The sequence below is a fragment of the Thermosulfurimonas dismutans genome (assembly GCF_001652585.1).
Taxonomy (GTDB): Bacteria; Desulfobacterota; Thermodesulfobacteria; order Thermodesulfobacteriales; family Thermodesulfobacteriaceae; genus Thermosulfurimonas; species Thermosulfurimonas dismutans.
This window is the reverse complement of record NZ_LWLG01000005.1, coordinates 1-97,894: the sequence shown is the minus strand read 5'-3', so window position 1 is coordinate 97,894 and position 97,894 is coordinate 1. Positions and strand designations below refer to the sequence as shown.

At 49.5% G+C, this 97,894-nt stretch carries 74 protein-coding genes and 2 pseudogenes; 53 read left to right on the top strand and 23 right to left on the bottom strand.

Annotation, left to right across the window (positions count from 1 at the left end):
• Positions 1-315, bottom strand: a 315-nt coding sequence (locus tag TDIS_RS05205) for a transposase (RefSeq protein ID WP_161939480.1), incomplete at its 3' end; no start/stop codon positions are given.
• Positions 316-849: 534 nt separating this feature from the next.
• On the opposite strand from TDIS_RS05205, the gene TDIS_RS05195 reads away from it, so the two are divergent.
• The 6 genes and pseudogenes from TDIS_RS05195 to TDIS_RS05170 all read left to right on the top strand — a co-directional run bounded on the left by TDIS_RS05195 (position 850) and on the right by TDIS_RS05170 (position 9,559).
• Positions 850-2,436, top strand: coding sequence for a hypothetical protein (locus TDIS_RS05195; protein ID WP_068670034.1), 1,587 nt, complete (start codon positions 850-852; stop codon positions 2,434-2,436).
• Positions 2,437-2,768: 332 nt separating this feature from the next.
• Positions 2,769-3,035: pseudogene (locus TDIS_RS05190) on the top strand (helix-turn-helix domain-containing protein); the annotation flags it as partial.
• 26 nt (positions 3,036-3,061) lie between these two features.
• Positions 3,062-3,247 (top strand): helix-turn-helix domain-containing protein, encoded by a 186-nt coding sequence (locus TDIS_RS05185; RefSeq protein WP_068670030.1) that lies wholly within the window; start codon positions 3,062-3,064, stop codon positions 3,245-3,247.
• Between the two features lie 380 nt (positions 3,248-3,627).
• Entirely contained in the window at positions 3,628-5,673 is a 2,046-nt protein-coding gene (locus TDIS_RS05180; RefSeq protein ID WP_068670028.1) for a carboxypeptidase-like regulatory domain-containing protein, read from the top strand.
• A 2-nt stretch (positions 5,674-5,675) separates the two neighbouring features.
• Positions 5,676-8,279, top strand: coding sequence for a WSC domain-containing protein (locus TDIS_RS05175; protein ID WP_068670026.1), 2,604 nt, complete (start codon positions 5,676-5,678; stop codon positions 8,277-8,279).
• A gap of 56 nt (positions 8,280-8,335) precedes the next feature.
• Positions 8,336-9,559: a hypothetical protein gene (locus TDIS_RS05170; RefSeq protein ID WP_068670024.1), complete on the top strand. Its 1,224-nt coding sequence runs from the start codon at positions 8,336-8,338 to the stop codon at positions 9,557-9,559.
• 73 nt (positions 9,560-9,632) lie between these two features.
• On the opposite strand, the gene TDIS_RS05165 is transcribed toward TDIS_RS05170, so the two are convergent.
• Complete coding sequence (locus TDIS_RS05165) at positions 9,633-10,511, bottom strand: helix-turn-helix domain-containing protein (protein ID WP_068670022.1); 879 nt, start codon at positions 10,509-10,511, stop codon at positions 9,633-9,635.
• A gap of 366 nt (positions 10,512-10,877) precedes the next feature.
• Here TDIS_RS05165 and TDIS_RS05160 point away from each other — a divergent pair, with 366 nt between their 5' ends.
• From TDIS_RS05160 to TDIS_RS05095, 14 genes are all read left to right on the top strand, one after another.
• Entirely contained in the window at positions 10,878-13,223 is a 2,346-nt protein-coding gene (locus tag TDIS_RS05160; RefSeq protein WP_068670020.1) for a fibronectin type III domain-containing protein, read from the top strand.
• 102 nt (positions 13,224-13,325) lie between these two features.
• The gene (locus TDIS_RS05155) at positions 13,326-16,097 is read left to right on the top strand and encodes an Ig-like domain-containing protein (RefSeq protein ID WP_153303773.1); all 2,772 of its coding nucleotides are present in this window, start codon (positions 13,326-13,328) and stop codon (positions 16,095-16,097) included.
• 287 nt (positions 16,098-16,384) lie between these two features.
• Positions 16,385-21,088 carry an InlB B-repeat-containing protein gene (locus TDIS_RS11035; protein ID WP_153303772.1) on the top strand — a complete coding sequence of 1,568 codons (4,704 nt, stop codon included), beginning with the start codon at positions 16,385-16,387 and terminating at the stop codon, positions 21,086-21,088.
• A gap of 386 nt (positions 21,089-21,474) precedes the next feature.
• Complete coding sequence (locus TDIS_RS11030; RefSeq protein ID WP_153303771.1) at positions 21,475-21,903, top strand: hypothetical protein; 429 nt, start codon at positions 21,475-21,477, stop codon at positions 21,901-21,903.
• Positions 21,904-22,018: 115 nt separating this feature from the next.
• A complete protein-coding gene (locus tag TDIS_RS05140) occupies positions 22,019-24,580 on the top strand; it encodes a dockerin type I repeat-containing protein (protein ID WP_153303770.1) in 2,562 nt (853 codons plus the stop codon).
• A 76-nt stretch (positions 24,581-24,656) separates the two neighbouring features.
• Positions 24,657-26,558 carry a dockerin type I repeat-containing protein gene (locus TDIS_RS05135; protein ID WP_068670010.1) on the top strand — a complete coding sequence of 634 codons (1,902 nt, stop codon included), beginning with the start codon at positions 24,657-24,659 and terminating at the stop codon, positions 26,556-26,558.
• Between the two features lie 167 nt (positions 26,559-26,725).
• Positions 26,726-27,058 (top strand): hypothetical protein, encoded by a 333-nt coding sequence (locus TDIS_RS11155; protein WP_068670008.1) that lies wholly within the window; start codon positions 26,726-26,728, stop codon positions 27,056-27,058.
• The gene (locus TDIS_RS05125) at positions 27,027-28,511 is read left to right on the top strand and encodes a CAP domain-containing protein (RefSeq protein WP_068670005.1); all 1,485 of its coding nucleotides are present in this window, start codon (positions 27,027-27,029) and stop codon (positions 28,509-28,511) included. The genes TDIS_RS11155 and TDIS_RS05125 overlap by 32 nt, the downstream gene beginning before the upstream one ends.
• Positions 28,505-31,075, top strand: a complete 2,571-nt coding sequence (locus tag TDIS_RS05120) for a dockerin type I repeat-containing protein (RefSeq protein WP_068670003.1) — start codon at positions 28,505-28,507, stop codon at positions 31,073-31,075. The genes TDIS_RS05125 and TDIS_RS05120 overlap by 7 nt, the downstream gene beginning before the upstream one ends.
• A gap of 25 nt (positions 31,076-31,100) precedes the next feature.
• The gene (locus TDIS_RS05115) at positions 31,101-32,393 is read left to right on the top strand and encodes an endo alpha-1,4 polygalactosaminidase (RefSeq protein ID WP_084270971.1); all 1,293 of its coding nucleotides are present in this window, start codon (positions 31,101-31,103) and stop codon (positions 32,391-32,393) included.
• Between the two features lie 146 nt (positions 32,394-32,539).
• Positions 32,540-36,367 carry a PKD domain-containing protein gene (locus TDIS_RS05110; protein WP_068669999.1) on the top strand — a complete coding sequence of 1,276 codons (3,828 nt, stop codon included), beginning with the start codon at positions 32,540-32,542 and terminating at the stop codon, positions 36,365-36,367.
• Between the two features lie 49 nt (positions 36,368-36,416).
• Positions 36,417-38,996 carry a choice-of-anchor Q domain-containing protein gene (locus TDIS_RS05105; RefSeq protein WP_068669997.1) on the top strand — a complete coding sequence of 860 codons (2,580 nt, stop codon included), beginning with the start codon at positions 36,417-36,419 and terminating at the stop codon, positions 38,994-38,996.
• The gene (locus TDIS_RS05100) at positions 38,993-40,159 is read left to right on the top strand and encodes an IS256 family transposase (RefSeq protein ID WP_068669995.1); all 1,167 of its coding nucleotides are present in this window, start codon (positions 38,993-38,995) and stop codon (positions 40,157-40,159) included. The genes TDIS_RS05105 and TDIS_RS05100 overlap by 4 nt, the downstream gene beginning before the upstream one ends.
• 91 nt (positions 40,160-40,250) lie before the next feature.
• Positions 40,251-40,781: a cytochrome c3 family protein gene (locus tag TDIS_RS05095; protein WP_068669993.1), complete on the top strand. Its 531-nt coding sequence runs from the start codon at positions 40,251-40,253 to the stop codon at positions 40,779-40,781.
• A gap of 190 nt (positions 40,782-40,971) precedes the next feature.
• On the opposite strand, the gene TDIS_RS05090 is transcribed toward TDIS_RS05095, so the two are convergent.
• Positions 40,972-41,925, bottom strand: coding sequence for an IS5 family transposase (locus TDIS_RS05090; RefSeq protein ID WP_068669991.1), 954 nt, complete (start codon positions 41,923-41,925; stop codon positions 40,972-40,974).
• A gap of 110 nt (positions 41,926-42,035) precedes the next feature.
• Between TDIS_RS05090 and TDIS_RS11295 the strand changes: the two genes are divergently transcribed.
• From TDIS_RS11295 to TDIS_RS05075, 3 genes are all read left to right on the top strand, one after another.
• Entirely contained in the window at positions 42,036-44,360 is a 2,325-nt protein-coding gene (locus TDIS_RS11295; RefSeq protein WP_068669989.1) for a PKD domain-containing protein, read from the top strand.
• 68 nt (positions 44,361-44,428) lie between these two features.
• Positions 44,429-45,184, top strand: coding sequence for a triose-phosphate isomerase (tpiA, locus tag TDIS_RS05080; RefSeq protein ID WP_068669987.1), 756 nt, complete (start codon positions 44,429-44,431; stop codon positions 45,182-45,184).
• A gap of 2 nt (positions 45,185-45,186) precedes the next feature.
• Positions 45,187-45,630: a CoA-binding protein gene (locus TDIS_RS05075; RefSeq protein ID WP_068669986.1), complete on the top strand. Its 444-nt coding sequence runs from the start codon at positions 45,187-45,189 to the stop codon at positions 45,628-45,630.
• Between the two features lie 292 nt (positions 45,631-45,922).
• Here the strand turns inward: TDIS_RS05075 and TDIS_RS05070 are convergent, their stop codons facing one another.
• Positions 45,923-47,155, bottom strand: a complete 1,233-nt coding sequence (locus tag TDIS_RS05070; RefSeq protein ID WP_068669985.1) for a multiheme c-type cytochrome — start codon at positions 47,153-47,155, stop codon at positions 45,923-45,925.
• Positions 47,156-47,271: 116 nt separating this feature from the next.
• Here TDIS_RS05070 and TDIS_RS05065 point away from each other — a divergent pair, with 116 nt between their 5' ends.
• The 14 genes from TDIS_RS05065 to secG all read left to right on the top strand — a co-directional run bounded on the left by TDIS_RS05065 (position 47,272) and on the right by secG (position 58,928).
• Complete coding sequence (locus TDIS_RS05065; protein WP_068669984.1) at positions 47,272-47,943, top strand: hypothetical protein; 672 nt, start codon at positions 47,272-47,274, stop codon at positions 47,941-47,943.
• A 109-nt stretch (positions 47,944-48,052) separates the two neighbouring features.
• Positions 48,053-48,535, top strand: a complete 483-nt coding sequence (locus tag TDIS_RS05060) for a 4Fe-4S dicluster domain-containing protein (RefSeq protein ID WP_068669983.1) — start codon at positions 48,053-48,055, stop codon at positions 48,533-48,535.
• The gene (locus tag TDIS_RS05055; RefSeq protein ID WP_068669980.1) at positions 48,510-48,881 is read left to right on the top strand and encodes an NADH-quinone oxidoreductase subunit A; all 372 of its coding nucleotides are present in this window, start codon (positions 48,510-48,512) and stop codon (positions 48,879-48,881) included. The genes TDIS_RS05060 and TDIS_RS05055 overlap by 26 nt, the downstream gene beginning before the upstream one ends.
• Entirely contained in the window at positions 48,872-49,387 is a 516-nt protein-coding gene (locus tag TDIS_RS05050; protein ID WP_084270970.1) for an NADH-quinone oxidoreductase subunit B, read from the top strand. Before TDIS_RS05055 ends, TDIS_RS05050 begins: the two co-directional genes overlap by 10 nt.
• 9 nt (positions 49,388-49,396) lie before the next feature.
• Positions 49,397-49,945 (top strand): NADH-quinone oxidoreductase subunit C, encoded by a 549-nt coding sequence (locus TDIS_RS05045; RefSeq protein ID WP_068669978.1) that lies wholly within the window; start codon positions 49,397-49,399, stop codon positions 49,943-49,945.
• A 3-nt stretch (positions 49,946-49,948) separates the two neighbouring features.
• The gene (gene nuoD, locus TDIS_RS05040; protein WP_068669976.1) at positions 49,949-51,178 is read left to right on the top strand and encodes an NADH dehydrogenase (quinone) subunit D; all 1,230 of its coding nucleotides are present in this window, start codon (positions 49,949-49,951) and stop codon (positions 51,176-51,178) included.
• 9 nt (positions 51,179-51,187) lie between these two features.
• Positions 51,188-52,177 (top strand): NADH-quinone oxidoreductase subunit NuoH, encoded by a 990-nt coding sequence (nuoH, locus tag TDIS_RS05035; RefSeq protein ID WP_153303768.1) that lies wholly within the window; start codon positions 51,188-51,190, stop codon positions 52,175-52,177.
• Positions 52,178-52,188: 11 nt separating this feature from the next.
• On the top strand, positions 52,189-52,725 hold the full coding sequence (nuoI, locus tag TDIS_RS05030; protein ID WP_068669974.1) for an NADH-quinone oxidoreductase subunit NuoI: 537 nt from the start codon (positions 52,189-52,191) through the stop codon (positions 52,723-52,725).
• 3 nt (positions 52,726-52,728) lie between these two features.
• Positions 52,729-53,247 (top strand): NADH-quinone oxidoreductase subunit J family protein, encoded by a 519-nt coding sequence (locus tag TDIS_RS05025; protein ID WP_068669972.1) that lies wholly within the window; start codon positions 52,729-52,731, stop codon positions 53,245-53,247.
• Positions 53,244-53,546, top strand: coding sequence for an NADH-quinone oxidoreductase subunit NuoK (nuoK, locus tag TDIS_RS05020; protein ID WP_068669970.1), 303 nt, complete (start codon positions 53,244-53,246; stop codon positions 53,544-53,546). The genes TDIS_RS05025 and nuoK overlap by 4 nt, the downstream gene beginning before the upstream one ends.
• Positions 53,547-53,551: 5 nt before the next feature.
• Complete coding sequence (nuoL, locus tag TDIS_RS05015; protein WP_244147482.1) at positions 53,552-55,543, top strand: NADH-quinone oxidoreductase subunit L; 1,992 nt, start codon at positions 53,552-53,554, stop codon at positions 55,541-55,543.
• A 15-nt stretch (positions 55,544-55,558) separates the two neighbouring features.
• Positions 55,559-57,103 carry an NADH-quinone oxidoreductase subunit M gene (locus TDIS_RS05010; RefSeq protein WP_068669968.1) on the top strand — a complete coding sequence of 515 codons (1,545 nt, stop codon included), beginning with the start codon at positions 55,559-55,561 and terminating at the stop codon, positions 57,101-57,103.
• Entirely contained in the window at positions 57,084-58,490 is a 1,407-nt protein-coding gene (locus tag TDIS_RS05005; protein WP_068669966.1) for an NADH-quinone oxidoreductase subunit N, read from the top strand. Before TDIS_RS05010 ends, TDIS_RS05005 begins: the two co-directional genes overlap by 20 nt.
• A 108-nt stretch (positions 58,491-58,598) precedes the next feature.
• Entirely contained in the window at positions 58,599-58,928 is a 330-nt protein-coding gene (gene secG / locus TDIS_RS05000) for a preprotein translocase subunit SecG (RefSeq protein ID WP_068669964.1), read from the top strand.
• Between the two features lie 23 nt (positions 58,929-58,951).
• Here the strand turns inward: secG and TDIS_RS04995 are convergent, their stop codons facing one another.
• The 15 genes and pseudogenes from TDIS_RS04995 to TDIS_RS04915 form a co-directional block, all read right to left on the bottom strand.
• Positions 58,952-59,854, bottom strand: a complete 903-nt coding sequence (locus TDIS_RS04995) for a hypothetical protein (RefSeq protein WP_068669962.1) — start codon at positions 59,852-59,854, stop codon at positions 58,952-58,954.
• A 122-nt stretch (positions 59,855-59,976) separates the two neighbouring features.
• A complete protein-coding gene (fdhF, locus tag TDIS_RS04985; RefSeq protein WP_341833154.1) occupies positions 59,977-63,492 on the bottom strand; it encodes a formate dehydrogenase subunit alpha in 3,516 nt (1,171 codons plus the stop codon).
• Between the two features lie 60 nt (positions 63,493-63,552).
• Positions 63,553-64,065 (bottom strand): annotated as a pseudogene (locus TDIS_RS11495) (2Fe-2S iron-sulfur cluster-binding protein); the annotation flags it as partial.
• Between the two features lie 94 nt (positions 64,066-64,159).
• Positions 64,160-65,056, bottom strand: a complete 897-nt coding sequence (locus TDIS_RS04980; protein ID WP_068669956.1) for a dihydropteroate synthase — start codon at positions 65,054-65,056, stop codon at positions 64,160-64,162.
• A gap of 66 nt (positions 65,057-65,122) precedes the next feature.
• Positions 65,123-66,475 carry an acetyl-CoA decarbonylase/synthase complex subunit gamma gene (gene acsC / locus TDIS_RS04975; protein ID WP_068669955.1) on the bottom strand — a complete coding sequence of 451 codons (1,353 nt, stop codon included), beginning with the start codon at positions 66,473-66,475 and terminating at the stop codon, positions 65,123-65,125.
• Between the two features lie 12 nt (positions 66,476-66,487).
• Positions 66,488-68,710, bottom strand: a complete 2,223-nt coding sequence (acsB, locus tag TDIS_RS04970; protein WP_068669953.1) for an acetyl-CoA decarbonylase/synthase complex subunit alpha/beta — start codon at positions 68,708-68,710, stop codon at positions 66,488-66,490.
• Positions 68,711-68,725: 15 nt separating this feature from the next.
• Positions 68,726-71,167, bottom strand: coding sequence for an acetyl-CoA decarbonylase/synthase complex subunit delta (locus TDIS_RS04965; protein WP_068669951.1), 2,442 nt, complete (start codon positions 71,165-71,167; stop codon positions 68,726-68,728).
• Between the two features lie 25 nt (positions 71,168-71,192).
• Positions 71,193-71,864, bottom strand: a complete 672-nt coding sequence (locus tag TDIS_RS04960) for a methylenetetrahydrofolate reductase C-terminal domain-containing protein (protein WP_068669949.1) — start codon at positions 71,862-71,864, stop codon at positions 71,193-71,195.
• Complete coding sequence (locus tag TDIS_RS04955; RefSeq protein WP_084270968.1) at positions 71,861-72,262, bottom strand: hydrogenase iron-sulfur subunit; 402 nt, start codon at positions 72,260-72,262, stop codon at positions 71,861-71,863. Before TDIS_RS04955 ends, TDIS_RS04960 begins: the two co-directional genes overlap by 4 nt.
• A gap of 6 nt (positions 72,263-72,268) precedes the next feature.
• Positions 72,269-72,811: a 4Fe-4S binding protein gene (locus TDIS_RS04950; protein ID WP_068669947.1), complete on the bottom strand. Its 543-nt coding sequence runs from the start codon at positions 72,809-72,811 to the stop codon at positions 72,269-72,271.
• Positions 72,811-73,530 carry a hydrogenase iron-sulfur subunit gene (locus TDIS_RS11540; RefSeq protein ID WP_153303767.1) on the bottom strand — a complete coding sequence of 240 codons (720 nt, stop codon included), beginning with the start codon at positions 73,528-73,530 and terminating at the stop codon, positions 72,811-72,813. Before TDIS_RS11540 ends, TDIS_RS04950 begins: the two co-directional genes overlap by 1 nt.
• A 12-nt stretch (positions 73,531-73,542) precedes the next feature.
• Positions 73,543-76,608 carry a CoB--CoM heterodisulfide reductase iron-sulfur subunit A family protein gene (locus TDIS_RS04935; RefSeq protein WP_153303766.1) on the bottom strand — a complete coding sequence of 1,022 codons (3,066 nt, stop codon included), beginning with the start codon at positions 76,606-76,608 and terminating at the stop codon, positions 73,543-73,545.
• A 22-nt stretch (positions 76,609-76,630) separates the two neighbouring features.
• A complete protein-coding gene (gene cooS, locus TDIS_RS04925) occupies positions 76,631-78,673 on the bottom strand; it encodes an anaerobic carbon-monoxide dehydrogenase catalytic subunit (RefSeq protein WP_068669939.1) in 2,043 nt (680 codons plus the stop codon).
• A gap of 46 nt (positions 78,674-78,719) precedes the next feature.
• Positions 78,720-79,622 (bottom strand): bifunctional methylenetetrahydrofolate dehydrogenase/methenyltetrahydrofolate cyclohydrolase FolD, encoded by a 903-nt coding sequence (gene folD / locus TDIS_RS04920; protein WP_068669937.1) that lies wholly within the window; start codon positions 79,620-79,622, stop codon positions 78,720-78,722.
• A 166-nt stretch (positions 79,623-79,788) separates the two neighbouring features.
• Entirely contained in the window at positions 79,789-81,552 is a 1,764-nt protein-coding gene (locus TDIS_RS04915) for a formate--tetrahydrofolate ligase (RefSeq protein WP_068669935.1), read from the bottom strand.
• Between the two features lie 93 nt (positions 81,553-81,645).
• On the opposite strand from TDIS_RS04915, the gene TDIS_RS04910 reads away from it, so the two are divergent.
• From TDIS_RS04910 to TDIS_RS04900, 3 genes are read left to right on the top strand one after another with little or no spacing between them, the layout of a single operon-like run.
• Positions 81,646-82,485: a hypothetical protein gene (locus TDIS_RS04910; RefSeq protein WP_068669933.1), complete on the top strand. Its 840-nt coding sequence runs from the start codon at positions 81,646-81,648 to the stop codon at positions 82,483-82,485.
• Entirely contained in the window at positions 82,460-83,521 is a 1,062-nt protein-coding gene (locus tag TDIS_RS04905; protein WP_084270967.1) for a uroporphyrinogen decarboxylase/cobalamine-independent methonine synthase family protein, read from the top strand. Before TDIS_RS04910 ends, TDIS_RS04905 begins: the two co-directional genes overlap by 26 nt.
• Before the next feature lie 41 nt (positions 83,522-83,562).
• Positions 83,563-83,946 (top strand): hypothetical protein, encoded by a 384-nt coding sequence (locus TDIS_RS04900; RefSeq protein ID WP_153303765.1) that lies wholly within the window; start codon positions 83,563-83,565, stop codon positions 83,944-83,946.
• A gap of 25 nt (positions 83,947-83,971) precedes the next feature.
• Here the strand turns inward: TDIS_RS04900 and TDIS_RS11390 are convergent, their stop codons facing one another.
• Positions 83,972-84,250 (bottom strand): hypothetical protein, encoded by a 279-nt coding sequence (locus TDIS_RS11390; protein WP_244147481.1) that lies wholly within the window; start codon positions 84,248-84,250, stop codon positions 83,972-83,974.
• Positions 84,251-84,349: 99 nt separating this feature from the next.
• On the opposite strand from TDIS_RS11390, the gene TDIS_RS04895 reads away from it, so the two are divergent.
• The 11 genes from TDIS_RS04895 to TDIS_RS04850 all read left to right on the top strand — a co-directional run bounded on the left by TDIS_RS04895 (position 84,350) and on the right by TDIS_RS04850 (position 95,738).
• Positions 84,350-86,059, top strand: coding sequence for a heavy metal translocating P-type ATPase (locus tag TDIS_RS04895; RefSeq protein ID WP_244147480.1), 1,710 nt, complete (start codon positions 84,350-84,352; stop codon positions 86,057-86,059).
• Positions 86,060-86,069: 10 nt separating this feature from the next.
• Positions 86,070-88,310, top strand: coding sequence for a multicopper oxidase domain-containing protein (locus tag TDIS_RS04890; RefSeq protein WP_153303764.1), 2,241 nt, complete (start codon positions 86,070-86,072; stop codon positions 88,308-88,310).
• A gap of 28 nt (positions 88,311-88,338) precedes the next feature.
• Positions 88,339-88,707, top strand: coding sequence for a mercuric transporter MerT family protein (locus tag TDIS_RS04885; protein WP_068669925.1), 369 nt, complete (start codon positions 88,339-88,341; stop codon positions 88,705-88,707).
• 20 nt (positions 88,708-88,727) lie between these two features.
• Positions 88,728-89,018: a heavy-metal-associated domain-containing protein gene (locus TDIS_RS04880; RefSeq protein WP_068669923.1), complete on the top strand. Its 291-nt coding sequence runs from the start codon at positions 88,728-88,730 to the stop codon at positions 89,016-89,018.
• A 75-nt stretch (positions 89,019-89,093) separates the two neighbouring features.
• Positions 89,094-89,282: a ferredoxin gene (locus TDIS_RS11020; protein ID WP_068669921.1), complete on the top strand. Its 189-nt coding sequence runs from the start codon at positions 89,094-89,096 to the stop codon at positions 89,280-89,282.
• A 3-nt stretch (positions 89,283-89,285) separates the two neighbouring features.
• Complete coding sequence (locus TDIS_RS04870; RefSeq protein ID WP_068669919.1) at positions 89,286-90,284, top strand: Lcl C-terminal domain-containing protein; 999 nt, start codon at positions 89,286-89,288, stop codon at positions 90,282-90,284.
• Between the two features lie 25 nt (positions 90,285-90,309).
• A complete protein-coding gene (locus TDIS_RS04865; protein ID WP_068669916.1) occupies positions 90,310-90,519 on the top strand; it encodes a heavy-metal-associated domain-containing protein in 210 nt (69 codons plus the stop codon).
• Positions 90,519-92,966 (top strand): heavy metal translocating P-type ATPase, encoded by a 2,448-nt coding sequence (locus tag TDIS_RS04860; RefSeq protein WP_068669914.1) that lies wholly within the window; start codon positions 90,519-90,521, stop codon positions 92,964-92,966. The genes TDIS_RS04865 and TDIS_RS04860 overlap by 1 nt, the downstream gene beginning before the upstream one ends.
• 27 nt (positions 92,967-92,993) lie before the next feature.
• Positions 92,994-93,146 (top strand): hypothetical protein, encoded by a 153-nt coding sequence (locus TDIS_RS11015; protein WP_153303763.1) that lies wholly within the window; start codon positions 92,994-92,996, stop codon positions 93,144-93,146.
• A gap of 431 nt (positions 93,147-93,577) precedes the next feature.
• A complete protein-coding gene (locus tag TDIS_RS04855; RefSeq protein WP_068669912.1) occupies positions 93,578-93,991 on the top strand; it encodes a 4Fe-4S binding protein in 414 nt (137 codons plus the stop codon).
• Entirely contained in the window at positions 93,978-95,738 is a 1,761-nt protein-coding gene (locus TDIS_RS04850; protein WP_068669910.1) for an aldehyde ferredoxin oxidoreductase C-terminal domain-containing protein, read from the top strand. The genes TDIS_RS04855 and TDIS_RS04850 overlap by 14 nt, the downstream gene beginning before the upstream one ends.
• A gap of 68 nt (positions 95,739-95,806) precedes the next feature.
• On the opposite strand, the gene TDIS_RS04845 is transcribed toward TDIS_RS04850, so the two are convergent.
• The 3 genes from TDIS_RS04845 to TDIS_RS04835 all read right to left on the bottom strand — a co-directional run bounded on the left by TDIS_RS04845 (position 95,807) and on the right by TDIS_RS04835 (position 96,975).
• Complete coding sequence (locus tag TDIS_RS04845) at positions 95,807-96,232, bottom strand: type II toxin-antitoxin system VapC family toxin (RefSeq protein WP_068669908.1); 426 nt, start codon at positions 96,230-96,232, stop codon at positions 95,807-95,809.
• Positions 96,229-96,489, bottom strand: coding sequence for a type II toxin-antitoxin system Phd/YefM family antitoxin (locus TDIS_RS04840; RefSeq protein WP_068669907.1), 261 nt, complete (start codon positions 96,487-96,489; stop codon positions 96,229-96,231). Before TDIS_RS04840 ends, TDIS_RS04845 begins: the two co-directional genes overlap by 4 nt.
• A 258-nt stretch (positions 96,490-96,747) precedes the next feature.
• The gene (locus TDIS_RS04835; RefSeq protein WP_068669905.1) at positions 96,748-96,975 is read right to left on the bottom strand and encodes a hypothetical protein; all 228 of its coding nucleotides are present in this window, start codon (positions 96,973-96,975) and stop codon (positions 96,748-96,750) included.
• Between the two features lie 307 nt (positions 96,976-97,282).
• Here TDIS_RS04835 and TDIS_RS04830 point away from each other — a divergent pair, with 307 nt between their 5' ends.
• Entirely contained in the window at positions 97,283-97,510 is a 228-nt protein-coding gene (locus TDIS_RS04830; protein WP_068669903.1) for an AbrB/MazE/SpoVT family DNA-binding domain-containing protein, read from the top strand.
• Positions 97,492-97,894 (top strand): putative toxin-antitoxin system toxin component, PIN family (locus TDIS_RS04825; protein WP_068669901.1); only part of this gene is annotated, 403 nt, incomplete at its 3' end. The genes TDIS_RS04830 and TDIS_RS04825, both read left to right, overlap by 19 nt.

The following is a 97,894-nucleotide window of genomic DNA, read 5'->3' as shown; positions in this document are numbered from 1 at the left end:
GGGGATGGTGGAGTGGTCGGGAACGGGATCGGTAGCGGAAAGGCCGAGGAAGCGGCGGTAGAAGAGGTTGCCGTAGAGCATGATTTCCATTTCGGGGTCGGAGTGACCGTAGATTTGCTGGATGATGAGGATTTTGAGCATGAGGAGGGGATCGTAGGCTGGGCGTCCTACGGAGGAGGGATGGAGTTTGGAGAGAATGCGTTCGAAGGGTTTCCAGTTGATGAGGCGGTCGAGTTCTAGGAGGAGGTCATCCGGGAGGTTTTGGTAAAGAATATTTTCCCCGAAAGTGAGTTGAGTATGCTGTTTCTTATACATGCTCAACTCCTTTAGTTTTTAAGTGAGTTTATTATGAGAAATAAAATTGTCAATCTGATTTTGCAAAGGTCTCTAAAAAGTTGAGATTATTGGTTATTATGGAAGATAAATTTTGTAAGATAAGGTGGCTATATTTGATTCTGGGATATATGTGTGGTGTTGGTCTCTTTTTGTTCCGTCAGAAAGGGGGGATTAGAATAGCCAGGATTGTGGCTCCAGCAGATTTTGTAAATTTAGAACGAGCTGCGTGGAAGCCGAGATATTGTGTACCTAGTCCTAAAGTCTACATTCAACTTTATGATCTGCTTTGTGGCTGTGACGGGCATATTTACAGCAATGTCTGGATAGCTCTCGCTTTCGGAATAAAAAGGAGTATGTAAACAAAATGCCTTTATGATGGAAATGTCGCTCTTTTAAGGAACTGGGAAAAAGTAAATCTTGACGATGCTCTGGTAATCCTATGGTTCGTCTTGGGGCTTGAGATGTTGACGGACGAGGATAAGTGCCATGCAGATATGGCTCTCTTAGGGGAGGATGGGAGTCTTCAGCCTGGTGATATTAAGAAAGGATCTAGAGGTGATTGATTTTTTGAAAGGGGATGAACTGATGAGGGGGGCGTCCCTTTTGATCTTTTTTTGGGTTTTGGGAATTTTACCTCCTAGTGTTTGTGGTTTTGGAAAAGTGTTCAAGGACTCTCTTCACGGAGTGGAGGTGGATTTACCTCCCGGATACTATTTGCGAGTGCCTTCCGGACAAGGACGAATTCTCATAAAAAACGAAGGTGGTCTGGGTGGACTTTCTATTTTCATGCTTAAAAACCCTAAATCTTGGGATCCCGGTTATTTTATAAAAGTATTTTCGATTTCTTTGCCAACTTCAAAAATTTTTTATCGTAAAATTGATAAAAATTCGGTAATGGCTATATGCGAGGCTACTTATGCGTCCTTTTCTCCCTACTTTGACGCGGAATACACTTACGCCGGAATTCTGACCGAAAGGTGGTCCTCCCCCGTACGCGCCGCGATGTTTGTTCGCCGGGGATGTCACTATACCCTGGCCATGGTGGCGGTTCCTCCTTCGGGAGGCTCGCTGAAAGACCTCTTTCAAGTGGCTTCTTCCCTTAAAATCCAACCCCCATTTCGTCCTTTTCGGAGTCAGCCTGTACAAAGCGTGGTTTTTGGTATTCCGGCCTATTACGTGGATGTTCCGGAGGGGTGGCGTCTTGAAAATATGAATACCATGGGAACTTACGGAGAAATACCCTGTTTTTGCGTAAAGGGTAGAGAAGGGGGAGCTTGTTATTTCCGGGTATGGACACAGAGTTTCCAGAGCATGTTTTTTCAGATGCCTATAGGAATGGCTAAAGTTTTTGTCCCTGGCCAAGGGGAGAGACCTTGGTCATCTTTTATCTTATCTCCTGAGGAAGCGATTTCGCTTTATTTAGGATTTTGGGGGTTCGAAATACCTATAAATGTAGAAGTCGGAAAGGATGTGGTTTGGTTTGAAAGGTTGTTAAGGCAAAGTATACCTTCTCCTATTATTGGTTTGTGGGTAAGGCATTTTTATTTTTCTGGCCGTAATTTTTCTGGAGAAGGTGTCCTGGGAGAAACAAGGATGCAGGTTGTTAATATGTCTACGGCTACTTTATCGGTAGGTTACACAGGGATGTTAGGGATATGGTGGGGTGAGTCTGAAAAGACGAGATCGCTTGCGGAAGGAGTAATCAGAAGTATAGAAGTTAATCCCGAATGGGAAAGGCGTCAGATGAAAGTCATGACCGAAGAAATGCGTAAAGAAATGGCCCATCGCCGGTGGATATGGAACGAATTTCGCAAAACTCATGATTACATCAGCAGGCTTCACCGGGGAACCATTAAGGCAGAGGAAGTATTTCAGGAGGAGATGGCTCGGGCCTACACCAACATCCTTTCCGACTACACCTACGCCCGCGATCCAGAGACGGGGGAGGTATTCCATCTTGAGGATGATGCTCGGGAATACTGGCGGAATGCTGAAGGGGACATAGTAAAATTTGAAGGGGAAGTACTTGATCCTCGTGCCCTTGAGGTCGAGGGCTGGCGGCGCCTTGAGGTGCGACCCGAGGGTTTCGGGAAATGGTAATTCAACCTTCCGTAGATACAATTTTGCTTTGGTCACGGAAGGAAAGCTGTTTATGGTCTCTGCAGGATAGATTCTTGCTACTACATCTTTTGGAGCCAGCTTTAGGGAAGCGCGGGTAGCGCGGTGTAGAGATGAATACTTGGGGCACTCTCGGGGACTAGAGTCCGAATCCTAAAGGAAATAATGGGAATATTACTATCAGTGATACCCTGATGATCCTTGAGGTGCATTAGCTCAGACTTAATCTGACAGGTAGGCCTTCCCAAAGGGGGTGGTCTAGGCTACCCTCCAGAGAGAGCTCCACTCAAAACTCAAAATAAGGAGGAATAGCCATGACCACCCAAGAGAAGCTTATCAAGAACAAGCTAGGTTTGCTAGAGTTAGCGGCGTATTTAAAGAATGTTTCCGAGGCTTGCCGGGTGATGGGTTTCAGCCGAGACACCTTCTACCGGATCAAGAAGGCTTACGAGGAAGGCGGAATAGAGGCCCTTTACGAAAAGAGCCGCCGGAAACCGAATTTCAAGAACCGGGTTTCAGAAGAGGTAGAGCGGGCGGTGGTGGAACTGGCTTTGGAGGATCCTTCCTTGGGCCAGAAGAGATTACGGTCTGGGAAGTGGTTTCCACTTTGGAGAGAGAAGACGAGGTTACCCCCTGTGTAGCCTATCCCGAGGTATGCGAGTTTAATGAAATCTGTCCCACCCGCGAGGTATGGGACCGCCTAACAGAGCTTATCAAAGAGACCCTTTCCCAAGTTACCCTGGCAGACCTGGCCCAAAAATACCAAGAACGCCTTACGACTCGAAAAGCTTAATTTGCTTCGGGAGACTTATCACCTCTCTCTGAACTCTCTGAACCGTCCTGGGATTGTCGGAGAGTAAAAAGTGTGGGAAGATAAGACATGGACAGAGCGAAAAGATTTTCAAAAGAGGTTCGGGAAAGGGCGGTTCGGTTGGTTTTTTTGAGGTCCAGAAGGAATAGGCCAGGTGGAATATGAGACGTTGAACTGGGTATGGTGGTACAACCATGCCAGGTTAATGGGACCCTTGGGTTATGTGCCACCGGTGGAGTGTGAGGAAAGGTACTATGAGGGTCTCAGGAAGGCTGCCTGACTCACAAAAGAAGGTCTCCGAAAAATCCGGGGCGGTTCAATGAGTCTAGACAGAGGGAATAGAGTGATAGAGAGGAGGATGTATGAAATTTTCGGTCAATAGGGGCGTAGTGCTTCTATTTTTTTTCTTTTTGGCTACTATTATTTCTACAGTGGCCTCTGCCGGGGTTTCAGTAGAACTAAAAGGTCTTCAAATAGAGCAAACTCAAAAAGGATTCCTTGTCAAAGGAACTGTGGTAGGTTCGGGGCTTAACACACCAATTCCAGAAAAGGATATGGTTGATATTGTTGCAGAAATTAAGAAAGGGCCAAATGCTAAGTATCCCAAACTGCCGCAGTACTACAACATAGCAGCAGGTTGTCCTCAGATTGCGGGCAAGTGCCTCACTAAGGAGGAAAAGGAGGGAATTAATATTACCTCCGTAGGAATAGCTTCTATTGCCCTGCGTCCCGGTCCAGTATGGCGTATCTACGGTGGTCTGGGCGAATGGGAGAAAAGGGCACCTGCAAGGGTAGAAAAGCCTTTTCAAGGGTATATACCTCTTCAATACGCCGGCAAAGAGGCTAGGATACATGTAACTCTAACTCATGTGATAGGCGGACCTTATGCTGCTTGGCCCGGTATAAGTTATTATCACGCGGTAAAAGAAGTGGTGCTACCGGGAGGAGGAGTTTCGGGCAATGCAGGATCTCGAAACCATTTGCCGAAACCTAACAAAAAAACAAGCCGTACAGCGGTTTATAAGATAAGCGCAACCAAGAAGGGGTATTTAAAAGGCTACAACGAAAGAGAGATAAATATAGATACAACGAAAAGACTCATTGTTTGGGGAACGGTTTACGATACCAAAAATAAAGTGCTACCCTTTACCGTTGTAACGCTTACAATTTTAGGTGAAAAATTCACAACAAAAAGTGACGCAAATGGATATTTTAAATTTGATCTACTCATCAACCCCAACGGAAACAAAACGGTAAAATACAACGAAGATTTGCACCTCAAAAAACCAGTTTCACATATCACTGCACAAATCCTTTCTAAAAAACTTGCTGCAAATGGCAGAATTCAAATAGTGAAAGTAAGGCTGATTAGCGAAAAAGGTATAATAAAAAATAAAAAATTTTATATCTCAAAAGACAATCTGCCACTTTTGCATAACGGTAGGAAAATAAACTATGCAAAATCCTCATACGAATCAAAATACATAACCACAGACTCAAACGGTATCGCAACATTTACCGTTACATCGCCAAAGGTAGATGTAAACCTGGTTAACCGCTCAGACGACAAAAGGCTATTTCCCATAGTTTCAAGATACAACATATACTCACTTGAAAATGGTGAAAAAGAAAAGGTCGGAACTCTAAAAATCACTTTTTTATCACCAAGACCTCACATAACGAAGGTTTTGCTTCCAGGAGGCGTGGAGGAACAGCTATGGCAAAGCAAACCATCAAGGGTATTCATAGACGACATAGATAGTAACCATTTTAGAATTCTAATCCGCGGCTGGGGTCGATTCAGAAGTAAGAGTAGCGGTGTACGGTACAATACCCTCATTCGACAATTCGACGGTAAAGAGTTTGATTTCTTCTTCAGCCCCAAAAAACTTGGCTTTGATTTGAATAATCAACCACAGCTTTGGAAAGAACTCATGATCACAAACTTAAAGGTTTTAGGGAGTGTATTTGTACCTTTAGCTCAAAATGGCGCTCTACCCTATATAAAATACACTGCAAGCGATGAATTTAAAAAGCTAATCGACGCCCTTACAGTTAAATATGGCATAAAAGACTATGCGAATCTCATTAAACAGGCACACAACAGTCCATCCTATATAAACACTTTGGACGGAGCGGTTGGCGGTGCACTGTTAGGTGATGCATTAAACAACATCATTAGCAATAAGTACATTTCTTTAGGGCAAACACTTCAATTGGAGGCATTAAAGGCTGTGTACGCAAACCTGGCAACAATCTATAATGCGTATGTTAGGTACGGAAAAATAGCAAGAGCTTATCAAGATATAGATCTCTTACCAATCATCGTCATTGTTACGGATAATGATGGTTATAAGGATAGGTATTTACGTTACATTTCTGTAAAAGTTTGGAAAGAGGGAGAATAGAAATGAAAAAAATATTTATTGCATTTTTAGCTGTTTTATTAATCCCCATCAGCGCCCATTCTAGCATAATTAGCGATTATTTCCATCTTGTCCAGAATAAGAATCTCTCAGGTATAGAACAACTTCTATACAATCCAACCCCAGAACGTCTCAGGCTTTACAAATTAATATTTGCAGCAGTTGATCAAAGGGTTAACAGCGTCAAAATCAAAAAGACGCAAGCATTTGGGGATAAAGCAATAGTGGAAGTGCATGTAAATGTAACAATCTACGATAGATTTAGCAAAAGAAGCTTTAACGAGGATAATAACTTAGTATTTCTATTACAAAAACAGTCCAATAGATGGAAAATAGCAAAAGTGATGCCGCTTGCAGACTTCATACTAAAAAAGAAACTCTTGATTATCAAAAAAGCAATGGATCAAATCGATAACAACAATGAAGTCATCTACAATACAGCAGAAAATGGAGAAAATTTCCTCAATAATAACCAAAACAGCAACTCTTACGAACCAAAAAACAACTACACCTATTTAGGCTGCTTCAAAGACCAAGGCGATCCATATGGTCTCAATGGCCGAGATTTGGCTGCTTTTGGGTTTGGAAGCGATAAGATGACACCTGATTTATGTATGAGGGAATGTGCAAGAAGGGGGTATAGATATGCAGGTGTGCAATACAGCAGCCAATGCTTCTGTGGAAACAGCTACGGAAAATATGGACCGGCTACAAACTGTAATATGAACTGCACAGGAGATAAAAATCAAATCTGTGGAGGAAATTGGGCAAACAGCATCTACAATGTGGTAGGTCTCAATGTGCCGAAGATTCATTATGGCGATGGGGTCGAGGATAATATAGACAGGCCGGGTCTAGACTATAAAAACTTCAATCTGCCTTATCCAGACTATAAACTTTGTCAGGATGCTTGTGATAAGGACCCAGAATGTAAGGCCTGGACCTATGTAAAGCCGTATACGATTCAGGGGGCTTACGCCAAGTGCTGGCTTAAAAATGCTGTGCCCAACCCAGTTAGAAACAAATGCTGTATATCTGGAGTGAAACGAAGAACACACGTATCTCACGCTGTAACAGAGTCTCGGTCTAGAAGCATCAAGGACAACTATATAGGATGTTTCAAGGATCAGGGTGATCCATATGGGACCCAGGGACGAGACTTAGATAAAAAAATTGTTTCTGCCAGTGACATGAGTGTGGAGAAGTGTATCTCCATTTGCAGGAGCTCTGGATATAGATATGCCGGCGTTCAATACGGTTCTCAGTGTTTCTGTGACAATGACTATGGTCTATTCGGCCCGGCGAATAACTGTAATATGAAGTGCTCGGGCAACCCGAATGAGATATGTGGTGGTTTTTGGGCGAATAGCGTTTATGCCACAAATGTCTATAACACTGCAGACGGAGGGGAAAACTTCATAGGGCACGGAGACAAACCTACACGAAATTTCAGAGACGACTTTTACAGGTTCAATCCCATCAATTGGGAAACCTATGAGTGGAAAACCCTTCGGCGTCTGAATGGTGCAAGTTTGGTCTACAATGGAATACTCGATCTGCTCTGTAACCGAACAGATCAGAGTCCCTTCGTAGCATCGAAACCAATTCCCTTGAAAGAAGGCGAAGTTTTTGTTCTCCGTAGAAGAGTTAAAGCTCACTATGCCAACAACTATTTCGAGGGAGGTATCTGGTTCTACCAGACAGATGGTTCAGATGTTCGAATGCCCAAAAAGAGAGCAGCATGGCTTTCAGCGTTTGGGACAGGACTCTTTCAGGTGACCTATTACAATTATGTTTATGAAAAACCAGGAGTTCGCCAGTATGTCCCAGCTAAACATGGTTTTGTCCTGTCTGGAGCCAACTGGAGGCAACTTGGAAACTATGGTGTCCTACAGCCTATATGGGATCAATGGTTTGTCGAGGAGATTGTTTATGATCCGGAAACAGCAACGGTGCGCTATCGGATTAACGGCCAAGAAGTTACAGCCAAAGCGGCACCTCTGAGAACTCCATTCATCCGCTTCATTATGCATCCTTACGGATGGTATACTGGACATGAGATTCAGGTCGATTGGATCGAGTGGAGTGTGCGTCCGAAAAGCCTTGTAGGCGCAGGTTCAGGGACGGTTTTGATAGATACTGTCGATATGCTCAACGGCAATAGCCCACACCATATTTCCCAGGGACCAGGTGTTGGTTCTGATGGGCACTCTTCGGTAAGAGGGGAGGGAACGATCATCACTAATGTGCTTATCGCTACTCGTAAGCTCCCGACGGGCGAACCCGATCCCAATACGGTGACCGACCATCTTCCCGATGGCAATTCACCGTTTTACCTCTTTATCTATTACAATGGAGCTCAGCCAACGGATCGGATTGGGGTAAAATGGTATTGGCGGCCTTTCGGGAGTCAAAAAGAGGAACTGCTTTTTGATAGGGATGATGGAAAACTTCCAGATAGAGAAGGTATTTTTTCCGCAGAAATTTCCCCAGAAGATGGGGCTTTCCCTCACGGTGAATACCATCTAATCTTTACTGTTAACGGAAAAAAGGTGATTGAAAAATACTTCACGATCGGCAGAAGATAACGGGATGACTGATGAAGTGTAAAAACTAACCATCTCATGAAGAAAGGAGCTTTCAGATGAAAAAAGTATCCATATTGTTCTTTTTGATACTGTTCACTCTGGCGAACGCTTATGCTTATGAGGTCAGCTCTATAGAGTTTTCTGATGTTGCCATAGAGTATCCTGAAGAACAGAGGGTGGAGCTTGGTGCAATCACCGATCGCTTCCCTGTTGATACTCCAGTCATTCATGCTCTCATCCACCTCAAGGGCGTGGGAGAGAATGACTCTATTGTCGTTCGCTGGGTCAGTATCGATGCGCTTCCTAAGCCGAATACTAACCTAGGTGAAGTAGAGCTGTTTATAGATCCTTATACAAAACTACTGCACGTTTACTACAATAATCGTGATTTACAGTTGCCAGCAGGCCGCTATACTCTGGAGCTATATTCAAACGGAAGACTCCTGTCAAGAAAGGAATTTACGCTTTATTCCAATAAGTATGGAAAAACTGAGAAAGAGAGTATACACCATATATCCGGTATTTCAGAAATATACCTTGCAAAAGAAGTGAAAGAAAATAGTGATGGAACTATTACCCCGATCGGTGTGGGGGACCATTTTCCGAACTCACAGCACAATATTTTCGTGATTATCCCCTACAAAAATCTTGAAGAGGGTACTCCCTATTCACTTGAATGGATAGTTGTCAATGACGGTATCAATCGTGACAAGAGTATCTATAAAAAAGAGGGAATCATACGATATGCCGGAAGAGAGAAAAAAGGAACCATAGTTGGAAATATACACTTGCCGAGAGATTGGCCGGACGGAATTTTCGAAGTAGTCTTCCGTCTAGACGGCAAACCGGTGATGCGTAAACGATACACAATTGGAGATGTCTCAAAACTGGAAAGAAGCGTCCAACCTGCTGAAGCGCCTGATGAGGCTCTTCAAAAACAGCTGATTACTCGTTTGGCTGACTGGATGCTCGCGTCGATAGAGAAGAAAGATCTGAATCCTCTCTACGAACACAGTGTGCATAGCTGGAGAGACCGCACTGACTGGAAAGCCCTCAAACATGGCTTCCATGGGATCTTCCACGCGCATTTGAAGTGGAAAGAGATTTTTGCACAAACTCCGAAACTCCTTCCATCGAAACGGCTTGCAAACGGTGCGATCCGCCTACAGGCGATTTATCCTGGCATCAACAGTGTCGATGTTCTTTTGGAGGGGACTTTTTATAAAGAGGATGGAGAATGGCGGCTTTTGGGATTTGCATTGGAGCCAGTCAATCCATGAAAGGTATCAAGTGTAAAAGTTTAGACTTGATCTGACAGTTGGCCCCTCCAGAGTCTCCACCTGTCAGACTCGGTCAGAGCCCAAAATCAACCTCTACATTAGAATGCATCTTTTCCTTTGCCAAGGGCACATTTCCCAAAAACGTCTCCATCGGCGTCTTGCCTTCACAGTACTTCCCCTGGTGTGGCCTCTGACTATTGTATTTCTCTATCCACAAATCCAAATCCTCCTGCGGCTCCTCTAAGCTTCGGTAAAGCTTCCGCCTCAACGCTATGGAGTAAAACTCCTCTTTGATCGTCAGGTGGAACCGTTCGCATATTCCATTGGTCTGAGGGTTCTTGGCTTTGGTTTTGGTGTGCTCTATGTCGTTCAAAGCCAAAAAGAGCTCGTATTCGTGCCGGTCAATACGTCCGCAAAATTCCGTCCCCCGATCTGTTAATATCCTCAATACCGAGAGTCCATGCTCCTCAAAAAACGGTATCACCCGATCGTTCAGTAAATCCGCACTGTTGCTAGGATGTTTGCTGGTGTAAAGCTTCGCAAAAGCTACCTCTCTCGTCCGCGCTACCCTCTCATCCAACGCCCTGAGCCTCTTCTCAAAACGCTCCAGCCCGTGCCTAAGCCAGATGCTCCTTACCCCGGCCGGAGATACAAATATCCCTCGCTTCCTCAATTCGTCGCTTACCCTCTTCTGGCCCAAGGAAGGATCCTCCAAAGCCAGTTCCACCACCGCCCGCTCTACCTCTTCTGAAACCCGGTTCTTGAAATTCGGTTTCCGGCGGCTCTTTTCGTAAAGGGCCTCTATTCCGCCTTCCTCGTAAGCCTTCTTGATCCGGTAGAAGGTGTCTCGGCTGAAACCCATCACCCGGCAAGCCTCGGAAACATTCTTTAAATACGCCGCTAACTCTAGCAAACCTAGCTTGTTCTTGATAAGCTTCTCTTGGGTGGTCATGGCTATTCCTCCTTATTTTGAGTTTTGAGTGGAGCTCTCTCTGGAGGGTAGCCTAGACCACCCCCTTTGGGAAGGCCTACCTGTCAGATTAAGTCTGAGCTAATGCACCTCAATTTGTGGGTTGACCTGTCCAAAAGATGGGGACCACTTTACCACCCCTCCTTTGGACAATTTCCCATAGGTCCGATCTCCTTGATGAGGATTCGAGCCTATGGTTTTACCGGGAGGGGGTGACATTTTGGCTTTGCAGTTAAGGGTGACAAAATCGCTTTGCAATAACACATGGTAAAGAAAACTACTTGACAAGGGAAGGATAAGGATTGTAGAAGAATTGTAAATGTACGGGGGGAAGGAGGAAAGTTGAGGATGTTTTTGACTTTCCTTCTCTTGTTTATTTGGTCTACGCCTCTTATGGCAATGGTGGAAGGGGTGGAGCATCTGGGACCAAGTGAGGACCTGGTCGTTACCTCCTGTGGCCGGGTAGAAATCCTGCTTCCGGAATCCTCCAACGGTACGTTCCTTTACGTGATTTGTGGTGGTGTACTTTACCAGAGCCGCGACGGCGGTCGCCATTTTGTGCGGGTCTCCACAAGACTTCCGCTTGCCGTAGATCAGGAGGATCCTTATCGGTTATATAGTAGTAATTATGGCATTTTAATGATTTCTGGAGATGGAGGTCGAAATTGGTATGATCTTTTTACATTTAAAGGAAACATTTATGACATTCAGGCTCAAGGATCTCAAATTTTAGTTGGGTTGGAAGGAGATGCAATTTATTTTTCACAAGATGAAGGGAAAAATTTTTTAAAGGTGTTAAATATTTCAAATTACTATTCAAATATTTGGTTTTCTCCTTTCTATGATAACCGAGTTTATGTTTATATAGAAGCTGAGGGTTTATATCGTTCCGATGACGGAGGGCTCTCCTGGGAGAAGGTGGGAACCGGGCTTCCCAAGGATTGGTATGATGGAATAAAAATCTCCGCCGCGAGAAACGGAAATCCAGTTCTGGTAATAGGTGGGGGAAAGGGCTACATCTCTACGGACACCGGGGGAAGTTTTCGGGAGCTCGGTCTTTCGGATTATGTAAACGATGCGGTTATTGATTCCCAGGGGCATATCTGGCTGGCCACCAGTGGAGGTCTTTATCGTTCGGACGATCAGGGCCAAACCTGGAGCTTTATCGCCCCGGAGGCGGTTTATTCCGTGGCGGTACGGGGAGAGACTATCTGGCTCGGAAGGAACGGCTATCTCGAAATTTCCACCGATGGCGGAAATACATGGCAAAAGTATGGAGTGGCCACCGGATATAGTCTTAAATTTTTAGAAAAGGATTCCTCTGGCGACCTTTGGGCTACAATTGATATTGATAGAAAGGGAATTTATAAGTACTCGTTTAAGAAAAAAAGGTGGGAACTTTTTAAAGAACCCGCAAGGCCTTATGAGGATTTCAAAACTTTTACCGTGGTGGGAGATTACGCTTATTACGAGACGGAGTACACCCATTTCAGTCGGTGTTCTCTCGATTTCGATAACTGTTCGGTGATATGGAAAGGCTCCCTTTACGACTATTATTTTCCGGATCCTAAAAATCATCCTCTTGAGATATGGGTTGCGGGTTACCTTTCTTCCTGGGATGGGGGGCAGGGATATGGCATTTATATGAGCACTGACGGAGGGGAGACTTGGGGGTTCATATCCGGGCCAACGGACGGAAGTGTAAGTGAGGTGGCTTATGACATGGAACGGGGAACAATTTATGCCGTAAGCAGTGTGAATTATGAAAAACATCTTTTTGTTTCCTCCGACAACGGTAGCACCTGGCGAGACACCGGAATAAAGGATATAAACGATATTCAGCTCTTCTCCGGTAAGGCCTTCGTTTCCACCCGAAATGGTCTTTATATATATTACCAGGACACTGGTTCTTTTCAGAAAGTAAGTCTTGCTGGGGTGCAGGAGGTGTACAAGGTATATCCTGATCCTGAAGATCCTTCTCGATTTTTCGCTCGCACCGACAACGGCCTTTACCAGTCCAAAGACGGGGGAAAGACCTGGACGAGATTTCAATATTTTATAAATGATCTCTACACTCTTTACGACCTGGTGAAGATAGGCTCTCGGTGGTATGCCGCCACCGACGGTGGAGTGATCTCCTTTGAGGACAATACTCCCCCTTCCGCACCGGCATTAATATCACCTGAGTCCGGAAGTGAGACCCCGGCCCCGGTAACCCTTTCCTGGCAGGCTTCTTTGGATAGTGAAAACGACACCGTAAGATATACCGTTTTTCTTGCCAGACAGGGGGAGGAGAGTTTTCATCCAGTTGTGGGATGTATAGGTATAACGCAGACCACCTGCACCATCGCCGATCTTGAGAATGGAACTACTTATTACTGGTATGTGGAGGCTTCGGATGGGAAGGGTGGGGCGGTTCAGTCCGAGCGGTGGAACTTCACCGTGCCCGTTCCTCCTCTCTGCACGCCGGACGGGGACGTGGCCCCGCTGGGTGCCCGGGACGGAAAGGTGAATATCGGTGACGCTCTGGTGACCCTGCGGTTTGCCTTGGGGCTTGAGACACCTTCGGAGGAAGACAAATGCCACGCGGATGTGGCCCCGCTTGCGGCGGACGGAACACCCCAGCCGGATGGCAAGATCACCATCGGCGACGCCCTGGTGATCCTGCGCATGGCCCTGGGATTGGTTTCATGATGATACCAGTACTTAACAAACAAATTAAAGGTAATTGTAAAAGCGAGATTTGAAAAGCTACGAAAAAAAATTTCTAAAAAACAAATAGAAGGGGGTAAAGCTATGAGTTGGAGAAGGTTGGGTTTGTGGTTATGGGTATTTGTGCTTCCTTTGCTGCTTGTGGCCTGTGGAGGTGGTGGAGGTGGTGGCGGAGAGGAGACTTCCGGTACCACCTCTGGAGCCACGGTCGTTGGAAGTGTGAGTAAGGACCCGGTGGCTAACGCTACTGTGTGGCTCCTGTGTGACGGAAAGAAATTGAAGAAGCTCGGACAAACGGATGGGGAGGGAAATTTTCAGTTCAAGCTAAATCCTGTGGAGGTAGCTAATTGTACTCGGCTTACATTGAAGAGTGAGAACGGTACCATGCAGGTCGGAAATGATACTCTGGCGGCTCCTCCTCTCCAAGGGTTTATTATGGACGAAGATGGAAATGTAGTTCACAAAGGGGCAGATATTATTTCAGGTGCCCTATATTATGCCTTTCTTACTGTGGATACCAGTGCTCTAGTGGAAAAACATAGTGACAATTTTACGCAAATTGAAAACGATCCGGAATTTGAGCCCGTAAGGACACTGGTGTACCACGTCCGAGAACGGGCTCGAGAGGAATTCGGTAGCGAAAGAGAAGAATATATCAAAAAACTTTTTACGGAGCACCATTTTAGCATAAGGGATTACGAGCCGCCTTATAATAGAGTTCTGGCGGATGCCATAAGCCGTCTCCTTCAGATTCAGACGGATTTCCTTTCACTGTGGGAGAAGTTGTTGCAGGGGTTTGTAGCTCTTCTTCAGGACCTCCAAGATGGTGTTATGGATGGGCAAGTAAACGGAAACCCCATTTCAGGTAATTATACAAATATTTTGGATCAGATCGGCTCTACACTTCAGAATTATTGTTCTTATGCTGTAGGTCTTTCGGGAGATAGGATAATTATTTCTTCCGATGGACAGGTGTGTAGCAAACTTACGGCAAAAATCGCGGGTGTAATAGGATGTGGAGAGGGGCCTCAGATAAGTGAGATTGCTTTTGACGCTATGCCTGTAGGGAATGCCACCAATGGCACCCTTGCTATAAATCCCAATCCTGTTCAGGGTAATACGCTTACTGAAGCTTCCGCTCAAGTATGTGCCGGAAGTGCTCCGGCGGGAAGTGTGTTCAGGATTACGGCTGTAACTAGTGATAACCGGACCTCCAATCCCGTGCTGATTAAGGTTTGCAATGCTGATAGTGTGGATGAGATTTCAATGGCTGGGATATATTTTGATCAAACTACTAATCAATGGAAAGTGAAAGCCATGGTAGCTCCGCTTTCCGGAAATGGCACTCCTTCCGGAAAGGTGACATTTAAGATTGTGAAAGGCCAGGTTACTTTCACAGGTGGAAAGAAGGAGATAGAAGTAGATATTGATACTGATGGATATGCGGTAGCGCCACTGGAAGTTCAGGGAGCCGGTATGGCTAAATTAGTAGCTTTGGTGGAGGATCCCTGCACTGGAATACATCGTAGGGTTGCTATGTCTTACGTGGCCCCTGATCCGTGTGCGGTTAAGGCGGTAAGCCTTAACGCCACCCCTATTTCGGTCGTGGCGGGCGAGAGTGCCAATCTCACGGCCCAAGTAGAAGTAGTCAATCCGGATATCTGTGCTGATCTTTCCGGAAAGCAGGTGACCTTTGAGGTGGTGAGCGGAGATGGGACGGTGAACCCGGCCACGACGGTGACGGATGCTAGTGGTAATGCCAGCACCACCCTTACGGCCAATGCTCCGGGGGAGATCAAGGTGAAGGCCACCTCTGAGGGCAAGACTTCCAACGAGGTTACTATTCAGGTGGCGGAACATCCGTGTACGGTTACGGGGGTGACGCTTAGCGCCAATAAAACCTCTCTTACGGCCGGAGACAGCACACAACTTATGGCTCAGGTGCAGGTGGTTAATGCCGAGCAGTGCGGCGATCTTTCGGGCAAAGAGGTGACCTTTGAGGTAGTGAGCGGTGATGGGTACGTGAATCCGCCTACGGCTCAGACCGATGCCACCGGTAAGGCTAGCACCACGCTCACGGTTAACGCTCCGGGTGAGGTCAAGGTGAAGGCCACCTCTGAGGGCAAAACTTCCAACGAGGTTGCCATTCAGGTGGCTCAGGATCCGTGCACGGTTACGGGAATTGATGTGCGGGCCGAGCCTGCTACCGTGTGCGCCGGGGGCAACTCCACCATCAAGGCCACCATTCACCTTGCTGATTTCGATTCCTGCACTAACAAGGATGCCATAGGAGATGCGGCTTTTGAGGTGACTCAGGGTGATGGAGTGTTGAGCCAGGTGAGCATTCCCATCGGCTGGAACGATGTAGATAAGGTAGGGGTGGCTGCGGTGACGCTTACCGCCGGCAGTCAGAATTCCACGGTGCGGGTGACGGTGGATGGTGTGTCCGGCCAGACCTCGGTCGGGGTGACTCAGCCCAAGGCTTACACCTGCACACTGAAGCTCGGGGTTACGGCCAATGGTACGATTGGAGGAGTGGATGTGACCGTGGACTATCCAGAGACTGCGCTTGGATTTGATAATGTGGTAGCTATTGGAGCGGCTCAGGGAGGACTGGTGGTTCCCAATGATAATGGAACCCATGTGAAGATTGGGCTCATTTCAGCCGGTGGATTTCCTGCGGACGGCTCAGCGGTGCTTAAGCTTACCTTCTCAACTCCTCAGAATCAGGGATTGTGTAGTGAGCCTCAGGAGAGCGAGCTTGCAATTATTCCTGATGGTAATGCTACCTGTTCGGATCTTTCCGGGAATACTTTTGCTTGTCCGGCACAGATAGTGGAATTTACCTGTCAGTAATCTAATCGGCGGGGGGCGCAAAGCCCCCCGCTATTTTGGGGGGCCAAAAGTTCTACTGCGAGGTAGGACTTATGAACGCTCCGGGTCATCCCGCTAATGGCTCTCCGCTGGTGCACCTGGCCTTTGTGGTGAAAGACGAAGGCAGAACCACCCTTACCGCAAACGATTTCGGTGCTTCCGCCACCTACTTCGACCTCGACGGCCATGCAGTTAGGTGTAGGGCAAGACTGACGGTGCTAGGGTGTGAATAGGGGGGGCAAGATACGATTAAGGGGAGGGGGCAAGATATGATAAAAAGTTTAAAGATATGTAGTTTTTCTAAAATAGTTGTTTTAAGTTTTTTCGTTTTGAATGTAATAATTAGTACTGCTTTTTCTATAACTTTACAATCTCCAATAGAACCCTGGACATTGATATCATACTTATATGAGCCATCGTCTTTATCTATTAGTAGTTATGTTTATCCTGTAGAGTCTAATGGATTGGTTATATATAACGGTAATTCTTTAAAAAGATTTTATAAAATAATTCCCCCTGAAAGTGGCACAGTTTACTTTTATATAAAAGATAAAAACGGTAGAGATATAATTCCTAGATTGTCTTATTCAGCTTCAGAAGCTAATAAATTTTTTATAAATTTTTCACAAATTTTGTCATTTTCTGTTGTAGATCTGCCTAAGAAGTTGTATTTAATAATTACAATAGAATATAAGTATCGTAAATTGATAACGAAAGAAAAGATAATTTATTGGGAAGTATTCTATGTTATAAAAAATGAAAAAAGTCCTCAAAATAGAATAATTTATGCGTTGCTTTACATACATCATGATATAGGTAGTCAAATTGCAGCAATAAAGACTATTATAGATAGAAAATTAACTAATCTTTCTAAAAATGTAGCTGCAGTAGCAGGAGAAATAATTTGGAAACAGTATCTCAATATTTTACCGGATTCTATAGCAGTCTTTAGTCCCGTATTAGCAACTGCTTGGGATGTTGTTGATGCTTTAAATTCAGCTACGGCTATTATGAATCAAAATATGCCTATACTTATGAAATTTGCAATTTCTTATGCTCAGGCCTTTATGTGTCAAACAGACGCGGCATTTTATTTGGCAAAATTAGTACATTTATATAATTCTTTGTGGGAATTGGTAAATCAACTACACAATACTTCGTATAGATTGTGGAGAAAATCGTTGTCAAGTCTTTTCGATAATGTTGGCAAAAATATGCATGAATATTTAGTTCTTCTTGATAGATATGATTGCAATTTGGCATATAATTCATATTGTGATTGGAGTGGTGTAAAAGATATAATATATGGTAACGGTAGTTATATTGGAGGAATTTTTTTTTGGGATCGGGAAAAGCTTTTTCCAGAATATATTTATATAACTTCTAAGATTTTAAAAAGAAATCCTTCAGTGTTAGCTCAAATTTATTGGGAAAGTTCTAAAGTACTATGTAATGAAGATTTACATTTATCTGATGCTGAAGTAGTTCAGTTTTTAAATGAATACAAATTTGAAAATTTGATTTTTGGAAATCCTCCAAGGCCAATAATTACTAATATTACATACCCTACTTCTGTAATAAAAGGAAATTTAGTTAAAATTAATATAAATGCGAATAATAAGGGTAGTGACGCAATTTATGGCTCTATAACTATTTCATTTCCTTATCTAAAGGATCTTTCCGCAATTTCTATTCAAAACAGTGGAGGACTAAATGTATATAAAAAACTCCCTGGAGATACAATTTACAATAGTAGTTGTAATTCAATGACTGCTAGGTATCCTATGATTGAATTTGGAGGACAATGGAAATCGGGAACAACAAAAACGGTGACTTTACTTGTTGATACTTCCAAATTATCTCCAGGTAACTTTAAGTTTTATGTAAGATCTACAATGACTAGTGTTGACGATTTTTGGTGTCATTATAAAAATTATCCTCAAAATAGTACTACTATAGACCAACAAGGATGGGAGGTTAATAGCTACTCTTTTAAGATAGTAACAAAGCCACCTACAGGAAGTATTTTAATAGAAAATGGTGCACTGTATACAAAATCGACTTCAGTTGTGTTGAACCTTAATGTTTACGATGACTATACACCTATTGATCAGATACAAGTGTGTATTAAAAATTCACAAACAACCTGTTATCCATATGATTGGAAAAATTTTTCTAATACGAAAATGTGGAGTTTACCTAGTGGAGATGGAAACAAATGTGTGTATGTTAAATTTAGAGATTCTGAAGGTAATATTTCTAGCTGGTATCATGATTGTATAATCTTAGACACGACCCCACCTTCAAATCCATCTCTTACCGCTACTGGAGGGGATGCTCGTGTTACTCTGAGTTGGTCGTCTGTAAGTGATAGTAGAAGTGGTTTAAAAGAGTTTAAGTTGGTCTATAGCACATCCGGTTATCCTAGCTCAGGATGCACTTCGGGAACAAGATTGACTCTATCTTCACCAATAGCAACATCGTATACGCATACCGGTTTAACAAATGGTAGAACATATTACTACAGACTGTGTGCAATAGATAACGCAGGCAATGTATCCGGTGGAAGCACAGCTTTAGCAATCCCCCAAGTTACAAGATATACCCTGAGTGTAAGCAGGACTGGCTCCGGAACAATAACAAGTTCACCTTCTGGCATAAACTGCGGAAGTACTTGTAGTGCTAGTTTCGACAGAGGAATAACTGTAAGGCTTACTGCTTTTCCGAATATTGATTCAATCTTCACTGGTTGGGGAGGAGACTGTGCGGGATGTGGTAGCAACGCCACCTGTTCTGTGGTGATGGATGGTGCGAAAAGTTGCTCGGCGCAGTTTGAGCTTAAGAAGTATATGGTAACGGCGAGAGTAGGAAATGGGAAGGGAACGGTAGAGCCATTGAGTCAGAAGGTTACGCATGGGGGCGTGGCAAGATTTACGGTGACACCTGATGCGTGTTATCACGTGGAGGGAGTGGATAGCACGTGTGGTGGGACATTAAGTGGGAACATTTTTACGACGGGACAGGTGACAGGCAATTGTAGTGTGGTGGTGAATTTTGGGTTAAATGAGTACACGATAGAGGCCAAGGCAGGAGTTGGTGGGAGTATAAGTCCTTCTGGGAATGTAACTGTGGAGTGTGGTGGAAGCCAGATTTTTACGATAGAGCCTGACAAGGGGTATCATGTTAAGGATGTAGTGGTAGATGGGGTCTCGAAGGGTGCGATGACGAGTTACCCGTTTAGAGACGTTAAAGACAACCACATAATAGAGGTGATCTTTGAGAGAGATAGGTATCGGCTTAGTGTTAGTGTAGAGGGTGGAGGCGGGAAGATAGATTGTGGAGGGGAGTGTTATACAGATTATGATAGTGGGACAAAGGTAACGCTTAAAGCTATACCTGATGAGGGATATAGTTTTGCCGGCTGGGAAGGTGATTGTGCGGAATGCGGGAACGATAGAATATGTCCTCTGGTGATGGATGACTCGAAGAGTTGCACGGCGCGGTTTGAGCCTATCCAAACACAGAATCAGCCGCCGGTGATAGACTTATTTAGCGCTAATCCGACTTCTGTAGAGGCGCCATTGTCTGTAGAGTTTGTCTGCACAGCTCACGACCCCGACGGTCGCATAGTGGAATATACCTTTCAGTTCGGAGACGGGAATAATGTGACCGATTATGATGGAAGAGTTACCCATATCTATGACAAGGCTGGAACTTATAAAGCGCGTTGTGTGGCCAAAGATGATAAAGGTGCTACGGCAATTTCAAATCCTTTAGTGATTGAGGTTGCGACAACTAATCAAGAACCGAGTTGTGATGCTCAACACTTGAATCTGTGCACTACGGAAGCGGATTGCGTAAGGGCAGGTGGTTACTGGTATAACGGTAGCTGTCATGCTAGTCCCCAATCTCCTTCCTGTGAAAATGGTGTGGATACTCTGATACTTCAAAACGTTTATGGACACCCTGGATCTGAAGTAGTTGTTCCTGTGATCCTGAATGGAACTTCGACTACCATCGGAGGAATAAGTTTTACCGTTACATATAATCCTGCGGTGTTGAGTTTTGATCGAGTAGAAGGTGCAAGAATCCTTCAGGGTGGACTTATTACTCCCTACGACAATGGAAGTGTGGTAAGGATTGGAATTATCTCGGCTACCGGTATTTCGGGTTCGGGCGAAATCTTGCGTCTGATTTTCCGGGTGAATCCTATATCCGTAGCTCAAACGGTGGTTGATCTGGAGATTCCACAGGTAGAATTTGCCAATCTCGAAGGTAATACTTTTTCCGGTTGTGGACTAGGAGCCAAGGTTTATGTGGATACGAATCCTATAGAAGTAACTATGATTTGTTCAAAAGAAGTAAATGCGAGGAAGATGTTTGACATAGTGTTCGAGATAGACACCAAAAACCTTACCCTAGGCGGGTTGGATCTAAGCCTGGGTTTTGATGCGGGTTTAAGTGCAAAGGGGGTTACGGCCGTAGGTCTGGCACAAGGGGCTACGGTGCAGACCAACAATAGCAATCTTGGTAGTTATCGGGTGGGGCTGATTAAGGCTAGCGGTTTTTCCGGAAAGGGAGAGGTTTTAAAAGTTACTTTGGAGCCCGGTTTGGATGTGACAGGGGAGGTGACGATAAATATCTCTTCGATCCAGGGTTACGATTTGACCGGCACGGCGGTGCCAATAAAGGTGGAAAATGGGACCTGTCGGGTCAATGTGATAAGCTGTACCCCCGACGGCGATGTGGCCCCGCTGGGTAACCGTGACGGGTGGGTGAACATTGGCGATGCCCTGGTAACCCTACGGTTTGCCCTCGGGCTTGAGACGCCGACGGAGGAGGACCGGTGTCATGCGGACGTGGCTCCGCTTGGCGCGGACGGAAGGCCGAATCCCGACGGAAAGATCACCATCGGAGATGCCCTGGTGATTCTGCGTAAGGCTTTAGGATTGGTAAGTTGGGGGTATCAATGAAGAAGATATTACCTTTTTATCTCGCGTTGTTGTTAATCCTGGTAGCCTGTGGAGGCGGCCCTCCGGCTGGGGAGGAAGGGGCTTCAGGGAAACAGAGTACGTCCGGTGATTTTTCCTCCAGGAGAGCTGGGGGGCCGGCGATGGCAAGGCAAAGTTTCGGAAGGAAAGAGGCCGCGAAATCCCGTGGTGGGGTCTATTATGTGGATGCCTATGGAAATAAACGGTCCTGGGGGGAAAACTCCGCAGGGGAAAGTTCTTGGGGGAAAGGCGCGGTTTCAGAAGGGGGTGTTTCTGCATCTGCATCCGAAACCCGGTGGGCTGGAGAAGAAGGGCGGAACTCTTCGTCTTCTTTGCGATCATCTATCCCGGAAGAAAGGGGGAATTCGATGGAAGAAGGCAATGCGGAGGAATTTGAGGCGGAGGAGGCCCGAGAGGGAGTTTCTCCTAAGGTGCTCCGGTGTACCGTGGAAGTGGGGGTGGAAAGTGAGGCCTTCATTGGGGGCGTGGATTTGAGTGTGGAGTATCCCCAGGATAGAGTAGAGTTTGACGCTGGATTTGGAGTGCGCCTGGCGGGAGATTATCCGCAGACCATGTTGGGATTCAACGATCTGGGGCGGAAGGTGAAGGTGGGCGTAATGAACGCCTCGGGGCTTCCGTCCAACGGCGCTTCTCTGGTGAAAATGGTCTTTCGATTGAAGGGAGAAGGGGACAGCGTTCTTTCTGCTTCTGATTTTCAGGTACATTCTTCTTGTTTTGATCTCGACGGACGTTCGGTAGGCTGTCGGCCTCATTTGATCGTTTCGGAATGTAATTGAGTTTTGAAGGAGACATTGAGTGTATTTTCGACCTGTGTAATGTAGGATGAAAGTTGATATTGACCGTTGCCGTTCCTTGCTTAAAGTTTGTCATGAAAAGGCAACTTTTATTTTGTTGTTTATCTTGTATATGTTTATTTTGTGGCAAGCCGGTTTCGCTCAAGAAGTATTTTATCCACTTTATACTACCTCTTTGCCTCCTTTAAGGTCTTTTGCTCTTGCCGAATGGGGCGATACCACTGGTATCGTCGTGGAGGCTCCCGAAGATACGGTAGCTATTGATCTTCTTGTGAACGCTCCCGGGACGAAACTTTTGGTCTACGAGATTTCTGTCAATGGCGATGAAATTACGTCGAAAACGAAAATTGGCGAGGCGCTATCCCAAGGCCCTGGATGGCTCAGAGTTCCTATTCCTAAAACGAATCAAAAGAAACTTTTTTATTTAAAGATCAATTTCCAAGAAGCCGAAGGTTACAGCAGGGCTGTGATAGCGGACGCTCCCGTCTGGCCGAAAGACAGTTTCTGGATGGTTTCTCAGGACCGCTGGCTGTGGCGTCTGGATTGGGGAGAAGACCACCCTTATGGAGGGGTGGATAATACAGGCTTGGTTCCCAGGCCTTATTTGCGATTCGTAAGAGAGGGTAACTTCCGTTTAAAGAGGTTTGAGCCTCAGCCGGGCGTGGTGCTTCAGGGGGCTAAGGTGCGCTTCAAAGTGTGGTGTTTTGGAGCCTGCCCGGCCCTTAAGCTGGATCTGGAAGGCGACGGAATCTTCGACTTTATCTTGAACAGGACAAACTCCGACGTGACAGATTTCTACTACGGTTACGAGAATCCAGGAATATATTATCCGAAGCTCTGCTTAGGGGACGGTAGTGAGTGTTTCGAGTCGGTGGTAGTAGTGGGGCCGACTGGGACGGAGGTAGACGAGCTCTTTAGCGAGAACTTTGTGGTTTACTGGCCGAAAAGCAAGGCTTTCCTAAGGCCCTATGCGGAACGGCTCCTTAAATATCTTCAGCGGGCCAAAGACACGGGCTATTTCGCTTATTGGGGATTTGAAAAAGATTGGGGCCCGGCCCTAACGGTTTATTACTATTCAGCGGATATAGAATTTGCCCAAGATTTATGTCGTTTTCTTTCGGGAAACATTCCAGAAGAAGATGTTTTTGCGTGTTCCAATGAAGTTACCGTTGCTACTTATGTAGAAGGAACGGTGTTTTGGCACATTATTGGTGGCCTTTCTTCTCACATAGCTGCTGTGGATGTATTTACGCATGAATCTGCTCACACTTTTGATCATGTGTTAAACCTTTCGCGGGCTCTAGGGAGTGACTATGAGATTATTCCTATGTGGCGGCATGAAGGCCTGGTGATAACCTTCTCTCGGAATCCTTACTATGGTCACTCGCGCAATTCCAGGCATGCTACGGCCAGAGAAGCTATAACCTCGGGCAAAATTCCGGAAAATTTTATTCATCTAAGATCGAACGAACTTTTGTACAGTTGTGGAGGAGCAACCACTGAGTGTTATGTCATGTCCTCTTCAATGAATAGTGTAGTTTTTCCGATTTTTTGGGCAAATACACCACAAGAAAAGATAGTTGAATACTGGAAGGCCTTGGCATATCGGAAGCACGAGGAGGTCTTTCCTGAAATTTTTGGTGTCACGGACGACGACCTTTGGCAAAAGATTTTGGTGTGGGCCGAGGAGGACATTCCTATCTTTACTCCCCCGGAGCTTAAAGTAGTGGATTCCGAAAATCTAGAATTTAAGCTGAATGGGTCAGGCGAGTACTTCGTACTAGTCTACATAAATGGTTCGGCCTTTCCCACTGGGAAGTTAAGGGTGTTGAGCGGGCAACCGTTCAGTCTTAAAGAGTTTAAAAGCACAAGCCTTAAGTCTCTCAGACTCTTCGTACGCCAGGTGAAGGATTCCACAAGTGGACTTCCGCTGCTCTCAGAAGCCGGGAGGGATTTTTTATTAGTTTTTGAGCCGGAAACTTCGCATCTCCTACATCTCAGCCAGTACAACGGCGGCTCGGTCATCTATTCTTCGTGGCTTAGGTCTTGGGAGTTTTCTCCTGAATCTATGCTTTATCAAGTATTAAACAATTTTCCTGTGATTCCGGAGATGCTAGTCCGGCAAGAAAGGATATGTTTTGATTTTCGCCCCTTCTTGCCTTACATTTCCGTGGAGGCAATGAGTGATCCCGCGGAATGGTATTTGCCTCCGCCTCCAGAAGATTCCAATTTTCATATCGAGGTAGCTAATTTTACAGATGAGTTACAGAAAGGTGTGATTTGCTATTCTGGCTATGATAGAAACAAATATGCTCTTTTTCATATGAAAGCGAATTTTGTACAAGAATATTACGGTTTTTCTCCAGTAGACCAGTATTTGGCTATCAGATTACCCGTGATTAAGAGTCTATATGTGCCGGTGTGCACGCCCGATGGCGATGTGGCTCCGCTGGGGGCGCGTGATGGGAAGGTCAACATAGGCGACGCCTTGGTGACCTTGCGGTTCGCCCTGGGGCTTGAGACCCCGAGCGAGGAGGATAAGTGCCATGCGGACGCGGCCCCGCTCGGGCCGGACGGCACGCCGCAGCCGGACGGAAGGATCACCATCGGCGACGCCCTGGTGATCCTGCGTAAGGCCCTGGGACTTGTCAACTGGTAAGCGATTTGGCTGCCCGGTGGGAGTTATTCCTGCCTGGTAGCTGATTTTAGAAAGCTTTAGTAAGTGGGGGGAAATAATGAAAGGATGGCTTGTAAAGTTCCTTTTGATCCTTTTCGCCTGGTGGGGAATGTTTGGGGCCATTGGATTGGCGCTCTGCACGCCCGACGGCGACGTGGCTCCGCTGGGGAATCGCGATGGAAAGGTGAATATAGGTGACGCCCTGGTTACTCTGCGTTTTGCTTTAGGACTTGAGGCGCCCACCCAGGAGGATACATGTCATGCGGATGTAGCCCCTCTCGGGGCGGACGGTATGCCGAATCCCGATGGGAAGATTACCATCGGGGATGCGCTTGTGATCCTGCGCAAGGCCCTTCAGCTCGTAAGCTGGAATGCCGCAACGGTAGAAGATCTAAAGGAGGCCTTGATTGATTTCCTGGAAAATCCCTCGGAAGGAAATTACACACAATTGCTGGATATGTTTAATGCCGTTCCGAACACCTCTGAGGCTCGTATCCTGAAAGGAGCAGGCCTGCTTTTTACGGTGTATAACGATCATCGGGATTTCTTCAACCAGGTTCTCAAGGTAGACCTGGATACCGTCAATGCTTCTTCCGCTAACATTCTCTATAATCTTCTCACGGCTCCAGACTATGCCGGAGAAATCCTTACCGTGATGGTGGATGTGATTTCCAGGCTGGATCAGGCCGATGCCGAGTTTTCGCAGGTCCTTGCCGCTTCCGGAACCCGGGCGGCTGGTAATCTGGCCAGTCTTACCTTTCCCGACGGGACTACGGTGTATTTTGATGCGCTGGATGTTAAAATCATGCGATTTCTGGCTAAGTTCTGGAAGGCCGTCTGCCTTTATATCGAATCCCTGGATATAAGCGCTAACAACTGGTTGGTGAACGGCACGGATATAAGGGATCTCCTTCTGGTAGCAAACGGAACCCTGAATGGCACTTCCTTTAACGGAACTTCCAACGAAACCCTATATACATTTTTTATGAACAATACCCAACTCCTAACCTATAGAGACCCGTCCAAACTTGAAGAATTCAAGCAGGCCTTTTCGCAGGCTAGACAAACTTTTGAGGAAATAGTGAACGAATTTGCGACGCTTTCGGAAGAGGCGCTCAGGGCCAGACAGAACCATGCCTTTAACCTGGATGATCCAGCCTCGGTGGTCATAGCCCAGGCCGCGACAAGGGTGCTTGCGAGTCTTGAGACCGCCTTCAGTGATCCTTCAGCCGAATTGGCCTGGATCGTAGCCGCCAACGAGACCCTGCATTATGTGGACGGTGGCGACGGTTACTATTACCCCAAAAGAAAATTCGATATTTATTTAGAATACGCAACTTCTACCGGAAACGCCACGGTTTACGATCTTGTAAGCGGTCAAATCACGCCTAGGGCTCTTCTTTTTGGAGATGTTTTTATGGATTATGCCAATCGGACTAGAATAGAGCTTTTCCGATCCGGAGTGGAAATGATAGACTGGGATGAGCCCCTTGAGACCTACGTTATACCAGAAGCTGACATAGCGATAGACGGAAACGCTACGGATTGGGGTGCAGTGCCGATTTTTTACAACCAAAACGGCATCGTGGTCAAGATCGCACGAAACGCAAGCGGTGATTTCTTTGTTTACGTATCAAATCCGCGGTTGGCCAGCGAAAACGGCTCCTTCGGGGTGGATTTTATGGCCCATGCTCCGGGATTTTTTTATGAGGTAAATCTAAATTGTGGTAGATACTATGAATTTTCCTGTGATGCTTATGAAGGAGGAATGGGACTCTGGAGTTCCGTAAATACTTGGGTTGCTATAGAACCTTACGGAGTCGAGATTATGTATCCCGGGGTTTACAATTCTCTTGTTAGAAGCGACGCTCGAAATAGATTCTATCTCGATTTTAGCTTCACTTCTGTTTCTGGCTATGATAGCAAAACATTAAAATTCCTTCCGGAGATAGGACCATAACTTTTAAACAGAAATTTGTAATAATTTTATTTCTGGGTGGTGTTTTCTTTGGTGTAATAGGATGGTATCTGCTTCACCTTAAAACAACAGAAAAATCGTCGGTTTCCCCTGCTAACTCCCTTTCGCGCTTTGCTTCGGCGGGAAAATATCTCCGTGATGTCCATTTTGTGTTTTATATAGGGAACTTCACCGTACATCTCGAGGCTAAGGATTTTTATGTGCGTAAAGAAAAGGTTCTTATTTTCGATAGCCCGCTCTTTCGAGAACTGGTGGCTAGAGATCTCAAGGTTTTGATTTTGGAAAACAATCGAAAGGTGCTGGTAGCATATAAGGAAAAGGAAAAATTGAGGCCCAATTTGAGATCCCTGGTAATCTCCAGGCCCGTAATTTTGTATCCAAAAAAGGTACCTGCCCCTTTGAAACTTATTTTGGATCGTTCTAACTCAAATATATGGCTGGTGTATAAAAATGAAAAAGTCTCTCTGGCCCAAATTATGTAAGGTTTTTTGGTTTGCACTGATTTTATGGGGGGCGGCTTTCCTTCCGGAGCACGGTTTTTCCGGAGACCTTGCGGGGGTTGAGAGTTGGCGAGAAAGAATTTTTCAAAGGCCGCTCTTTCACGGACCCTCTCGTGTTACTCGCCAGGCTTATGGAAGTTATCTCCAATATCTCAACGCCTTGAGATCTTCGGTGGGTATGATTCCTTTTTCTGAAAATCAGGCCCTGACGCAGGCTGCCGAGTCTCATGCCCGCTACATAGCCACCAACCAGGACATAGGGCACACTGAAACTCCCGGGCTTCCTTATTTTACCGGTGTGACTCCGGCCGATCGAGCTGCGGCCGCAGGCTATAACTATAAAGCAATCGGGGAAAATTTATCCTGGGGGGAGGAAAATTTTCAGGAATCCATAGACGATCTCTTTTCGGCCATATACCATCGCTTTGGTTTTTTATCTTTTTACTTTGACGAAATAGGTTTCGGAAAAGCTATTGATGATAGAGGAACCGTTTATTATGTTTACGATTTGGGCACCAGAAAAGATCCTTCAATCGTGGCTACCGATAACCCTCTCGTGGTGAGATGGCCTCCTCCCGGAGACACCGTTCCTCCGGTCTTCTATGAAGAGTTTCCTGATCCTTTGCCGGATCGAAGCGTAAGCGGATATCCGATTTCCGTACAATTCAATCCTTACAAAGTAAATACCGTACAAATGTTCAGCTTTAACCTTTATGATTCTGCGGGAAATTTGGTTTCTACTTTGTTAATGGATGAAGCCTCTGATCCAAACAGGAGATTTTCCGCTTTTGAATTTGCCCTTTTTCCTCAAAGTAGACTCGAATGGGGAGAGAAATATACCGTAGAAGCTATTTTTAACATAGACGGAGAGACAAAAGATTTTTCCTGGGAATTTTACACTCGTAGTCTCGAATTTCCTTATTATAGGATTGATGCTTTCGATATAGAATTGCCGGTACGCTCAGGGCAGACATATGCTTTTTATTTTGTGCCGGCCAATGGCACCGATCTTATCAGAAGTTATCGGTATAGGTATCCTTCAGGAGTTTCTGTTTCGGCGGATTTTATAGATTTAAACACTTTGAAAATTTCTCTAAATGGAACACTGGGAGAGACGGTTTCTTTCGAGCTTTCTGATGGTCGTACGCTCCGCCTCCGTATAAGCGAAACAGATACCGCCATTTGGCCCGGTTGGGGGAACTGCACCCCCGACGGCGACGTGGCCCCGTTGGGGAACCGTGACGGTCAGGTGAACATTGGGGACGCCCTGGTGGCCCTGCGGTTTGCTTTAGGGCTTGAGACACCAAGCGATGAGGATAAGTGCCATGCGGACGTGGCTCCTATTGAAAACGGTGTACCGGCACCGGATGGACAGATAACTATCGGTGACGCTCTAGTAATTTTACGGAAGGCATTGGGGTTGATAACATGGTAGCTTTTCTTTTATTTCTCTCTTTGTTTGTTTTGTGTCAAACTGTTGCCGCTCAAGAAGTATTTTATCCGTTTTATGCCACCTCAATACCGCCCTTAAGATCTTTTGCTCTTTCCGAATGGGGCGATACCACCGGTATCGTTGTGGAAGCACCCGAAAACACCGTAGCCATTGAAGTTCTTGTGAACGCTCCGGGAACGAAACTTTTGGTCTACGAGATTTCCATCAATGGTAGTGAAATCATATCTAAAACAAAAGTTGGTGAAGCCTTATCCCAAGGGCCGGGATGGCTTAGGGTTCCTGTTCCCAAATTGGATCAAAAGAAGCTTTTTTATTTGAAAATCGATTTTCAGGAAGCCGAAGGCTATCGCCAGGCCGTAATAGCAGATTCTCCCGTCTGGCCAAAAGATGGATTCTGGATGGTTTCAAGAGATAGATGGTTGTGGCGTTTAGAGTGGGGAGAAGATCATCCTTATGGAGGTGTCGACAATTCTGGTCTTGTTCCGAGACCCTTTATTCGTTTTGTTAGAGAAGGTTCCTTTAAACTTGAAAGATTTGAACCACAACCGGGTATCGTTCTTCAAGGAGCAAAGATGCGTTTTAAAATCTGGTGTTTCGATTTCTGTCCCGAGTTGAAACTCGATTTTGAAGGTGATGGAGAATTCGATAGCCGTCTTACTGAAACTGATTCAAGAGTAAGCGAATTCTATCACTCATACCGTAGTTCAGGCATTTACTATCCCAAGGTCTGTAGTGAAGACGAGAAAGAATGTTTTGAATCAGTAGTTGTGGTTGGCCCACCAACTACGGAAATATCCAGTCTCTTTAGTGAAAACTTTGTGGTTTACTGGCCAAAAAGTAAGTCTTTTATAAAACCCTATGCGGAGAGGCTTTTAAAATACTCTCAAAGAGCCAAAGATACCGGGTACTTCAAATACTGGGGATTTGAAAAGGATTGGGCTCCCAATATTGCTGTCTATTATTATTCAACTGACATAAATTTTGCCAGAGAGTTGTGTAATTTGGAATCCGGAAATTCCGACGACAATTATTATAATTGTTCTAATAACGTGATGCTAGCAAGTTATATAACAGGAGTACCTTTTTGGCATCTTTTGGGAGCTATTTCTTCAGGCATCGCGTCAGCGGACACACTTTTACACGAATTAGCCCATGCTCTTGATCATATACTCAATTTATCGCGGGCCTTTGGAGGTGAAAATGAAATCATACCTATGTGGCGGAATGAAGGGTTGGTCGTAACTTTTGCTGGAAACCCTGGTTACGGCTATTCTCAAGATTCCCGCCACGCCACAGCTAAAGAGGTTTTTGAGGCAAGCCGTGTGCTGGAAAACTTTATACACCTGAGATCCGATGAGATATTTTACCGTTGTGGAGGAGCGGCTACTGAATGTTATACCATGTCCACTTCCCTAAATGGTATTATTTTCCCCATCTTTTGGGTGAAAGAGCCGCAAGATAAAATCGTTCAGTACTGGAACCTGCTTGCCTATCAAACCCATGAAGAAGTTTTTCCACAGATTTTCGGCTATAATAACGACGAACTATGGCAGAAACTTTTTATCTGGACTAATGAAAATATTCCTTCTTTCAACCCTCCCGAATTGAAACTATTGGAGAGGGAGAACTTAGAGTTCAGCCTACAGGGGTCTGGCGACTATTTCGTCCTAGTTTATGTAAATGGATCAGCCCATCCCACCCGCAAAATACGGGTTCACAGTCAGCAATCATTTAGTCTCAAGGAATTTAAAAATAACGATCTAAAATCAATCCGACTCTTTGTGCGACAGGTGAAAGACTCAACGGGTGGACTCCCTCTCTTGTCTGAAGCCGGACGAGATTTCCTTCTGGTCTTTGAGCCAGAAACTTCCTACCTTTTGAATCTTACCCAGTACAACGGCGCCTCGGTTATTTACTCTGCGGAAATAAATAATTGGGATTTTTCTCCTGAAGCCATGCTTTACCAAGAAATAAATAATTTTTCTCCTATTCCAGAGATTTTTGTTTACCAAGAAAAAATATGTTTTGATTTCAGGCCATTTACGTCTTTTATTACCGTTGAACCTATAACAGGGCCAGCAGAGTGGTATCTTCCGCCGCCTCCTGAAGACTCCAGTTTCCGTATTACGGTGGCGCAACCCATTGGTGAGTTAGAGGAAGGCTTTTTTTGTTATTCCATTCATAATGCTGATAAGTACGCCTTGCTTCACCTGAGAACTGATTTTGTTCAAAAATACTACGATTTTACCCCTGTAGATCAATATTTAGGGGTAAGATTGCCGGTGGTAAAAGCCTTATATAAAAGGACGTGCACCCCTGACGGTGACGTAGCCCCGCTGGGTAACCGTGATGGTCAGGTGAACATCGGGGATGCCCTGGTAGCCTTACGGTTCGCCCTGGGGCTTGAGAGGCCCTCGGATGAGGATTTGTGCCATGCGGATGTGGCTCCGCTTGGACAGGATGGTAAGCCACAGCCTGACGGTAAAATTACCATTGGCGATGCGGTGGTAATCTTGAGAAAGGCTCTGGGACTGGTTAACTGGTAAAAATACAAAATAATCTGATTGGTGAATGGGGATCAGGACTGGACCGTATAGTTATAGAATTTTTGCTCAGATCCTATCTAATCTTGTTCTGTGTGGTTTAGTCATTTTGGGTTTTCTTTTAACTCCCGGGCGATGTAAAGAAATATACCCAGGTTGTTTTTCTAATCAGGATTGTAAAAAAGGTGAATTCTGCTGGCGGAAGGAGGGTTGTGGTGGTTCAGGAACGTGTGTTCCTCTTCCAGAAGTCTGTATTCAAGTATATGATCCGGTTTGTGGGTGCGATGGACGAACTTATGCCAATGCCTGTGAGGCCCATCTGGCAGGAGTAAATGTGGCCTATGCTGGAGAGTGTAAAAACGGGCCAGAATGTATCCCCGACGGCGATGTGGCTCCACAGGGATCACGAGACGGACAGGTAAATATTGGTGACGCCGTGTTAGCCCTGCGCTTCGCCCTAGGGCTTGAGATAGTGACGGAGGAGGATCGGTGTCACGCCGATGTAGCCCCGCTGGGAAAAAACCAGCAGCCGAATCCGGATGGTCAAATCATCATCGGTGATGCTCTGGTGATTCTGCGAAAGGCTTTGGGCCTGATAGATTTCGGTTCCGGAAAAGAGATCTGGAAACCGGCTCCGGGAACCACATGGCAATGGCAACTAACCGGCGAGATAGATACTTCGGTAGAGGCAGAAATGTTTGATGTGGATCTTTTTGGAACCCCGGTGGAAGTGATACAGGAACTCCATCGCCGGGGACGGAAAGTGATATGTTATTTTAGTGCCGGAACTTATGAGCCATGGCGTCCAGACGCTTCCAAATTTTCGGAGGAGGTTTTAGGTAAACCTTTAAAAGATTGGCCGGATGAACGGTGGCTCGACATAAGGCGGCTTGACCTGCTGGGCCCTATTATGAAAGCCCGTTTAGATCTGGCGGTGGAGAAGGGATGCGACGGAGTGGAACCGGACAACGTGGACGCTTATCAGAACGATAGTGGTTTCCCTCTCACCTATGAGGATCAATTGCTCTATAATCGCTGGCTGGCTGAGGAAGCTCATCGTAGAGGTCTATCGGTAGGTCTCAAGAACGATCTCGATCAGATACCAGATCTGGAATCCTATTTCGACTGGGCTCTTAATGAAGAGTGTTTTTCCTATAATGAGTGCGAAAAGCTTTTACCGTTTGTGAATAATGGGAAGGCAGTCTTTGGAGTGGAGTACGAACTTGATCCTGCTGACTTCTGCGCACGCGCCAACCAGGTGGGATTCTCTTTCATGAAGAAGAGACTCGACCTCGACGCCTGGCGCCTTCCCTGCTGGTAACCCCTTTCTTTCTGGTCTCCAGTCGAGCCTTCGTTCGACCCTTGAAAGAAATGGACCTTATTAAGGGAAATAGTTACTAATTAGTAGAAAAATAGTTACCCTTAAATGAAGGAGATATAACCTAATTCATTATAGGAGGTGTAAAAATGGGTAAAAATTTCCAATTTATACTTATTTTTTTAATCTTCTGGTTTTTGTTCTATTTTCGTCCTATAGATATTTTCGCACAGACCGAAAGGGAATTTTACCTCTCTCCGCCGGGTAGTTTGTGGGGAATACTCCTTGATTCTCCACCTGTACCAGAAGGGGTATCTTCATTTAGGGGCTTTTATCCCGAGAAACTGGCTGAGAGCTTTGAAAATGGAAACTATTACTATTTGATAACTGGTTTTGATGTAGGCTTTGTTAGCACGGGTACCCGGGGGGTTTTAGCTAAAATTAACGAAAACGGAAATTTGGTCTTTATAAGAAGTTATGAACCTGAGGATTTTAATTATGTGAATATGAATGAAAGAGGGAATTGCTTTTATTTTGTAACTCCCGCTAGTGATGGATCGGGTTATCTCCTGGTAGGAGATAATCTGAGAGAGGCGGCCCTCTGGTTTCTTAAGACCGATCCGGCCGGAGAAAAGATCTGGGAAAAGTCTTTCAAACAAGGAGACCTGCACACCTGGGGCACAAAAGTTATCGAAATTTTTAACGGTTATTACCTAATAGGGGGCTTTTCAACCGGGGGTCTGAATCCTGCATCTGAAGGTTTACTCACTTTTATAGAAAAAGATAATCAAGGTGGACCTCGGGGAGATTTTCAGCTTTTGAGAAATTTTGGGGCTCCCGCCAAAGACTTTCTTCTCTCTCAAAATAGACTGATAATAGCTACAGAGGAACGAATACACATATTAAACGATGATTTCTCTACGGCTCAAACTGCAGGCAATGCCTCGTATTATCAAATCATTTCTGTTTCCACAGGCGGTTATGCCGCGGTGGGAGTCAAGGAGACCTTAAACGGGAAACTGGCTCTCGTGGTTGCTCGTTTAGACTCCTCGGGCCGGATCTTGTGGGAAAAGACCTTCGGAGAAAACGAGACCAGAAGTTTTGGAGCCGGCATCGTGGAAACGGAAGACGGAGGGTTTCTGGTAGTGGGAACATGGGCCAATAAAGATTTGTGGCTTCTTAAAATAAGCGGTAATGGGGAAAAAGTGTGGGAGCTGATTTACGACGGGGGAAAGATTGAGAAAGGAAAGGATATTATAAAAACCCACGACGGCCATTACCTTGTGCTGGGAGAAGTTAGTGGCTTTTCGGGCGATCAGGTAGGAACCAAAGCCTGGGTAATCAAACTGCGTGGAGATTACAATCCGATTTATCCTATGGCCAGGTTTTCTTATACTCCGGATCAGCCGATCGTGGATGAAGAGGTTACCTTTTCCGCGGGTGACTCTTATGATCCCGATGGTCAGATCGTATCTTATCTCTGGGATTTTGGAGACGGGAACACGGCGGAAGGAGTACGGGTAAAACATCGTTTTACGGTACCGGGGAATTACACGGTAACGCTCACCGTCACCGATAACGAAAGTCTGGAAGATACCTTTAGCCGGGAAGTCAAAATAAGCCCTATGGCGCTCCGTTGGGAGCGAACTTATGACGGAAGAAATTTCTACTGCGATGTCCTTCGCGCCATGATACCGGACGAGGATGGAGGCTGGGTGCTTACGGGAAGTAGAACCGAACCAAACAGCTCTAGATTGTGCGTAGCTAAGATTGATCGGTACGGCAATCCTGTCTATCGGGAGGATGGAAGTCTTTGGGGGCTTATCCGCTTGTATCCTGAAAGTCTGGATGTGCCGACTACAGGTTGGTATGCCAGCTTTGGGCGGGACATTATAAAGGCTCCGGACGGTGGATATGTAATTCTGGGAACCCCTATGAGGTTGGGGGACCACGATATATGGGTTCTTAAGATAGATGACCGGGCTCAAGTGGTATGGGAGAAGCTTCTGGGCGGAGATAATAGAGAAGCAGGATTGAAGATTGAAGAAATAGGTGATGAAGGATATCTCATCGGAGGAATCACGGAGTCTTTAGCTCAGGGTGGTAATGCCAGACCCTGGCTCATCCACCTGAATCTTCAGGGGGAAGAGGTTGGCAATTACACTTACGAAATGGATCGAAAATCCGCTTTTTACTATCTACTTCCCTTGGAAGATAACGGAGAAAAGAAACTCTTTTTGGTGGGCTGTAAAGGTGTGTCAGATCCTCCCTTCTGGCGCGCCTTTAACTCTCAATCCTGGGCTCTGGCCATGATGGTAGACGAGAACGGTGAGGTCCTGTGGCAACAGGATAATTTGGGAAGCGGATACTACGGGAATTTTCTTACCTGGGCTTACAAACTCGGAGATACAGTAGTAGCTGTTGGAGGTTTTCATGATGGTCGCTTGGGCTCTAGTGATATTCAGCCGGTATTTCTGGAATTCGACCTGGAGACCGGTAGGGTTTTGAGAACCCAGAGATACGAGATACATGCTCATGATAACGGAACCAGACAGGCACATGAAGGATGGATTAACGATGGTATTCAAACCGCAGACGGAGGCTTTCTCTTCGTGGGGACTCTTGATTTTGTGAATGATAGAGATGTATGGATTATTCGAACTGACGCCAATGGAACCCTTCTCTGGGAGGAGATTTTCGGCCGTCCCGACCGGGAAGAGGAAGGGTTAAGGATATTTCCTTCTGGTGCGGGAACTTATGTGATCCTGACTCACTATGGGCTTTTTGAAATCGGACCTCCGGTTTCTTCGTTGAATGCCACTCTGGATATTCTGGGAAATGTTTATCAAGGGGAAGCTCCTTTTGAGGTGTTCTTTGAGATAAGTGTTTCCGGCGGAGTTCCACCTTATACGTATATGTTGGATTTCGATGGAGATGGACAGTACGAGGAAAGCGTCCTTCCTGGCCAGATTCGAGAGTATCCATATACTTACACTCGTTCGGGAATATATCGTCCCCGGCTGCGGGTGCGCGATGCGGTGGGCAATGAAGTGGAAGCCTCTCTGCCCCAAGAATTAGCGGTCTGTGGACCAACGGAGGCGCAGATTACCGCTCTCTTCACCTCCGGGCCGGCACCGCTAGAAGTCTTTTTTGATCTAACAAACACTTCTTGGAGAACTTGTCCTGGGGAAAGTTACGAATGGCATTACGATCTGGATTGTGACGGAGACGGAAACTTCGAAATCTTACATAATCCTACCCAGGTGTGGGAACCCACCTGTGATTACCTATCACCGGGAGTCTATTCCGTGGTCCTCAGGGTCTATAACGGAACTTCTTATGATACCGCCGACGAGCTTTATCGGGATGAGGTTCGCAGAGAGAATTATATCGTGGTTACCGGGATTAAAGCCCCTTCAGAGGTTCAAGTTCAGGAGTCACGGGTTATATCTAATCCCGTAAACGATCCGACCGTAGATTTACAAGAGGCACCTCCGGAAGTGGATCTTCAAGAATCCGAGGCCTTTATTGTTACCGCCACCGGAAATCCCGGACAATGTTACGATTTCGAGGTAACTGTAGAGAGGGAAATAACCGGAGAATTCCATCTTTATAAGCTTCCCGATTGGCGGGAAGTGTCCTATGAACAGCTAAACGAACATACCTTGAGGGTCACTCTGTGCTGCGACCAGAACGGAGAGATTGATCCGGTCTTTGTGCTTGCCAGAAGAAAAGCTACCTGCACTCCTGACGGCGACGTAGCTCCGCTGGGGAACCGTGATGGTCAGGTCAATATCGGAGACGCCCTGGTGGCCCTGCGGTTTGCTTTAGGGCTTGAGACACCAAGCGATGAGGATAAGTGCCATGCGGACGTGGCTCCTCTAGGGGAGGATGGGAAACCCCATCCCGATGGCCGGATCACCATCGGCGATGCCCTGGTGATTTTGAGGAAGGCTTTAAGGTTAGTGAACTTTTAAAAGGACCGGGCGGGATAGCCCGCCCGGTGGGGATCAAAAAGGGGGAGAAATGCTTGGAGTGGTTCTTGGCCTGATGGCTCTCCTTTTTTTAAACCTGGATGGGTTACAGGCGGCTACTTACTACGTTCGTCCGGACGGAGGGACCGCGGAACAGTGCACCGGGCTGGTGGATGCTCCTTATCCGGGAGAGGGCAAAGGACAGCCCTGTGCCTGGTCTCATCCCTTCTGGGCCCTCAAGATCGAAAACGGCGAGGCCCGCTGGAGGATTCGGGGAGGGGATACCCTGGTCATTCACGCAGGAAGCTATGTGATCGGTTACAAGGCGCCGAACACCGAGGGCTGGTGTTATCCGGAGTTTGCTTACGACTGCGCTCTTCCTCCGGTACCCTCAGGGCCGGATGCGGAACATCCCACCAGAATCGTAGGCTACGGCTGGGATTCGGGCTGCACCAATCCTCCGGAATTGTGGGGGACGGGAAGGGTCTGGCAGATACTTAATCTGCGGGGGTCTTCCAACGTAGAAATAGCCTGTCTGGAGATTACAGACCATGAAAGTTGTGCCTACTTTCACAACGGTGGCCATTCTTCGGTGGCCTGCGAGTATGAAAATTCTCCTTTTGGCGACTGGGCTTACGCTGGTATTTACGCTTCAGATTCCTCCAACGTGACTTTGAGGGACTTGAATATCCATGGTCTGGGAGCAGACGGAATAAAAGCCGGGCGTCTTGAAAACTGGCAGGTGGAGAGGGTAAGGATCGCGGGAAACGGCTGGTCAGGATGGAACGGCGACCTGGACGGTGCCCCCTCTTCTAATCAGGGGCAATTGTATTTCAAAAATTTCATTGTGGAATGGAACGGTTGCGTGGAGACCTATCCCGAGGAGAGGCTCGAACATTGCTGGGCGCAGTCCCATGGGGGTTACGGAGATGGAGTAGGAGTAGCCCGATCAGGAGGAACCTGGATTTTCGAAGACAGCCTCTTTCGCTACAATACCTCCGACGGGCTGGACCTTCTTTACGTGGGAGTGAACCATCCGGATAGTTTCATCACCCTCCGTCGGGTTCAGGCTTACGGGAACGCCGGTAATCAGCTCAAGGTGGGAGGTCCGGTGTATATAGTTAATTCTATAGCTATCAGTAACTGTAACTATTTTACCAATAAAGATTTTGCTCAAGAGATGGGAGATGTGGCCAGTGGAGACGCCTGCCGGGCCGGAGGAGCGGCCATCTCCGTTTCCATGAATCCCGGGGATCAGAGTTATATCATCAATACCACCGTAGTCTCCGAAGGGTGGGCCCTGATAGAAGTCTATTGTCATACCCACGATTTTCCCGAGGCACCACCGTGTAACGGTTCGGAGCGCCTCCATCTCTTCAACAATATCTTTTTCGGTTATCGGAATGTCACCGTCACGGGCCGGGAAGACTGGCCCGATCTTATCGGAGACGGAGATCCAGAGGGCCGTACCCGGGCTGAAACCATTGACTATAATCTTATCTATAGAGCGGATATACAGATGGAGATCGGATCCCACAATATTCAGGAAGATCCTCTCTTGCGAGAGGAAGAAGATATCAATCGCCTCGACGCCCATCTTCAGGAAGGAAGTCCCGCCATAGATAGAGGGTTACCCGTGGGCGCTATAGAGGGAAGGATTCCGGAAAGGGATCTGGAAGGGATTTCTAGACCTCAGGACCAGGGCGTAGATCTTGGAGCTTATGAATTTCGAGAAGGAGAAATTTGCACGCTCGATGGTGACGTGGCTCCGCTGGGGAACCGCGACGGGGAGGTCAATATCGGAGACGCCCTGGTGGCTCTGCGTTTTGCCCTGGGGCTTGAGACGCCAAGTGAGGAGGACCGGTGCCATGCGGATGTGGCCCCCCTCAGAGCAAACGGCCAGCCGCAACCGGACGGCAAGATTACCATCGGCGATGCGTTGGTGATATTGAGGAAGGCCCTGGGATTGGTGAGTTGGAACGGAGGAAACACCGATAACGGAGGAAACGGCGGAGGTGAAGGTGGTAGTAAGGCCGGAGAGTATGTGGTGATCGCCTATAACGATCCGGGTATGCATTGTATCAATCAGGATTATTCTCAACTGTCCATTCTCCCTCCTTTCAACACCCTGATAGCTCAGGTCATAAGAAAAGGGGAACATCCGGAGATAGTTACCCAGGGAATTTGGGTGGAGTATCGTCTCTTGGAGAACACCTCTTGTCGGGGAACTAATTTTTGGGACTATGTTAAGAAATTTTTTTGGATGGATGTTCAGTTATGTACCGGACTTACGGGAAAGACCCTTCAGGGCGTCATGGAGCTCCGGGGGGATCGTTTCTTAGCGGAAGGGCTGCCGGTAACGCCTTTTGACAATAATGGGAATTTCAATCCTTATCCGCTAGTAGAGGTAGTAGTAAAGGATGAGGCTACGGGAGAAGTACTGGCCACCACCAGGACGGTGGTACCGGTGTCTCATGAGATGCACTGTGAGAAATGTCATGAAAGGAGTGGCGGTGCGGATACTATGAGAAATATTCTTCTTAAACACGACGAAGAGGAGGGCAGGGAGTGTCCACCCAATTGTGGAAATTGTAAAATGACCAAATCACAAAAAGGAGGGTGGACACCATGAGCAAAATTCAGAAGGCCACTAAGCCACAGGAAGTACAAGCCACCATCAAAGAGTTTACTCGAGAATTCCTGGGAGAGGTTCTGGAAGCCGAACTGGAAGAGTTCTTAGGCTACAAGAAGTACGAGCGCTCTGATTCGGACAATTATCGGAACGGCTACACTCCCAAGAGCGTGAAAACCACCTGTGGCCCTATTGAGCTCCTAGTTCCCAGAGACCGGAAAGGGGAATTTGAGCCCCAACTTATCAGGAAGCGTCAAACCATGCTTGATGAGATAGAAAATCAGATAACAGCCCTTTATGCCAAGGGTATGAGTACCCGAGATATCCAGGAGATTCTTTCTGATATGTATGGTTTTGACGTAAGCCCTTCTCTGATTTCCAATATCACAGACCGGATTCTGCCCAAGATCAAGGAATGGCAAGCCCGTCCACTCAAAGAAAAATATTTTCTACTTTGGATCGATTGCATTTTCTACAACATCCGAGAGGATGGCCAAGTAAGGAAGAAAGCCATCTATGTAGTTATAAGTATAGATCTTGAAGGCTACAAGGAAATTTTGGGCTTTTGGATAGACGGGACAGAGTCTAGCCGATTTTGGCTAGGAGTGCTCAATGATCTTAAGGCTCGGGGGGTAAGAGATGTCTTCATTTTCAGCGTGGATGGGTTAACAGGGTTAGATAAAGCTATAGAGGCAACCTTTCCGAAGGCGGATATTCAGAGGTGTGTGGTACACCAGATCAGGAATTCTTTGAGATATGTTTCCTGGAAAGACAAAAGGGAGCTGGCCAGAGATCTCAAGAAGGTTTACGGGGCCCCTACACTTGAGGTAGCCGAAAGAGAATTTGAAGATTTTTCGGCCAAATGGGGCGAAAAGTATCCCCATGTGGTAAAGAGCTGGGAGGCGAATTGGGAGGCTTTAACGACGTTTTTGAGGTATCCGGTTGAAATAAGGCGGGTAATGTATACCACGAACATCATAGAGAGCGTAAACAGCAAATTTCGGAAGGCAACAGCGGGCAGGAGGGTTTTTCCGACAGAGGAGTCTCTGCTTAAGTGTCTATACATGGCGGCCATGGAGCTTGAGAGGAAATGGCGCCGCCCTATTAAGGATTGGCCTTCAATTTACGCCCAGCTCTCAATTTTATTTGAGGATAGGCTATAATGGGATTTACACAGAAGGGTGGACAGTCCCGGAGGGCACTGATCTTTTCAATAACCGGCCTGTTCTCTGTCAAAATTGTCATGAAGATCCGGTGTTTAAGGAAGCTGGAATTTCCGGAATTCCGGGGCTTCCCAATCTTTCCTTGGCTATGCATGGCAAACACGCTCAGGTGAATCCTCAGCCTGGTTGTTACGACTGTCATCCCGGACCGGTGACAAAGTGTTTGCGGACGGAGCTTGAGGGCATGCAGGATTGCGAAAAGTGTCACGGAACACTTGTAGAAATGGCTGAAAGTCTCCGTAACGGACGTAGGCCTTGGCTGGAGGAGCCGAAGTGTGCTGATTGTCACCGGGGGCAGGAGATCGATACAGGGACGACTTTATACCGCAATGCTAAGGGGCATCACGGTATTTATTGTGCCACTTGTCATTATTCTCCCCATGCCTGGTGGCCTTCCAAACTCGACCGTGATAATGAGCAGGTCATTAATCTTCAAGGAAAGGCCAAACCTTTAGGTAGCGGGTCGTGTCTGGTATGCCATACCTCCATACCAGATGGGTCCGGTCCCCATGGATATAAAAAAGAAGGAAACGAAAAGGGAAGAGAAGACGAGGACGATTAGAGACCTTTGAAAAATTCTGAAATTTAGGCCATGTTGTCTGTTTAAGATGAGCATGACATCAAATTTTCGTCTTGCCGATATAGAAAATACCCCGGATTTTTACTCTGATTGGCTTTTCGGAAGCCTCTGTGGGCCTCTTTTTCCCTTCTTTCCTTATTTCAGGCACATTTCTCCTCCTTCTTCCGTGACGTCAAACTGCTACGACGCTTCTTTTCCTTCGCAGGTGCCACCAGAGCCTGAGGAGATTGTAGGTGAAGACCGTAAGGAAAAGATGGATCTCATTGGCCGCAAGGCCCACATACCTGGCTTTTGCCCGATTAAGATGAAGGCTAAAGATACCGAAGACCTTCTCCACCTTCCGCCTTACAGCTCCAAGCTTCCGATTCCTCTTTTTCTGGGAGGAGCTTATCTTGCGGTTTCTGGTTCCTTTAGCCAGGACCCCATAGTAAACGCCCTTTTCCCGACACCACCTTTTGAGAGCCCTGGAGTCGTAGGCCTTGTCGGCAAAGATGGCGGTCTCATCACCGGAAAGGAGCTCATCGATCACCTGGGAGTCGTGGACATTGGCCGGGGTGCAAACGAATTCGGTCACGAATTCATGTTTAGGGTCCACGGCGATGTGGTCTTTGTAGCCGTAGATGGTTTGGTTTCCCTTTTTGGCAAAGGCGGCATCAGAGTCTCCTTTTCCGGGGTTTCGGGCGGCTTTGACCAGACGGGCGTCAGTGATTTTGCCGCACTTAAGCTCGTAACCCTTTTCGGCAAGCTGGCGTTTGAGTTCTTTGAAGCAGGTTCTGTAGAGGTTCATGGACTTAAGATCTTTACGGAAGCGGGGGATGGTGGAGTGGTCGGGAACGGGATCGGTAGCGGAAAGGCCGAGGAAGCGGCGGTAGAAGAGGTTGCCGTAGAGCATGATTTCCATTTCGGGGTCGGAGTGACCGTAGATTTGCTGGATGATGAGGATTTTGAGCATGAGGAGGGGATCGTAGGCTGGGCGTCCTACGGAGGAGGGATGGAGTTTGGAGAGAATGCGTTCGAAGGGTTTCCAGTTGATGAGGCGGTCGAGTTCTAGGAGGAGGTCATCCGGGAGGTTTTGGTAAAGAATATTTTCCCCGAAAGTGAGTTGAGTATGCTGTTTCTTATACATGCTCAACTCCTTTAGTTTTTAAGTGAGTTTATTATGAGAAATAAAATTGTCAATCTGATTTTGCAAAGGTCTCGATTAGTTAAGAAGTCTTGTATGATGAGAGGGGTTCTATGTTGATGAGCAGGATTTTATGCAGATGGGTTTTGTTTGGTCTAGTTAGTTTGGTTTGCCTTCAGACTCCCGTCTGGAGTGAAGACACTCCTCTTCTTATTACGCTTCCATTTTCTTCTATGCCTAAGAATATTAGAGATAAAGTAGGAACGGGGTCAACTCTGGTAAAAATAAATATTGAACTTTTAAAAACCATTCATTCTGGAGATCCTGTCAGATTTGAAATCAGAGGCCAGAGTTTTTATGCGGTTACTAGGCGAGTAAAGATCAAAGGAGACAGTGCCAAATGGATTGGGAGAATTGTAGAAGGTGAGTACCGCGGCGGAACGATAGTGCTCACGGTGGTAAAAGGAAGGCTCGCCGGAACTTTACGGTTAGGGAGACGCAGTTTTCGAATCAAACCCATAGATACAGAAAATTTCGGTGTACTGGTGGAGACTACTGGCTTACAGCGGCTCCCCGACCGGCCGGCGGTTCCTCCCCCCCCACCGGAAAGACCGACGCCCTCCAAAGGGCCGGAAACGGATGCAAAGCCAGTTTCGAAGTCGAGGTTAAAAGGGGGGCTTCCAGTTCTGGCCTCCGGGGGATCATCGGTAGTCATAGACGTTCTCGCTCTCTATACGCCGGGGCTTGAGGACGAACACGGAAAGGACGGAGTGGTAGCCGTTCTTGAGAACCTCTTTGACTTTGCCAACGTAGTTCTAGAAAATAGTGAAACCAACGTCTCTCTAAGACCGGTGGGTTACAGGAAGGTTGAGACCTCGGAAGATGAAGATATGGAAGCGGTACTGGGCAAAATGTTCGAAGGTACGGAGGAATTTGCGGCTCTTCCTCAATGGCTTGAAGAGACTGGCGCTGATGTAGCGGTTCTTTTTAGGAAATTTACCTCTTCGGACGAGAGTTGTGGAATGGCCTTTATCCCCGATACTGAAGACATTTTTACTTCCCCTTATCTCGAGTACTACCGGAAGAAACTATTTAGAGCCTTGGTAGAGGTGGGAAGCACCGGTATTTATTATTGTGACCAGACAACTCTGATACATGAGGTTGGGCACAACCTGGGATGTAACCATGATAGAGAACATGCTACTGGTCAGACTGTTTATGATTTCAGTTATGGATATTGCGGAGACGGATACGGTACGATCATGTCTTATTGTTCTCCGACTATACCATATTTTTCTGACAATCGAATTATTGACCATATCTCTACAAAATACCAGATCTTAGATAATGTTCCCATCGGGGATTTACAGACACGCAATGCGGAGACCATCCGACGAACTGCTCCCTATGTGGCTATGACCAGAGAGTTTTTACCTCCCAATCAACCACCGGTGATCGATTCCTTTAGCGCAGAACCTGCTTCTGGTTCGGCCCCGCTTACGGTTATTTTTACCTGCAGAGCACACGATCCAGATGGACGAGTAGTGGAATATGCTATTGATACTGGAAACGGAACGATCATCCGATCTGGGGAAGAAATTTCTACTTATACATATATATTTCCTGGCAATTATACTGCGAAGTGCAAGGTAAAGGATGATAAAGGGGCCTGGAGTGATTATTCCTCTCCTATTAACCTTATGGTGAAGTCAGTAAACCGGCCTCCGGAGATTTTGGAATTTTCGGTTAAACCTACAGAAGGTAAACTCCCGCTTGAGGTAAAGTTTGGATGCAGGGCTAGAGATGAGGATGGAAGGATAGAAAGATATGCGGTGTATTTCGGGGATGGAGAGGTGGAGGAAAACGAAAGCGGGAATTTTACTCATGTTTATTACGAAGCCGGAGAATATGCAGCCTATTGTGAGGTCAGGGATGAGGAAAACGCGGTAGACAAATCGGCGATAGTTACCATAAAAGTAAGTTCAGGTTGTTTTCTGAATCAGGATTGCAGAACAGGGGAATTCTGCTGGCGGAAGGACGGTTGTGGTGGTTCAGGAATATGTGTTCCTTTTCCAGAGGCCTGTATACAAGTATATGATCCGGTTTGCGGATGCGATGGGCGCACCTATGCCAACGCTTGCGAGGCCCATCTTGCAGGAGTAAATGTGGCCTATACCGGTGAGTGCAAAAACGGGCTAGAATGTACCCCCGACGGAGATGTGGCTCCACTAGGGTCACGGGACGGACAGGTGAATATCGGCGACGCCCTGGTGACCTTAAGGTTCGCCCTGGGGCTTGAGACGCCGAGTGAGGAGGACCGGTGTCATGCGGATGTGGCGCCGCTTGGGGCGGACGGAACGCCTCAGCCTGACGGCCAGATCACCATCGGCGACGCCCTGGTGAGCCTGAGAAAGGCCTTAGGGATCATAAATTTTTGATGGTGGACTAATCACAACTTCTTGCTAAACTTACCGTGTAAAAAGATTGGAGGCGTAAGGGAGGATTTATGCGCAAGCCGCTCATTGCCGGAAACTGGAAGATGCATAAAACCGTGGCTGAAACTCTGGACTACATCCGCCGCTTTAGGGAACTGGTCTCAGGGATAACCGACCGGGAGATCATGATCGCTCCACCCTTTACGGCCCTTTACGCTGCAGGGCAGGAGATCTCTGGGACCAATATTAAACTCGGGGCCCAGAACGCCCACTGGGCGGAATCTGGGGCCTTCACCGGGGAGATCTCTCCGGCAATGCTCAAAGAGTGCGGAGTGCAGTATGTTATCCTAGGGCATTCAGAAAGGCGGCACATCTTCGGGGAAACAGACGAGATGATAAGGCGAAGACTAGAGGGGGTGCTTTCGGCAGGCCTTAGACCCATTCTTTGCATCGGAGAGACCCTGGAGGAGAGAGAGGCCGGAAAGACCTTTGAGGTTCTTGAAAGGCAGGTCCGGGAAGCTCTTTCCGGCTTTTCGGCTGACGACCTCAAGGTTCTGGTGATCGCCTATGAGCCGGTTTGGGCCATTGGGACCGGCAAGACCGCTACTCCGGAGCAGGCCGAAGAGGCCCACAGGTATGTGAGGGGGCTCCTTGGTGAACTCTTCGGGAAAGATTTTGCGGAAAAGACCCGCATCCTTTACGGCGGAAGCGTCAAACCGGAAAACATTGCCGAGCTCATGGCCCAGTCCGATGTGGACGGGGCCCTGGTGGGCGGAGCCTCGCTTGATCCCGAAACCTTTGCCCGGATCGTGAGGTATGGAGGTTAGGAATGTCTCAAGCCTGCGAGCTTCCAGACTATTCTCACATTGAGCCGGAGGCGCTGAAGATTGTTAAGACTTACCGGCGCCTGGCCATTGTGGGTGCAAGCCCCAAGCCGGAAAGACCCAGCCACCAGGTCATGAAGTATCTCCTGGAGCAGGGTTTCGAGGTTGTGCCTGTGAACCCCGGCCAGACCGAGATCTTGGACCGGACCTGCTACCCCTCACTTTCGGATATCCCGGAGAGTGAGCGCCCGGAGGTGGTGATCGTCTTTCGCCGGGCCGACCAGGTGCCCCCTATAGCCGAAGAGGCCGTGAAAATAGGGGCTAAAGTTCTCTGGCTTCAAGAAGGCATCGTGAGTGAGGAGGCTGCCGAGATCGCCCGGCGCGGTGGCCTTACGGTGATCATGAACCGTTGCTTCAAAAAAGTGCACCTCGCGGCCTCAAAAAAGTAACCCCATCTTTCGGAATTTCCCTATCGGGATAGGGGCGCATTCCCTTGCTGGGGATGAAATAAATCCTTCAGCCCAGACCCGGCTCCGTGGCCTCGTATTTTTTATAATTTTTCGGTAATTTCGTAAGTTATGCAATACTCATTAAGGACTTGTTTAACAATTTGGACAGGCTCTTTCTTGATGGACAATTGGGTCTTCTGAACTGTACCAAGCTTAGAATTCAAAATTTTAAAATCAAAAAGGGCGGGCTAAAAGCCCGCCCTGAACATTTCTATCTAAGTTATTTATCCGTTTATTTCCCGGCCTTCTCCCTCATCTCCTTGGCCAGCTCTTTTATCTCGACCAGAGTCTTTTTCATCTCCGCCCAGCCATACCAGTGGGAATAATCCGGGTTCATGTGAAAGGCCCCCTGGAAGGTCCTCATGCGGTATTCCATGAACATGAGGTAGAGCTTCTGCTCGATCTCGTAAGGGGTTTCATAGAACCTCAGGAGATCAGGATAGGGATTGCCGTCGTCATGTTTAATAATGCCATCCCGGGCCAGATCGGCCACGATCTCGATGGCCTCGGCAAAGATCTTGTCCGCCTCCTTGAGCATCATGTCGGCCTGCTGGAGCTGCTCCTTAACGAAGTTGATGTTGTGACACTGCGTGCAGACCTTTATCATGCGATCCCTTTCGGCCTGCCATTCCTCCTTGGTGAGACGGACTACCTTCCCAGCCTTCACTACATCCAGCCGCTCGGTGAACTTGCCGTCCGGAGTGAGCACATGGAGTCCCTTGAGGATGGTCACCCGGTAGTTCCACCACTCCTTGTCGTCCTCGGGAACCCGGAGGCCGAGGAATCCCCAGGCGGTCATCACCCGGTGGTCGCCGTTTGGCATGTGACAGGTCTGGCAACGGGGCCCACGACGATCTTCAATGGGACGCCCGAGCAGCCGGTCGATCACGTAGGCCGCCCCGTGCTTGGAGGTAGACCACATCTCCCACTGTGGATGGTCAAACCCCATGTGGCAGGTCATGCAGGCCTCGGGTTCCCGGGCCTCCTCCACCGAGAAGGCGTGCCGGGTGTGGCAGTTCTGACAGTCCATAGCGTACTTGGGATAATAAGGATCTTTTTTGGCTTCCTTGGTAGCTCCCAAAGAGTGGCATCCACCGCAACCTTTGCGTCCCTTGTTTACCGGACTGGGCTGCATGTGAGTGGTGGGCATAGCGTTCATGGCTATCCAGCCCAGAAAGTGCTTGCCGGACATATACTGTTTGGCTTGCTTGGCATGACAGCGCTTACAGGTCTCGATAGTGGGCAATTTGGCCTTGTCCGTATCGTTTTCGCTCATGTGAGACTTGCCATGGCAGGTGGCACAGGTAAGTTTCTTAGCCATTTTAGAACGGTTGAAATCCTTGACTATGCCAGGGGTAACCTTTTGGTGACATTCTTCACACTTGGAAGGCCTGGCCTGAACCGTTGAAACTGACAAAAAAATACGAATAAAAACCCAAAAAATCCCAAAAATCCAATTCTCCATCCCTTTAATCGGGCCATACCCATCCCTCCTCTTTAAAATTTTGGAAACTTCTCTTATCATAAGAAACTACGACCGAAATTGACTTAAGTCAATTGATTTAGGTTTATTTAAGAGATATGGTGACCGAAAACCTCCCTGAAGTTTACGAAAATATCTGGCGAGAGATAAAGAGTAGCCCCTCTGAGATTTTAGGTTTTGATCTGGCTTCTCTTTCGAGGGCCTATCTCACCCACCTCGAGGCTTTGCTTCCCGAGAATCTGGAAAAGGCCGGAGAATATCTGCGCCTGACTTCCTACCTAATCTATCTCAAAAGTAAACTTCTTCTTCCTAGGGAAGATCCTCCTCCGGAAGAGGCCTCTGAGGATTCTAGGCCCCCAGAGGAAGCCAAAAATATGGTTGGTATCGGGAAAGTGCTTGAGAATTTAGAGGTCTTGGGACGGGATGTTTTTTGTGCCCCGGGTCTATCTCCTCCTGATCCGGACCTTGAAGTTGATTTGAGCGCCTTGATAACGGCCCTTTTAAGAACTTTGGAGAGATTAAACCCTCCGGTAGTGGAAGTGAAACGCCTGGAACCCCTATTCAAAAAAATGCTCACTATAGTTGTGAAGGAACTGGAGAACAAGAAAAAGACTACGTATGGAGAGATGGCCGAGAATTTAAGTGGAAAACTGGAAAAATTAGCTTTATTTCTGGCTCTTCTTGAACTTTCGTTCCGAGAATTTTGTCGGCTTATTCAAAACCTCCCCTGGGGGGAGATAGAGATCTTATTAAGAACAGAAGAACTTTAAACTTCCGGGGAGAAAATTCCCACTAAAAGAGGAATTTTTTCCCACAAGGCTGAGCAATCAAAAAACTTTACGCTTGACTTTATTTTCGGTTTTAGGCATAAATAAGGCCATGCCGTACACAGTAGAACATAATTATGAAAAATGTGATGGTTGTTTTTCTTGTATTTCGGCCTGTGCCGAGACCCACGAAGGGGTAGCCAACTGTCAAATTCTTAAGGTCGGAAAGGCTTTTGCCTATTTTTCCTGTATGCAGTGCAAGCGGCCTCAATGTGCGGAGGTCTGTCCTACCGGAGCTATGCGCCGTGAAAATGAAGTGGTTGTCGTGATAAGCGATCTTTGCGTAGGCTGTGTGAATTGTGTTTATGCTTGTCCGTGGGGAGTGCCGAGGTTTAATCCTCATACAGGGAAGATAAACAAATGTGATCTCTGTAAAGATCGGGTGGCCGGAGGGGAAAAGCCTTACTGCGTTTCGGCCTGTCCGAACGAGGCCCTAGCAGTGAAGGAAGTCAAACCTCCAGCCAAAAAGGCAGTGAAGAAAAAGACTGCTCCCAAAAAGGAGGGCAAGGGTGGGGGAGCTGGGGCTAGCCAGTAAATATCTGCCTATTCTCATCTTGGCGATCTTAGTTTTTGTGATTGGGCTTTCCATGATCATTGTGAATCAGATTTTGGGCTTAAAGAGGCCCTATCCTGAAAAGCTCGAGAGATATGAATGCGGTCTTCCGCCTTCAGGAGAACCTCGTCATCCCTTTTCGGTCAAATTTTATGCTATTGCTATCCTTTTTGTAGTCTTTGATGTGGAAGCGGTTTTCCTCTATCCTTGGGCGGTTTCCTTCGGAAAGATCGGGGCTCTGGCCTACATCGAAATGGTAATCTTTATCGCTTTGCTTCTGGTGGCTTACTTTTACGCCTGGATCAGGGGGGCTTTCAGATGGGAGTAGAAAAGGAAACGGTAGAAGTGGCTCCGGATATAAGGCACATTCCGGGAACGCCGGCTTTTATCACGCCTGTAGACAAGCTTATCAACTGGGCTCGAACCGGTTCTCTCTGGCCCATGACCTTCGGGTTGGCCTGCTGCGCTATCGAGATGATGGCTACTGGGGCCAGTCACCACGATCTTGACCGTTTTGGGATTATCTTTCGGGCCTCGCCCAGACAAGCGGACGTCTTGATCGTGGCCGGAACGGTTACTAAGAAGATGGCCCCTATAGTAAGGAGGGTATATGATCAGATGCCTGAGCCCCGCTATGTGATTGCTATGGGGAGCTGTGCTTGTTCCGGGGGGGTCTTTAGGACTTATTCCACCGTTCAGGGCTGCGATGAGTTTCTGCCGGTAGACGTCTATATCCCGGGCTGTCCTCCGAGGCCCGAGGCTCTCATATATGGTCTTATGAAGCTTCAGGAGAAGATCCGGCGCGAGGCCGGACACTGGGGATTCTGGCGATAGGGGAAGCTTATGGAGGCCTTAGACAAACTTAAAGAGCGTTTCCCGCAGGCGGTTCTGGGAGAAGAGACGTCTTGCGGACAAGCTATGGTATATGTAGATCGTAATTACCTCCTAGAGGTTATGAAGTTCCTTCATGATGAGCTGGGTTTTGATCATCTGGCTGACCTGGGTGGGGTAGATTACCTGGGTTGGAAGGGAAAGGGTAAAAAGCCCGAGCGTTTCGAGGTGGTCTATAACCTCTATTCTATAGGTAAACGCGAATTTCTGCGGGTAAAAGTTCCGGTTCCGGAGAAGGATCCTTGGGTGCCCTCGGTGACCAAGATCTGGCAGGTGGCCAACTGGTTTGAGCGAGAGTGTTACGACATGTTTGGCATCCGGTTTAAGGGACATCCGGATCTCAGACGGATCCTCATGCCCGAAGACTGGAAGGGTTATCCTCTCCGAAAGGACTATGCTTTACAGCCAGAAGAAGAATGGCCGGAATATGACAAAGTCCGGGCGAAGGCTAGGGAATTATGCCGTTATGAATGGGGAGACCGTAAGGTCAGGGAGGGGTAGGGTATGGCACCTACGGTAGAAGTAGTACAAAAACAATGCGGCCATCCGGAGTGGGAAGAACCTTTTGTGGTTAATATGGGGCCTCAACACCCCTCCACTCACGGCGTCCTTCGCCTGTATCTCGAGCTTGATGGTGAGAACGTCGTAAAATGCGACCCTCGGATCGGATATCTCCACCGAGGAGTAGAGAAACTTTCCGAAAACATGACCTATACCCAGGCGATGATCCTTACGGATCGCCTGGATTACATCTCCTCAGCGGCCAATAATGTGGGCTATTGCCTGGCGGTGGAGAAGCTTCTCGGGCTAGAGGTCCCAAGGCGGGCTAGGCTTCTGCGCACCATTGTCTGTGAAATGGCCCGTATTTCAAGTCATCTCCTGTGGCTTGCTACCCACGCCCTCGATATCGGGGCCATGACGGTCTTCCTTTACTGTTTCCGGGATCGTGAATGGTTACTTGACATCTATGAAAAGATCTGCGGGGCCCGTCTTACGGTGAGTTATCCTAGGGTAGGGGGAGTAAGGCTGGATTTTACTTCTGAGATAATTGATGAGCTTTACAAATTTACGGAGGAGTTTCCTTCCCGGATCCTGGATTACGAGACCCTGATCGATGTCAACCGTATTTGGCTAAAAAGAACCAAGGGTATAGCGGTTATTTCAGCCGAAAAAGCTGTCAACTTAGGGCTTACCGGGCCTTCTCTCAGGGGATCCGGTGTGCCTTATGATGTCAGGAAATTCAAACCTTATGACGCCTACGACGAGGTGGAATTTGAGGTTCCGGTGGGAAAGATCGGCGATACCTACGACCGGTACCGAGTACGGATGGAGGAGCTCCGCCAGGCCAATCGGATCATCCGACAGTGTTTGGATAAACTATCCGAGACCGAAGGGGAGCCGGTAGTGGCAGAAGAGGCCCCGGATCTCCTTATGCCGGAGAAGAAAAAGACTCCTCAGGCCGTACCTCATCCCAAAAAGGGCTTCCTTGTGAAGGGGGCGGAGGTACCGGTGGTGCCCGAGGGGGAGGTGTATGTGTCCATTGAGGCTCCTAAAGGGGAACTTGGTTATTACATCGTGAGCGACGGTTCCGGCAAGCCCTGGAGGGTAAGGGTGCGGGCTCCTTCCTTTGTGCATATTTCGAGTATTCCGGAACTGATAAAGGGTCATATGGTGGCGGACTTAATTGCTGTGATCGGTACCTTAGATGTGGTTCTTGGGGAATGTGATCGGTAGGAGGAGGGCATGGAGGCCGTTTTAAAGATGGCGACACCCTGGCTGATCTTGATTCTTGAAGCCTTAGTGCTTCTGGTAGTGGCCCTTCTTCATGTGGCTTATACCACCTACGCTGAGCGAAAGATCATCGGGCATATGCAACAGCGTCTGGGGCCGAATCGGGTTGGCCCTCGAGGGCTTCTTCAGCCTATTGCGGATGTGGTCAAATTGGTAGCCAAAGAGGATATTGTCCCTTCCGGGGCGGATAAGTCCCTCTTTTATCTGGCGCCTTTCATCAGTTTGGTGGCCGGGGCTACCAGCTTGGCGGTTATTCCAGTATGGGAGAAGTTTGCTCTGGCTAATGTCAATGTAGGGCTTCTAGTTATTCTCGCCATGAGTTCCCTTTCCTCTTACGGAATCATCCTTTCTGGATGGGCTTCTAACTCTCGGTATGCCTTTCTAGGTGGCCTTCGAGCCTCGGCTCAGGTCATAAGTTATGAGGTGGCCATGGCTCTTTCCCTTGTGGGAGTGATGCTTATGGCCGGTTCTATGAATCTTTCCGAGATCGTAAAGGCCCAAGTGGCCAGTCCATTTAAGATTTACGCTATTCCGCAGATCATAGGCTTTTTCGTATTCATGGTTTCGGCCATTGCGGAGACTAACCGTACGCCTTTTGATCTGCCGGAGGCCGAATCTGAGTTGGTGGCCGGTTATTTCGTAGAATATAGCGGTATCCGGTTCGGTCTGTTTTATCTTGCCGAATACTTCGGCATGGTGGTTATGAGCGCCCTGGCGGTGACCTGTTTTCTTGGAGGCTGGGCCGGGCCTTTTGAGATCCCTGGTATCCCGTTTTTCTGGTTTCTGGTAAAGCTCTACGCCCTTATTTTCTTCTACATCTGGGTGCGAGCCACCTTGCCCCGTTATCGTTATGATCAACTTATGGGGTTAGGCTGGAAGATCCTTATCCCGCTGGCTTTGCTTAATATTGTGATCACAGGGCTCATTAAGGTCTTAGTGTAGGGAGACGAAGGATGAGTCTTACTAAAACAATCTTTTTAACAGAAATTGCCAAGGGTTTGGCCCTTACCCTTAAGAAACTTTTTAGCCGTCCGGTCACGGTCCAGTATCCGGAGGAACGTAAACCGGTGGCCCCGGGTTTCCGGGGGCGCCACGCCCTGGTTAGGGATCCCGAAACTGGAAGAGATCGTTGTATCGGGTGTATGCGGTGTGCCAAGGTCTGTCCCTCCCAGTGTATTTACATCGAGACCGAAAGAGATCCTGAGACCAAGAGGAGGGTGGTTACCAAATACGAGATTGAGGCCCTTCGTTGTGTTTATTGTGGTTATTGTGAAGAAGTTTGTCCGGTAAATGCTATTGTTCTTACAGAATTTTATGAATATGTGGGTTATACGCGGGAAGATCTTTATTTTGATCGTGAGAGACTCCTGAAGAATTGGGATGAATTTATCGTGACCCAGAAGAGGCCTTATTTCAATCCTTTCTGGAGGCCGCGAGGCATACCGGAGAAGATGCTTCCGGCTCCCAAGAGGAAGGCCGAGGGGGTTTAGACCATGGAGAAAGTCCTTTTTGGATATCTCGCACTCGCCATTCTACTTTCGGCCCTCTTTGCTATCTTTTCAAGAAATGTGGTGCGCTCGGTCCTATGGCTTCTGGTCCTTTTTCTGCACCAGTCTGTACTTTTTCTCACCCTTCAAGCCGAGTTTTTGGCGGCCATTCAAATCATTGTCTACGCTGGCGCAGTCCTAGTGCTATTTCTATTTGTGGTCTATCTCATAAACCTGCGGGAGGAGATAAGGCTTCCAAAGTTTTTAGGGTCCTATCCTTTGGCCTTTATCGCGGTTCTTTCTATGCTCATCTTGGCCGTGGCTGGGCTGGTAGGGTTTGTGCCGGCCAAGACCGTGGGTAGCCTTTCTCCGGGGGCTATTCTTAAAGTGGGTCATACCCAAATTCTCGGAGAACATCTCTTCAGGGAGCATATCTTGGCCTTTGAGATTGCGGGCGTGCTTCTCTTAGTAGCCGTTCTGGGAGCGGTAGTGCTTGTAAGAAGGCTTCGGGAGGGAGAGCTATGATTCCTTTGAGCTGGTACCTCTGGCTTGGTCTTGCGCTTTTTGCGGTAGGGCTTTTTGGGTTCCTGGCCCGCCGCAATGTAATCGTGATGCTCCTTTCCATAGAAATTATGCTAAACGCCGCCAACACGGTTCTTGCGGCCCTGGGGACCCGCATGCAAGATGTGACGGGCCATATTCTGGTCTTTTTTGTAATGGCGGTCGCAGCCGCGGAGGCGGCTATCGGACTTTCCTTGGTGGTTCTTCTTTATAAACGTTTCCGCGAAGTTCACATGGATGAAGTAAGGACGCTTAAGGGGTAGGGGCCATGCATGCCGAAACCGCTAAATACGTAAGCGATGCTATGCACTATGTGGCCTGGATTCCGGGATTACCGTTTCTGGCCTCGGTGATCACTCTGGTCTTTGGTCGCTGGTTTATCCGGGATAAGGCCCACTGGCTGCCGTGTCTGGCGGTCTTTGGCTCCTTCCTGATTTCTCTTAAGGCCCTGTGGGACGTCATTCACGGAACCTGGGCGAACTTCGATCTTTTTACTTGGGTGGCAGCGGCTGGGATCAAGGTGGGTGTGGGATTTCAGATCGATCCCCTCTCGGTGATGATGCTGGCTATGGTTTGTTCCTTATCTTTTCTTATTCATGTTTACTCCATCGGTTATATGGCCGGAGATCCTGGTTATTATCGATTTTTCGCCTATATCTCCCTTTTTACCTTTTCTATGCTCATGCTGGTTTCAGCCAACAATTTCCTCCAGCTCTTTTTTGGCTGGGAGGCCGTGGGCCTTTGCTCTTATCTCTTGATTGGATTCTGGTATGAAAAGAAAAGTGCCGCGGATGCTGCCAAAAAGGCTTTCATTGTCAACCGTTTTGGAGACTTCGGATTTGCGCTCGGGGTCTTTCTAGTCTTCGTTTTCTTCGGGAGCCTTTACTATCAAGATGTCTTTTCACGGGTGCATGAAATAGCTCACGAGACTCTAAATATTTTTGGTCACGAGGTAGCCGTGGCGACCCTTATAGCCCTGCTTCTTTTCTGCGGGGCGGTGGGTAAAAGTGCACAATTTCCGCTTCACGTGTGGTTGCCTGACGCCATGGAGGGTCCCACGCCGGTTTCGGCCTTGATCCACGCCGCTACCATGGTAACTGCCGGGGTCTTCATGGTGGCCCGTTGTCATCAGATCTTCGAACTTTCCCCAGTAGCTATGGCGGTGGTGGCCGCCGCCGGAACCTTTACCTGTTTCATGGCCGCAACCATTGCTCCTACTCAGTTCGACATTAAGCGGGTGATTGCTTTCTCCACTCTTTCCCAGTTGGGCTATATGTTTATGGCCTGTGGGGTAGGGGCCTTTGCTGCGGGTATGTTCCACCTCTTCACTCATGCCTATTTCAAAGCCCTTCTCTTTCTTGGTGCTGGGAGTGTGATCCATGCTATGCACCATGCTCCGGATCCGAACGACATGCGCTATATGGGTGGCCTTAAAAAGTATATGCCTATCACTTATTGGACTTTTCTGATCGCTTCCCTTTCCATTGCCGGTATCCCGGGATTGGCGGGATTCTTTAGTAAGGATGAAATCCTAGCTTCGGCCTTCTTTTCCCAATATCCATGGGGCAAATTTGTCTGGGCAGTGGGTACTTTCGTGGCTTTCCTTACGGCCTTCTATTCCTTTCGGGTGGTCTTTATGACCTTTTACGGGGAATTTAGAGGTCGGGAAGTCCTTCACGGTAAAGAACCTCATGAGTCTCCCAAAGTAATGACCGTGCCTCTCATGCTCATTGCCATTGGAGCCGTGGCTGCGGGCTGGATCGGTATCCCAGAGATCCTTGGTGGAGGAAATCACTTTGCCCACTTTATGGCCCCCGTTCTTGGCCATCCTGAGTTCCACGTGCCGGAAGGCTTTGAACACGCGGAAAAGACCTTGGAGTTCGGTCTTATGGGACTTTCGGTGGCTGCCGGTCTCTTAGGGATTTTCCTGGCTTGGCTGGTCTATGTCAAGAAACCCGTCCTTCAAACCCTTGTGCCGCGTAAACTTCCTCTGGTTTATCGCTATCTTTTCCGCAAATGGTACTGGGATGAGATTTATCTTTATCTGATCGTTAAACCGACTTTGTGGGTGGCGAACATCTTCGTGGGGCTTATCGTGGATACTTTTGTGATCGAGAATACGGTTAACGGTCTTCCAGCTACGGTCAGGGTAGTAGGTGGTGGACTCAGAAGGTTTCAGTCCGGAGTGGTACAGCACTATGCCCTTATTATGGCCTTTGGTGTGGTAGCTTTATTTATCCTCTTTCATTACTACTTTTAAAACGGGGTGGGGACTATGGCGTGGCAGCTAAATTTCGCAGAATTTCCTCTGCTTTCATTTATTATCTGGCTTCCGGTAGCTGGCTCCCTGCTTCTCTTGTTCGTTCCCCGGAGGGCCGAGACGCTTATTAAAATAGTGGCCTTGGCAGTGGCCCTGGCGGACTTTGTGGCAAGTCTTCCTCTGTGGTTTCAGTTTGACCGCCACTTTTCTGGTTTCCAGTTCGTAGAAAAGCATCCCTGGATTAAGGCCTTCGGAGTGCAGTACTTCTTGGGAGTTGACGGTATAAGTGTGCTTTTCATTCTTCTCTCAGCCTTGATCACCATTCTTTGTATTCTCATCTCTTGGGAATCCATAACGAAGAAGGTCAAGGAGTTTTACATTTCCTTGCTCCTGACTTCGGCGGCCATGATCGGAGTCTTTTGTTCCCTGGATCTGTTTCTTTTCTACATTTTCTGGGAAGCCATGCTCATACCTATGTACCTCATCATTGGAATCTGGGGCGGCCCCCGAAGGCTTTACGCTACCATCAAGTTCTTTCTCTATACCCTCCTTGGTTCGGTTCTTATGCTCATCGGTATCATTGTGATCTACCTCAAGACCGGAACTTTTGAGATTCCACGCCTCATGGAGGCTGGCTTTCCATATGGGCTTCAGATACTTCTTTTCCTGGCTTTTTTTGCGGCTTTTGCCGTCAAGGTGCCCATGTGGCCAGTCCACACTTGGCTTCCTGACGCCCATACTGAAGCTCCCACGGCGGGTTCGGTGATTCTGGCTGGCATCCTCATTAAGATGGGGGCTTACGGATTCCTCAGGTTTTCTCTGGCCTTCTTCCCGAAGGCCACTGTGGCCCTTTCAGTACCCATGTTAGTACTCTCTATTATTGCCATCATTTATGGAGGGCTTGCCTGTTTGGCCCAGAGCGACCTCAAGAGGCTTATCGCTTATAGTTCTGTAAGCCACATGGGGTTTGTGACCTTGGGTATCTTTTCTTTGACTGCCAACGGAGTAGAAGGGGCCATCCTCCAAATGATCAATCACGGAGTAGTTACCGGGGCCCTTTTTATGTGCGTAGGGATTGTTTATGATCGTACCCACAGCCGAGAGATTTCTTATTACGGGGGGCTGGCCTCGGTTATGCCAGTTTATGCGGCCTTCTTCTTGGTTTTTACTATGGCCTCCATTGGTCTTCCTGGAACGAACGGTTTTGTGGGCGAGTTCCTGATTCTTTTGGGAACCTTTACGGCCAAAAAATGGGCCGCTGTCTTTGCGGCGCTGGGAGTTATTATTGGAGCCTGTTATATGCTCTGGCTTTATCAGCGGGTCTTTTGCCAGAAGATTAATCCCAACATCGTTGGTCTTCCTGGCATGAAACTCCGGGAGCTGGTGGCCCTTTTGCCCATGTTCATTTTGATTCTCTGGATTGGTGTTTATCCGAAACCTTTCCTCTCTTTTATGCATCAGTCTGTAAATGATCTCCTTCAGCATATCCATCAGGCCGGATCGGTAACCTCCATAACTCAACTTCTAAAGGAGGGGCTCTATGCCGTTCTCCCTTCTTAATTTGAAAGCTCTCATGCCAGAGATTTTTCTGGTGATTGTGGCTTCGGTGATGGTGCTTCTGGATCGGGCGGTTCGTGAAAAGGCCTTCTTTTTCTGGATGGCCCTAGTGGGCACCGTAGTGGCCTGGCTCCTTGCCCGGGAAAGCTTGGATCTCCATTTTGGGGCTTCTTACCTTTCCGACCATTACGGTTTTTTCTTCAAGACCATTTTTCTTCTGGTGCTTTTCCTTACCATCCTGATTTCTCCAGGGTATGCGAAAAGGGAAGGCTTTCATTTCGGTGAGTATTACGGCCTTCTCTTCTTTGCGGTCTGCGGCATGATGCTCATGGCCTCGGGAACGGATCTTTTGGTGATTTATTTGGGTCTCGAGCTCATGAGTCTTTCCATCTATGTACTGGTGGCCATGGCGGCAGGGGATCCACGCTCCATAGAGGGAAGTCTTAAATATTTCCTTCTCGGGTCGCTGGCTTCTGCCTTTCTAGTTATGGGATTGGCCGTCTTGTATGGAAAGACCGGGAAGATAGTTCTCTCTGAACTTGCTGGTTGGCTTACCTCCGATAAGGCTGTCCTTACAGGAATTCTCTTTTTCATAGTAGCCTTTGGCTTTAAGGTGGCCATGGTGCCCTTTCACATGTGGGCTCCGGATGCTTACGAGGGGGCCCCCACGCCGGTTACGGCCTTCATGTCCGTGGCGGCCAAGGCCGCCGGTTTTGCGGCCCTGGGGCGTATTTTTCTCTTGGCCTTTTACCCGGCCTACGCCTATTGGGTGAAACTTCTGATTCCCTTTGCGGTGCTGACCATGTTTGTGGGGAATATCCTGGCGGTGGTTCAGACCAATATCAAACGCATGCTGGCTTATTCTTCGGTGGCTCACGCCGGCTATATCCTTCTGGGAATAGTCTCTGGAACCAAAGAGGGCCTTTCGGCCTCCATGCTTTATCTTCTGATCTACGCCTTCATGAATATCGGGGCCTTTGCCACGGTGGTGCTCATGCAGAGGGAAGGCCGAGTAGGAGAGAGCATTTTTGATTATCAGGGCTTAGCTAAGCTTTATCCCGTTCCAGCTTTTCTTATGTTACTTTTCATGTTTTCCTTGACCGGTATACCTCCCACAGCCGGTTTTATCGGTAAGTTTTATCTCTTCCGTTCGGTAGTGCATGCCGGGTACCCGATTATAGCGATATTGGCCGTGCTGGCCAGTGTGATTGCGGCTTATCCCTATCTCCGAATCGTCATGCTCATGTACATGCGAGAGCCGGAAAGGGAAATTAAGTTAGCTCCTTCGCCTTATATTTGGCTGGCCCTTGGGCTTTCGGCCCTAGGCGTGATAACTATTGGAATCTATCCCGGTTCCCTTTTGACTTCCGTTCTGGCGAGTGTGTTTTAGAGTTTTAGATTTTTTCTTTCTTTTCTTTGAGGTTTACAGGACTTCAGAATTTTATTACAATCAAACTCCACATGTTGAAGACGGAAGGTTCCCTGAGGAGGGACTAATATGTTTACGGTATTAGTGGTAGTACAGGTTATTCTAGCTATCTCTCTGATCGCTATTGTGCTTGTGAATGTGGGCAAAGGATCCGAGGTGGGAGCAGTTTTTACCGGTAGCCAGGCTATCTTTGGAGGTGCCGGTCCTGGGACTTTTCTGAACAAAGTTACGGCCCTTTTGGCCGTACTGTTTTTTGCCAATTCCCTACTTTTAACCTATCTTTCGGCCCAGAAAAATAAGGCCTCCATTATGGAAAAGGCTCCTCCGGTGGTAAAACCTCAGCCTGAGAAAACCCTACCCACTCCACCTCCCTTGCCCGTTCCACCTAAAACCGAATAAGAAAGGGAAATGTATCCCTCAATTTAAGGCTTGAAACTCAAGACGGTATGAAAGTCTATCTGGTGGAACATGAAGATGTAGAAGGCGAGGATGAGGATACCAGTAGTCCAGGGAGAACGGTTTCGGGTAAGGCTGAAGACAAAGATCCACATGGACCAGCATTCCAGGGCGAAAGGCGGAAAGCCTAGATAGCCAGGAAGGGGCATCTCGAAGAGTTTTACTTCCATGAGCCAGGCCCAAGGTAGGGTGTAAATCCATTTGGTACCGGCCCAGAAATTCCAGAACTCCCACAAAAATCCACAAATCAATCCAGATAAAAGAAGGAGGGCAGGGCGTCTAAAGGAGCCGCATTCAAGGTCGTAAAGCAGGGAACGCTCGCGGTCGAGAAGATAGTTTACCGGTTCCAGTAGGAGGAAAGCCCAAGCCCACACCAGTGGAAAGAAATACTTTGGGTAGGTCAGCGGAAGAACAAGACAAAGGATGCCGATAACCGTCAGCCATGGAAAGTATTTTACGGTATTTTTTAATGCTCTTACTCTAAACTGACCTTTTACGAAGACCTCTAAAAGATCATAGGTCTCAAAGATACCCGGAAGCACCGTAGCAAAAGCCAGGGCGTAGCCAAACCATCTAACAAAAATATTCGATGGTACGTTAAGATAGGTCCAATTCTTAAGAAAGAGGTTGAACCACTCGAAGACCAGCCAGAAGAATACGGACCAAAGGGAAAGCTTTGCGAATTCACGAATATTAGAAGTCAACCGCGAGCTTCCTCGAAGTTTTAAAACCAGCCAGTCGGCAAAGAGGATGTAACTCCACCAGGCAAAGAGATAAAACCAAGTCTTCAAAAAAGGACAACCGGCTCGGAGACCAACCCCAGATATAAGCAAGACTGCTAAGGCTACCAGTCCATAAATGGCTCGCATTTTATTTTACATAATATCTCTTATCAGACTTTATGTATTTAGAGGTTTTACCTCTCAAGGCTTATTTTGCCATGAAACGCAGCTATGAGGACGTTCCACAGCTCTAGAGCTCTAGGAGAAATCTAATCTACCAATTCTATTCTAGCAGCAGCTACCTTGTATTCTGGAGTATGAACCTTTACATCTATACCCGGACTGGTCAAAAGATTGGTTAAGGGTTCTAGAAAATGGAAATCCATAAAAATGGTCCCAGGATTTACCCGATTGGTAATGTGAGCTCTGGCTATAACTTCTCCTCTTCGGGTAATTACTTTTATTTTGTCTCTTTCTCTTATTTTTAGTTTTCGAGCGTCTTTGGGATTGATTTCAACCAACTCTTCTGGGAGCCACTCCATAAGTCCTGGTACTCTTCTGGTCATAGAACCACAATTGTAATGGTAAAGCCGGCGGCCGGTAATCAAAACAAAAGGATAATCATAAGTAGGTTCTTCTTCGGGAACCCAGTATTTTGGTAGGGCAAAAGAAGCTTTACCACCTGGTCTCGGGAAACCGTCAGTAAACATCAATTCCGTTCCGGCATGATTTTCATCTGGTACTGGCCAACATAAGCCTTTTTCTTCCAGCCTCGCGTAAGTAAGACCCTGAAAAGTAGGCATGAGTCTCCGCATCTCCTCAAAGATGTCTTCTACTGTCTGATAAGACATTTCATAGCCCAGACGTTTAGAAATTTCAGCAATAATTTGCCAGTCAGTAAGGACGCCCTCTGGAGGATCAACCAGTTTTCTTATACGCTGAACCCTTCTTTCTCCATTGTCCGTGGTACCATCCTTTTCAAACAGACAGGCCACTGGAAAGACTACATGAGCAAAATCTGCTGTTTTGGGCCAGAAAATATCATGAACCACTAAGAGTTCTAATTCTTCAAGGGCTCGATGAACTTTATTGAGGTTACCATGCGTCATGGCTACGTCGTAGCCCACTACATAGAGGGCTTTAAATCTTCCGGCTAGGGCCTCTTGGTACATCATGGTCTCCGTAAGGCCCGGTGCCTCTGGTAAAGGACGCCCCCATATTTCTTCAAATTTCTTTCGGGTTAAGGGATCGTCAAGTTTCTGGTAACCCGGAAGGACATAGGGGAGGCCCCCCATGTCGCAGGCCCCCTGAACATTGTTTTGGCCCCTTAGGGGCATGGCTCCTGTTCCGGGTCTGCCTATATGCCCGCAAAGCAAGGCCAAATCCGCAAGCGCCATGACGGCGTTACTTCCGCTTCGGTGTTCCGTTACTCCCAGGCCCCAAAAAATCAAAGCCCTTTCGGCACGGGCGTATAATCTGGCTATCTGTTCGATGTATTCTCGACGTATCCCGGTGATTCTTTCTACGCGTTCCAGGGGCCATTCAGCAAGGATGTACTGGGCATAAGCTTCAAAATTTTCGGTATGTTGTTCAATAAATTCCCGGTTGTATAACCCTTCTCGAATAATTACGTGTGCGATTCCGTTGGCCAAGGGTACGTTGGTACCCGGACGTAACGGAAGCCAGATGTCGGCTCTGGCGGCTAGTTCCGTTTTACGGGGGTCTACCACCACTAACTTAAGACCCCGTTCGAGGGCCCTCAAAATTTTGGCCCCTACTATCGGATGAGCTTCGGTGGTATTAGCTCCCCAGAGAATGAGAAGCTCTGTGCGTTCTACTTCGTCGAAAGGTCCAGTAGCTGCTCCCGATCCGAAGGTGGCCGCGAGACCCGCGACCGAAGGCCCGTGTCAGACACGGGCTGGGTTATCGACATTATTGGTCCCTATAACGGCACGGGCAAACTTTTGGGCTACAAAAGTCTCCTCATTAGTGGTTCTGGCCGAACATAAAACCCCTATGGCCTGAGGCCCATAGGTTTCTTTTATCTTTTGAAGCCTTTCAGCTACAAAGTCGAAAGCCTCCTCCCAAGATGCTTCTTTAAAGTCTTGAGAACGGGATTCCCGTAAGAGTGGTTTTTTAAGGCGTTCTGGATGGCGATAAAAGACATATCCAAAACGACCTTTTACGCAAAGATCTCCATAATTAGGTGGAATATTCTCTCCGGTAACCTCAAGAATACTTCCATTCTTTACCCGGGCCAAGATATTGCAACCCGTTCCACAGTAGGCGCACACCGTTCTAATTTCTCGAACTTCACCCTTGGCAAAGGGTACCGTCGAGTCCTTTCTTGTTAGAGCCCCAGTGGGACAGGCGTCCACACAGGAACCACAGGAGACGCAGTTTTCTGTAAAAGAGAAATGGATCTCCTCCTCCGGTGTACCCTGGGCGTAGATCTTGAGTTCAAGCCCCTCGTAAAGACAACTTCGTACGCATCGGTAACAACCGATGCACTTATTGGAATCTACCTCGATAAAGGGGTGATCGGAGTCGATCTTATACTTGGCCCTCTTGCGGCCTTTAGTAGCCGCCACGTTTTCGGCTATGAGGACCTCCCTGAAAGTACACTTATGAAATCCGAGGCAGCCGCATTTGAGGCACCGCTCGGCTTCCCGGCGGGCCTGTTCCTCGGTAAGACCGAGCACTACCTCCTCAAACTGCCCTACCCTTTCAGCTACCGGTCGTTCGGAGGGAGTTTCCCTGGGAACCGTTGGAAAATCGCGATAAAAATCTAGATCCATTTCCTCCGGTCGCCGGCCGCGGTTAAAGTCGAACTTGGCACTGACTGTCGAACCCTTCTTCTCAAGGCCCATGAGATAACGGTGGATGTTTTCTGCCGCTCGTCTGCCAGCCGCTACGGCCTGAATCACGGTCTTGGGACCGGAAGCGAAGTCGCCACCGGCCCAGACCCCTTCGAGGTTGGTGGCCTGCGTGCCGGAAGAGACTTTGATCTGGCCCCCAGGAGTAGTAGCCAGCTGGGCCTCGAGTTCACCGAAGTTCTTGAACTCCGGATCGGGCTCTTCACCCCAGGCCCTCACCACGAGATCAAACTCGTGGGTTTCTTCCGAACCCTCTAGGGGTACGATCTTTCGTGCTTTGTTCTGGTCAGGCTCCGAGAGTACAGTGCGGGCGATGAGGACCTTATAGGTGTCGCCCGCTTTTTCTATTTTCAAAGGAAGGGCCATGAGAAAGAGCTTGACCCCTTCCTTTTCGGCCTCGCGGATCTCCCGCTGAGGTGCGGGCATTTCCATTCGAGAGCGAGGATAAAGAAGGGTAACCTCCGCCCCGAGGCGTAGCAGGCTGCGAGCCACATCCACCGCGGTGTAGCCCCCTCCCATAACAAGTACTCGCTTACCAACCTCGGGCCGCTCACCGCTATTTAGCTTATAAAGAATTTCAAGGCCAGAGACCGCTTCCTTTTCTCCCGGAACATCATGAAACCGTTCTTTAGGAGAGCCTATGGCCAGGAAAACAGCCTCGAAACCTTCCTCAAAAAGGTCCTTAAGATTAAAGTCTCGCCCCCAGGCCTTGCCGGTCTTGAGTTCGATCCCGACGGAGAGAATACTTTCGATCTCCTTGCGCAGAACATCTTTTGGGAGCTTGAACTCCGGAATAGCCCAGCGGGGCATGCCGCCCGGCTCCTCCCTGGCCTCGAAGATGGTTACCTCGTGGCCGTTTAGCCGGAGATAATAGGCTGCCGAGAGTCCGGCCGGACCGGCCCCTACCACCGCCACACGTTTGCCGGTGGGGGGCTTGATCTCCGGCTTGAGCTCTCCATGAGCCAGGCCCCAGTCCGCTACGAAGCGCTTGAGATCGTTTATGGCTACCGGCATATCTACTACAGCCCTTCGACAACGCGGTTCGCAGAACCGAGGGCAAACTCGGCCCACCGTTGCCGGAAGAGGAAGACGCTCCTTGATTAAACTCAGGGCCGAGGCGTATTCTCCTCGCGCAATGAAAGAGATGTAGCCTTGTATGTTGAGCCCTCCGGGACAGGGCTGTCCACAGGGGGCCTTACAGTCTCCATAGTGGTTAGCTACCAGACTTTCAAGTTTTTGTTTGCGGACCTTCTTGACCTCTTCCGTGTCCGTAAACACTTTCATGTCAGGCTCAGCCAGTGTAGAACAGGCTCGCACTAACCCCCTACCCTCTACCTCTACTACGCATAGCCCACAGGGCACCGACGGTTCTTCCGCTCCGGGGAGAAAACAGAGGGTAGGTATCTTGATACCTGCCTCCTTAGCGACCTCAAGAATAGTCTGGCCCGCCTTAATCTTTACCTTAGTCTCGTTGATCCACATTTCCATATCGCATCTCCGGAAATAGTGGTCTTATCAAGACACAGAGGCCCCCTCCTCCTGGAAGGGACCCCTTGAAAAGCTCTTTTAATTAGGCTTAAAGTTCAAGCCAAGATTCGGAGAAAATAGTCTTACCTAGAAGCACCCTAGTGGTTTTGTAAATTTCAAGTTCTTTCGGCGAAAGACTCTTGGGATCGGGTTCGTCTCCGTCCATAATGTCGTGCACCAGTTTTACCCAGTCCGGATGTTTACCTTTGGCGATTTCTACCAACTCCTGATCGTAAACGTCTACGATGGCGGAATAAATGTTGTATTTCATAAGCATCATCAGATATACCCGATTGAGATAAGGTCTTAGGTGGGTGGCCACGCCGTTCGAAACGTTCGAAAGTCCCACCGTGCTCTTGGCTCCGGGAGCAATGTCCTGAAGCATAGCCAGGAACTCAAATCCCGCCATCAGCTGATCCGCTCCCAAAGTAATAGGGGTGGCAATAGGATCTACCCAGATCTTCTCGTTAGGAATTCCGGCCTCGTTGAGTTTCATGATGAGGTCCACCGCCATGGCTGCCCGTTCATTGGCGTCCCGCGGCATGCCCTCCGGACCCCAGAGAAGGGCCACCACTTCGCACCCGAGCTCCGCAGCCACCGGAATGAGTTTTTCCATCCGCTCAGGCTGAGCGGAAATGGAGTTCATGAGACACCGGGAAGGATCTTTCGAGGCCTTGAGCCCCGCAATCATGGCTTCAGGGTTAGTGGTATCAAGGGAAATAGGCACGTCTACGGTTTCTTCCACCACCTTTACGATCCAAGGGGCAAGCTCGGCTCCGTCCTTCTTGGCTGGACCGATGTTAAGGTCCAGATAATCGGCCCCCCTTTCAGCTTCCTCCCGAGCCATTTCCTTGATAGGCTCAGGATTCCTTTCCTTCATGGCCGGTCCTACCCTTTTGGACATGATGTTAATACTTTCGGCAATGCAGATTACCTGCTGACTCATGATTTCCCTCCTAAAGATTATTATTTTATATCCCCCTCAAACCCCGGCCTTTCCCCTCCTCAAATTTTAAGCTGCCTTCCATTCTTTTAGAAAGGCCGGAAGGCTGCTTGCTTCTCGAGGACCAATTATGATTTCCCAGTCCGAAAGTTCGTCTTCAAGCTCGCCCTTAATGGAGGCCAGATATCCTGGAATGACCAGTTTACGGTGTTTAACTTTGTCGGCGATTCCGGACTTCTTGACGAACTCCGCGATGGTATCGGCCCCGAACTTTCCGGCCGCCCAGGCCGTAAGCACCGAAAGTCCTTCCGTATCTTTGATGAGAAGCCAAGAGGGTACCCGGCTCCCCTCGATCTCTCCCGAGACGATAAAGTAGGTCAGTGCAAAATTACAGGTGATCAGAACCGGAGAGTTTTCGTCCGGACCATTGATGGGATAGATACCTTCCTGAACTACCAGTGGCTTCTGCGGATCGGTAAAGATGTTCATTCGTTCCACGAAAAGCGGAAAGAGCACGTCCCCCCGGAAATCCGAGAGGATGACCGCCCCGGCGTACTTGGGAATGAGGACCGAAGCTAGCATGGCTTCGGCCAAGAAGTTGTCGGTATAACGGTACGGAAAGGTAATAGATGGGAATCCGAAGGGCTTGAAGCGCTTCTTGATAGCCGCCCGCCGGAGGATGATCTGGTCTTCATATAATTCCCGTACGCTTTTAGCCCCGGTATCAAGCACCAGGTCCTTTAAGCCCATCTTGATGAGTTCCTCGGAGATCCTGGCCGTTTCCGACAGGCTCTCGCCCTTAACCGCAAGGGGCACCTTCTTTTCCTTGGCTAGCTCCCCCATCTCCTTGAAGTTGTCGAGTGTAGCGGCGTAGAGAAGCGGCTTGTGCTCTCCGCAGAGCTCACAGGCCGCCGAAAGGGCCTCTTTATCCCCGCTCATTAGAACCAATACGGCTTCCGGGGCCTCCTCCCGTACCTTTTTCACCAGGTTGACAAAGGCCTCCTTTCCGGCTCCGGTGTCCTCCACGGCCACCATCTGGGGGACAAGCATGACCCCTACCCGTTCCCACCGAAATTTTTTGAAGGCCTCCACCCTACGATCCACCTCGCCGGCGTCCATATCAGTAGCGATACGCACTCCAATGGCAGTAGGATTCTCGAAACGCTTTTCGTGGCGGAAGAGTACGGTCTCGCCGCCGAGTTTGACCTGGTGCTCCCCACTTCCGAGGACTACCGTCCTTATGGGCGGAGCGGAGGCCTCCGCAATCTCCTCCTTCACCGCCGGGTCCACGTGCGGACACTTGTCAATCTCCGCCTGTCCGGCAGCCACCTTCATGGCAAAAGCCAGACAGGTGGGAAACCCACAGTCCCCACAATTGGTCTTGGGAAGTTTTTGCATTATCTGGATACCGGTAAGTCCCATTGCTCTCCTCCCTTACATCAAGGGTTCCATCTCTAGAACCGGGTGTTTGACCTTTTCCACCCATTCCTTGACTTCTTGTTCCGTAGAGGCCACAGTCTCGTCTGCAATCTTGTCGATGAGATCGGGGATCCCCAGCTCTTCGGCCCGCTGCTTGAGCTTGTCTTTAAGTTCTTCTTTGAGCATCTTGGGCATCCAGACCACCCGTTTAAGCCCCCCTTCGGCAATAAGAAATTTCCGAGAGGTGATATAGTGCTTAGAGACCCCCATGAAACCGGGGGTCACCTGACCGCCACCCACCATACCGGCCATGGTAGAAAACTTCATGCCCGAGGGAGTCATGCCAAGATAATCACGGTTTACGATCATGATGCCGTTTACCGAGGGCAACATGGCTGCAATACACTCGAAACATCCGCAGGCCGTCATGGGGTCTACCATGATACTGTAAAGGCTCACCCTTTCTACCTTCCCTCTGGAGGCCTTCTTCACGAACTCGTTTATACCGGAGAACTGTCCTAGCTTCTCGTCAATAACCTCACCTTTTTCAATAGGCTGGTTGGGACCAGTGGGATTGATCTCGTAGCAGGCCTTGCCGTCGAGCCAGTTGTAGGCCCCGCACATACCGATCCGTTCCGGCGTGATTACGCACACGTGGCTGGGTGCAAAGCTTTGACACAGAGTGCAGGAATAGTACACGTCTACGGTCTCGTCAGTCATACCGGCTATCCGTTCGTCACGCCGGGTATAGACCTCCTTGGCCAGCTCCAGGATCTCCTTGACCTTCTCTTCTTCGGTATAGATGGTCACCTGGCACTTGTCCACGATGGCGCCGAACTCTTGGCGCATCTTGGCGTAAAGGATCTCCCCGATGTGCTTGAAGAGGAATCCTTTTTCTACAGCAGCCTTACTGATCCGCAGCCACATGATATTACGTTGCCCTACGTGCATGATACCCTGGGCGTAGTTGATGAGGTGATGGAATTGCCGCTCAAGAATAGCCTCGAAGTCCTCCTGCATGTTAGCTCCAGCTACTTCCACCACTACTGCAAAGGGTAAACGATAGGGAGGTCCTTTTATGCCAAGCTTTTCCACCTCGTTTATTTCAGGGCCTATGACCTCGATCTTTCCGTCTTCCACTTCCTCAAGGGGCTTGGAGATCAGGAGTTCAACTGCCGGAGTCCTTCCACCACCGCACTCCAGATAGAGATCGTCCTTACGGACCCTTTCCCCTTCAAAAGCCGGGGCATAGGCTACCGGGATGTCGAGCTTCACCGTGGTGACCTTGAGCCCTCGGACTTCAATGGCTCGGTCCACGATCTCTTCGTGGGGCACCTTGGAGACCACGTGTTCGTAAGTACACACCCCAAAGGGCTTGATCTCAGGGATGTCCCAGTCGGAGATCACCGGGAAGCCCCAGTTGATGGCCCCGGCTCCATTGGCGTACCATTCGTCGGAAACCGGACCGAAAGTTATGGCGAAGGCAAAGGTTCGGTCTTTGTTATAAAGGAGGTTACCCATGTAGTCTCCGGGTTTGATACCACCAAAGGCCATAGCTACCCGGCAGGCAAAGCCGATAGCGAAGACCACCGAGGTGGTGTCCGGACCGAAGGGAACCAAACGGGTGGGCCAGCCGAGCTGAACCCCAGCCTCTTTAAGCTGTTCGGCCATACGCACCCCGTTGGTGTCTGAATGCATGAAGACGTAGAGGTTCTTTTCCTGGAGCTCCTGGGCGATCTTGACGGCAATTTCTTTGTTCGGCGGAGCGCCGAGAATGGCTGCAAACCCTGGAGCCGTGCCATCCACAAATTCCACTCCACGTTTACGAAAGATCACGTCGTCGGCCGCTCCAAGCCAAATGTTTCCATTAACTGGCTCCTCAGTTTTGGTGTAGAAATTGGGATCCTCCAGATAGCGGATGGCCTCAATGATCTCTTCCGCAAAGAAAGTAGCCATACCGGCATCGAGCGCCGGCCCCAGATAAGGGGTCCAGAGCTCGTCTGTGGGCACCGGAGGCAGCAGGCGCTTGGCCTCTTCCAGAACTTCTCCGCAATCTCCGAGCTTTTTTACCGGATAACCCAACATGGCATAAATGATGGGCAGATAATAGGCCGTGTTCGGGAAAGCGACCTCGGTATCCTTTCCGAATTTCTTCACGGCCTCCTCATATTTTTCTTGGGCCCGTTCCACAATCTTATGAGCCCCACGAATGGCCGCGCTAGCAATGATCTTGGACATAGCTCGCAACCTCCTTTAATTTTCTTGCATAAGAGCGCTTATAATCGTCTTTGTTAGCTCAATGGCTTTGGGATGACGCATGATAAAAAGATCGCCTCCGGCCAGCGCCAAAGCCACCGAGGTAATGGCCTCCATGAGGACGCCGCGAACCTCCTGGTCGCCCAGTATCTCGTCGGTGGGAAGCCCCACTTCTTTGGTCTTCCAGACTTCGCGCCCCACGTTACAGACAAAAGGCACCTGGAGCTTTTCGTCCTGGGCGTAAAGGGCCGCAAGCCTAATACGTTCCATCACCGAGTAGGTGTACTCCAGACCGTAACCTAGGGCTCCGATGGAAGGGTCCATCAGGATCTTGTCGAGTGACACTCCAATATTCTCAAGGAGGATGTTCAACTGCTTGGCTAGGTTCACGTCGATAGGGCTCGTCGCCACTACCGGGAGCCCGTAACCCATGGCCGTGGCCCCCAAGGTACGATGATTGGCCTCCTCCACCGGACCAATGACTGCTCCACGATCTCCAAGGATCTCGGCCACTTCCCTCAAAACCTCCACGTCTTTCTCCGCATGTCCAGCACCCCAGACCACGATGGGCACGTCCACGGCCTTGACGACCTTCTCTACTACTTCCCGGGCATGCTTGGCATCCAAGTCCAGATAGTTGGGGTCTGTACCCATGAGATATACACATACGGCCTCGGCTCCGTAGGTCTCCACGCACTTTTTGGCCCAGGCCGCAGGATCGTCAAAGACGTCCTCGAAATATTTGGCCAGGCTCTCCGGCCAGTTTTCAGGCTTTACGTCTAGGACCTCCATGGCAATGCGAGGCTGGTTTTTCATCTCGCCTTCAAAGAGCTGGAAGGGGAGCACGTTGGTACCACCAACCTTGAAGGCCTTTTCGCCCTTACCGATCTCTACCTCCCGTATGAAAGCCGTACCCGGATCTTTATAGAGATCCTCGGGGAGCCCCGCCGCTCGTTCGGAAAGCGGACGGTACTCACCTATAAAGCCACCAAGTTCCACACCTTCAGGCGGAGGCCCAGCTGGAGCCGCCGGCTTCTCTTCCACCGCCGGCTTCTCTTCCGGCTTAGGTTCTGCAGCCTTGGGTTCTTCTGCAATCGGTTTGGCCTCGGGCTCTTCTTCAGTCGGTTTTTCTTCCGGCTTCTCTTCTTCTGGTTTGACTTCTTTCTTGATCTCCTCTACCGGCTTCTCTTCCACCGCCGGTTTCTCTTCTTCCGCAGGTTTTTCCTCTACCACCGGTTTCTCTTCCACCTTGACCTCTACCTGCGGCACCTCCGCCGGGACCACCTCTCCACCAAGGAGAGCACGCTCAAGCCTGGCCAAACTGTCATGAAGGAGATTGATACCTTCACGCAGGGACTCGATGCTTGAACGCACCGAGGAAAAGACCTCTTTGACGGCCTCTACGGGGATCTCTATCTTAGGCGGCCCTTCGGCCACTTCTTCCTCCTCTTTGGGTGGGGCCACCACTTCAATCTTTTCAGGACGTTCGACTTCTACTGCAATGGCCGGCTTGACCTCAGCCTCAAGCGGTCTCGGATGGAGCCCGGCCCGTTTTACGATCTCAGGGACGGCCTCTTCCCATTCGATGGCCATGATGTGTACGCCGGCCACGCCCGGGATCTCGCGTACCTGTTGAATGATGTCTACCGCAATGTTGATACCTTCCTCCCGTTTGTCCTTGGCCTCTTTCATGCGCTTGAGGATCTCGTCTGGTACGTCCAAGCCCGGCACAAAATACTTCATGTAACGGGCCATACCGAAGGACTTGGGAGGCGTGATCCCGGCCAGGATATAGACCTTCTCCGTGAGCCCTAAATCTCGGGCCATCTCCATAAACTTCTTGAAACGCTCTACGTTGTAGATAATCTGGGTCTGGATGAATTCCGCTCCGGCTTTGACCTTTTTTTCCAGCCGCTTTACCCTGAATTCAAAAGGATCGGCAAAGGGATTCTCCACCGCCCCGATAAAAAATTCTGGCCGGGCACCAGTGAGTTCTTCCCCGCAGAGGAACTTACCCTCGTCCCTCATCTGGCGCACCATGGCCGTAAGTTGGATGGAGTCCAGATCGAAGACCCCTTTGGCCTCGGGATGATTCCCGAACTTCTGGTGGTCACCGGTGATACAAAGGAGATTCTTTACCCCCAGGGCCGCCGCCCCTAGGAGATCGGCCTGGATACCGATCCGGTTCCGGTCGCGGCAAGTCATCTGGATGACCGGCTCTACCCCTTCAGCCATCACCAACACCGCCGAAGCAATGGAGGACATCCGGACAATAGCCGTCTGACAGTCGGTGATGTTGGCCGCGTCCACGTAACCTTTGAGAATCCGGGCCTTCTTTCTTACGACCTCTCCATCAGCACTCTTGGGAGGGCCGATCTCTGCGGTAACGGCGAAGTGCCCTTCGGAAAGAACTTTTTGAAGATGGCTTCTAGGCTCCACCCTTCCCCTCCTTTTCTACCCGTTTTTATCCCATACGCAGGTCTTCTCTTATCCTCTCCCGGGGACCTCCATGTCCGGCCGGACGCCAGTCCTTGGCCGGGAAGAAGTTGAGCAACCGCTCAAGCTCGCCCCGGGAAGAAAGCCTCTCGTAGATCTGGTGCCACACACAGGGGACCTCTGGACGGATCTCACAACGTCCGCCTTGGGACCCCCCGCAGGGTCCATTCAAAAGATTTTTGGCACACCGGGCGATGGGACAGAGGCCACCTGTGATATCCAGGATACAGTCTCCACAACCCCGACATTTTTCTTGCCATTCTCCTAAGGCCGAGTTGGCCCCGTAAAAAGAGGTATCCACGCCCGGATAAACCCGAATCTCAGGATAAAGATCCGCAATCAAATTGACCCCTACCCCACAGGCCAAAGACACCACGGCCTGGTAATCTTTGGCCATCTCTGGAAGCACGGCCAGATACTCTGGATCGCACTGCCGAATGAGCGTGGCCTCTCCGGTCTCAAGCGGCCTTCCGGAAAGCTTTCTGGCCAGCCTCAAGGCCGCAGCTATGGTCTCGACCTCCCGGTCGCCTCCGGCCGAACAAATGGCCACGCAGCCCCGACACCCTAACACCAGCACTTTGTCATAAGGCTCGATAGCCTTTAACACCTTGGGAATGGGTTTTCTTTCTGCAATTATCATTTTTGCCCATCTCCTTTGGACTTAGACTTCAAATTTAAAGCAATCTCGAATAGGGATTTTACTTCGGTCATAAATGTTCCCGAATCCAATCGGGGTACAAAGGCCATTCTGACTCTTTCGCCAGAAAGGCCAATTTCTTCCAAAATTTTCCGGGCTCCTAGGACCCGCTTTTCCGCCCGCACGCTTCCCGAAATATTGTGGCAACTGTCCTTCTCGCAGCCGGCCACCAACACGGCCTCGGCTCCTTCCTCAAAGGTCTTGAGGATATCCGCCACTTCAATGTGGCCGGAGCAGGGGAAACGTTTCATGATCACGTCCGCGGGCAGACCCTTAAAGTCTTCCTCGTCCGAGGTATTGGTGTAATGACAACAGAGGATTCCAATCTTGATATCGGCCATCGCTTACTAAACCCCCCATTTGTAAGTGGCAAATTCGGCCGCGGGATGAAGCTCTATGGCCCGGGCCGGACATTCTTGCACACAAATACCGCAGGCGTGACACTTGGCCGGATCGATAACCGCATAACCTTCGTCTTTGATGCTTGGCGCCCCGAAGGGGCACACCCGCACACAGGTGAGACATACAATGCACTTTTTAGGATTGACCCTGGCCAATCTTCCGGCCTCAAAGAGGGTCTCCTCGCTGGCCAGGCCTTCTTTAAGGGCATAGTCCCTCAGGGCTTTGATAACCTCAGCCGGCTTTACCTCCATGGGGCACACCGGCACACAGCTCTGACACTGAGAGCAGTGCCAAAGGATAGGCGTACCAAAGAGCTTGTCTTTTATCCCTAAGATGGTGGCATGGACAATCACACGAGGATCGAAGTCTTTACGGATGCGCTTTACTGGACAGATTCCCGAGCAAGCCCCACACCGAAAACACTGAGCCAAAGTCTCGGGAAGACTCTTGACCTCGGAAACCCAGTTTTTTTCTACCGTAAGTTCCATCACTTTTTCTCCTTCTTTTTCAGGGTTTCAAGAATGGCCCCGATTTCTTCTTCCGTAGCCCCGGTCTTCTCCCTGAGGACTTCCACCGCCTGGGGACCCTGAGCTATAAGTTCCTTGAGCTCGGCCTCGAAGATTCTCTTCCTTATCTGGGGCACCAGTTTCTTTTCTATCGCCTGGGAGATGTTCTCCGGACTATAGTCTCCCAACTTCTTTATCTCTTTGGCCAGATTACCGTACTGGGCTCGAAATTGCATATTTTTACAGAGATTGCGAGCGGCTTCAAGCCGGAACTTGAGGGTTTCCCAATCCAAGCCCTCGGCCTCGCCCAGAGGGCCCATAGTCTTTATTTTTTCAGTGAATTCAGTCAAAAGCTTTACGAAACGGGGGCCTTCCGCCGCGGAGGCCCAGTCGATAGTAAAACGCTCCCGGTTGATACCCACTGTATCCAAGATTCGCCTTACGGTCTCCGCCATGACTAGAGCTTCGTAATTACCAGACTGGTAATGGCACTCTCCCAAGTGTCACCCGCCTACGAAAACGCCGTCAGCACGAACATAAAAGGCCTCTACTACGAACTGGGGATCCATCCTGCCAGTACACATAATCCGGATGACCCGGTTGTTCGGAGGGTAACTGAACCGGGCCACTCCCGCCGAATCCGCTGCTGCATAACAACACCAGTTGCAAAGAAAACTTAAAATCCTGGGTTCAAATTGCATCCTAACCCCTCCTTAAGCCGCTTCTTTTTCCAATTCAGCCTCTTTGGATTCTTCGGCCTCTGGAAGTCCAAAGGCCTGGATCTGTTCCAGTATGGCTTCGTCGGTAAAGCCGCCCAGAGTAATGGCGAAGACCGGACAGTGTGAACCGCAGACACCACAGCCCTTACAGGCCGCTGCGATCACTTGGGCCTTGCGGCGTTTCTCCTTTTTGACCATCTCAATGGCGTTATAAGGACAAAGGGAAGCGCAGATACCACAACCGATACACTTCTTTTCTTCTACCCGAGAGACGATCGGCGGAACCTCTACGAACCCCTTGGCCAACGGGATTACCGCCTTGCCAGCCGCAGCCTTGGCCTGGGCCAGGGTCTCCTCCAAGGGCTTGGGCCCGTGGGCCAGACCACAGATGTAAACTCCATCTACGGCTACTTCCACCGGACGGAGTTTTACGTGGGCCTCCATGAGGAAACCCTCGTCGGTCATCGGGGTCTTGAGGATCTGAGCGATGGGGTTCTCTTTGTCTGGAGCCACGCCTACCGAAAGCACCACTAGGTCCGCAGGAATCTCGATCTCTTCCCCCAGAAGGGCGTCATAGCCCCGAACCACGATCCCTCGTCCTTTCTTTAGCACTTCGGGCCGCTGAGTAGGCTCATAGCGGAGGAAGATCACCCCCTGGTTGCGGGCTTTGCGGTAAAGTTCCTCATAAAAACCGTAAGTTCGCATATCACGATAGAAGATGAAAACCTCCGTCTCCGGGGAGAGCTCTTTGATACGCAGGGCGTTTTTGACCGCTTGTTGACAACAGAGCTTGCTACAGTGGGGCAACTCCTCCCCCCGCGAACCAGCACACTGGATCATGACTACCCGGCGGGTCTTTCCCAAACCACGCTTGCCGCGCGAAAGCTTCTCCTCAAGTTCAAGCTGCGTGAGTATCTTGCGGTTCTTTCCGTAAAGATATCCACTAGGTTTATGTTCTTTAGCTCCGGTGGCTACCACCACCACTCCGTGGTTTATGACTTTTGAGCCCTCTTTGACCTTAATAGTAGAGGTAAAGTTTCCGACATAACCCGAGATATTTTCCACCGAAGCCGATTTGTAAACTCGAATATTTTCGTGTTTTTCCACCCGTGTGATGAGATCCTTTAGGATCTTCTGCGGGTTCTCGCCTTCAGCAAGAAATTTCACCCGGCGCAAGTGACCTCCAAGCTCAGCCTCCTTTTCAACAAGATGTACCTCATAGCCCTGATCCGCGATGGAAAGGGCGGCTGCCATACCAGCAGCCCCTCCACCGATGACCAGTGCCGAAGGCGTAACCTTGACCTTCTGGAGTTCAAGTGGCTTCAATCTCCGAGCCTTGGCCACCGCCATGCGTACTTGGTCCTTAGCCTTCTGAGTGGCTTTCTCAGGGTCGTCGGCGTGCACCCAGGAACATTGGTCTCGGATGTTGGCCATTTCCACCAAAGCCAGGTTGAGCCCGGCCTCCCGCAGCGTCTCCTGAAATAGGGGTTCATGGGTGCGTGGACTGCAGGCCGCAATCACCAATCGGTTTAGTTTGTGTTCCTTGATTTTCTCCTTGAGTTTTTCAAGAGAGTCCTGAGCGCAGGAATAGAGTACGTTTTCGGCATAGACCACCCCAGGAAGGGACTTGGCGTAGTCTCTTACGGCCTCAACGTCCACCACTCCAGCAATGTTTACCCCACAGTGACACACGAAGACTCCCACCCTCACCGGCATCTCAAGGAGTTCTTGATCCTCGGGCGGGAACTCCTTTTCGACCATGTCCTGGCCCCGGGCCTCAGCTAGCAATTCCGAGACCTTGGCCGCTGCACCGCTGGCCTGCATGACGCTTTCTGGAATGTCCTTAGGTCCATGGAAGGCACCAGCCACATATATGCCGGATTTGGCAGTGAGCGGGTCTTTGACTTCGGTTTTGGCAAAACCGAAGGGATTGAGCTCAATTCCGAACTTTTTGGCCAACTCTTCAGCACCTTCCGGGGCTGAAAGACCTACCGAGAGCACCACCAGATCGAAAAGTTCCCGGTGAACCGTGCCCTCTTCGGTGACATAGTTCAAGGCCAGACGCCCGTCCACCTGTTCTACCTTGGGCACCCTGGCCTTGATCACGCGGAACCCGTATTTGTCTACCGCCCGCTCAAAGGCGGCGTCGAAGCCTTTGCCTTGGGTGCGCACGTCCATGAAAAAGAGAGCGATTTCGGCCTCCGGGGCATGTTCTTTTAGCATGGAGGCCTCTTTCATGGCGTACATACAGCAGACCGAGGAACAGAAAGGACGGCCACAAGAAACGTCCCTTGAGCCTACGCACTGGAGAAAGGCGATCTTTCGGGGATGAGAAAAGTCCGAAGGTCGTATGATTTCGCCTTCCGTGGGGCCGGAAACACACATGAGACGTTCGATTTCAAGACTGGTCATAACGTCGGGATAGATTCCGTAACCATATTTCGTAAGGGCCTCTTCTGGAACGTTCCCGAAGCCCGGACAGAGCACCACCGCTCCAACTTCAAGCTCCCGGATCTCTGGTTCCTGATTGAAGTCGATGGCCTTGGGACCGCAGACGTTAGTGCAGATCATACAAGTTTCGTGGTTGAGCTGGAGACAACGGTCCTCGTCGATGTAATAGGCCGTGGGCACGGCCTGGGGAAAGTCGATGCGAGCCGCCCGAGTAAAATCTAGACGTTCGTTGTATTCGTCCACCGCCTCACGCGGACAGTATTGCATACACTGACCACAAGCCGTGCATTTATCTGGATCGATGTAGCGAGGGCGAATTTTGACCTTTGCTTTAAACTTTCCCGGTTTTCCGGAAAGACTTTCTACCTCCGCCAGAGTGAGGATTTCGATATTGGGAGACCGACCGGCCTCCACCATTTTGGGCGCCAGTATTCAGATACTACAGTCGTTGGTGGGGAAGGTCTTATCCAGCTTGGCCATTACCCCCCCGATGGTGGCCTTTTTCTCCACTAGATAGACGTAATAGCCAAGCTCTGCGAGATCCAAGGCCGTCTGGATCCCGGCGATACCTCCCCCCACCACGAGTACTTTTCCCGATTTCTTGGCCATTAAGAGCCTCCTTCCATGATTTTTAAGCCGCCTTTTCTTCTTCCGGATTCACCTTTAGACTAAGTGGTCCAAAACAGCCCAGTCCGTGGAAAGGACTGGTGACCTTCGGGCTCTCAAGGGCCCGACGCATGGCCATATCGAAGAGCACTCTGGGTTTGGGTTTGTCGATACCCAGGGCCTTGCGCTTGTTTTTGATATGATCGATCATAATGGAGGCAAATTCTTCCGCGGTTCTGGCCACTCGCCAGGCGGCTCCGAAGATCTTCTCCATCTCATGGAAGAGAAAGTCCGTAGCCACTTGGCTCTGTAGGGTCGGAAAATCCGGACCGAAGACCACGGTAGCCCCGGAAGCCACGAAATACTGACCGATGGTAATGGCCTTTTCGCTCATCCACTGAGGCGCACACCCCACCACCGGAAGTTCATTTACGTCTTCTCCCAGGCCACCGGTGTGGACCATTTCGCTGGCCGCCACCAAAATACGGCTGTTGTCCACGCAAGAGCCCATGTGAAGCACTGGAGGACAGCCTACGGCCTCAAGCACCTCTCTGAGGCTGTCTCCGGCTAATTCCGCGGCCTCAGGCCGCAATAAACCGGCCCGTCCAAGCCCAGTAGCCGCGCAACCGGTGGTGAGCACCAGCACATTGTTGGCGATGAGTTCCTTGGCCAGTTCAACCTGGATTTCTTCGGTTACCCTATAGTTGTCGCAACCTACGATGGCTGCCACACCGAGGATTTTACCGTTGATGATGTTCTCGTTTAAAGGCTTGTAGGAAGCCCGGAAACGTCCCCCTAACATATAAAGGATAGTCTCGTGACTGAAGCCCACCACCACATCCACGGTATGATCCGGAATATTGACCTTAGATTTATCCCGCTTCGGAAATCTAGCGATGGCCTCCCGCAGGATGGCCTTGGCGCAATCAAGGGCCTTGCGGGCGTCGAATTCCAAGTGAATACCACCTTCCATCTTGGCCCGAGGATTGGTGGTGATGACCGCGGTGTGGAAGTGTTTGGCGATCTCGACCACGTTCTGCATGATACACTGGACATCCACCACTACGGCCTCAAGAGCCCCGGTAGCAATGGCCGCTTCCTGCTGTAAAAAGCTTCCGGCTACCGGAATACCGCGTCGCATGAGGATCTCGTTCCCAGTGCAACAGATACCGGCGAGATTTACGCCTTTCGCCCCAACTTTCTTGGCCTCTTCCACGATCTCGGGATCGCTAGCCGCCATGGCCAGAGCCTCGGCCAGAACTGGTTCGTGCCCGTGCACGGCCACGTTCACCATGTCTTCCCTAATGACGCTTAGGCCGATGTTGACTTTGGCCTTGATAGGCCCAGGATTGCCAAATAGTAAGTCTTGGAGCTCGGTGGCGATCATAGAGCCGCCCCAGCCATCGGCCAGAGCCGTGCGGGCACAGGCCATAAGGATATTCCGGTAGTCTTGATCCACACCAATGGTAGTCCGGTGGAGAAGTTCTACCACCTCGCGATCTACCCCCCGAGGCACCACCCCCAGCTCACGCCAGAGGGCCTGCCTCTTCTCCGGTGCCCGACGTATAAAGGGGATTTCACCTTCCTGCTGGTTAAAAACCCTCAAAGCAACCTCAGCTATCTGTTTCAGAAGTTCCGGTTCTTCCTGATTGGGATCGACTCCCAGAGCCTGAGCTACCACCCGCAACTTGCGTTTGTCTTTGACCTCAAAAGGCGTCTCACCATGAACGGTTTCATAAAAATCAATAGCCACCTGCCGGCCATGATCCGAGTGAGCTGAGCCACCGCTGGCCACCATACGTCCGAAGTTCCGGGCCACTACCGTAGCCGCACTAGCTCCGCAGACGCCTTTAAGTTCTTCCACGCCCTCCACCACCTGACATGGGCCCATGTTACAGACCCGACAACAGGTACCCCCTTTACCAAAGAGACAGGGCGTGGTCCCTCGGCGTTCCACTCGAGCCGGAGCCGTAAGAATTTCCTCGCCCAGACTTTCGTAAATAACCTGAGCCGTCTTGTTCTGGACTTTAGGCGTCCTCTTACCCTTCATTCTTGCCCTGGGATCCATTAAAATCCTCCTAACTTTAGATTGATTTCAATTTTGAAATTTATACCTAAGCCACCTCACAGGGAAGTCCTGCCCAGAGCTTGGCTGCCTCCACGGTATTTTTCATGAGCATGGTGATGGTCATGGGGCCTACCCCACCGGGAACCGGGGTAATGGCCGCGGCCTTCTCCTTGACACTCTCAAAATCCACGTCTCCACAGAGGATGGCCTTGCCTTCCGGAGTGGTTCCTATACGATTTACTCCGACGTCAATCACCACCACCCCTTCTTTAACCATGTCCGCTGTAACGACCTTAGGGCGCCCCGCCGCCACGATCAGGATGTCGGCCCTCCGAGTATGAAAGGCCATGTCTCGCGTTCCGGTATGACAGACCGTGACCGTGGCATTGCCTACCGGTTTCCGCTTCTGAAGAAGCAGGTTGGCAACCGGTTTGCCCACGATGTTGCTCCGACCAACGACCACCACCTCGGCTCCATCCACTTCCACTCCAGCCCGCTCGAGCATGACCAATATGCCGTGCGGAGTGCAGGGCAAAAAGCAAGGCTCGCCGATCACCATCTTACCTACATTTACCGGATGGAAACCGTCTACGTCCTTTCGAGGATCGATGGCATAGATGACCTTGCGCTCGTCGATGTGCTTAGGAAGTGGAAGCTGCACCAGAATACCGTGGATCTTAGGATCCTCGTTGTATTTTTTGATGAGATCCAGTAGGGCCTCTTCACTAATATCTTCAGGTTGATTGTCCTGAACGGAATAAAAACCTAGATCGTGCGCGGCCTTTTGCTTGGCCGTCACATAGGAGACCGAAGCCGGATTGTTGCCTACCAAGATGGTTACCAACCCCGGAGTAACACCATGTTTTTCCTTGAGTTCCTGGACCTCTTTTTTAAGCTCTTCCCGGATTTCTTTGGAGATTTCTTTGCCGCTTATGATTTTGGCCGCCATACTTTACCTCCTTGTGTCCTTTCGAAAGACACTAACGTTAGCAAGATACATGCCAATCTGATTGTGATCGTAACTAATGATACTTTTGTAAAATTTTCGGGTACCTTACTGAAGGTTTGAAAGCCCGGCCGAGGAATTTCTCCCCGGCCGGAACGTTTCTCCTCATTTAGAAGAGGCCCTTTACCTTTCCGGTTTCCACGTCTACATCAATGCGACGGTAAGCCGGGTCTGAACCGGTTCCGGGCATGAGGCTGATGTCGCCGGCTACCGGGACGATAAATCCCGAACCGCGATAGATCAGCACGTCGCGCACGCGGAGCTGCCACCCCTTGGGTACGCCTTTGAGATTGGGATTATCGGAGAGGGAGAGGTGGGTCTTCACCATGCAGATGGGCATCTGGCGAAGTTCGGGATCGGCTTCGATGAGTTTGATTTTCTCTTCCGCGGCGGGGAGATACACCACACCGTCGGCCCCATAGACCTCGGTAGCTATCTTTTCGATACGGGTCTTCACCGGCTCATCGAGTTCGTAGAGGAACTTAAACTCACTCTTTTCCTCACAAGCATCTACTACGGCGTCCGCCAGTTCAAGGGCTCCTTCGCCGCCCTTGAGCCAGTGTTCGGAGATGGCCGCCCGCACGCCGTGTTCCTCACAGATGCGTTTGACCAGGTTGATCTCGTCCTTGGTGTCGGTGTGGAAGGCGTTGATACAGACCACCGGAGTGGCGCCGCTCTTCTTTACGATGTTCACACAGTGCATGAGGTTTTCGCACCCTTTCTCCACCCATTCCAAGTTTTCCTCGAAGTACTCTTTGGGAATAGGTTTGCCCGGAGGAGGAATCGGAGCACCTCCGTGGCACTTGAGGGCCCGTATGGTGGCCACTACCACTACGCAGTCCGGAGTCAGTCCTGAGAGCCGACACTTGATGTTCCAGAACTTCTCGAAACCGATATCAGCCGCGAAACCGGATTCGGTGACGTTGTAGTCCGCAAGCTTGAGGGCTACGTAATCCGCTATGATGGAGGACTGACCGATAGCGATATTGGCAAACGGCCCGGCGTGGATCAGGACCGGCTGTCCTTCTAAGGTCTGGATCATGTTGGGGTTGATGGCTTCTACCAACCAGGCGGTCATAGCTCCGGCCACCTCGAGGTCTTCGGTGGTGATGGGGTTGCCATATTTGTCAAAGGCCACCACAATCTTTCCAATTCGTTCCCGAAGATCTTTGAGGTCCCGGGCCACGGCCAGGATGGCCATGACCTCGGAGGCCACCGCGATCCAGAACTTGCTTTCCATGGGATATCCGTCCCTTTTGCCTCCGAGCCCGATTACGATGTGCCGGAGGGCCTGGGCACAGTAGTCTATAACCCAGCCCATCTCTACCCGTTTGGGATCGATGTTGAGACGCTTAAGGCCCCGCTTAGCCAGGGTCTCGTCGTCGTAATTGGCCTCGTGCTGCATCCGGGCCGTAAGAGCCACCATGGCGAGATTGTGGGCATTCATGACGGCATTGATGTCGCCGGTAAGCCCTAAAGAGAATTTGTCCAGTGGAATGATCTGGGCGAGTCCTCCTCCGGCGGCACTACCTTTAATATTAAAGGTGGGGCCTCCGGATGGCTGACGCAGAGCCCCGATGACCTTTTTGCCGCGCTTTCCCAATCCCTGAATGAGTCCGATGGCGGTGGTAGATTTACCCTCACCCAGAGGGGTAGGCGTGATGGCGGTGACATCAATGTATTTCCCATTCGGACGATCTTTGAGCCGCTCAAGGACCTTTTTGTAGTCGATCTTGGCTACATAGTGTCCATAAGGAAGGAGCTCCTCCTTAGTAAGACCGAGCTCCTCTCCAAGTTGATAGACGGTCTTCATATTCTTTTCACACTCAGCTGCGATCTCCCAATCTTTCATCTTGGTAGGATCAAGCTTCATAACCCCCTCCTTTTTCTGGACTTTTTAACTTAGGATTCTTAATTTATAATTTTTAATCTTGCAAGGGAAATCAAAATGACTTCTAGAGGTTTATTGAAATTTTCAGTAGTATGGGCTCTTTTATTCGCTCTCGGTCTGAGTGTAGAGGCCCTTCTCAATTTCAAGGGCAGAGCCTTTTGTGAACTCAGTAGCTGTTTTATAGTGGGTGAGCTTGCCCGTCTCTCTCATCGAAGCATGGTTCTTCTGGGGCTTGGTTACTTTGCGGTCTTTTCCGTCCTTCTGATTTTGGTTCTACGGGGCCAGAGGTTGGGAGGTCTTCTTCTTCTCCTGGCCTCCTCAGGGCTTGCGGCCGAAACTATCTTTCTTTTAAGACAGGCTTTTGATTATCATCTCTGGTGTCCTTTCTGTCTCGCGGTGGCTCTGGGAGTTGTAGGATCAGCATTGCCCGTTCTTTGGCATTTTAAATATCCCGTAGTCGGTTTTTTGGGAGCCCTTCTAGGAATAGTGGTCGCCTTTTACCTCACCAGTATTTCTCTGATTCCTCTGGAAGAGGTGGCCTTCTCCGCCTTTCCCGAAAGACCGTCCTCTTCCGGTCTTATTCTGATCTATTCTCCTGAATGTCCGCATTGTCACGAGGTCCTCGAATTCTGTAAAAAGATTCCAGAGGCCAATCTTAGTCTCTGCCCCCGGGAGAAGGCCTTGGGGTTGCTAAGATCGCTCGATTTAAAAGGGGTTCCGGTTTTGGTGATTAAGGAACCACCGAGAGTCCGGATTTTACAGGGTTCGGGGGCGATTATAGCTTATCTTCGGGAAAGGTTTCCCCGGCCCGTAAAAGCTCCGGGGCCCATCCCTCCCGGGGCTACCGAAATGCCTGGACTTCTTATTCCTGAAACCGGAGGGGTATGCAGTGAGCTACAACCAAAATGTAATTGAGCTTTCAGGCAAGGCTACCCTTATCGGAAGTTTTCCCCTGAAAAGCCACGAGGAGGCTGTGGAGCTGATCCTGGAATACATACCAAAGATTCCGTGCTGGCCCCAGCTTCCTACCTATCCCCGGGAAGGTATGCTGGTCCAGTTTTCTAGCGGTCTTCCCGGATTTGATCCCGAAAGACTCATCATTGATCCCGGAGTTCCGGATTTTGAGACCGAAAGGCTTTCGTTTTACGAAGAGTATCTGGCGGTCACCGAATCTGGAGAGGACCTTGAGAACACCCGCTTCAAGCTCACCCCTGCGGAGGCCCCCGGTCTTTTTGTGCTTATTGAAAAAGCTTCGGAGAAGGCTCCTCTTCCAGCGGTAAAGGGCCAGATCACCGGGCCTTTTACCCTGGCGGTGGGCCTCAAGACCCCGGATGGTAAGGCCGTCTTTTATGATCTCGAACTAAGAGACCTGGTAGTAAAACTAGTGGCTCTCAAAGCCCGCTGGCAGGTCCGAAAACTCAAGGAGCTTTCCCCTTCGGTGATCATCTTTTTCGATGAGCCGGCCCTCTCCGGTTTCGGTTCTTCGGCCTTTATGGGGGTCTCCCGCGAGGAGGTTTTAGCCGTTCTCTCCGAGGTCATCGCAGAGGTTCACAAGGAAGGGGGCCTTGCCGGGGTGCATGTCTGCGGAAACACCGACTGGAGCCTCCTCACCGACAGCCCCACGGATATCATTAATTTTGACGCTTATGGTTTTTACGAAAAGTTCATAACTTATGACAAAGAATTAAAGTCTTTTCTAGAAAAAGGAGGCCTAGTGGCCTGGGGGCTGGTACCCACCCTAAAATCGGAAGATCTGGAGAAAGAAACACCGGAATCCCTGGCCGAAAGGTTCCGCGATCTTTTAAAAGAGCTCTCCCTCCGTACGGGCCTTTCCGAGGAATATCTTTTATCCCATTCCCTTCTGACCCCCTCCTGCGGCATGGGCACCCTATCTCAGGAGTTGACCTTAAAATCCCTTAAAGATCTAAAGAGATTGACAGAAATCATTTAAATTTATATCCTGTAAAAAAATTCTTTGAAAGGATAAAAAAAATGTTAAGAAAAATTGGAGCTAAAGTATTATTGTTGGGTTTGGCTTTGGTTTTAGGGGTAGGGACTATTTCTGCTGTTCGGGCGGAAAAGGAACACATGATGAAGCCGAGGATGCATTCCAAATCTTCCAAAGATTATGGAATGATGATGAGGAAATGTGGCGACATGATGGAGCATATGTCCAAAATGATGCGCAAGAAATGCGGACCTAAGGATATGCGAGAAATGGCCAGTATGATGCGCGAAATGGCGGAACAGATGGAAAAGATGGCGGAGATGATGGAAAAGGGAGATATGGATCCTAAAGAGATGCAAAGATTCCATCAAAAGATGATGGAAATGGAGATGAAGATGAGACATATGGACTCAAAGAAACATGATTAAAACATGATTAAAAATGGAATCTCACTTATCCCATAAATCTCACTCCGACGCTCACGAGCACGACCACCGTCACGGTGAGCATCACCTTCGGCACGATCATCAAGGCGGTAACGATCGCTCCGAACATAGACACGAAACTCATATTTCGGGGCATGGTGGGCATGAGGATCACCATGCCCACATGGTGGCGGACTTCAGGAGAAGATTTTGGGTCTGTCTCCTTCTGACCATTCCGGTTCTTCTCCTCTCTCCCCTTATCCAGAAGGTCCTCGGGTTCTACGGTAAGATTGTCTTTCCCGGTCAAACCTACCTTCTTTTCCTCCTGGCCTCCGGGATCTTTTTTTACGGGGGCTACCCCTTCCTTAGAGGTTTTATTCAGGAGCTTAAGGGCCTTCGGCCCGGGATGATGACCCTCATTGCACTCGCCATCATGGTGGCCTACGGCTATAGCACCCTCGTGGTTTTAGGTCTCCCGGGAAAGATGTTTTTCTGGGAACTGGCCACCCTGATAGACATTATGCTTCTCGGCCACTGGCTGGAGATGAAAAGCGTGATGGGGGCCTCAAGGGCTCTTGAAGAGCTCGCCAAGCTCATGCCCTCCTCGGCCCATCGTCTTTTACCCGACGGGACCACTGAGGAGATCCCCATCAGTGCTTTAAGGCCCGGGGACCGGGTGCTGGTAAAGCCGGGAGAGAAGATACCGGCCGACGGGATGGTGGTTTCCGGGGAGAGTTCGGTAAACGAGGCCATGCTCACCGGGGAATCCAAGCCGGTTTACAAAAAAGCCGGAGATGAGGTCATCGGAGGGGCCATAAACGGAGAGGGCTCTCTGGTGGTCGAGATCCGCCGGATCGGCGACGAATCCTTCCTCTCTCAGGTGGTAAAACTAGTCAAGGAGGCCCAGGAGAGCAAATCCCGCACGCAGGATCTGGCCAACCGGGCCGCCCTTTGGTTGACCATCATAGCCCTTTCCGCGGGTTCGCTCACCTTCGTCGTCTGGTTTCTGTTTTTCCGCAAGGATATTGCCTTTGCCCTGGAGCGCACGGTCACGGTCATGGTCATTACCTGTCCTCACGCCCTGGGGCTGGCGGTGCCTCTGGTGATTGCGGTTTCAACGGCCCTGGCCGCAAAGCGCGGTCTTCTCATAAGAAACCGGGCCGCCTTTGAAAGGGCCCGTCTGGTAAACGCCGTGATCTTTGATAAGACCGGAACCCTCACCAAAGGCGAATTCGGAGTGACGGATGTTGTAAGCCTGGACGAGGCTTTTAAACCGGAGGAGATCCTAACCCTTGCGGCCGCCGTGGAAACCAACTCCGAACATCCCATTGCCCGAGGAATAGTTTCGGCGGTGAAAGGAGAGATCCCCGCGGTTAAGAATTTTCGGGCCATTCCGGGAAAGGGAGCCGTGGGGCGCGTTGAGGGCCGGAAGGTCATGGTGGTCAGTCCCGGATACCTGCGGGAAAAACGCCTCCGCCCTTCGGACGAGAGAATTGAAAAACTTTTTTCCCAAGGGAAGACAGTGGTCTTCGTTTTGATCGACGGCAAGCTCCGTGGGGCCATTGCCCTAGCGGACCTGATTCGGGAGGAATCCAGGGAAGCCCTGGCCAGACTTAAGGCCCGGGGCATAAGATGCCTCATGCTCACCGGGGACAACCGGCAGGTGGCCAAATGGGTGGCCGAAGAACTCGGGCTTGACGACTATATCGCCGAGGTCCTCCCTCATGAAAAGGCCAAGAAGGTAAAGGAGATCCAGGCCCAGGGGTTTACGGTGGCCATGACCGGAGACGGGGTAAACGATGCCCCGGCCCTCGCCCAGGCGGATGTGGGTATCGCCATCGGAGCCGGAACGGATGTGGCTGTGGAGACGGCGGATGTGATCCTGGTGCGCAGCAATCCCCTGGATGTGGTGGCCATCTTGGAGCTTTCCCGGGCCACCTATCGGAAGATGGTTCAAAACCTCATCTGGGCTACGGGATACAACGCCTTTGCTATCCCTCTGGCCGCAGGAGTCCTTTACAAATACGGTCTCCTTTTGAGCCCGGCTATAGGGGCCCTTTTCATGTCCCTCAGTACCATTATCGTGGCCATCAACGCCAAACTCTTAAGGGTTTAAGAGCAAGACCGTGATTAAAAGAGTGAGCTTGTCCTGGATAATCCTTCTTCTCCTCTTTACTTCCGCTAGCGCCCGGGTGGTGGAATACACCCTGGTTATCGAGGAAAAAGAAATTTTTATAGGGGATCGTACGGTCAGGGCTATGACCATAAATGGCCGGGTACCAGGCCCCATCCTTTATTTCCGGGAGGGTGATCTGGCCAAAATACACGTGAAAAATCTAATAACCGAGGAGACTTCCATTCACTGGCACGGTGTTTTGGTGCCTCCGGGAATGGACGGCGTGCCCTATGTGAGTTTTCCCCCTATTAAACCCGGCGAGACCTTTACCTACGAGTTCCCCATCCGTCACTCCGGTACCTACTGGTATCACTCGCACACCGATCTCCAGGAACAGCGCGGGGTTTTCGGTGCCATCGTCATTGAACCTAAAAAACCCCGCGTCAAGGCAGACAAAGACTATGTGGTTGTTCTTTCGGACTGGACTTACGAAGACCCCAAAGAGGTCTTGAGGACTCTAAAGGCCGGGCGAGAGTGGTATGCCCTGGCCAAGGGTAATGCCCAGAGCCTCGTAGGAGCCGTCAAAGCCGGAATGTTCAAGGACTTTGTCAAGCGGGAGCTTCTTCGGATGCCTCCCATGGACCTTTCGGATATCGCTTACGATTACTTTTTGATAAACGGAAAACCGGAAAGTTCTCTCAAAGTAAAGCCCGGGGAGACGATCAGGCTCCGCATAATCAACGCCGCGGCCGGGACCAACTTTTATGTGGAGTACGCCGGCGGTCCCATGACGGTGATATCCGCCGACGGCCAGGATGTAGTGCCGGTGAAACTTAAGCGTTTTCTCATCGTAATCGCCGAGACCTACGATGTCCTGATAAAGGTGCCCGAGGTGGGCGCCTTTGAGTTCCGGGCCACGGCCCAGGACAACTCCGGATGGGCCTCTTTGTGGTTTGGCCGGGGAGAAAAACACTTTGTTCCGGCTATGCCCTCCCCCAACCTTTATCACACCATGGGAAAGGTCTCCCTCAAGAGCCTCCTGGCCCTTAAGCCCCAGGATGTTATGGGCATGTCCAATGAGGACGTTCGGGCCGGGAAGTTCGATCGCCCCGGGATGATGGGCCACGCCATGAAGGCTCCTATGGGATCTCCCACGAGATCCTCAGAAGAGCCGATGATTCAGCCAGCGGACCCGAAGGATCGGAAAGGCAAAAGGTTCGCCTATGACTTTAGACCCCTGGCTCCGGATATTTCCTCCGCCGGGGAACTTGCGGTAGAGGGCATGGATTCCCGAAGGCCCTGGCCTCCTTACGCCAAACTCAGGGCCTTAAAGCCCTACACCCCTGCCCCCGAAAAACCCGTGCGGGTTATCCGCCTTACTCTAGACGGAGACATGGAGCGTTATGTGTGGTTTATGGGCGGAAAACCCCTTTCCGAAAGCGATGTCATTCGCATCCGGAAGGGCGAGATCGTGCGTTTCGTGCTCATCAATCGCACCATGATGCATCATCCCATGCATCTTCACGGACACTTCTTTAGGGTCATAAACGGTCAGGGGCCCTATGCCCCCTGGAAACACACGGTGGATGTAGCCCCGATGAGTACCACCGTTATCGAGTTTCCAGCCAGCGAGGTGGGAGACTGGTTCTTCCACTGTCACATCCTTTATCATCTGGAAAGCGGCATGGCCAAGGTGGTGCACTACGAAAGCTACACTCCTCCTTCCGAGGTTCAGGCCGTAAGGCCCTATCTCTATAAAGATCACTGGTATGCCTGGGCCGAGGCCCTTTGGGCCACCAATCTCACCGAAGGTTATCTCAAACTTGCAAATACCCGTTACGATCTGGTGGCCAACTGGGAGGTAGGCTGGGAAGGGGTTCCCGAAACGGACTGGGAGTGGCTTTTTTTCGTAAAGCGTTACTTTAACCGGTTCTTCAAGGCCTTTGTCGGGGCCGATTACCTGAAGACCGACCGCAGGGAATTAAGGGGACTTGTGGGCGCGGAGTATCTTCTGCCCGTTTCCATCAGGGCCTTCTTTTGGATGGATACCGATGGCGGACACCGTTGGGGAATGGAGAAGCGCCTGCCCCTCCTTCCACGTCTTGAGTTTGAGGCTCGGGCCGAATACGACAGCCGCGACTTCTGGGAGGGCGAGCTGTCTCTGAACTACGTCCTTACCAAGCGCCTAAACTTTCGCCTTCTCTGGCATTCGGGGTATTTCTGGGGTCTGGGCTTAAATTTTTGGTTTTAAAACAAATACCATCGTAAAGGAGATGATCATGAGAGACACGATCAGTGGTTTGCTGGGAGGGATAGCTTCTTTATTAGCTGCTTCCTGTTGCGTGGTTCCTACTATTTTTGTAGTTTTTGGGGTCTCGATAAGCGGATTAGAGTTTCTGACCAAACTAGAACCTTACCGTCCCTATTTTCTTCTCATAGGCTATGCGGCCATAGCTTTTTCTTTTTATCGCATCTATCACCTCAGAAACTGGTTTAAAGAGAAGATCCTAAAAAAGCAGGTTTTCCGGTGTGCCTGTGAAGAGCCGGGATGGGCCTCCAGGGTAAGCAAGGTGATTACATGGGCGGCCCTGATTCTCCTCATTGTAGCCACCGTCTATCCTTGGATGATTGCCAAAATTTACGAATAAACCCCAAAAGGAGGCTAAAGATGAAAAGTTTAGGCTTGACTGTATTTTTAGTCCTGGCCATCCTCGTTTCTCAGGCCATGGCCACTAGGGTGTGGGTCATCGATGTGGAAGGTATGACTTGCAAGCTCTGTCCCATCGCCATTAAAAAGTCTCTTTCAAAAGTAAAGGGGGTAAAATGGATTAAGACTTCTCTCCAAAATCGTATCGCCGTGGTGGTAACCAAAGATGAGATCTCCGAGGAGGCTCTCCTGGAGGCCATCTCCCGGGCTGGGGGCTATAAGGGAAAGGTTATCGGAAAGACCCATTTTTGACCTCCGTCAAGGATCCACCAACTTTTGCGAATTAATCTAAAAGTAGATCCACAATAAAAATTAAGGAGGCAAACGATGGCCAAATTAGTAGTAGATCAGGAACTCTGTATCGGTTGCGGGTCCTGTGTGGAGGTCTGTCCCAAGGTCTTTGAACTTGACGAGAACGAGAAGTCCTATGTGAAGAATCAGGAGGCCTGCAATACCTGCGATTGTCAGGAAGCTATAGACAGCTGTCCGGTGAGTGCGATCTCTTGGGAAGAATAAAGTGTGATCATCGCAACCGGCCAGGATAAGTGTTACGACACCTCGGGGCGGGAGATCCCTTGCCCCGGAACTGGGCAGGACGGCGAGTTCCGGGTAGGGGCCTCCCTGGCCCAAAGGTTCAGGGTTGAGGGCGAGCTGGTTCATGATCTTCTGAGCGGGCTGATCTGGCCGAAAAACGCCAACCCCCTTGAGTTTCCTCTGCCTTGGGAGGAAGCCCTAAAGAAAGTAAAGGAACTTAACCGGGGAGGTTTTTTGGGCTTTTCTGACTGGCGACTTCCTAACCGCAGGGAGCTTCGCAGTCTGGTTTTTCTCCAGGCCAAAAATCCGGTTCTTCCTCCGGATCACCCCTTTGAAAACGTCTTTCACGGCTGGTACTGGACCTCCACCACGGCGGCCATAAACCCCCGCTACGCCTGGAACATTCACTTCGGCGGTGGACGCATGTTCTACAGTCATAAGGAGGACGAACGCCTGGTCTGGCCGGTAAGGGGTGAGAACCGAAAACTCTTTGCCACCGGGCAGACCGCCTGTTTTGACGCTAAAGGCCGGCTCATACCCTGTTCTGGAACCGGCCAGGACGGGGAACTCCGGACCGGAATCCCCTGGCCGAGCCCCCGGTTTGAGGTCAAAGGGGAGGCGGTGCTTGATTGTCTGACTGGGCTTTACTGGACCCGGAGGGCCGATCTTGCCGGGGGACTTACCACTTGGGAGGAGGCCTTTGAGGTCGTAAGGGAGCTTAACCGCCAGCGGTTTGCCGGATTTTCCGACTGGCGGCTTCCCAATATCAACGAGCTTGAGAGCCTGGTGGACGCCTCCACCCATTCCCCTGCCCTTCTCCGGGATCATCCCTTCCTTGAGGTGCGGGAGTTCTACTGGTCCTCAACCACCAGTTTTTACGATCCCCTCTGGGCCTGGGCCCTGTATCTTGCCAAGGGCGCGGTCGGCATCGGCCTCAAGCATGGCCGACATTTCTATGTCTGGGCCGTGCGTGGTAATTTATAATAAAGCGTTGTTTTGGAGGGATATCATGGCCAAAACTACCATCAGGATTTCCGGGATGAGCTGCGAGCACTGTGCGATGCGGGTAACCAAGGCCCTCTCCGGACTCTCGGGAGTAACGGATGTAAAGGTGGATCTTAAGAGCGGAACCGCCACTTTTGAGAAACCGGAGAGTGTAACTCTTGAGGATGTCGCCCGTGTAATCGAGGAGGCCGGCTACCGCGTGGAAAAGGGCTAATGAGCACCAAGCGGGAGATACTATTTTCCATCTCCGGGATGAGCTGTGCGGCCTGTGCGGCCCGCATAGAAAAGGTTCTTTCTCGTCTTCCTGGGGTTATTGAGGCTTCCGTAAATTTCGCGGCCGCCAAGGCCCGGGTGGTCTATGAGCCCGCGAAGATCTCTCCCGAAGAGATGATAAAGGCCATCCAGGAAGAGGGGTATGAGCTCGCGCCCGCGGTCTCAAGAAAAGAGACTACGGTGGTAGCCATCGGGGGCATGAGCTGTGCCGCCTGCGTGGCCCGCCTGGAAAAGGCCCTGGGGAAGCTTTCCGGGGTTCTGGAGGTTTCCATCAACCTGGCCTCCGGCAGGGCCCGCATCGTCTATGATCCGGAGATAACCGGAATTTCGAACTTCAGAAAGGTTATTGAAGACGAGGGGTATCAGTTTCTGGGGCTTTCCGAGGAGACCCAGACCATCGCTGCGGGCGCGGAAGAGGCGAGGCTTGCGGAGCTCAAAAAGAGGCTTCTTGTGGCCTGGCTCCTTGCGCCTCTTATTTTTTTACTTTCCATGGAGAAGCTTTTTCCCTTCGTGTCCCGGATACCCCTGATACTCCGTTTCTATCTCCTATTTCTTCTGGCCACCCTGGTTGAGTTTTACGCCGGCTGGGAGTTTCTGCGGGGGGCTTTAAAGGGGCTTAAGCACCGCACCGCGGACATGAACACCCTGGTGTCTCTGGGAACCCTTTCGGCCTATTTTTACTCCGTGGTGGTGACTTTTTTCCCGGGGCCGTTTCTTTCAGCCGGGCTTCCGCTTCATGTCTATTACGATTCCGCGGCCATGATCATCGCCTTTGTGCTTCTCGGGCGATACCTTGAGACACGAGCCCGGGGACGGGCCGGCGAAGCCGTCCGCAAACTCTTGAGCCTCACCCCTCCCATGGCCCGTGTCATTCGAGGTGACCGGGAAGTGGAGCTTCCAGCCGAGGCCCTTCTTCCTGGCGATGTGGTAGTGGTAAGACCCGGGGAGCGCCTTCCGGCAGATGGCCTTATTCTGGAAGGCCGGACCGCCATTGATGAGTCCATGCTAACGGGCGAAAGCCTCCCGGTGGAAAAAGGCCCGGGTGCAAGGGTCATCGGGGGCACCCTCAACCTTTACGGGGTTTTCAAGTTCCGAGTGGAAAAGGTGGGTCGAGAAACGGTGCTTGCCACCATCGCCCGCCTGGTAGAGGAGGCCCAGGGATCCAAGGCTCAGATCCAGCGCCTGGCCGATCGGGTGGCTGGCGTCTTTGTGCCGGTGGTCCTGGTGATAGCGGCTGTGACCCTTGCGGTCTGGTATCTGGTGGGGCCCGAGCCGAAGATTACCAACGCCCTGCTTTCCTTCGTTTCGGTGCTGGTGATAGCTTGTCCCTGCGCCATGGGGCTCGCCACCCCGGCGGCGGTCATGGTGGGCACGGGCCGGGCCGCGGAAATGGGAATCCTTATAAAGAACGCCCTTGCCCTTGAAGAGGGCGCCCAGGTTGAAGTCTGTGTCCTTGATAAGACCGGTACCCTCACCCACGGAAAACCCGAGGTAAAAGCTGTATTTCCGGCGGAGGAGTATTCGGAAGAAGATCTTCTGAGACTTGCGGGGGCCCTTGAGTGCCACTCCGAACATCCCCTCTCCAAAGCCATCGTAAAGGCCGCCGAAGGGCTTGAGCTTCCGGAGGTAAAGGGACTTACAGCCATCCCAGGCAAAGGTCTTTCTGGAGAGATAGACGGTCAGACCGTTCTTGTCGGAAAACCGAACTGGGTGAAGGCACAGGTGGAGGTTCCGAAGGCCCTAGAAGAAAAGGTCTTAGAGGAAGCTTCCTCCGGAAAAACGGTGGTGCTAGTGGCCTATGCGGGGAAGGCAGTGGGATTTCTCACCATAGCCGATGTCTTAAGGCCCGAGGCCAAAGAAGTTATTAATGATCTCAAAGCCCTGGGGCTTAAGGTTTTCATGCTCACTGGGGACAACCAGGCCACGGCGGCCTCCATCGCCAAAGAACTTACCCTTGACGGTTTCATGGCTGAAGTTTTGCCTGAAGACAAGGCCCAGAAGATCCGTGAGCTACAGGAGAAGGGTCAGCGGGTCATGATGGTAGGCGACGGCATAAACGACGCTCCGGCCCTGGCTCAGGCTGATCTTGGAGTGGCCCTTTCCTCCGGGACGGACATTGCCATTGAGTCCGCGGATGTAGCCCTCATGCGGGCGGACCTGCGACTGGTCCCCTGGACTGTTAAGCTCTGTCGGGCCACGCTTCGGATAATCAAACAAAACCTCTTCTGGGCCTTTGGGTACAATGTTCTGGCCATTCCCCTTGCGGCTGGAGTGTTTTATCCCTTTTTCGGCTGGCGCTTGAGCCCGGCCATCGCAGCCGCAGCCATGGCCCTTTCCTCGGTCTCGGTGGTCACCAACGCTCTACGTCTTAAAAAACTTTCTTTTTAAAGAGAAATAGTATCAGGAGGGCCATAAATGCGCTTTAAGAGTTCAGATCCGAAAGCCATGGGTGAAGAACTTTGGGACAAAATCCGTTTCTATACTCGGGGCCTCACGCTACCCCAATGCGAGCTATGTGGAAGGCCTATCTTTACCCGGGAGGAAGCCTGGCTTGCGACTAAAGGTTGAAGGCGGGTCCTGGCGTGCCGTGAGTGCGCCCATGGTCGGGACGGCAAGATTTGAACTTTCTTTATACCCCTTCTCTCGTATAGATTTTGGGAGAAATTGAGAGAAATCGTGAGTTCGTGTGGTGCCCCAGAGGTGCCCCGCGGTGCCCCAAATAGATTTGATAGGCATTGTTAATAAATCTGCAAATATTCTCTCAAACTCAAATTTTTAATCCCTTCAAATTGGATAAGATTTAAAATTTCTTTATCTCCGGTAACGATGATATTGTCCTAGCTTTGGAAATGAAAAGCTTGGTCTTTCTGAAGATTCTGTAGCCGAGGCTATCGAATGGGCTCGGAAAAAGTAATCAGATAAAAAAGCCTTGCCCAAACTTTTCTTCTCACCAACATAAAGGTAGTATCTTGAGAGAGGGCGAAACGCGAGGAGGAAAGATGGCCCGACTCAAAGTTCTTGATACCGATCGTTGCGTGGGATGTCAGCTTTGCATGTTCGCCTGTCAGCGGCGCACCGGAACCGGCGGCATAGCGGAATGTGCCATCCACGTGCGTTCAAGGGGAGGCCTTTCCCGGGGCCTTACGGTGATCGTCTGCAGGGCCTGTGAAGATCCTCCCTGTCTCTCCGTGTGCCCCACCGGTGCCCTTTTAAAACGCAAAGGCGGAGGAGTCGTCCTTTCGCCTAAGAAGTGCATCGGTTGCGGGTTTTGCGTAGAGGCCTGCCCGCTTAAAGCTATCTTCTGGAACGAAGAGACGCAAAAACCGGTCATCTGTATGCATTGTGGTTATTGTGCCGAGTATTGTCCCCATAACGTCTTGGCGGTAGAGGAGGATCAAAGTGCTCGCCAATGATCCCTTGAAAAGGGTCCTTTATATTGACCTAAGCACCAAACGTTTCTGGGTGACTGAACGTCCGGAACTTTTCATTCAAAACATCGGCGGCACCGGAGTGGCCAGTGCCCTTTTGGAAGAAGAATGTCCTCCGGAGATTGAGCCCGCAGACCCCAAGAACCCCATCATCTTTGCCGTGGGGCCGGCAAACGGGCTCTTTCCCATCGCTTCCAAGACCGTTTCCATGTTCCTTTCCCCACACAACAAGCTCCTTGGCGAAAGCCACGCCGGCGGGAGAAGCGCCCTGGCTTTGAGGCTTGCCGGCTATGGCGCGGTGGTCATCCGGGGAAAGAGCGATTTTCCCGTCTATCTGGTCATAGATTCCCAAGGGGTCAAGTTCCGGGATGCCCGCGGTCTTTGGGGGCTTACCGTTTCAGAGACCGGGCGCTTTATCCGGGAGCGTGAGGGAGGAAGCGGCCTGCGGAGCATCCTTCGGATCGGCCCGGCGGGAGAGGCCGGCTGCACCTACGCCTGCGTGGTCACCGAGACCTATCGCCATTTCGGGCGTTTGGGCCTTGGAGCGGCCTTTGGTTATAAAAAACTGAAAGCCATTGTCATTGTCGGAAAACGCGCCTTGCCTGTTAACGACCGCAAGCTCTACAAGGAAACCTACGACGAAATCCTGAAAAGACTTCAGGAAGCACCTTCTCTTCGCAAATATCACGATATAGGCACGGCGGTAAACGTTCTTCCTTTAAACAAACTCGGGGCCCTTCCTACCAGAAACCTCAGAAGCACCCGTTTTGAGGAGGCCGAAAAAATAAGCGGTGAATACTTTGCCGAAAACCTCCTTGGCCGTCGACTGGCCTGTGCCCACTGCCCCATGGCCTGTATCCATCTCGCCGCCCTCCGCACTCCTTACGAAGACGAACCTTACTTTTACAAGACCACTTTCATCTCCTACGACTACGAACCCATTTACGCCAACGGAAGCATGCTGGGGATCGGTTCGGCCGAGGGGATCCTGCGCCTCCTTGATGCCATCGACAACCTTGGGCTTGACGCCATGAGCACCGGGGTCGTGCAAGCCTGGGCCACCGAGGCCTTCGAACGGGGCCTAGTAAGCGAAAAAGACACCCTCGGGCTCAAACCCCGCTTCGGCGACGTGGAAACCTATCTCAAGATGCTTCCTCTCCTTGCCCAAAAAGCCAACGAATTCTATGCCGCCCTGGCAAGCGGCGTGGACTACGCTTCGCAAAAATACGGCGGCCAAGACTTTGCCCTGGCCTTTGGCGGCAACGAAATGCCAGGGTACCACACCGGCTACGGGGCCCACGTAACCCACCTTACTGGCTCACGGCACAGCCATCTCGACTCCGCAGGCTATAGCTACGACCAGAAACTCTCGCCGGAAGAAATCACCCCGGAGAGCCTGGCCCAAAAGCTTTTTGAAGAAGAGGTCTATCGCCAGATCCTTTCCTCGGCGGTGTGTTGCTTCTTCGGAAGAAGTGTCTACGATTACGAGACCCTGGCCCAATGTTTCCGTCTTTCAGACTTTGACTACAGCGTCGAAGACCTCAAGCTCCTCGGTGAAAAGATCCTCAAACGCAAGTATTTCTTCAAAAAGAAACGGGGATTTGCCTTAAAGAAGCTTAAAATCCCCAAAAGAATTTTGGAGACCGTCTCTCCCCACGGCAAACTTGAAGAAGCCTTTCTGAGAAAGGCCCTTTCAGCTTACGAAAGACTACTTGAGGATAGCGGAACTTAGAGCCAAACGCCTTACTGATCTATAACATCCTTACCAAACTGGACCGGATTCAGGGGCATTGGTTACTCCTAACTTAACAACGGAAAACCAATAATTTTAGCCGCCTGATTAAGTTTTTTATCAAAACAACCAAAGATTACCTCTTCATTTGCCTTTTTTAATAAAAGATCTGCTGCCGCCAAGTGAACACTATCATAGGCCTTCAGAGCAAAAGCTTTCGCAAAATCACTGGCTCGCTCTAAAAGACTTTGGTTAAGGCCAATTTTCATATAGTGAGGCCAATCTTTTTCAAAATCTTTCTGGATGTTTTCTAACATTTCTTCGGAAATTAGACCTTCACGACACAGCCTGGCAAAAGCCGCATGAGCCTCTACATAAGCAATTAAATGCGTGGCTACAATTTTGGCTTTAGAAACCGCGTGCTCAACTGTAGAGCTATTTCCCTCTTCTACATAAAGCTTTACCAAAGCAGAAGTGTCCAAATAGAGGATCACCGGCGATCCTCCAGAACACGTTCGGCGACACTCTTACCAGATATTTTTGGTCTGATACGTCCACCTTTAGGTTTACCACCATCCCAGGTGACCAGTCCATTCACCATCAGGGCCTCAATACCATTTTTTTGTTCTCCAGCGGGACAAAGTTTAGCCACTAGACGGCGGTGGCACGTGATTTCAATAATTTTTCCCTGTTTGATCTCTCTTAAGTAACGAGAAAGGTTGCTTTTAAGTTCTCTCACCGAGACCTGCATAATACCTCTCCTAATGTGATTGTGGTCTCATTTTAACACATGAGGCTACATTTGGCATCTAGCACATTTTTATATACGACTCATCCGAAAGGGATTTACGATCTTGTTTTAACATATATTTACTGTAATCTTTCTCTTTTTAGAATCTGTTCAATTTCTTTTAAAATATCCTCACAAGTTATAGCATAGTTTGGCAAAATCTTTCCTTTACCTCTATATTCTGTACAAAAGAAAACTTTTTAAGACAGTTTAAAAAGTTCATTCAGATAAATTCTCTAGATCCTTTAAACTTTTTAAATAAGCTTTCCACTCCAAATAATCATCCCATTTTTCAAAGTCTTCTTTAGATAAAACTTCTTTTTCAAAATCCGAGAAATTTTTGCCATACTTTTTTTCAAAAAGCGATATTTTCTCTTTTATAATATGCAAGTCATAAAGTTTTATTAATTTTTCAAAATCTTTAAAAGATTCATGAATGTTTATCATATTTTCCACCTCCAGGAGCCAAAATTATCAAAAATATTTTTCTTGTTCATATTATTTCAACCTTTTAGAAACTCGTCCATTTAGATCTTATATTCGACGCTAGCTCCTGGGCCTTGCGCCACACGTGCTCAGGAAGGGCTATTTTAAAAAAACATTTTTCACAGTTTCATAGGCCAAAGGAGCTTTGTCAAGCGTAAATCAGCGCCTATCTCCTAGGATGTGTTCGGCAATGCCTTTGCCCGATACCTTGTTTTGTTTCGGTAAAAATATTAAAATTTCTGTAAACCAAGAAGTAAGGAGGCTTGGCATGTTGGCCAAGTTGTCTTCTAAAAACCAGATTACCATTCCGAAAAAGATTTTGGCCAAACTTCCCCCGGTAAAATATTTCGAGATTTCCTACGAAAATGGAGCAATAATTTTAAGACCTGTGCAGGTAGAGCCTATAAAATTGGATGCCATCCGGCAAAAGATGAAAAAGCTTGGTCTTTCTGAAGATTCGGTAGCCGAGGCCGTTAAATGGGCACGGGAAAAGTAATTCGAGTGGTCCTGGATACCAATATAGTTGTTTCTGCCCTTCTATTTGGTGGTCAGCTTGAAAAGCTTATTGATCTATGGAAAGAAGGTAAAATTCTTCCTCTTTGCTCGAAAGAGATTGTTGACGAATATCTCAAAGTTCTTTCATATCCAAAATTTCAACTAACTGAAGAAGAAATTTCTTATTTGCTAACTCAGGAGATTCTTCCCTGGTTCGAAGTTGTAGAAGTTCCCAAAGGTAAACCCTATGTAGAAGCCGATCCCGAAGACGATAAATTTATCTGGTGTGCCATTGATGGAAAAGCGGATTTCATAGTATCTGGAGATAGTCATCTTTTGGAACTAGCAAATTCTCCGGTGCCGATTGTTTCTGTAAAGGAGTTTT

Excerpts from the sequence above, each read along its gene's own strand:
- TDIS_RS05195 (WP_068670034.1), top strand. The coding sequence starts at position 850 with ATGGGAGTCTTCAGCCTGGTGATATTAAGAAAGGATCTAGAGGTGATT.
- TDIS_RS05180 (WP_068670028.1), top strand. The coding sequence starts at position 3,628 with ATGAAATTTTCGGTCAATAGGGGCGTAGTGCTTCTATTTTTTTTCTTT.
- TDIS_RS05175 (WP_068670026.1), top strand. The coding sequence starts at position 5,676 with ATGAAAAAAATATTTATTGCATTTTTAGCTGTTTTATTAATCCCCATC.
- TDIS_RS05170 (WP_068670024.1), top strand. The coding sequence starts at position 8,336 with ATGAAAAAAGTATCCATATTGTTCTTTTTGATACTGTTCACTCTGGCG.
- TDIS_RS05165 (WP_068670022.1), bottom strand. The coding sequence starts at position 10,511 with ATGACCACCCAAGAGAAGCTTATCAAGAACAAGCTAGGTTTGCTAGAG.
- TDIS_RS05160 (WP_068670020.1), top strand. The coding sequence starts at position 10,878 with ATGTTTTTGACTTTCCTTCTCTTGTTTATTTGGTCTACGCCTCTTATG.
- TDIS_RS05155 (WP_153303773.1), top strand. The coding sequence starts at position 13,326 with ATGAGTTGGAGAAGGTTGGGTTTGTGGTTATGGGTATTTGTGCTTCCT.
- TDIS_RS11035 (WP_153303772.1), top strand. The coding sequence starts at position 16,385 with ATGATAAAAAGTTTAAAGATATGTAGTTTTTCTAAAATAGTTGTTTTA.
- TDIS_RS11030 (WP_153303771.1), top strand. The coding sequence starts at position 21,475 with ATGGAAGAAGGCAATGCGGAGGAATTTGAGGCGGAGGAGGCCCGAGAG.
- TDIS_RS05135 (WP_068670010.1), top strand. The coding sequence starts at position 24,657 with ATGAAAGGATGGCTTGTAAAGTTCCTTTTGATCCTTTTCGCCTGGTGG.
- TDIS_RS05125 (WP_068670005.1), top strand. The coding sequence starts at position 27,027 with ATGAAAAAGTCTCTCTGGCCCAAATTATGTAAGGTTTTTTGGTTTGCA.
- TDIS_RS05120 (WP_068670003.1), top strand. The coding sequence starts at position 28,505 with ATGGTAGCTTTTCTTTTATTTCTCTCTTTGTTTGTTTTGTGTCAAACT.
- TDIS_RS05115 (WP_084270971.1), top strand. The coding sequence starts at position 31,101 with ATGGGGATCAGGACTGGACCGTATAGTTATAGAATTTTTGCTCAGATC.
- TDIS_RS05110 (WP_068669999.1), top strand. The coding sequence starts at position 32,540 with ATGGGTAAAAATTTCCAATTTATACTTATTTTTTTAATCTTCTGGTTT.
- TDIS_RS05105 (WP_068669997.1), top strand. The coding sequence starts at position 36,417 with ATGCTTGGAGTGGTTCTTGGCCTGATGGCTCTCCTTTTTTTAAACCTG.
- TDIS_RS05100 (WP_068669995.1), top strand. The coding sequence starts at position 38,993 with ATGAGCAAAATTCAGAAGGCCACTAAGCCACAGGAAGTACAAGCCACC.
- TDIS_RS05090 (WP_068669991.1), bottom strand. The coding sequence starts at position 41,925 with ATGTATAAGAAACAGCATACTCAACTCACTTTCGGGGAAAATATTCTT.
- TDIS_RS11295 (WP_068669989.1), top strand. The coding sequence starts at position 42,036 with ATGTTGATGAGCAGGATTTTATGCAGATGGGTTTTGTTTGGTCTAGTT.
- tpiA (WP_068669987.1), top strand. The coding sequence starts at position 44,429 with ATGCGCAAGCCGCTCATTGCCGGAAACTGGAAGATGCATAAAACCGTG.
- TDIS_RS05075 (WP_068669986.1), top strand. The coding sequence starts at position 45,187 with ATGTCTCAAGCCTGCGAGCTTCCAGACTATTCTCACATTGAGCCGGAG.
- TDIS_RS05070 (WP_068669985.1), bottom strand. The coding sequence starts at position 47,155 with ATGGAGAATTGGATTTTTGGGATTTTTTGGGTTTTTATTCGTATTTTT.
- TDIS_RS05065 (WP_068669984.1), top strand. The coding sequence starts at position 47,272 with ATGGTGACCGAAAACCTCCCTGAAGTTTACGAAAATATCTGGCGAGAG.
- TDIS_RS05060 (WP_068669983.1), top strand. The coding sequence starts at position 48,053 with ATGCCGTACACAGTAGAACATAATTATGAAAAATGTGATGGTTGTTTT.
- TDIS_RS05050 (WP_084270970.1), top strand. The coding sequence starts at position 48,872 with ATGGGAGTAGAAAAGGAAACGGTAGAAGTGGCTCCGGATATAAGGCAC.
- TDIS_RS05045 (WP_068669978.1), top strand. The coding sequence starts at position 49,397 with ATGGAGGCCTTAGACAAACTTAAAGAGCGTTTCCCGCAGGCGGTTCTG.
- nuoD (WP_068669976.1), top strand. The coding sequence starts at position 49,949 with ATGGCACCTACGGTAGAAGTAGTACAAAAACAATGCGGCCATCCGGAG.
- nuoH (WP_153303768.1), top strand. The coding sequence starts at position 51,188 with ATGGAGGCCGTTTTAAAGATGGCGACACCCTGGCTGATCTTGATTCTT.
- nuoI (WP_068669974.1), top strand. The coding sequence starts at position 52,189 with ATGAGTCTTACTAAAACAATCTTTTTAACAGAAATTGCCAAGGGTTTG.
- TDIS_RS05025 (WP_068669972.1), top strand. The coding sequence starts at position 52,729 with ATGGAGAAAGTCCTTTTTGGATATCTCGCACTCGCCATTCTACTTTCG.
- nuoK (WP_068669970.1), top strand. The coding sequence starts at position 53,244 with ATGATTCCTTTGAGCTGGTACCTCTGGCTTGGTCTTGCGCTTTTTGCG.
- nuoL (WP_244147482.1), top strand. The coding sequence starts at position 53,552 with ATGCATGCCGAAACCGCTAAATACGTAAGCGATGCTATGCACTATGTG.
- TDIS_RS05010 (WP_068669968.1), top strand. The coding sequence starts at position 55,559 with ATGGCGTGGCAGCTAAATTTCGCAGAATTTCCTCTGCTTTCATTTATT.
- TDIS_RS05005 (WP_068669966.1), top strand. The coding sequence starts at position 57,084 with ATGCCGTTCTCCCTTCTTAATTTGAAAGCTCTCATGCCAGAGATTTTT.
- secG (WP_068669964.1), top strand. The coding sequence starts at position 58,599 with ATGTTTACGGTATTAGTGGTAGTACAGGTTATTCTAGCTATCTCTCTG.
- TDIS_RS04995 (WP_068669962.1), bottom strand. The coding sequence starts at position 59,854 with ATGCGAGCCATTTATGGACTGGTAGCCTTAGCAGTCTTGCTTATATCT.
- TDIS_RS04980 (WP_068669956.1), bottom strand. The coding sequence starts at position 65,056 with ATGAGTCAGCAGGTAATCTGCATTGCCGAAAGTATTAACATCATGTCC.
- acsC (WP_068669955.1), bottom strand. The coding sequence starts at position 66,475 with ATGGGACTTACCGGTATCCAGATAATGCAAAAACTTCCCAAGACCAAT.
- acsB (WP_068669953.1), bottom strand. The coding sequence starts at position 68,710 with ATGTCCAAGATCATTGCTAGCGCGGCCATTCGTGGGGCTCATAAGATT.
- TDIS_RS04960 (WP_068669949.1), bottom strand. The coding sequence starts at position 71,864 with ATGATAATTGCAGAAAGAAAACCCATTCCCAAGGTGTTAAAGGCTATC.
- TDIS_RS04955 (WP_084270968.1), bottom strand. The coding sequence starts at position 72,262 with ATGGCCGATATCAAGATTGGAATCCTCTGTTGTCATTACACCAATACC.
- TDIS_RS04950 (WP_068669947.1), bottom strand. The coding sequence starts at position 72,811 with ATGGAACTTACGGTAGAAAAAAACTGGGTTTCCGAGGTCAAGAGTCTT.
- cooS (WP_068669939.1), bottom strand. The coding sequence starts at position 78,673 with ATGGATCCCAGGGCAAGAATGAAGGGTAAGAGGACGCCTAAAGTCCAG.
- folD (WP_068669937.1), bottom strand. The coding sequence starts at position 79,622 with ATGGCGGCCAAAATCATAAGCGGCAAAGAAATCTCCAAAGAAATCCGG.
- TDIS_RS04915 (WP_068669935.1), bottom strand. The coding sequence starts at position 81,552 with ATGAAGCTTGATCCTACCAAGATGAAAGATTGGGAGATCGCAGCTGAG.
- TDIS_RS04900 (WP_153303765.1), top strand. The coding sequence starts at position 83,563 with ATGTTAAGAAAAATTGGAGCTAAAGTATTATTGTTGGGTTTGGCTTTG.
- TDIS_RS04895 (WP_244147480.1), top strand. The coding sequence starts at position 84,350 with ATGATGACCCTCATTGCACTCGCCATCATGGTGGCCTACGGCTATAGC.
- TDIS_RS04885 (WP_068669925.1), top strand. The coding sequence starts at position 88,339 with ATGAGAGACACGATCAGTGGTTTGCTGGGAGGGATAGCTTCTTTATTA.
- TDIS_RS04880 (WP_068669923.1), top strand. The coding sequence starts at position 88,728 with ATGAAAAGTTTAGGCTTGACTGTATTTTTAGTCCTGGCCATCCTCGTT.
- TDIS_RS11020 (WP_068669921.1), top strand. The coding sequence starts at position 89,094 with ATGGCCAAATTAGTAGTAGATCAGGAACTCTGTATCGGTTGCGGGTCC.
- TDIS_RS04865 (WP_068669916.1), top strand. The coding sequence starts at position 90,310 with ATGGCCAAAACTACCATCAGGATTTCCGGGATGAGCTGCGAGCACTGT.
- TDIS_RS04860 (WP_068669914.1), top strand. The coding sequence starts at position 90,519 with ATGAGCACCAAGCGGGAGATACTATTTTCCATCTCCGGGATGAGCTGT.
- TDIS_RS11015 (WP_153303763.1), top strand. The coding sequence starts at position 92,994 with ATGCGCTTTAAGAGTTCAGATCCGAAAGCCATGGGTGAAGAACTTTGG.
- TDIS_RS04855 (WP_068669912.1), top strand. The coding sequence starts at position 93,578 with ATGGCCCGACTCAAAGTTCTTGATACCGATCGTTGCGTGGGATGTCAG.
- TDIS_RS04840 (WP_068669907.1), bottom strand. The coding sequence starts at position 96,489 with ATGCAGGTCTCGGTGAGAGAACTTAAAAGCAACCTTTCTCGTTACTTA.
- TDIS_RS04835 (WP_068669905.1), bottom strand. The coding sequence starts at position 96,975 with ATGATAAACATTCATGAATCTTTTAAAGATTTTGAAAAATTAATAAAA.
- TDIS_RS04830 (WP_068669903.1), top strand. The coding sequence starts at position 97,283 with ATGTTGGCCAAGTTGTCTTCTAAAAACCAGATTACCATTCCGAAAAAG.